Annotated in this window: 98 protein-coding genes, 1 tRNA gene and 3 pseudogenes (2 of these 102 cut by a window edge); 57 read left to right on the top strand and 45 right to left on the bottom strand. The window is 62.4% G+C overall.

What is annotated here, in order from left to right:
* The 3 genes from ABSY17_RS24530 to ABSY17_RS24520 all read left to right on the top strand — a co-directional run.
* Window positions 1-684 carry the 3' portion of a hypothetical protein gene (locus ABSY17_RS24530; RefSeq protein ID WP_378946708.1) on the top strand. 333 nt of this gene lie to the left of the window's left edge, so 684 of the gene's 1017 nt are visible here — the last part of the coding sequence; its start codon lies off the left edge, out of view; it ends in the stop codon at window positions 682-684.
* Entirely contained in the window at window positions 681-1721 is a 1041-nt protein-coding gene (locus ABSY17_RS24525; RefSeq protein ID WP_378946705.1) for a nucleotidyltransferase family protein, read from the top strand. The genes ABSY17_RS24530 and ABSY17_RS24525 overlap by 4 nt, the downstream gene beginning before the upstream one ends.
* Window positions 1722-3233: 1512 nt before the next feature.
* Complete coding sequence (locus ABSY17_RS24520) at window positions 3234-3395, top strand: hypothetical protein (RefSeq protein ID WP_378946703.1); 162 nt, start codon at window positions 3234-3236, stop codon at window positions 3393-3395.
* Between the two features lie 927 nt (window positions 3396-4322).
* Here the strand turns inward: ABSY17_RS24520 and ABSY17_RS24515 are convergent.
* The 3 genes from ABSY17_RS24515 to ABSY17_RS24505 are packed head-to-tail and all read right to left on the bottom strand — an operon-like array spanning window position 4323 to window position 6615.
* Window positions 4323-4568: an acyl carrier protein gene (locus ABSY17_RS24515; RefSeq protein ID WP_378946700.1), complete on the bottom strand. Its 246-nt coding sequence runs from the start codon at window positions 4566-4568 to the stop codon at window positions 4323-4325.
* On the bottom strand, window positions 4565-5167 hold the full coding sequence (locus ABSY17_RS24510) for a GNAT family N-acetyltransferase (protein WP_378946698.1): 603 nt from the start codon (window positions 5165-5167) through the stop codon (window positions 4565-4567). The genes ABSY17_RS24515 and ABSY17_RS24510 overlap by 4 nt, the downstream gene beginning before the upstream one ends.
* A complete protein-coding gene (locus tag ABSY17_RS24505; RefSeq protein WP_378946695.1) occupies window positions 5164-6615 on the bottom strand; it encodes a class I adenylate-forming enzyme family protein in 1452 nt (483 codons plus the stop codon). Before ABSY17_RS24505 ends, ABSY17_RS24510 begins: the two co-directional genes overlap by 4 nt.
* 162 nt (window positions 6616-6777) lie before the next feature.
* Here ABSY17_RS24505 and ABSY17_RS24500 point away from each other — a divergent pair, with 162 nt between their 5' ends.
* The 4 genes and pseudogenes from ABSY17_RS24500 to ABSY17_RS24485 form a co-directional block, all read left to right on the top strand.
* Window positions 6778-7113 carry a hypothetical protein gene (locus ABSY17_RS24500; protein WP_378946692.1) on the top strand — a complete coding sequence of 112 codons (336 nt, stop codon included), beginning with the start codon at window positions 6778-6780 and terminating at the stop codon, window positions 7111-7113.
* Window positions 7114-7203: 90 nt separating this feature from the next.
* Window positions 7204-11487 (top strand): autotransporter domain-containing protein, encoded by a 4284-nt coding sequence (locus ABSY17_RS24495; protein ID WP_378946689.1) that lies wholly within the window; start codon window positions 7204-7206, stop codon window positions 11485-11487.
* A 110-nt stretch (window positions 11488-11597) separates the two neighbouring features.
* Window positions 11598-11804, top strand: a pseudogene (locus ABSY17_RS24490) (IS5/IS1182 family transposase); the annotation flags it as partial.
* Window positions 11805-11935: 131 nt separating this feature from the next.
* Window positions 11936-12470: pseudogene (locus ABSY17_RS24485) on the top strand (IS6 family transposase); the annotation flags it as partial.
* Window positions 12471-12542: 72 nt separating this feature from the next.
* Here the strand turns inward: ABSY17_RS24485 and ABSY17_RS24480 are convergent.
* The 8 genes from ABSY17_RS24480 to ABSY17_RS24445 all read right to left on the bottom strand — a co-directional run bounded on the left by ABSY17_RS24480 (window position 12543) and on the right by ABSY17_RS24445 (window position 21954).
* Window positions 12543-13724, bottom strand: coding sequence for a M20 aminoacylase family protein (locus tag ABSY17_RS24480; protein WP_378946686.1), 1182 nt, complete (start codon window positions 13722-13724; stop codon window positions 12543-12545).
* 26 nt (window positions 13725-13750) lie between these two features.
* Window positions 13751-15367, bottom strand: coding sequence for an ABC transporter ATP-binding protein (locus tag ABSY17_RS24475; RefSeq protein WP_378946683.1), 1617 nt, complete (start codon window positions 15365-15367; stop codon window positions 13751-13753).
* A 2-nt stretch (window positions 15368-15369) separates the two neighbouring features.
* Entirely contained in the window at window positions 15370-16320 is a 951-nt protein-coding gene (locus ABSY17_RS24470) for an ABC transporter permease (protein ID WP_378946681.1), read from the bottom strand.
* On the bottom strand, window positions 16317-17258 hold the full coding sequence (locus ABSY17_RS24465; RefSeq protein WP_378946678.1) for an ABC transporter permease: 942 nt from the start codon (window positions 17256-17258) through the stop codon (window positions 16317-16319). Before ABSY17_RS24465 ends, ABSY17_RS24470 begins: the two co-directional genes overlap by 4 nt.
* An 8-nt stretch (window positions 17259-17266) precedes the next feature.
* The gene (locus tag ABSY17_RS24460) at window positions 17267-18850 is read right to left on the bottom strand and encodes an ABC transporter substrate-binding protein (protein ID WP_378946675.1); all 1584 of its coding nucleotides are present in this window, start codon (window positions 18848-18850) and stop codon (window positions 17267-17269) included.
* 102 nt (window positions 18851-18952) lie between these two features.
* A complete protein-coding gene (locus tag ABSY17_RS24455; protein ID WP_378946673.1) occupies window positions 18953-19942 on the bottom strand; it encodes a fumarylacetoacetate hydrolase family protein in 990 nt (329 codons plus the stop codon).
* Between the two features lie 94 nt (window positions 19943-20036).
* Window positions 20037-20936 (bottom strand): SDR family NAD(P)-dependent oxidoreductase, encoded by a 900-nt coding sequence (locus ABSY17_RS24450; RefSeq protein ID WP_378946670.1) that lies wholly within the window; start codon window positions 20934-20936, stop codon window positions 20037-20039.
* A gap of 25 nt (window positions 20937-20961) precedes the next feature.
* Entirely contained in the window at window positions 20962-21954 is a 993-nt protein-coding gene (locus ABSY17_RS24445) for a uroporphyrinogen decarboxylase family protein (RefSeq protein WP_378946667.1), read from the bottom strand.
* A gap of 447 nt (window positions 21955-22401) precedes the next feature.
* Between ABSY17_RS24445 and ABSY17_RS24440 the strand changes: the two genes are divergently transcribed.
* From ABSY17_RS24440 to ABSY17_RS24425, 4 genes are all read left to right on the top strand, one after another.
* A complete protein-coding gene (locus ABSY17_RS24440) occupies window positions 22402-23043 on the top strand; it encodes a GntR family transcriptional regulator (RefSeq protein WP_378946664.1) in 642 nt (213 codons plus the stop codon).
* Window positions 23044-23104: 61 nt separating this feature from the next.
* Entirely contained in the window at window positions 23105-24085 is a 981-nt protein-coding gene (locus tag ABSY17_RS24435) for a VOC family protein (RefSeq protein WP_378946661.1), read from the top strand.
* A 255-nt stretch (window positions 24086-24340) separates the two neighbouring features.
* Window positions 24341-25360 (top strand): uroporphyrinogen decarboxylase family protein, encoded by a 1020-nt coding sequence (locus tag ABSY17_RS24430; protein ID WP_378946658.1) that lies wholly within the window; start codon window positions 24341-24343, stop codon window positions 25358-25360.
* Between the two features lie 115 nt (window positions 25361-25475).
* Window positions 25476-26093, top strand: a complete 618-nt coding sequence (locus tag ABSY17_RS24425; protein ID WP_378946655.1) for a glutathione S-transferase — start codon at window positions 25476-25478, stop codon at window positions 26091-26093.
* A 241-nt stretch (window positions 26094-26334) separates the two neighbouring features.
* On the opposite strand, the gene ABSY17_RS24420 is transcribed toward ABSY17_RS24425, so the two are convergent.
* Window positions 26335-26871, bottom strand: coding sequence for a LuxR C-terminal-related transcriptional regulator (locus ABSY17_RS24420; RefSeq protein ID WP_378946653.1), 537 nt, complete (start codon window positions 26869-26871; stop codon window positions 26335-26337).
* Window positions 26872-27059: 188 nt separating this feature from the next.
* Between ABSY17_RS24420 and ABSY17_RS24415 the strand changes: the two genes are divergently transcribed.
* Window positions 27060-27743: a CoA transferase subunit A gene (locus tag ABSY17_RS24415; RefSeq protein WP_378952994.1), complete on the top strand. Its 684-nt coding sequence runs from the start codon at window positions 27060-27062 to the stop codon at window positions 27741-27743.
* Window positions 27743-28387: a 3-oxoacid CoA-transferase subunit B gene (locus ABSY17_RS24410; RefSeq protein ID WP_378946650.1), complete on the top strand. Its 645-nt coding sequence runs from the start codon at window positions 27743-27745 to the stop codon at window positions 28385-28387. Before ABSY17_RS24415 ends, ABSY17_RS24410 begins: the two co-directional genes overlap by 1 nt.
* 233 nt (window positions 28388-28620) lie before the next feature.
* Here ABSY17_RS24410 and ABSY17_RS24405 read toward each other — a convergent pair.
* Window positions 28621-29118 (bottom strand): annotated as a pseudogene (locus tag ABSY17_RS24405) (P1 family peptidase).
* Between the two features lie 988 nt (window positions 29119-30106).
* Between ABSY17_RS24405 and ABSY17_RS24400 the strand changes: the two are divergent.
* The 7 genes from ABSY17_RS24400 to ABSY17_RS24370 all read left to right on the top strand — a co-directional run bounded on the left by ABSY17_RS24400 (window position 30107) and on the right by ABSY17_RS24370 (window position 37667).
* The gene (locus ABSY17_RS24400) at window positions 30107-30601 is read left to right on the top strand and encodes a hypothetical protein (protein WP_378946648.1); all 495 of its coding nucleotides are present in this window, start codon (window positions 30107-30109) and stop codon (window positions 30599-30601) included.
* 66 nt (window positions 30602-30667) lie between these two features.
* Window positions 30668-31645, top strand: a complete 978-nt coding sequence (locus ABSY17_RS24395) for a hypothetical protein (RefSeq protein ID WP_378946645.1) — start codon at window positions 30668-30670, stop codon at window positions 31643-31645.
* Window positions 31646-31730: 85 nt separating this feature from the next.
* On the top strand, window positions 31731-33011 hold the full coding sequence (locus ABSY17_RS24390) for a hypothetical protein (RefSeq protein ID WP_378946642.1): 1281 nt from the start codon (window positions 31731-31733) through the stop codon (window positions 33009-33011).
* Window positions 33012-33384: 373 nt separating this feature from the next.
* Window positions 33385-33600, top strand: a complete 216-nt coding sequence (locus ABSY17_RS24385) for a hypothetical protein (RefSeq protein ID WP_378946639.1) — start codon at window positions 33385-33387, stop codon at window positions 33598-33600.
* Window positions 33601-33816: 216 nt separating this feature from the next.
* The gene (locus ABSY17_RS24380) at window positions 33817-34398 is read left to right on the top strand and encodes a DNA-primase RepB domain-containing protein (protein WP_378946637.1); all 582 of its coding nucleotides are present in this window, start codon (window positions 33817-33819) and stop codon (window positions 34396-34398) included.
* Window positions 34395-35993, top strand: coding sequence for a VapE domain-containing protein (locus tag ABSY17_RS24375; RefSeq protein WP_378946634.1), 1599 nt, complete (start codon window positions 34395-34397; stop codon window positions 35991-35993). Before ABSY17_RS24380 ends, ABSY17_RS24375 begins: the two co-directional genes overlap by 4 nt.
* Window positions 35994-36440: 447 nt before the next feature.
* Window positions 36441-37667 carry a tyrosine-type recombinase/integrase gene (locus tag ABSY17_RS24370; protein WP_378946631.1) on the top strand — a complete coding sequence of 409 codons (1227 nt, stop codon included), beginning with the start codon at window positions 36441-36443 and terminating at the stop codon, window positions 37665-37667.
* Here the strand turns inward: ABSY17_RS24370 and ABSY17_RS24365 are convergent.
* Window positions 37664-38832, bottom strand: a protein-coding gene (locus tag ABSY17_RS24365) for an IS3 family transposase (protein WP_378942677.1) whose coding sequence is annotated in 2 segments (ribosomal slippage) — window positions 37664-38568 and window positions 38568-38832 — 1170 coding nt in all. Because the reading frame shifts where the segments join, the coding sequence is not laid out codon by codon here. The two genes, ABSY17_RS24370 and ABSY17_RS24365, sit on opposite strands and share 4 nt — an antisense overlap.
* 396 nt (window positions 38833-39228) lie before the next feature.
* On the opposite strand from ABSY17_RS24365, the gene ABSY17_RS24360 reads away from it, so the two are divergent.
* Window positions 39229-39639, top strand: a complete 411-nt coding sequence (locus tag ABSY17_RS24360; RefSeq protein ID WP_378946628.1) for a very short patch repair endonuclease — start codon at window positions 39229-39231, stop codon at window positions 39637-39639.
* Window positions 39636-40763 (top strand): DNA cytosine methyltransferase, encoded by a 1128-nt coding sequence (locus ABSY17_RS24355; RefSeq protein WP_378946626.1) that lies wholly within the window; start codon window positions 39636-39638, stop codon window positions 40761-40763. The genes ABSY17_RS24360 and ABSY17_RS24355 overlap by 4 nt, the downstream gene beginning before the upstream one ends.
* A 39-nt stretch (window positions 40764-40802) precedes the next feature.
* Here the strand turns inward: ABSY17_RS24355 and ABSY17_RS24350 are convergent, their stop codons facing one another.
* The 4 genes from ABSY17_RS24350 to ABSY17_RS24335 form a co-directional block, all read right to left on the bottom strand.
* Window positions 40803-41327: a hypothetical protein gene (locus tag ABSY17_RS24350; RefSeq protein ID WP_378946624.1), complete on the bottom strand. Its 525-nt coding sequence runs from the start codon at window positions 41325-41327 to the stop codon at window positions 40803-40805.
* Window positions 41324-43006, bottom strand: coding sequence for a DEAD/DEAH box helicase family protein (locus ABSY17_RS24345; protein ID WP_378946621.1), 1683 nt, complete (start codon window positions 43004-43006; stop codon window positions 41324-41326). Before ABSY17_RS24345 ends, ABSY17_RS24350 begins: the two co-directional genes overlap by 4 nt.
* The gene (locus ABSY17_RS24340; protein ID WP_378946618.1) at window positions 43003-45375 is read right to left on the bottom strand and encodes an ATP-binding protein; all 2373 of its coding nucleotides are present in this window, start codon (window positions 45373-45375) and stop codon (window positions 43003-43005) included. The genes ABSY17_RS24345 and ABSY17_RS24340 overlap by 4 nt, the downstream gene beginning before the upstream one ends.
* Window positions 45376-46293: 918 nt before the next feature.
* Window positions 46294-46368: transfer RNA gene (locus ABSY17_RS24335), tRNA-Gly, on the bottom strand.
* Window positions 46369-46576: 208 nt separating this feature from the next.
* Between ABSY17_RS24335 and ABSY17_RS24330 the strand changes: the two genes are divergently transcribed.
* The 4 genes from ABSY17_RS24330 to ABSY17_RS24315 all read left to right on the top strand — a co-directional run bounded on the left by ABSY17_RS24330 (window position 46577) and on the right by ABSY17_RS24315 (window position 49336).
* Window positions 46577-47089, top strand: coding sequence for a prolyl-tRNA synthetase associated domain-containing protein (locus tag ABSY17_RS24330; protein WP_378946615.1), 513 nt, complete (start codon window positions 46577-46579; stop codon window positions 47087-47089).
* A gap of 68 nt (window positions 47090-47157) precedes the next feature.
* Entirely contained in the window at window positions 47158-48117 is a 960-nt protein-coding gene (trxA, locus tag ABSY17_RS24325) for a thioredoxin (RefSeq protein ID WP_378946612.1), read from the top strand.
* 188 nt (window positions 48118-48305) lie between these two features.
* A complete protein-coding gene (locus ABSY17_RS24320; protein ID WP_378946609.1) occupies window positions 48306-48977 on the top strand; it encodes an LON peptidase substrate-binding domain-containing protein in 672 nt (223 codons plus the stop codon).
* Window positions 48978-49102: 125 nt separating this feature from the next.
* A complete protein-coding gene (locus ABSY17_RS24315; RefSeq protein WP_378946606.1) occupies window positions 49103-49336 on the top strand; it encodes a Trm112 family protein in 234 nt (77 codons plus the stop codon).
* A gap of 257 nt (window positions 49337-49593) precedes the next feature.
* On the opposite strand, the gene ABSY17_RS24310 is transcribed toward ABSY17_RS24315, so the two are convergent.
* From ABSY17_RS24310 to ABSY17_RS24300, 3 genes are read right to left on the bottom strand one after another with little or no spacing between them, the layout of a single operon-like run.
* Window positions 49594-52935 (bottom strand): error-prone DNA polymerase, encoded by a 3342-nt coding sequence (locus tag ABSY17_RS24310; protein ID WP_378946603.1) that lies wholly within the window; start codon window positions 52933-52935, stop codon window positions 49594-49596.
* Window positions 52932-54398 carry a Y-family DNA polymerase gene (locus ABSY17_RS24305; protein WP_378946600.1) on the bottom strand — a complete coding sequence of 489 codons (1467 nt, stop codon included), beginning with the start codon at window positions 54396-54398 and terminating at the stop codon, window positions 52932-52934. Before ABSY17_RS24305 ends, ABSY17_RS24310 begins: the two co-directional genes overlap by 4 nt.
* A complete protein-coding gene (locus ABSY17_RS24300; RefSeq protein WP_378946597.1) occupies window positions 54340-55338 on the bottom strand; it encodes an ImuA family protein in 999 nt (332 codons plus the stop codon). Before ABSY17_RS24300 ends, ABSY17_RS24305 begins: the two co-directional genes overlap by 59 nt.
* 191 nt (window positions 55339-55529) lie before the next feature.
* On the opposite strand from ABSY17_RS24300, the gene ABSY17_RS24295 reads away from it, so the two are divergent.
* Window positions 55530-55952 carry a metallopeptidase family protein gene (locus ABSY17_RS24295; protein ID WP_378946594.1) on the top strand — a complete coding sequence of 141 codons (423 nt, stop codon included), beginning with the start codon at window positions 55530-55532 and terminating at the stop codon, window positions 55950-55952.
* Between the two features lie 22 nt (window positions 55953-55974).
* Here the strand turns inward: ABSY17_RS24295 and ABSY17_RS24290 are convergent, their stop codons facing one another.
* A complete protein-coding gene (locus ABSY17_RS24290) occupies window positions 55975-56181 on the bottom strand; it encodes a DUF1737 domain-containing protein (protein ID WP_378946592.1) in 207 nt (68 codons plus the stop codon).
* 21 nt (window positions 56182-56202) lie between these two features.
* Window positions 56203-57093 carry an HpcH/HpaI aldolase/citrate lyase family protein gene (locus ABSY17_RS24285; protein WP_378946589.1) on the bottom strand — a complete coding sequence of 297 codons (891 nt, stop codon included), beginning with the start codon at window positions 57091-57093 and terminating at the stop codon, window positions 56203-56205.
* A gap of 97 nt (window positions 57094-57190) precedes the next feature.
* On the opposite strand from ABSY17_RS24285, the gene ABSY17_RS24280 reads away from it, so the two are divergent.
* Together ABSY17_RS24280 and ABSY17_RS24275 are read left to right on the top strand one after the other, a co-directional pair.
* On the top strand, window positions 57191-58360 hold the full coding sequence (locus ABSY17_RS24280) for an NAD(P)/FAD-dependent oxidoreductase (RefSeq protein ID WP_378946587.1): 1170 nt from the start codon (window positions 57191-57193) through the stop codon (window positions 58358-58360).
* 1112 nt (window positions 58361-59472) lie between these two features.
* The gene (locus tag ABSY17_RS24275) at window positions 59473-60270 is read left to right on the top strand and encodes a lytic transglycosylase domain-containing protein (RefSeq protein WP_378946584.1); all 798 of its coding nucleotides are present in this window, start codon (window positions 59473-59475) and stop codon (window positions 60268-60270) included.
* Window positions 60271-60666: 396 nt separating this feature from the next.
* On the opposite strand, the gene ABSY17_RS24270 is transcribed toward ABSY17_RS24275, so the two are convergent.
* Window positions 60667-61542: a LysR substrate-binding domain-containing protein gene (locus ABSY17_RS24270; RefSeq protein ID WP_378946581.1), complete on the bottom strand. Its 876-nt coding sequence runs from the start codon at window positions 61540-61542 to the stop codon at window positions 60667-60669.
* A 43-nt stretch (window positions 61543-61585) separates the two neighbouring features.
* Here ABSY17_RS24270 and ABSY17_RS24265 point away from each other — a divergent pair, with 43 nt between their 5' ends.
* Entirely contained in the window at window positions 61586-62794 is a 1209-nt protein-coding gene (locus ABSY17_RS24265) for a TauD/TfdA family dioxygenase (protein WP_378946579.1), read from the top strand.
* A complete protein-coding gene (locus tag ABSY17_RS24260; protein ID WP_378946576.1) occupies window positions 62791-63390 on the top strand; it encodes an HD domain-containing protein in 600 nt (199 codons plus the stop codon). The genes ABSY17_RS24265 and ABSY17_RS24260 overlap by 4 nt, the downstream gene beginning before the upstream one ends.
* Window positions 63391-63392: 2 nt before the next feature.
* Here the strand turns inward: ABSY17_RS24260 and ABSY17_RS24255 are convergent, their stop codons facing one another.
* From ABSY17_RS24255 to ABSY17_RS24240, 4 genes are all read right to left on the bottom strand, one after another.
* Window positions 63393-64133: an SDR family oxidoreductase gene (locus tag ABSY17_RS24255; protein WP_378946573.1), complete on the bottom strand. Its 741-nt coding sequence runs from the start codon at window positions 64131-64133 to the stop codon at window positions 63393-63395.
* Between the two features lie 33 nt (window positions 64134-64166).
* Window positions 64167-65156: an aldo/keto reductase gene (locus tag ABSY17_RS24250; RefSeq protein WP_378946570.1), complete on the bottom strand. Its 990-nt coding sequence runs from the start codon at window positions 65154-65156 to the stop codon at window positions 64167-64169.
* A gap of 16 nt (window positions 65157-65172) precedes the next feature.
* Window positions 65173-65568 carry a cupin domain-containing protein gene (locus ABSY17_RS24245; protein ID WP_378946567.1) on the bottom strand — a complete coding sequence of 132 codons (396 nt, stop codon included), beginning with the start codon at window positions 65566-65568 and terminating at the stop codon, window positions 65173-65175.
* Between the two features lie 119 nt (window positions 65569-65687).
* On the bottom strand, window positions 65688-65975 hold the full coding sequence (locus ABSY17_RS24240; protein WP_378946564.1) for a hypothetical protein: 288 nt from the start codon (window positions 65973-65975) through the stop codon (window positions 65688-65690).
* A 573-nt stretch (window positions 65976-66548) separates the two neighbouring features.
* Here ABSY17_RS24240 and ABSY17_RS24235 point away from each other — a divergent pair.
* Together ABSY17_RS24235 and ABSY17_RS24230 are read left to right on the top strand one after the other, a co-directional pair.
* Complete coding sequence (locus tag ABSY17_RS24235) at window positions 66549-68096, top strand: hypothetical protein (RefSeq protein WP_378946562.1); 1548 nt, start codon at window positions 66549-66551, stop codon at window positions 68094-68096.
* Between the two features lie 370 nt (window positions 68097-68466).
* A complete protein-coding gene (locus tag ABSY17_RS24230) occupies window positions 68467-69201 on the top strand; it encodes a helix-turn-helix domain-containing protein (protein WP_378946559.1) in 735 nt (244 codons plus the stop codon).
* On the opposite strand, the gene ABSY17_RS24225 is transcribed toward ABSY17_RS24230, so the two are convergent.
* Complete coding sequence (locus ABSY17_RS24225; RefSeq protein ID WP_378946556.1) at window positions 69198-69386, bottom strand: hypothetical protein; 189 nt, start codon at window positions 69384-69386, stop codon at window positions 69198-69200. The genes ABSY17_RS24230 and ABSY17_RS24225 overlap by 4 nt on opposite strands.
* Window positions 69387-69528: 142 nt before the next feature.
* Between ABSY17_RS24225 and ABSY17_RS24220 the strand changes: the two genes are divergently transcribed.
* Window positions 69529-71769: a methyl-accepting chemotaxis protein gene (locus ABSY17_RS24220; RefSeq protein WP_378946553.1), complete on the top strand. Its 2241-nt coding sequence runs from the start codon at window positions 69529-69531 to the stop codon at window positions 71767-71769.
* A gap of 129 nt (window positions 71770-71898) precedes the next feature.
* On the opposite strand, the gene ABSY17_RS24215 is transcribed toward ABSY17_RS24220, so the two are convergent.
* Complete coding sequence (locus tag ABSY17_RS24215) at window positions 71899-72672, bottom strand: hypothetical protein (protein ID WP_378946550.1); 774 nt, start codon at window positions 72670-72672, stop codon at window positions 71899-71901.
* Window positions 72673-72844: 172 nt separating this feature from the next.
* On the opposite strand from ABSY17_RS24215, the gene ABSY17_RS24210 reads away from it, so the two are divergent.
* Window positions 72845-73636 (top strand): DUF2189 domain-containing protein, encoded by a 792-nt coding sequence (locus ABSY17_RS24210; RefSeq protein ID WP_378946547.1) that lies wholly within the window; start codon window positions 72845-72847, stop codon window positions 73634-73636.
* 126 nt (window positions 73637-73762) lie between these two features.
* Window positions 73763-75202 carry an FAD-binding oxidoreductase gene (locus tag ABSY17_RS24205; protein ID WP_378946544.1) on the top strand — a complete coding sequence of 480 codons (1440 nt, stop codon included), beginning with the start codon at window positions 73763-73765 and terminating at the stop codon, window positions 75200-75202.
* A 40-nt stretch (window positions 75203-75242) separates the two neighbouring features.
* Here the strand turns inward: ABSY17_RS24205 and ABSY17_RS24200 are convergent, their stop codons facing one another.
* Entirely contained in the window at window positions 75243-75533 is a 291-nt protein-coding gene (locus tag ABSY17_RS24200; protein ID WP_378946541.1) for a hypothetical protein, read from the bottom strand.
* A 287-nt stretch (window positions 75534-75820) separates the two neighbouring features.
* On the opposite strand from ABSY17_RS24200, the gene ABSY17_RS24195 reads away from it, so the two are divergent.
* The 4 genes from ABSY17_RS24195 to ABSY17_RS24180 all read left to right on the top strand — a co-directional run bounded on the left by ABSY17_RS24195 (window position 75821) and on the right by ABSY17_RS24180 (window position 78441).
* Window positions 75821-76267 (top strand): glyoxalase superfamily protein, encoded by a 447-nt coding sequence (locus ABSY17_RS24195; protein WP_378946538.1) that lies wholly within the window; start codon window positions 75821-75823, stop codon window positions 76265-76267.
* 158 nt (window positions 76268-76425) lie between these two features.
* Window positions 76426-77031: a 3-isopropylmalate dehydratase small subunit gene (gene leuD, locus ABSY17_RS24190; RefSeq protein ID WP_378946535.1), complete on the top strand. Its 606-nt coding sequence runs from the start codon at window positions 76426-76428 to the stop codon at window positions 77029-77031.
* A gap of 184 nt (window positions 77032-77215) precedes the next feature.
* Entirely contained in the window at window positions 77216-78049 is an 834-nt protein-coding gene (locus ABSY17_RS24185) for a hypothetical protein (protein ID WP_378946532.1), read from the top strand.
* A gap of 11 nt (window positions 78050-78060) precedes the next feature.
* Window positions 78061-78441, top strand: a complete 381-nt coding sequence (locus ABSY17_RS24180) for a RidA family protein (protein WP_378946529.1) — start codon at window positions 78061-78063, stop codon at window positions 78439-78441.
* Between the two features lie 31 nt (window positions 78442-78472).
* On the opposite strand, the gene ABSY17_RS24175 is transcribed toward ABSY17_RS24180, so the two are convergent.
* Complete coding sequence (locus ABSY17_RS24175) at window positions 78473-79504, bottom strand: DUF1254 domain-containing protein (RefSeq protein ID WP_378946526.1); 1032 nt, start codon at window positions 79502-79504, stop codon at window positions 78473-78475.
* Window positions 79505-79523: 19 nt separating this feature from the next.
* Window positions 79524-80861 (bottom strand): DUF1254 domain-containing protein, encoded by a 1338-nt coding sequence (locus tag ABSY17_RS24170; protein WP_378946523.1) that lies wholly within the window; start codon window positions 80859-80861, stop codon window positions 79524-79526.
* A 253-nt stretch (window positions 80862-81114) separates the two neighbouring features.
* Between ABSY17_RS24170 and leuB the strand changes: the two genes are divergently transcribed.
* Window positions 81115-82218, top strand: a complete 1104-nt coding sequence (leuB, locus tag ABSY17_RS24165; RefSeq protein ID WP_378946520.1) for a 3-isopropylmalate dehydrogenase — start codon at window positions 81115-81117, stop codon at window positions 82216-82218.
* A 170-nt stretch (window positions 82219-82388) separates the two neighbouring features.
* Here leuB and ABSY17_RS24160 read toward each other — a convergent pair whose 3' ends face one another.
* Window positions 82389-83078, bottom strand: coding sequence for a DUF805 domain-containing protein (locus ABSY17_RS24160; protein WP_378946517.1), 690 nt, complete (start codon window positions 83076-83078; stop codon window positions 82389-82391).
* 121 nt (window positions 83079-83199) lie between these two features.
* Between ABSY17_RS24160 and ABSY17_RS24155 the strand changes: the two genes are divergently transcribed.
* Together ABSY17_RS24155 and ABSY17_RS24150 are read left to right on the top strand one after the other, a co-directional pair.
* Entirely contained in the window at window positions 83200-83331 is a 132-nt protein-coding gene (locus ABSY17_RS24155; RefSeq protein WP_378946515.1) for a hypothetical protein, read from the top strand.
* 106 nt (window positions 83332-83437) lie between these two features.
* Window positions 83438-84472 carry an aspartate-semialdehyde dehydrogenase gene (locus tag ABSY17_RS24150; protein WP_378946513.1) on the top strand — a complete coding sequence of 345 codons (1035 nt, stop codon included), beginning with the start codon at window positions 83438-83440 and terminating at the stop codon, window positions 84470-84472.
* Between the two features lie 228 nt (window positions 84473-84700).
* Here ABSY17_RS24150 and rpsP read toward each other — a convergent pair whose 3' ends face one another.
* From rpsP to ABSY17_RS24130, 4 genes are all read right to left on the bottom strand, one after another.
* On the bottom strand, window positions 84701-85093 hold the full coding sequence (gene rpsP / locus ABSY17_RS24145; RefSeq protein WP_378946510.1) for a 30S ribosomal protein S16: 393 nt from the start codon (window positions 85091-85093) through the stop codon (window positions 84701-84703).
* A 57-nt stretch (window positions 85094-85150) separates the two neighbouring features.
* On the bottom strand, window positions 85151-85477 hold the full coding sequence (locus ABSY17_RS24140; RefSeq protein WP_378946508.1) for a chorismate mutase: 327 nt from the start codon (window positions 85475-85477) through the stop codon (window positions 85151-85153).
* A gap of 8 nt (window positions 85478-85485) precedes the next feature.
* Window positions 85486-87072 carry a signal recognition particle protein gene (gene ffh / locus ABSY17_RS24135; RefSeq protein ID WP_378946505.1) on the bottom strand — a complete coding sequence of 529 codons (1587 nt, stop codon included), beginning with the start codon at window positions 87070-87072 and terminating at the stop codon, window positions 85486-85488.
* A 276-nt stretch (window positions 87073-87348) separates the two neighbouring features.
* Window positions 87349-88290, bottom strand: a complete 942-nt coding sequence (locus ABSY17_RS24130; RefSeq protein WP_378946503.1) for a glycosyltransferase — start codon at window positions 88288-88290, stop codon at window positions 87349-87351.
* 165 nt (window positions 88291-88455) lie between these two features.
* On the opposite strand from ABSY17_RS24130, the gene ABSY17_RS24125 reads away from it, so the two are divergent.
* From ABSY17_RS24125 to ABSY17_RS24110, 4 genes are all read left to right on the top strand, one after another.
* Window positions 88456-90204 carry a putative bifunctional diguanylate cyclase/phosphodiesterase gene (locus ABSY17_RS24125; protein ID WP_378946500.1) on the top strand — a complete coding sequence of 583 codons (1749 nt, stop codon included), beginning with the start codon at window positions 88456-88458 and terminating at the stop codon, window positions 90202-90204.
* A 139-nt stretch (window positions 90205-90343) separates the two neighbouring features.
* Window positions 90344-91051 (top strand): DUF2270 domain-containing protein, encoded by a 708-nt coding sequence (locus ABSY17_RS24120; RefSeq protein ID WP_378946497.1) that lies wholly within the window; start codon window positions 90344-90346, stop codon window positions 91049-91051.
* A gap of 323 nt (window positions 91052-91374) precedes the next feature.
* On the top strand, window positions 91375-92193 hold the full coding sequence (locus tag ABSY17_RS24115) for a lytic transglycosylase domain-containing protein (RefSeq protein ID WP_378946494.1): 819 nt from the start codon (window positions 91375-91377) through the stop codon (window positions 92191-92193).
* A gap of 129 nt (window positions 92194-92322) precedes the next feature.
* Window positions 92323-92841, top strand: a complete 519-nt coding sequence (locus ABSY17_RS24110; RefSeq protein ID WP_378946491.1) for a hypothetical protein — start codon at window positions 92323-92325, stop codon at window positions 92839-92841.
* Between the two features lie 58 nt (window positions 92842-92899).
* On the opposite strand, the gene ABSY17_RS24105 is transcribed toward ABSY17_RS24110, so the two are convergent.
* The gene (locus ABSY17_RS24105) at window positions 92900-94117 is read right to left on the bottom strand and encodes an argininosuccinate synthase (RefSeq protein WP_378946488.1); all 1218 of its coding nucleotides are present in this window, start codon (window positions 94115-94117) and stop codon (window positions 92900-92902) included.
* Window positions 94118-94233: 116 nt separating this feature from the next.
* Window positions 94234-96543: a Tex family protein gene (locus ABSY17_RS24100; RefSeq protein WP_378946485.1), complete on the bottom strand. Its 2310-nt coding sequence runs from the start codon at window positions 96541-96543 to the stop codon at window positions 94234-94236.
* A gap of 198 nt (window positions 96544-96741) precedes the next feature.
* On the opposite strand from ABSY17_RS24100, the gene ABSY17_RS24095 reads away from it, so the two are divergent.
* Window positions 96742-97098 (top strand): DUF423 domain-containing protein, encoded by a 357-nt coding sequence (locus tag ABSY17_RS24095; RefSeq protein ID WP_378946482.1) that lies wholly within the window; start codon window positions 96742-96744, stop codon window positions 97096-97098.
* 3 nt (window positions 97099-97101) lie between these two features.
* Here the strand turns inward: ABSY17_RS24095 and ABSY17_RS24090 are convergent, their stop codons facing one another.
* On the bottom strand, window positions 97102-98514 hold the full coding sequence (locus ABSY17_RS24090; protein WP_378946479.1) for a short-chain fatty acyl-CoA regulator family protein: 1413 nt from the start codon (window positions 98512-98514) through the stop codon (window positions 97102-97104).
* A 167-nt stretch (window positions 98515-98681) separates the two neighbouring features.
* Between ABSY17_RS24090 and ABSY17_RS24085 the strand changes: the two genes are divergently transcribed.
* From ABSY17_RS24085 to scpA, 4 genes are all read left to right on the top strand, one after another.
* Window positions 98682-99263 carry a biotin transporter BioY gene (locus ABSY17_RS24085; RefSeq protein WP_378946476.1) on the top strand — a complete coding sequence of 194 codons (582 nt, stop codon included), beginning with the start codon at window positions 98682-98684 and terminating at the stop codon, window positions 99261-99263.
* Window positions 99263-100795: an acyl-CoA carboxylase subunit beta gene (locus ABSY17_RS24080; RefSeq protein WP_378946474.1), complete on the top strand. Its 1533-nt coding sequence runs from the start codon at window positions 99263-99265 to the stop codon at window positions 100793-100795. The genes ABSY17_RS24085 and ABSY17_RS24080 overlap by 1 nt, the downstream gene beginning before the upstream one ends.
* 11 nt (window positions 100796-100806) lie before the next feature.
* Window positions 100807-102810 carry an acetyl-CoA carboxylase biotin carboxylase subunit gene (locus ABSY17_RS24075; protein ID WP_378946471.1) on the top strand — a complete coding sequence of 668 codons (2004 nt, stop codon included), beginning with the start codon at window positions 100807-100809 and terminating at the stop codon, window positions 102808-102810.
* Between the two features lie 64 nt (window positions 102811-102874).
* Window positions 102875-105016, top strand: coding sequence for a methylmalonyl-CoA mutase (scpA, locus tag ABSY17_RS24070; RefSeq protein ID WP_378946469.1), 2142 nt, complete (start codon window positions 102875-102877; stop codon window positions 105014-105016).
* A gap of 77 nt (window positions 105017-105093) precedes the next feature.
* Here scpA and ABSY17_RS24065 read toward each other — a convergent pair whose 3' ends face one another.
* The 3 genes from ABSY17_RS24065 to hemN form a co-directional block, all read right to left on the bottom strand.
* Window positions 105094-105990 carry a UTP--glucose-1-phosphate uridylyltransferase gene (locus tag ABSY17_RS24065; protein ID WP_378952992.1) on the bottom strand — a complete coding sequence of 299 codons (897 nt, stop codon included), beginning with the start codon at window positions 105988-105990 and terminating at the stop codon, window positions 105094-105096.
* Between the two features lie 171 nt (window positions 105991-106161).
* A complete protein-coding gene (locus ABSY17_RS24060) occupies window positions 106162-107493 on the bottom strand; it encodes a UDP-glucose dehydrogenase family protein (RefSeq protein WP_378946466.1) in 1332 nt (443 codons plus the stop codon).
* A 102-nt stretch (window positions 107494-107595) separates the two neighbouring features.
* A complete protein-coding gene (hemN, locus tag ABSY17_RS24055; RefSeq protein ID WP_378946464.1) occupies window positions 107596-108945 on the bottom strand; it encodes an oxygen-independent coproporphyrinogen III oxidase in 1350 nt (449 codons plus the stop codon).
* Between the two features lie 150 nt (window positions 108946-109095).
* On the opposite strand from hemN, the gene ABSY17_RS24050 reads away from it, so the two are divergent.
* Window positions 109096-109821, top strand: coding sequence for a Crp/Fnr family transcriptional regulator (locus ABSY17_RS24050; RefSeq protein WP_378946462.1), 726 nt, complete (start codon window positions 109096-109098; stop codon window positions 109819-109821).
* Window positions 109822-109830: 9 nt separating this feature from the next.
* On the opposite strand, the gene ABSY17_RS24045 is transcribed toward ABSY17_RS24050, so the two are convergent.
* Complete coding sequence (locus ABSY17_RS24045) at window positions 109831-110379, bottom strand: hemerythrin domain-containing protein (RefSeq protein WP_378946460.1); 549 nt, start codon at window positions 110377-110379, stop codon at window positions 109831-109833.
* An 83-nt stretch (window positions 110380-110462) separates the two neighbouring features.
* On the opposite strand from ABSY17_RS24045, the gene ccoN reads away from it, so the two are divergent.
* The 4 genes in view from ccoN to ccoP are tightly spaced (at most 10 nt apart) and all read left to right on the top strand, a layout consistent with a single transcriptional unit that may run on beyond the window.
* Window positions 110463-112079 (top strand): cytochrome-c oxidase, cbb3-type subunit I, encoded by a 1617-nt coding sequence (gene ccoN, locus ABSY17_RS24040; RefSeq protein ID WP_378946457.1) that lies wholly within the window; start codon window positions 110463-110465, stop codon window positions 112077-112079.
* Between the two features lie 10 nt (window positions 112080-112089).
* Window positions 112090-112821 carry a cytochrome-c oxidase, cbb3-type subunit II gene (gene ccoO, locus ABSY17_RS24035; RefSeq protein ID WP_378946455.1) on the top strand — a complete coding sequence of 244 codons (732 nt, stop codon included), beginning with the start codon at window positions 112090-112092 and terminating at the stop codon, window positions 112819-112821.
* A 10-nt stretch (window positions 112822-112831) separates the two neighbouring features.
* Window positions 112832-112981 (top strand): cbb3-type cytochrome oxidase subunit 3, encoded by a 150-nt coding sequence (locus ABSY17_RS24030; protein WP_378946453.1) that lies wholly within the window; start codon window positions 112832-112834, stop codon window positions 112979-112981.
* Between the two features lie 3 nt (window positions 112982-112984).
* Window positions 112985-113640, top strand: the 5' portion of a protein-coding gene (ccoP, locus tag ABSY17_RS24025) for a cytochrome-c oxidase, cbb3-type subunit III (RefSeq protein WP_378946451.1). It continues 211 nt past the right edge of the window; 656 of the gene's 867 nt are visible here — the first part of the coding sequence; the start codon lies at window positions 112985-112987; its stop codon lies off the right edge, out of view.

The raw sequence follows: 113640 nt of genomic DNA, 5'->3' as shown, positions 1-113640 counted from the left end.
AGCCATTCGCATTTCTTCGGCTCCGCCGTCATGCTCGTCACCGATGCAGCGCTCATGGCCACAGGCCGGCATTTGGTTCACGCCGCCTGCTTGATCGACAAGCGGTCGGGGCGGGCGGCGCTTGTCTGCGTTCCATCGGGAGGCGGCAAGACGACGACGGCGTTGGCGCTAGCCCATGATGGATTCTCGCTGCTGACCGACGACGCCAGCGGTCTGATCCCCGATGCCGCCGGCCCTCGTGTCTGGGGATTTCCGCGCCCCCTCAAGGTACATCGCAGGACCGCCGAACTGCTGCCCTGGCTCGGGAAATTGCCGGATCGCTGGGACAAGAATGGGGAGCAAGGATTGTCACTCGACAGTCTTGCTGATCGCATCGACGTGGCGGCTTGGCGAGAGCCGGTAGAGCTGGCGGCCATCTTCCAGCTTGGGCCGCGCTCGACAGGCGACCATAGCATCTCGCCGCTGCCGAAGTCGGAGATGCTGTTCGCCATCGCCCATGACAACGTCGCCTGGCGCGCTGCCGGCATGGTCCCGCGGGCAATCGGGCGGTTCAGTGCTTTCGCCCAGACGGTCGCCCAGGTCCCGACCTTCGTCATTTCAGCCGGCACTGAGCTTGCGACATTGCCGGCGCTCGTTGCCGCGGCGATGAACCGCTCTACGCATCCCCAGAGGGATTTGCCATGACAAGCAAGCTCGAAGCGTGGCTGGCGAGGCTGTCCGATCCGAGCGGACCCAATCCGCTGTGGTCGCCGGCACCTTTTGCGGATGCCGAACTGGCGCTGTTGCCCAAAATCCTCGACGCCGCGGGGCGCCACAACATCCGCCCCAGCCTGGTCCGCAACCTTGGCCTGCAGTTGCGTGCGACCCCGGAAGCCTTCGTGTCCGGAGAGCCCGCACGCACCCGCACCGCAACCGATGCGCTGATGGCCCGCGCCAACGATCTGCGGCTTCAGGATGTGGCGCGCGCCGTCTTGCTCTCCAATGCCGCGCGCGAAATCCTGTCCGATGTCGCAGAATCCGCGCTGCCCGCCGTCCTGATAAAGGGCGTCGACCTCGCCGAAAACGCCTATGGCGGCCTTCACGCCCGCACGTTCTCCGACATCGACTTGCTGGTCAGACCGCAGGCGGAGGAGGCACTGGGCCAGATTCTGGCGAGCCGCGGCTTCACCGCCCATATGCCCGACAAGAAGCGTCTTGAACACACCGAACGGCAATGGACGCGTCCCGACGCCCATGGTGGGGTCATTCTGGTCGAGGTTCACACCGACCTTGTCCATGCACCGGAACTTCGCGCACGGCAGACCCTGACCTACGACCTTTACGCGGCCCCCGAAGCAGGGGGAACAACGCCCGCCGCCAAGCTAGTCCTGTGCGCTCTTCATGGCGCGACCTCGCATCTCTTCGGCCGGCTGCAATATGTCGTCGATGGCCTGATGGTGGCGCGCAGCGGCGTCGATCCCGACGAACTCCGCGGGCGCACCTTGAGGTCCGGCGCCCTGCTGCCGGTCGCCACGATGCTACGCCTCGCCCACAGGCTCTATGGCTGCGAGGCAAGCCGGGCGCTTCTCGGCGCGCTCGGACCGATCCCCTGGGCGGACGTGGAACGAAGGCTGATCACGCCCGCCATGGTTCTGTCGGCCAAGAGCAGCCACAGATGGCGGCTTCTGCCGCAACGCTACATGTATCGGCGGCTGTTGCGCATGACTGGAAAGCCTGCGTAAGGCGCTGTAGCGCGCACTGTTCATCGCGGGAGCCGTTCCCCAAGCCGCTGCAATGCGCGGCAGGCAATCAACCGACTGCGGCTGTCGATGCCCGCTTGATGGGCGTATCTCTATATGCGCAGCAAAGACCGCGCGCGCTCATGACAATATGCGGCAGACGCGTCTCGCTAGCGCCGAGGCTGCGCCTCAACCTTGACGCGCCATCGATATTCTCTGTAAGGTTGCATGGCGCTGACACGCGCACCCTATGGTTTAAGTTGTGTATCCTGTCAGGAGAGTCCGCATGAAACGCGCCTACATTAAACCAGTCCTGGTCAAATCGCTGCTCAAGCTGCAGGCTGTGACCGCCGGTACGATCAGCGGTCCAGGAGAGCCGACGCTGCCAGAATAACAGCAGGCCCAGCCGCCCATCTGCTCGCCGCGTCTCACAGGACTGCGGCGGGTTTGGCCTGCGTCTGAGAAGCGCGGCCCTCGCAGCGGCGAGAGCAACGCCCGCCGTCAAGGTCGTCTTGTGCGCTCTTCAAGGCGCAACCTCGCGCCTCTTCGGCCGGCTGCAATATGTCGTCGATGGTCTGATGGTGGCGCGCAGCGGGTCGATCCCAACGAGCTACGCCAGCGCACCTTGAGGTCCGGCGCCCTGTTACCGGTCGCCACGATGCTGCGCCCTTGCCCACAGGCACTATGGCTGCGAGCCAAGCCGGACGCTTTTCGGCGGACTCGGGCCGGCCCCCTGGGCGGAAGTGGAACAAAGATTGATCACGCCGCCATGGTTCTGTCGGCCAAGAGCAGCCACAGATGGCGGCGGCTGCCGCAACGCTAGATGTATCGACGGCTGTCGCGGATAACTGGAAAGCCGGCGTGAGGCGCTACCGCACGCTGTTGAAGGCGGGGGCCGTTCCTGAGGCCACTGCAATGCGCGGCAGACGGTCAACCGGCCGCGGCTGTCGACAACCACTTCATGGCGCGCTTGTCCTTGGCCCTGCAAAAGCCGCAAGCGCTCTCACGGCAAAAGCCTACAATCGCCGCACGCGAAGGCCACGACAAGGTCACAACCTTGACGTTTCGTGTTTCCTCACTATAGGGTTGCCGCGCACTCACGGATACATCTTATGATTTAATCCGTATCTACTATCAGGAGAGCCCGCATGAAACGCGTCTATGTCAAACCGGTCTTGGTCAAGTCGCAAGTCACGCTGCAGGCCGTGACCGCCAGCGGTGGAAGCACCGGTCCCTTCCTTCCTTAATGGCAAGCCTGACCGGCCGTCGGCCCGCCGCATCTCATGGGACAGCGGCGGGTTTGGCTTGCGCCCGAGAGGTGCGGCCTTCAACGTGTATCAAGCTCCGTTTCTGACACCTTAGCAGTCTCTGGCCTTCCCCAATTTGGTGAGACCTGTTGGCGCGAGTGCCGGCGCCACATCGCCGATCGAAAGCACTGTAGCTATGAATTCGTAGCTCGATTTCGCAATCGAGCATCCGGCCGGTTTCCGCTTCGATCGCCCAGCGAACCCGCATATGCGCAAGGCTGTCACACGCCGGAATTGTACCGACGCTGGCGTCGTGCAGCATGACCTCTGCTGGAAGTTCAAGCACCCAGCCACCAGAAAACTCGCCCTCGGCGTGATTGCGTCCGGTTTCGACACGGACGAGATGGTTGCCTCGCAGCTGATCGCGTAGCCTTAGGACTGCGGCGCGCTACCTTTCCTTGCCCTCGGCAAAAGCTGCGCGAGTTCTGGCGACAACTGCCCTGCCAACCGGCTTGCATGGCACGGTTTCCCATCCGCCTCAGGACGCGTGCGCCTCGACGCGCTGGCCACGATTGGGTGGCGTTGCGACCCAATCGGAAGCGGTCGCCCCTGCGGGGTTCTGGTCTTGCAATCTCAAGTTGGTCCGCCAACCGGATTGGCGCGCCTACGCGCCGGGCCTTGTGTTGACAGGAAACGCTCTGACACAGCTTGAAAAAGCAAGTGATGACGCTGCAGCGCTGCCCCCTTGACTACAAGCATCTCCTAATATTAGAGTTGCAAAATATTCATGGATATATCCTGTGGTTTAAGCTGTATCTTCAATGAGGAGAGAGCCGCATGAAACGCGTGTATATCAAGCCAGCCTTGGTCAAATCGCAGATCACGCTTCAGGCTGTGACTGCCAAGGGGAATACGACAGGCTTCAATAATCATAAATAGGCTTAGGTCTCGACTGGCGGAAGGCGATTTGTCATGAATTGCCTTCCGCTATGACTTTTTGTCAAATACGCGTCAGCAACGGTGGGAAGTATTTTGGCATTGAAGAAATATACGAAGCCGGAATATGCAAAATCTGCAGTTACCCTGCAGGCTGTGACGGCAATAGTTCCTACCACCGGCCCGAAGACATAACAGCAGGCCTTGACCCTTTCGCCCGCCGCATCTCATCGGACTGCGGTGGGTTTGGCGTGCGCCTGGATGGCGCGAGCATCAGCGCGCAAGGACTGGATTTGGTCTAGTGCAGACCCGAACCGAAGGTCCGCGTAGCGAAAATCAGAATGCGTCCTTTGCGCGTCCAATCGGACGCGCGGCGCTGTAGAACTCTCGCTTCCTGACAACATCTGAGTATCAGAACTCCCTACTTGTCCGGCGCCTTTCCCGCGAGAGCCCGCGCCACATCGCTGACCGAACTCAGCGTCGCAATCAGTTCGCTGTCGAGGAGATGTCCGGTCTCCGCTTCGATCGCCAACAGAATCCGCACATGTGTAACGCTGTCCCACGCCGGGATCGTGTCGACACTGCCGTCGAGCGGAACAGCCTCTAGCGGAAGTTCGAGCACCCCTGCCACCAAGGCACGGGCTGCGTCGAGATGTGTATCGCTCATGTACGATCCTCGCGCTGGTGTGATTTCTGTTTTCCGAGCCGATCGAACCATTCGGAACGCAGGAGTCCGAATCCGAGTTGATCGACGAGCGAACCATCCAATTGTACGAAGCTCTCGCGCAAAGCCGCTTCGCGCCTGAAGCCCAGCCGTTGATAGTTGTACAGCGATGCGAAGTTGCGGGCATTGACCCATCCGGTCGCTCGATGCACGCCAAGGCGCTCGAAGCAGTCCCCCAGAACCGCCTCGCGCACCTCGACGACGGCGCCCTTGCCCCGCCAGCCATGGTCCGCGATCAGCACACCGAAGGTTATGTTGCCTGTCGCCGGCTGATAGGTGACCATATGCAGCCCGATGGCTTCGGTGGCACCTTTCGGCCAGATGCCGTGGCCCATGCGATCCTTGCGCGCGAGTTTGCGCACATGGCGCCACCAGCGCCACATCGTCCAGCCGTCGGTCTTCCATGCCAGATCCACGAAGGCCTGGCGGTCGGTCGTCCAATGCAGGGTCCGTCGCGCAAAGGCGACAGGTTCGATGGGCCGCAGCACGAAGCGCTCGGTGGTGAGTTCGATTGCCTTGATGGATGTCGGATGGCTTGTCATGTCGGCTGTCCACTTCCCGCGGAAATGCAGGCGTCCCTGACGACGTCACGATTGAGCTTGCCGCGGTCGGTGCGCGGCAAGGCATCGAGGATGAAGAGGCGCGATGGCAGCGCCTCGCGGCGGATGCGCGTCTCGCACCAGGCACGGATTGCCCTTGTGTCGATGGCCGCATGAGGCTCCGTCACGACCGCGGCCGCGACAGTCTCGCCGCTGAGGGGATCGTGCAGTGCAAAGGCGCAGGCCTCGACGACACCAGGGTGACGCTCCAGCAGCGCATCGATCTCCTCCGCCGGTATCTTGATGCCGCCGCGATTGATCTCATGCTTGCTGCGGCCGACGAGACGCAGCACCCCGTCGCCATCGATCTCGCCCATATCCCCGGTGAGAAACCAGTCGCCCGACAGGCTCAGGTCGGTGAGGTCGGGGCGGTTGAGATAGCCTGCCATCAGGCTGGGCGAATTGACAGCCACCTCGCCACGGCCGAGCGCCGCGAAGCTGCCGTCATCAAGACGAACCCGAAATGCGCCGCCCCACGGCCGCCCGACGATACCGTCCGCAAGACCGCCTTCCTCGGCGCTGCGGCCGCCGATCCAGTTGGCCGTCTCGGTGATCCCATACATGTTGACCACGCGATTTGTTCCGCTCCAGGCCGCGATATCCGTCCACAGCGATGCCACCAACGGCGCCGAACCGACGTGCACGCGCCGCAATGTGCCGCGTTTCGGTGGCTGCGAAAGCTTGAGCGCGACACGCCACAGCGACGGCACCGAGCTCATGAAGGTTACGCCATACTCGTCGACGACATGGCCCAGCGCATGCAGCCCCGTTGGCCCCGGCTCCGGCCAGAGGACCAGCCGGGCGCCTGCTGCCAGCGCCGTCAGCGTATTGCCGATGAGCCCATGGCCAAAATGCATCGGCAAAACGGTGAGTGCGACGGCAAGGTCTTCGCGGCCGATATGCGCGATGTTGAGTGCAAGCCTCGCCTGCACCGCCCGATGCGTGAGCATCACGCCCTTGGGTCGGCTCGTGGTGCCTGATGTCATCATGACGAGCGCCAGGTCGTCGAGCCGCGCCACCGATCGGACGGGCACCGCAGCGTTCGTCACGAACTGCGCCGGCGCCAAGGTCGCCACACCGTCCGGTGCGGCATGACCGATCCACGCACGCGGCGCGGTCGTGTCGCGCACGATTGCGCGCTCCTCGGGCGTGATGCCATGCGAAACGACCACAGCTGCTGCGCCGCATGACCACACCGCCAGAAGATCGACAAGCAAGGCTGCACCATCGCCATGGGCGAGAACGACGAGGTCGCCAGGCCTTGCGTCCGCTTCGCCAAGCTCCCTGGCCCGGTCCCAGACTGCATTTTGCACGACCGTGCGATCGTAGCGGCGGCCGGAACGATGGTCGATCAGACATGCACCGGTGGCCAGATAAGAATCGATGGTCAACTATTGTCTCCCGACGAATTCCTGCAATGGACAGTGCTCGCATCACATTCGAACAAAGGAATGGGTGGCCTATGCCTCCATAGCGATTGCAATGTGGAGCCGGATAGCTGGTTTCCCCGGTTTCAAATGACGATGTCGCGCCTGGCGTGATGACTGAGTTCGATGATCCACATGCACGTGCATGAACATGACTTTGGAGACCGCCAGCGCGTCATTGTTGGCACAATTGAAGCGATGATGGAAGTATCCGCCGTTGCAATAGCCAATTCCCGCAACCCTGAAGGGAGGCGCCAATTAGTCCCGAAAAGGCAGCCGGCCGGACGCGGGCTTTCTTGCTCGGCCGCGAAGTCGCCGCTGGTCAATGCCGGCAGGTTGGTTTCACGCACCGGCCTCTCCATGCGGAATGGGAGTGGTGATGCCGGTGCGCAACGGCTTTCGTTCCATTTCGTTACATCTCGTTCCATCTCGTTCCTGTCGCAGACCTTCGCCGCCCGATAAATAGGCAGCCCTACGGGTGGAAGGATCGACCGAACGGCAAGCTCGCCGAATCTGCCCCGAAATCGGCCATGATGATCAGGGGCATAGGCTATGACGAGAACTGCACCACAATCCGCGCACGAGAAGCGGCGGCTACACGACGCTGCGCTCTCATCGTTGCGTTCGCGGTTGCGGATCGGCACGGCCCTGGCGGGCGTGGTGATGCCGCTGACCATGCCCGGCGTGGCGCTGGCCGCCGATGAATGCGGCGGTGTGCCGCTGGGTGGCATCGTCACCTGCACCGCCGCCGGCAACCCGTACGCGTCAGGAATTGCTTATGCAGCCGGTGGCCAAAATCTGACATTTGTTCTGACCGCGGATGGGCTGGTCCACACGACAGCGCCCGGCATCGGAATTTCCGTTTCTGGCGCGGGCAGCCTGCTCACCCTCGACCTGCAGGGGCGTGTCGTTACCGACGCTGCCGGTACGACGGCCGTGTGGGTCGGCGCGGATGCGACGAACACGATCGTCAACGTCAACAGCATCACGTCGGCAGGCACGGGACTCAACGTTGTCGGCGATTCCTCCATCTCCGTCACTGCCGGCACAATCGAAAGCGTGGACGAGGGCATCGTCGCGTTGACCTATGACGGTCCGATTTCCGTCGACGCCCATTCGATCACCACGACGGGCGACCACGCCTGGGGCATCGACGCCTTCAGCGCCGGCTTCGGGACCGTCACGATCAGCGGCGTCGGCCACATCGAGACCAGGGGCAACGCCAGCCACGGCATCGGGGCCAGTACCGGTGGCGACGTCGATATAGACGTCAATTCCGTGGCAACGCTCGGTGCGGACAGCCACGCAATCTACGCCCATTCCACCGATGCCGGCTTCGTTGACATTGATGTCGCCTCGGTTGCGACCCAGGGCGCACGCAGCAACGGGGTACTCACCTCGACCGGCGGTGGCGACATCGATGTCACCGTTGGTGACGCCTCTACGGTTGGCGACGACGCCACGGCTATCAGGGCGAGCTCCAGTTGGGGCAACGTCGGGGTCACCACCACCGGCCGGGTGTCCACGACCGGCGGCACCAGTCATGGCGTCCGTGCGTCGTCCACCAATGGCACCGTGTCAGCGACCAACAGCGGTACGATGACCACGGCCGGCGACGATTCCGCCGGCATTTTCGTCGAGGGTACCGCGGGCGCGCTTTCGGCGACGAATTCCGGATCGGTGGGCACGAGCGGCGACCGGTCGATCGCGATCTTCGCCACCAGCAGCCAGGGCGGCGTGACCGTCGGAAACTCCGGCATCATCGCCACCACGGGCAACGACAGCCACGGCATCATGGCTACAAGCCCGGATGGCGCCGTGACGGTGACCAACGGCGGCACGGTGACCACCACCGGCGACGATGCGGTGGCTATCGCTGCCGAGAGCGCTACCAAGGATGTCCGTGTCACCAATACGGGGACGTTGAGAACAACAGGGGCGAGCGCCGAAGCCATCTGGGCCAAGACCGACCAGGGCGACATCGTCATCGGCAACAGCGGCACCATCTCGACAACAGGTGCTGGGTCCACCGCCATTTCGGCGAATGCGGACGCCGGCGATATCACCGTGACCAGCACGGGCAACGTGACGACGGCCGACGGCGTGGCCGTACTTGCGCAAAGCAATCTGGGCAACGTGGTGATCGATGTGGTGTCCGCCACCGCGGGCGGCGTGGGTGGCAACGCCATCAATGGCTTCTCGACAGTGGGTAATGTCAATGCCAGGGTCGGATCGGCCTCCACGACAGGCGAAGGCTATGTAATCGACCTGCGTAGCGTCAACGGCGACCTGACGCTGGTCGCCGACACGGTGACGTCGCAGGCAGGATTTGCCACCGGGGTCTTCGCTGCGTCCGACACCGGCGGCATCGACCTGAAGGTGAACTCCATTGTCACCCAAGGGGAAGAAAGCCGCGGCATTTCGGCAGAGACGACCTCCGGTCCGATCGCCATCGACGTCGGCTCGGTTGCCACTGGCGGAGACTTGGCAGACGCCATCCTTGCCACGTCCGCCACAGGGGCCGTCACGGTCAATGCGCACGGCACGATCTCCACGACAGGCAGAAACAGCGACGGGGTCAGCGTCACGACCGACGGCGATGTCGACATCACGGTCAACGACATCAACACCATAGGCCGCGGGAGCGACGGCATCACGGCGAACTCGGGCAGCGGCAACCTGACTGTCGTCGCGAACGGCACCATCACGACGGAAGGTAAATCCGCCAAGGGTATCCGCGCTTCCAGCGACAGCGGCGACGTTGACGTCACGGCCGGGAACATCGACACCGCTCGGGACGATGCCCACGGCATCGAAGCGTACAGCACCTCCGGCAAGGTCAAAATCGTCAACACCGGCACGATCGCCGTTCGCGGCGAAAACGCGCATGGCATCGTGGCCAGCGGCGGCGCCGCCACCACTGTGATCGCCGATTCCGTTTCCGTATCCGGCTACAGGGCCGATGGCATCGTTATCTCCGATACCGCGGAGATCGACCTCAGGGTTCGCAATCTCGAGGTCACGGGCGACGGCAGCGACGGTATCATAGCGGAAATCACGTCCGGGCCGGTTCAGATCGATGTCGGCAATGTCTATGTCCGCGACGGCCGTGCCATCAGCGCCGAAACCAGAAACGGCGACACGGCGGTCCGGATTGCAGGCAAGGTGCGTGGCCAAGCCGAGGAGATCGTGTACGCTGGAAGTACAGGCGATACGCGCATTGACATCCTTGCCGGCGGCGAGGTGAGCAGCATCAGCGGAACGAGCACGGCAATATTCGCCACAGGCACTAACGTGCTGATCGACAATGCGGGTCTTATCAGTGCGACTTCGGTGCCGACGCTCATCACGGGCGGCGGCGGCGCTACCAGGCTGAACAATTCCGGCACGTTCATCGGCAGATGGTTCTTCGACCTGGGCGACGACCTCATCACCAACAGCGGCACGTTCAAGCTCTCCGGCACCAGCGGGTTCTCGGACGGCAACGACCTCTTCGTGAACACCGGCACTGTCAGCCTGCTTGCCAGCGCGTCGCTGCAGGATCTCGAGCGCTTCGAAAATTCCAGTCTGGTCACCATGGCCAACAATCGCGCGGGCGACGTGCTGACGCTTTCGGGCGACTATGCCGGCACCAATGGACGGCTTGTGCTCGACATCGGCGCCAACTCCGGCGGGGTGACGCACGACCAACTGGTCATCGGAGGAACCGCCACCGGCACCACCACGATCGCCCTGAATTCGCTGCGCGGCGGTGCAATGCTGCCGGGGCGCACGCTGACGCTGGTCGATGCCGCGGGCGGATCGGCGGCCAGTGCCTTTGTCCTGGCGCCTGAAACGGTCAATGGCGGCTTCGCGCACTACGCCATCAATTACGACGGCCTGGCCGACGACTTCTACATCTCCGCGTCTGAAGGCCTCGGCCTGTTCCAGATGCTCAAGGTCAACGAGGGCGCGCAGGCGCTGTGGCGGCAGTCCGCCGACGCCTGGTCGGCACGGACGGCAAGCTTGCGTGATCCGGCCAAGGATGCCGAGGAGCAGGGACGCCTGTGGGCCCAGTTCTACAGCTCGGCCGACGAGCGCGACCAGACCTATAGCGCAAGCGCCGGCGATTTCGACATCTCCTATCGCCAGAAGCATGTCGGCGGGCAGGTCGGTGCCGATCTCGGCACGCTCGGCGGTGTGACCTATGGTGTGACCGGCGGCTATCTCGCCTCGGCGCTGAAGTTCGCGGGAACCAACGACCGGACCGACTATGACGCCCTCAACCTGGGTGCCTATGCCCAGGGTCATTGGGGCAACTACTTCGTCAACGGCCTGGCCAAGTACGACCTGTTCGAGGCCAAGATCGACAGCGTGACGGGTGGCTTCACCGAAAAACTCGACGGCGGGGCCTACGGTCTCCAGCTCGAGGCCGGCGCGCGCTTCGGCAACGAAGGCTTCTTCTTGGAGCCTGTCGCCAGCCTGGCCTACAGCCACACCGACCTGGACACGCTCGCGGCAGCGGGTGCGACGGTTGATTTCGACGCGGCGAACAGTCTTCGCGGCAAGATCGGCGCCCGCATTGGCGGGGCTACGCCTGTTGGCGCCGGCATCGCCACCTTCTACCTCGGCGCCCATCTGGTGAACGAGTTCGAAGGCAAGGATGGTGTGCGCTTCGATACCGGCACGTCAACCAGCGTGTTGGCCAACGATCCGGTCGATGCCTACGGCCAGTTCCAGCTGGGCGCCACGCTGGTGTCGGAAGCCGGCCTGAACGGTTTCGTCGAAGGCACTGCATCGGTCGGCAACGACTATCAGAACTATGGTGGCCGCATGGGCGTCCGCCTGGCGTTCTAAGCTTCGGCGACTGTGCAAGTCTGACAATGATCCCCCGGCGCAGCCGGGGGATCCATTCTCTGGATTTCTTCTCTGGATTCTTCGGCAATCCCCATATTCGCAAAGCCGGCGCCCGCGACATCACCGCCGCGGACGCCCATGTCACCTCGCGCAGGCAGCGGAAGAAGGTCGAGATGCTGTTCGCCCACCTCAAGCTTGATCGTCTGCGACCACGAGGACCAAACGGGGCCCGCGACGAGTTTCACCTCGCAACCGCAGCCCAAAACTTCCGCAAACTCGCTAAGCTGATCCCAATGCCGATGCCGAAAGCGGCTTGAGAGGCCACGGCCTCTGCTCGTCTGGGATCAGCAATTGATCTAACGCACTCGGCCAGCCGATTTCTTCAACATATCGGTCAATTGCAGACAAGCCTGCACAATCCCTGCGTACCCTGTCGCCTTCAGGATTTCACGCCGCACCGCTTGTGCTCGAGCGTTTCAACCGCCGAAAGCGTCCGGTCACCAGAAAATGGCATGTCGCGGAGACGTATGTGTCGGTTTGGGGGCGATCGATGTGTCAATATCGTGCCATCGACAGCGTCGGCGACACGGTCGAGTTCTTCTTCAGCGCATCGCAATCTGGTGGCGGCCAAGCGCTTCATCCGAAAAGCGCTAATGCTCCATGACCGGCCGGATCGCATTGTCATCGACGGCAGCCAGACGAACCGGGAGGCAATGGTTGCCTGTGATGGCGAAAACAAGCTCAAAGACTGATCACGGCAACAACTGAAAGCGATCCGCATTCGCCAGTGCCAGCACCTGAACAACCTCATTGAGCAGGATCACCGACGCATCAAGCGTCGGCTTCGATCCATGCTCGGCTTCAAGTCTATGGTCACTGCCGCGACGATCCTGTCCGGCATCGAGATGGTTCACATGATGCGCAAGCGACGCCTACAATCCAGGCCGTCACTGGCTGAACAGTTCGATATCCTCGCGGCATAACGCTTTCGGGGATTGGTGCATTCCATCCCAGCCTCGAGTTTGCGACAAAGCCCTCAAACATCGGGTCAGGATTCAGACGCTGGCGTTGCCATTCTGTATGGGCAGCCGGCTTTCAACAAGCTCAACCCACCAGCTGCATCCGAAAGGAATGATCTCGTCATTGAAATCGTATTTCGGATTGTGCGGCGTGATCCTGTCTCCAGCTCCGAGCAGTACATAGGCGCCCGGCCTCTGCTCCAGCATGAAAGCGAAGTCTTCGCCGCCAAGCAGACGCTCGGCTTCCGAGGTCATGCCAGACACGCGCCTGCCTGTTTCCTCCGCGAAGTCGGTCTGCTCGTCGCTGGTCACAAGTACTGGATAGACTTCTTCGAGCGTTACGCGCGCCGAGCCGCCGAGCAATTGCGCCGTACCGGTTATGATCGTTTCGATCCGCGACTTGATCTGGGAACGCACCGCAGCACTATGGCAGCGAATCGTGCCACGGATCGTCACGCTTTGCGGGATCACGTTGAACGCCTTGCTCGACGACTCGATGGACGTCGTCGAAACCACGGCGTTTTCCATGGGTCCGACGTTTCTGCTGACGATCGTTTGAATTGCGCTCACGGTCTGCGCCGCGATTACCACCGGATCGATCGCCCGCTGCGGGCGTGCAGCATGACCGCCGCTGCCCATGATCTCGGCTTCAAAATGATCGACCGAGGCGAAGAACAGACCTTTTCGCGTGGCGAATTCGCCCAGCGGTATTCCCGGTGCGTTATGCATCGCATACACCTCCTGGATAGCCCAGCGCTCCATCATCCCGTCTTCGCACATTTCGCGACCGCCCCCGCCTACTTCCTCAGCCGGCTGGAAGATCAGCGCCACGGTGCCATCGAAATTCCGTGTTTCGGCAAGGTACTCGGCCGCGCCCAGAAGCATCGCCGTGTGACCGTCATGCCCGCAGGCATGCATCGCACCTGGAATCTTCGACGCCCAAGGCAGGCCTGTCTCTTCCTGGATCGGCAAGGCGTCCATGTCTGCACGGAGGCCGATGACCCGGGACGATGATGTCCCGCGTCCGCGTATAACGGCCACGACACCAGTGCGGCCGATTCCAGTCACGACCTCGTCGCAGCCAAAGCTTCGCAGCTTGGACGCGACAAATTCCGCCGTACGGACCATGTCGAAAAGGATCTCGGGCATCTCGTGCAAATGCCGCCGCCATGCCGCGATCTCGGCCTGCCGCTCGGCGAAGATATTTCTGATGGGCATCTATTGGTCTCCTGGGATTATCAGATTCAGTTCGCCTGGGCAGCGTTTCCTGGAACGGCATCCAGCAGTGAGCGGGTGTATTCGGCCGTGGGCTGGGAAAAGACCTGTTCCGTCGGGCCGCGCTCCACGAGCTTGCCGCGCTGCATGACCATGATCTCATCACAGATCTGGGCTGCCACGCGCAGGTCGTGCGTGATGAACAGCGTGGTCAGCGAGTATCGCGCCTGCACATCCTTGAAGAGCTTCAGCACTTGCGACTGGACGGAAACGTCGAGCGCCGAGACTGCTTCATCGGCGATAAGAATCGCCGGCTCCATGGCCAGGGCGCGCGCGATACAGATGCGCTGACGCTGCCCGCCTGAGAACTGGTGGGGCAACCGGTTCAACGCCTCGGCGTTCAATCCGACGATCTCCATCAGGTTACGCGCGCGATCCATGGCTTCCTCGCGGGAAACCCCGTAGTTCATCGGGCCCTCGATGATCGATGCACCCACCGTCATGCGAGGATTGAGGGAGCGATACGGGTCCTGGAAGACGACCTGGATCTGACGCCGATACTCGCGCATGGCCCGAGTCGACAGACTGGCGATGTCCTTGCCGCCAAACCGGATCTCGCCGGCCGTTGGATCAACAAGCCGCGCGATACACCGCGCGAAAGTCGACTTCCCCGACCCGGACTCCCCCACGATCCCAATCGTCTGACCACGTCGCACCTCCAGGCTGACGTCATCGACCGCGAAAAAACCTTTCGCAGAGGAAAGAAACCCGCCCCGGCCGTAGACCTTGCTCACCCCGCGCACCGACAGGGCAACCGGAATCGAATCCGGCACGGGCGCGCATTTCGGCACCATATCGGGTACTGCGGCGACAAGCATCTGCGTGTAAGGGTGCTTGGGCGCGCGCAGCACCTCATCGACCGTACCTGTTTCCACAACCTCGCCACGCCGCATGACCAACACGCGATCGGCGACATCCGCCACGACGCCAAAGTCATGGGTAATCATGAGGATGCCGGTGTTGCGCTCCTTTTGCAGTTCACGCAGCAGGCGCAGAATCTGGGCTTGGGTCGTCACGTCGAGGGCCGTCGTCGGTTCATCAGCGATCAACAGCGGTGGGTTCAATACCAGTGCCATGGCGATCATGACCCGCTGGCGCTGGCCGCCGGACATCTGATGCGGGTATCGGTGATAAATCCCCACGGGATCGGGCAGTCCCACGGCGTCGAGCAGTCCAATCACCTTCTTTTTCCGCTCGGCGCCGGAAAGCGTCGTGTGGATCTCCAGCATCTCGTCGATCTGGGCCCCAACCGTCAGAACCGGGTTCAGCGCGGTCGCCGGCTCCTGAAAGATCATCGCCATGTCTACGCCGCGCATCTTGCGGATTTTCGATGGAGAGAGGTGCAGGATGTCCTTGCCCATGACGCGGATGTTCCCGCCCACGACGGTCAACTGGCCAGCCGGCAGAAGCCCCATAATCGCGCCGGCAGTGACGGATTTGCCCGAGCCGCTTTCGCCAATGATACAGACGGTTTCACCTGGCGCGATTGTCAGGTTGAGCTTGTTCACCGCCAACGCCCGATCAGCCTTGTCCGGCAGGCGCACGGACAGGTCGCGGATCTCGATAATATTATCTGCAGCGTCCATGACTATTCTTTTCCGCCGATTTTGGGATCGAGCGCATCGCGCAGCCCGTCGCCCAGCAGATTCACGGCAAGAACCGTGAACGCTAGAAAGAAACCCGAGTAGAAGATGCCGTAGGGGTGGATCCGGAACAGGGTCCGACTCTCGGAGATGATGTTGCCCCAAGTCGGTACCTCGGCGGGGATACCCACCCCGAGGAACCCGAGTGCGGCTTCGGCCAGGATCGCTGAGGCGACGATGAAGGTGCCCTGAACGACCAGCGGCGCCATTGTATTGGGCAGAATGTGGCGGATGAGGATCTTCCACGTCGGGGTGCCGGTAGAGACAGCGGCCTCGATGAAGGACTCGACACGGATGGACAGCACGAGCGAGCGCACCAGTCGGGCAACCCGGGGAACCTCGGGAACGGTGATGGCGACGATTACCGTTCCAAGACTGGCCCCACGCAAGGATACCAGCGTGATGGCAAGCAGGATGCCTGGGATCGACATCAACCCATCCATCACCCGCATAATGATCCCGTCCAGGCGCCGGAAATAGCCGGCGACCATGCCCACCCCCATACCGAGCACCAAACTCAGGGCCGCGACCACGAAGCCGACGATCAACGACGTCCGCGCACCGTAGAGCACCCGGCTGTAGAGGTCGCGGCCGAGGTTGTCGCTGCCGATGTGATAGGTCCAGACAAAGCTCTTGCCGTCATTGTCAACGAGTTCGCCTACTGCCCCGGGGACAAGGTTACGGCTGCCCGGCGCAATGAAACTGGGGTCCGTCGTCCCAAGATGTCCGGCGAAGACGGCGATGAATGCAGCCGCGCCCAGCACCACTACGCCAAACAACATGCTCGGGTTGGCGCGAAGCACCGCCCAGACTGTTGCAAGCCAAGACCTTTCGGGCGCGGGGGCGGCGACGAAGGGTTCCTCGGCGTCGAACCCGCTTGGATTGCTCGGAGTCATTCGCGTATCCTTGGGTCGAAGAGGAAGCAGGCCAGATCGGTGAGCAGATTGACCAGCACGTAGATGAAGGAGAACAGCAGAATGATCGCCTGCGTCGTCGGGTAGTCCCGTCCCAGCACCGCATCCACCGTAAGCCGGCCGATGCCGGGGATGTTGAACACTGTTTCGGTGATCACCACGCCGCCAACAAGCAGTGCGACACCGATCCCAACCACGGTGATGATAGGGCCGGCGGCATTGCGTAGTGCGTGCCGGACGACCACCCGCCACTCGACCTGTCCTTTTGCCCGCGCCGTGCGCACATAATCCTGACCGAGCGTCTCGACGACGCTGGCGCGGGTCATGCGCGAAATGAGCGCGATGTAGATCATGCTGACGGTCAGGGTCGGCAGGATCAAATGCTTGAGCCATAACCAGAAGTCGTCGGAAAGCGGCTTGTAGCCCTGAACCGGCAGCAGTTTCAGCTTGATCGAGATGACATAGATGAGAAGATAGCCGACTAGGAAAGCCGGCACCGAGAAGCCGACAACGGAAAATCCCATGATCAGCCGATCGAGCCACGAGCCTCGCTTGTAGGCCGCAAGCACCCCCAAGGGAATCGCCACAACCAGCGTGAAAGCCAGCGTCGTAATGGTCAGCGAGATCGTCGGCCATGCGGCGTCGATCAGAAGGTCCGTCACTGGCACCTTGAAATAATACGACTGGCCGAAATCGCCACTGGCCATGTGGGAAATCCAGGTCTTGAACTGGATGATCAGAGGCTGATCGAGGCCGAGCGATTGTCGGATGCCCTCAATCTGGTCCTGTGTCGCATTCTCGCCGGCCAGGATGCTTGCGGGATCGCCTGCCGTCATGCGGAGAATGAAGAAAACGAACAGTGCTACGATCCCGAAAACCGGGATCGTTGCTAGTATTCGCCGTAATGCATAGCGGATCATTGTCTCTCTCAGTCGACCTTGGAGACGTTCCACCAGACGATTACCGGTCCCTGAAGCAGGCCCTTAATCGCGTCGCTGCGCCACGCAGCCGGAACGAAATATTCACCGAGGATTCCATAGGTGCCGTATTCGAAGACGCGGTCCTGGATCGCCTTGGCTATCGACTTGCGCTGTTCGTCATTCTCGGCGTCAAAGTAGGACTCGCGCAGCTTCTCCATCGCCTCGTCGCACGGCCAGCCGAAATAGGCCGTATCACAGGATGAATCGATGGCACGCAGAAGCGCCGGCTCGGTCACGTCCGAGGCAGGCATCCCCGACATGAATACATCCCAGCCGCCATCGGCCGCCGGCCCCTTGTTGCCACGGCGGCTGATGAAGGTCTGCCAGTCCATCTGCTCGACGCGGACCTTGAACCCCACGCGCTCCATGGCCTGCTTGGCCACAAGCGGCATGTCCTTCAGCATCGGAATCGTCGTAGGCCGCAGAATGACCACCTCGGAGCCGTCATAGGACGACTCGGCAAGAAGCTTCCGGGCCTCTTCGAAATTCGTCTCGGTAGCCCGCGTCTCCGACGGGAACGCATAGGGGCCATTGCACATGAAAATTGCACCGCATTCCTTGCCGAAGCGCGGATCGGGCATCGCCACCTTCAGATAATCCGGCTGGCTGATGGTCTTCAGCAGGGCAAGCCGGACCTTCTGGTCGTTGAAGGGCGGCTGCTTGTGATTCATCCGCAGGAAGAGCTGGCCACCCTGGATATTGATCGGAGCCACCGCGATCGTGTCGGGCTCAGCCTCCAGCAGCGGCAGCAAGTCGAGGCTGGGGTTTTCGAAGAAATCGATCTCGCCCGCCAGCAATGCATTCACCGCCGTCTGGCTGTCCGGCACGGTCACCAGTTCGAGACGATCGATGTTGACCTTCTTTCCGCCTGCCATCCCACTCGGCGGTTCGTTGCGAGGCAGGTAGTGAGGGTTGCGGACCAGAACCGTCAGGCTGCCTGGCTTGCGCTCATCTTCCTTCAGTACGAAGGGACCGGACGCGGTGTAATCCGTAATCTGCTCACTTGCCGGCGTTGCGGCAACACGCGCCGGCATGATGAACGGAACATTTGCCCCTGTCTTTGCCAGTGCGGCAAGCGTCAGACCGAAAGGCTCCTTCAGCGTGATGGTGAAGGTCTTGTCGTCGACGGCTACCATTTCCTTGGTGACGCCAGCGAGCCTTATCCCGAGCGTGTCCTTCTCCGACCAACGGCGTAGTGAGGCGATCACATCCGCAGTGGTCACCGGCTGGCCGTCAGAGAAGGCCAATCCGTCGCGCAAGGTAAAGGTGTAGACCAGCTTATCCGCGCTCACAGAATGTGTGTCGACCATCTGCGGTTTGATGTCGAACTTCTCGTCAAACGCGAACAGAGTATCATAGACCATGTACCCATAGTTTCGCGCCATGGTGTCGGTCGTGAAGATCGGGTCGAGTATTTTCAGGTCGGTCGCAATCACCGCCCGGAGAGTAGACTCGGCACTTGCTACTCCCATCAGGGAGACCGAGACGATACCGGTCACAATGGCCGATTTAACACATTCCAGAAGTTTCACACTATTCCTCCCTGCACTGGCAGTATTTGACGTGGATACTCGTTCGTTCAGCCAGCAGCCCAGTCTGGGCCGCTGCTGTCTCTTCCCCCCCTCGGTACGACCTCAGGAAGCGTGATATTTGGCGACGCGCTGGCGGATGGGGCCAAACACACTGCTACCATCGGGCAATGCGACCTCGACCTCGACACTGTCGCCAAATTTCAGGAACTCGGTTTTCGGCGCACCGGTGGCGATGATTTCGGTCATCCGCCGCTCCTGAATACAGGCGAAGCCCGCTTCGGGGTTGCGGTTGGAAATCGTTCCAGACCCGATAATCGTGCCCGCCGAAAGTCGGCGTGTGCCTGCTGCGTGGGCGATCAGAGTCGGGAAGTCGAAATTCAGGTCGGCCGCGGCATGTGGTTCACCCAAGATCTCGCCGTTCACCTGGGTCCTGACCTTCAGGTTTAGGCAAGCCCCGTTCCAATGCTGCTCCAACTCATCAGGCGTCACAGTGACAGCGGCGAAGGCCGTTGACGGCTTGGACTGCAGGAAGCCGAACCCCTTCGACAGCTCGCGCGGCATCAGGTTGCGGAGACTGACATCGTTGACCAGAGCGATCAGCTTGATGTGCTGGGTTGCCTGTGCGGCGCTGATCCCCATCGGGACATCGTCAACGATGATGGCGATCTCCGCCTCAAGGTCGATGCCCCACGCCTCGTCCGCGACTTCGATATCGTCGAATGGTCCGATGAACGTGTCTGATGCCCCCTGATACATCAGGGGATCGCTGTAGAGGAAATCTGGCATCTCCGCGTTGCGCGCCTTGCGCACCAGCTCGGCGTGGCTGAGATAAGCGGAACCATCGCACCATTGGTAAGCCCGTGGCAGCGGCGCCATGGCGGACTCGATCTTGAAGTCGAACGCGCCTGGCAACTGATCGTCATTGAGCAGGCGGTAGCGCTCGTTGAGGGCTGGATAAAGAGCGGACCAATTGTCCAGCAGCGCCTGCATCGTTGGCGCCAAGTCGGCGACAGCGGCCGCCCGGACCAGCGTCCGGTCGACCAGAACCAACTGCCCGTCGCGCGTGTTGTTTTTGAGAGTTGCAAGTTTCATGGTTACGACAGTCCCCGACACGCAGCTCGAACCCGGCCGGCGCCTCAAAATGGAGCCCAAGGGCTCAAGAAGATCAGTGTTGTTGTGGCTTAGTTCAGCCGGTGACGGCGGCTATGGCACTCCGGTATGTGTCGAGCGATCCTTCACCGCCTTCGCTGGCGAGATTTGCGACCGCCTCCCACTTGGCGACTTCCCGCGTCATGCTCTCGAGCTTTTCGCGGGTTGCGGCGACCGCGTCGGTGCCCAGTTGCAGGCGCAACGGCGGCTTACCCGCCATTTCGCCCACCGCAAGAATGGCGGCCGCGATCTGGGTCGGATCGGCGGCGGAGGCCGGGTAATCCTCGGCCACGGAAGCACGCACCTTGCCGGCAGTACCCGCGTAATCCTCAATGATCGTCTTGGCGATGTGCATGCCGCCGCCCCGGAAGGAGGATTTGAACAGGCCGGGCTCGACCATCGTCACGTCGATCCCGAGCGGACCCACTTCACCCGCCAGCGCCTCATGCACGCCTTCGAGGGCAAACTTGCTGGCATTGTAGATGCCGACTCCGGGCCGACCGCGGAAGCCACCCATCGAGGTCAGGGTGAGAATGCGCCCGCTGCGCTGTTGGCGCATCTGCGGGACTGCGGCGCGCAGCATGTTGAGCGTGCCGAAAAGATTGACGTTCATCACCCTGGCGATCTCGCCATCGTCGAGCTCTTCGATCGCGCCGATCTGGCCAACGCCGGCATTGTTCACCAGCACGTCGAGACGGCCGAATGCCTTGACGGTGAACTCGATCACGGCGGCGACGCTGTTGCGGTCGGTGATATCGAGCTCGGTTGCCTTGATTCGGTCTGGCGCGACCTGCGCAATGTGCTCGACCTCGGCCGCCTTGAGCCCGGTGATCACTGCCCGGTGACCCGTCTCACGGGCGAGCTTGGTTGCCAGTGCAAGGCCAAGGCCACTGGAGCAGCCGGTGACGAGCCAGACGGACGCGGTTTGATCTGTCATTTCTTAAGCGCCTTCGTGAAAGCAATCATTGATGTGCGCTGGCCTTGACCGCGCCGGCGACAGCCTGCAGCAGCTCGATCGGCGTGCCGGGGTGCAGCGAGCAATCGGGGCCAAGCAGGTGATGCCGGCCGCCGGTCGCGCCGATCGACTGACGCGTGCGTTCGACCAGCGCCTCGACCGTCATTTCGGCGAGCGGCCGGCCGGGCAGACCGCCCAGCACCGCGCGCCCGGTGCGTTCGCGCACCTCGTTCAGGCTCGGATTGCCCGGCGTGGTCGCCCAGCTGAACACGGACACGGGATAGTCGATGAAATCGTCGAACCGCGTGTTGTTGCCACAGACATGCAGGATGTTGAACGGCGCTTCCTTCACGGCATCGAGGATCGGCAGATCGAATTGATGTTGGAAGCGACGAACTTCCTCGCCCGACATGAGCGGCTGGGTTGCATAGCTCTCGGCATAGAATATGCCATCGATGCCGGCAGCAATGCAGCGGCGCGCATGCTGCCCCAAGGTCTCGGCGATGGCGGCTAGTCCACGCTCCAGCGCCGCCGGATCGTCGCGCATCAGCTGCAAAACGGCATCGCGCCCGCCGGGCAGCATGAGGCGCGTGGCCATGAGGGGCGAGAAGATGGTGGCAATGATTGGCACGTCGGGCCCGACCGCGGCGCGGACCGCGAGATAGGCTTCCAACTGCTCGGCCAGCGCGCCCTGCGTCGCTTCGGCAGGTTCGAGCGAGCCGAGGCCGGCAGCATCCTGCACCGCGAATTCACGCACCGTATAGATCTCGGTCTTCTCGGTCGAAGACTGAATGCGCGTGCCCCACATTTCGGCGAAGCACGTCGCCCGCGACTGCGGCTTGATGAAATCGAGGTCAAGGCTGCGGTAGAGGCCAAGAGTGGTGTCGGCCAGCGCCTGAGCCGAATGCTCGGAGGCGAAATCGTGCAGCCAGAAGCCCAGCGGCACTCGATCGACGGGCTCCCCGCGGATCGCGGCCATAACGCGATTGCGCTTGTTCATGCTTACCCCATGTCCATGCTCATTCCCCTAGGCGGCCTCAGCCCACAGAGGGAACGCATGCGCGAAAACGAAAGAAGATGGGCACAGGGCGCTGAAATCATGCTTCATGAGCCCTCCTTGCCCAGCGAAAAATCAGAAATTTGAGACGGTTGCTCGGTGTCTGTCGCTCTTGGCTGCGTCGTCGTGTAGTTTGTATGCAAATTCGCGTGCAAACTTGAATGCGGGTGTATATGCTTTTGTTATGATGTCAATAGCTCCTTGCAAGGTCCCGGCTTGTTCTCGGTTGCGCTTCGTCGCCGGAACGCTTCATGTACTTGGCCTACGGTGCCGAGCACGCCGTAGCGCTTCTACACGCTGCCGCACGCAACCCATGCTTGGAGACGCCTCGCAAACGCGTGCTGCTTGCCCGCACATTCCTGTTTTCATTTTCCCCAGGACATACGACCAATGAACGAGTCACCGGAGATGCAGTCAGCGACAATGTATGAACGATTGCGGTTCGCGATCGTGTCGGGAGAACTGAGGCCAAACGAGCCGCTCATCGAAGACGATCTCGCGGCAAAGTTCGGCACGAGTCGAACGCCCGTGCGCGAAGGTCTCCAGCGCCTTTCAGCGGACGGCTTGCTGATACGCCGCAAGCGTGGCTGGGCCGTACGCGAGTTCACCGCCGTCGAGATCCGCGAGAATTACGAGGTACGGGCGGCCCTGGAAGGGCTCGCCGCCCGTTTTGCCGCAGAGCGCGGCAGCGACGAGGAGCGGCGTGGCATCATGGCCCACCACGAACATCGCTCCGCGCTGGTTTCACCCGACTCGGCCCAGCGCCTCAATACAAACCGCGAATTCCATGAGGCCATCTTCACCGCTGCGCACAATGATCGTCTTCGCCACCTGATCCATTTGGCAGGAAACTTCTACCTCACGCGACGCGTGGCGGTGTTGACCAATGACGCCCAATACAACCGCGCGCAGCGGGAGCATGGGGAGATCGCGCAGGCGATTCTGGATCAGGACGCCGATGCGGCCGACCGCGCGATGCGGCTGCACATCATGAACGCCTTCCACACCTGGCAGGAGTTCCAGGGTCTGTGAGCCGGGCCTGAGGCAGCTCTGCTGCCCGAAATCTGGTCAAAAGTTGGAAAAGGACACGAGCATGGCGATTTCAGCATTGGGTTATCTCGGTGTGCGCTCCGACAAACTCGACGACTGGTCGGATTTTGCCGGTCGACTGCTGGGAATGCAGAAGTTCGACAGAGGGGGCAAGGCGCTCGCCTTTCGCATGGACGATCGCGTTCAGCGCTTGCTGGTGTCCGACGAACCGGGCGAAACGCTTGCCTTCATGGGCTGGGAAGTTGATTGCCGTGAAGATCTTCAGGCCTATGCGGCGCGACTTGAGACGGCCGGAGTGCCGGTCGCCTTGGGCAGCCGCTCCCTGGCCGACAGACGATTTGTAACGGACCTGATCCACTTCAACGATCCCGCCGGCAATCGCATTGAGCTGTTCTGGAATCCCATGATGGCGAGCACGCCCTTCATGCCGGGACGTCCGATCGACGGCTTCAATACCGGCCCGCTGGGAATGGGCCACGCGGTGCTGCATGTGCGCGACATCGACGCCATGTTGCCCTTCTATCGTGACCTGCTGGATTTTCGCGTCTCGGATTACGGGCTGTCGCCCTATCCGCTCTACTTTTTTCACGTCAATGGCCGCCACCACAGCTTTGCCATGGTGGGCTCGGGCCAGGCCGGCTTTCATCACTTCATGGTGGAATTCAAGAATCTGGACGACGTCGGACAGGGTTTCGATATCGCCCAGCAACAGGAAGGCCGCATCGCCTACACCATCGGTCGGCATACCAACGACTATATGACCTCCTACTATGCCAACACTCCGTCAGGCTTTTTTGTCGAAAGCGGATGGGGCGGACGAGTCATCGACCCGGCTACCTGGGAGCCACACGAGACTGTCGACGGGCCGAGCTTCTGGGGCCATGAACGGCTCTATCTGACCGAGGAAGGTGGCCGGGCCCGGTTACGGGAGATGCGACTGGAGGCGGCACGCAATGGACGAAGGGCCCCTCCGGTCGCAGATTGTCCATGGCTGTTTGGAGAGCTGGCTCAAAAGGGTCGCTGAGCCAAGCGGGCTTGGGGTTTGTCACACTCGAAAGCGACAGACCGAGCTCGCGCAGGCTCCAGCCGTAAATACTCCCGATGAGTCCACAGACGTCATCGCTGCCGAAAGCGAGCACTGCCAGCAGGTAGCCGGCTGGGCGGACATCAGCCTCGAATGATCGAGTTCTGAAGCGTCCCTCGCGGACACATCGAGCGCACCAATCCTGCATCGCCTCTCCTTGCCCAATAAATCTGCCTATTCTTTCAGGAAACGTGAATGAAAAAACGAGATCGCATAGCATCAGCGATCGCCGGCGCGCCGGTCGATCGGGTTCCTGTCTCCGCTTGGGGGCATTTCTTCCTGGATGAGGTCGATCCGACTCGGTTCGCCGATCGCATGGTGTCATTCCAGCAGGAGTTCGACTGGGATTTCCTGAAGGTACATGCGCGCGCGAGCTACCATGTCGAACCGTTTGGCTTCCGTTACGAGCCATCGCGATCCATGGACAAGGGGCATACGCTCGCCCACACACCCATACGGACCCCAGAGGACTGGTTGAGCCTGCGCCCGGTGCCGTCCAATGCGCTGACATTCGAGGAGCAACTGGCAGCGCTGGCAATGATGCGGCGCCAGCTCCCTGACGACGTGCCGATCATCATGACGGTGTTCACCCCTCTCGACATCGCCGAAAAGATGCTCGACCGAAATCCCGCACAGCTGATGGATCACATTAAGACCGCACCCGAGGCAGTCGACCATGCGCTGTCGGTCTTTGCGGAAACGCTGAGTGCTTTCGTGGCCAGACTGGTTGAGTTCGGCGTCGATGGTATCTTTTTTTCCACAAAGTGGGCCAATGGAGGCAAGCTTGCTTCGCAACAGTACCGCGACCTTTGCCTGAGCCATGACCTTCACATGATGGCGCCGGCGGCATCCTTGCCGTTCAACATCCTGCACGTATGTGAGAACGAGGTCCTCCTCGATACGTTCGCGGACTATCCCGTGTCCGTGATGCATTGGGATGACAACGCCACGCACAATCCGGACCTGTCGGCAGGCCGGACCATGACCGGCCTGGGCGTTGCCGGCGGCGTCAATCCTGCGACACTCGCAAAAGACGCGGCTTCCGAGGTAACCGCCAAGGGTGCGCGCACAATCATCGCCAACAAGGGGACAGGCATGATCCTGGCGCCGGGCTGCTCGGTGCAGATAGCAGCGACCTCGAAAGAGAACCTGCAAGCTCTGCGGGCAGCGCCCGAGCATGCCGCGCGCCAACTGGAGACGTCCGGAGCTCTCTGAGACTTCCCGGCTTTTGCCTGAGAATGGACGCCCGGTCCATGCGGGTGAACCGGGCGTCCTGATTCTTCAACCGGCCGCATCACCCTCAAACAGAACCCGAACCATGGACACTCTGATGTTTAAACTCTTCTATTCGCCCGCTTCGCCCTACGTTCGGAAGGTAATGGTCGCTGCTATCGAACGTGGCGTGGAGGACCGGATCGAACTGTTGAAGGCGGCAGCCAGCCCGATCCGGCGAGACAATACAATTGTCTCACATAATCCGACGGGCAAGGTTCCCACTGCCGTGCTGCCCGATGGGCGCGCCCTCTTCGATTCCCGCGTGATCTGCCAATATGTTGATGCGATGGCCGGAAGCGGTGTGCTCTATCCAAGCGGAGAGCGCTACTTCGATGTGCTGACGCTCGAAGCACTGGCAGACGGACTGCTTGATGCAGCGATTTTGCTGCGATACGAAACCATGCTGCGCCCGGACGCCCTCCGCTGGACCGACTGGATGCAAGGTCAGTCAGACAAGATTGATTCGAGCCTTGCGGCTCTTGAGGGCGGTGCTCTCGATACGCTGGAAGCTTCGTTTCACGCTGGCTCGATCGCCGTGAGCTGTGCCTTGGGCTATCTCGATTTTCGCTTCGCCAACCGGAACTGGAGGGCTTCGGCACCGAAACTTCGGAGCTGGTTCGAAGCCGTGTCCACTCGTCCGTCATTAAGCCGAACAGTGCCATCGGCGGCTTAGTGCATGCCCCCGAACCGAAGGTCCGCGTAGCGAAAATCGGAATCGATTTTCGGAAAGGATCATGCACAAATTCAAAGTGTTGCAGCGTCCTTGCGCGTCCAAAAGGACGTGCGGCGCTGTAGCAGCAAGTGTCGCAAAGGCGGGCACACTGTCCCTGTTTTGCGGACTGCGCTCGCATCGGTGGGGTGGCCCATAGGGATGCAATGCGCTCCGGATCGCCGCACCTTTGCCGTGTTGGCGTTCAACGCGAGGCGACAAACCAGGCTGCGAGTTCGGCGCTGTTGCGCGCGCCGGTAGCGCGGATGAGCCGCTGACGATGGGCTTCGACAGTCCTTCTCGAGAGACCGATCTCTGCTGCGATGGCTGCATTGGTCTTGCCTTGGGCGACCAGCGTCAGCACCTGGCGCTGGCGATCGGTAAGCGTCATTGAGGCCTCTGTCACCGCCCGGTTCATCGGCTCGAAACAATACAGCGCCTCGGCGAACGGATCGGCTGCGTTGCGCGACCGGCCATTGACCTTGCACCAGAACCGCAGGCTCGCAGCGGTGATCATGATGCGCTCGTCGTAGTAGACATGACCGCCCTGCAGGTTGCTGCGCCACATGTGTCCCGTCCGCACGAAATCAGCAAGCTTGGGATAGAGCCGGGAAAAGCTCTGATCAATCAGTTCGTGGCGCGCGAAACCGAACAATGCGGCAAACTGCTCGTTGCAGTCGCGGATGATGCGGTGCGTGGCAAAGACCATCGGCACCGGGATTTCGGCGAGGGAAAACTGCATTGCGGCAGGCGCCGAGACGCGCAAAGGGACTGGCTGATCGGATGTACGCATAGCGTATAAATACGACTAACTCCGTCTTCCCAACAAGTCATAGCTTCCGGCCGAAACGTGATGCGGACCAATCCGCAAGTATTGCTGCAAAGGAGGAACAGGCCGTGCGAAAGATTCATGCGACCGCTGCCGAAGCCATGGCAGAATTGATGGCCGACGGCATGACGGTCATGTCGGGCGGGTTCGGCCTTTGCGGCATTCCCGAAGCCCTGATCGAGGCGGTGCGCCTCTCGGGCGCCAAGGACTTGACGGTGATTTCCAACAATGCCGGCGTCGACGGTATCGGGCTGGGCAAGCTGCTGGAAACTCGACAGATCCGCAAGATGATCTCGTCCTATGTGGGCGAGAACAAGCTGTTCGCCCAGCAATATCTATCAGGCGACCTGGAACTTGAATTCACCCCGCAGGGCACCCTGGCCGAACGGATCCGCGCCGGCGGCGCCGGCATTCCGGCCTTCTTTACCAGGACCGGCGTCGGCACGGTTATTGCAGATGGCAAGGAATTGCGTGAGTTCGACGGCGAGCAGTTCATGATGGAACGGGCTCTGGTGGCGGATATCGCTCTTGTTCATGCCTTCAGGGGCGATACAGAAGGTAACCTGATCTATCGAAAGACGGCGCGCAATTTCAACCCGATGATGGCGACTGCAGCCAAGGTGACAGTCGCGGAAGTCGAGCATCTGGTAGACGCCGGAGAACTCGACCCGGACCAGATCCATACGCCGGGCATCTTCGTGTCGCGCATTGTGCATGTACCCAACCCTGTCAAGCATATCGAGCAGCGCACCGTCAGGCGGCTTGCCAAGCTGGAGACGATCTAATGGCCTGGTCTCGCGAAGATTTGGCGGCGCGCGCCGCTCAGGAACTGCAGGACGGTTTCTACGTCAATCTCGGCATCGGCATCCCGACGCTGGTGGCCAACTACATTCCCCAGGGGATCAATGTCAGGCTGCAGAGCGAAAACGGCATGCTCGGCATGGGGCCGTTCCCTTTCGAGGGCGACGAAGATGCCGATCTGATCAATGCCGGCAAGCAGACCATCACCGAGTTGGACACGACCAGCTTCTTTTCCAGCGCTGACAGTTTCGCCATGATCCGCGGCGGTCATATCGACCTGTCGATCCTCGGCGCGATGCAGGTGGCCGAGAATGGCGACCTGGCCAACTGGATGATCCCCGGCAAGATGGTCAAAGGCATGGGGGGAGCCATGGATCTGGTGGCCGGCGTCAAGCGCGTGGTCGTGGTCATGGAGCACGAGGCAAGGGGCGAACCGAAGCTGCTCAAGTCCTGCACGCTGCCGCTGACCGGCCAGCGCGTTGCCGACATGGTAATCACCGACCTTGGCGTCTTTACCATCGCCAAGCGCGGCAAGCCGTCAATGAAGCTCATCGAGCTGGCGACCGGCGTGACTGTGGAGGAGATCACCGCCAAAACCGCCGCGTCATTTGAAATCGCTTTGAAATAAGCGGCAGGGTGATGTCAGGTTGACGATAGCTGAAGCCCTGGGCTGACAACGGGTGGGGCACGATCCAGCCTATGTCAGCTACATGCGTCATCGTTTTCCGCTCGCGAATACGAATCGGTCCGGTGCAAGGTAAAAGAGGTTCGGTCCAGACGTGCCGTTGTTTTCGGCAGTCCGGGAAATCTTCGTTCCGCACAGCTCGAAACACTCAGCAATCGCCGTCCATCTGCAGCGACCTAGGGAGACCGCACATTGGAACGCCATAATTGGTGCAGCAGCAGCTGCGCATCGGTGGCAACGACAACGATGATCGATCCGGCTTCGCCCTTCCGCTTCCACCAAACGTCGGCCATTAGATCCGTAATCTCCTGACCAACCGGTGCGATCCGAAATTGCCCTGAACAAGTACCCCGGCAGTGTACCCGCCACTCGGTCAATAGCTTACGCGATGCAGTGCCGGTGCCGCTTTTGAAATTGAAAAGGTTCATGCCGGTTCCGCCACCGACATTTCCCTCAGCTATTGGCCCGATGGTTGCGCCATCAAGCGCAGCGTAGACGTGCTACTTCTTCACATGCATGCCATTGATGTCGTCGAGGACAACATCCCAGGTCTCGGCAACGACTGGCAACAGCCAGTAAAGGTCGCGGAAGTGAGGCCCAACGAGATCATTCTCGGCCTCCCACGAAATGACGGAATCACGAACTACACCAACGCTGTGGGTGCTGGTGATCATGACAGGTCCCTCAAGAAAACCGCTTTCTTTCAAACCGTGCGGTTCCGGTCATTTCACATGGGCGATCACAGCGGGCGGGAAACGATGACGCTTATATCTGACGACGCGCTGGATCATTCATCGCAGGTTGACCTGACATCACCCGCGGAAGGGTTGAGGTTTCCGGCCGCGACAGTTGGCATCTCGGCCTACCTCGTGCGGCGGCGACTCCCCCACAAGCGGCGATGTCAGCTTCTGGGTGCTAGCGACGATGATCTCAACGACCGACAAGGGCGCACAGTCGACATTCGCAACGCGGAGATCGACGTCGCCCGTGGGTCAAATGTAGGCAACCACGTTCATGCACAGCGCATTCTGGCGACACCCCGATTTCACTCTGCTCGGCCAATTCGAGCCTTGTAACCCACTGGTAACCCTGGCCGCGGCGGCCGTGCTTCCGGTCGCGCTTTCCGAGCGCCAAAAACGACGAAGGCCGCGGTAAACTGCGGCCTTTTTCGTGGAGTAATTGGAGCGGGTGAAGCGATTCGAACGCTCGACCCCAACCTTGGCAAGCGAGAAATTGCGGCGACGCCGCAATGCCGCAGAGTGTAGCGAGGTGCACCAGTGTGCGTTCGAGAACGCGGCCTAGGCGCATCGCAGCGAAGACTTCAAACGGCACCCCCGTGAACTGTGGGAAACTGCCGAGAACTCCAGCAAAATGCAGAAAGCGTAACCGCGCGGTGACCACGTTCCCCTGCTCGGATAAACACCTAGCAGCACATTGAGGTGCGGGTAGGCAAGGTCCTTGCGCAACCAGCATGAGTATATCCGCCAGGACGATTCTTGAGCACGTGTTCAGACCATGCCATGATATGCCAACTGCCGGCATTGCTTCGCTGGTATATTTCGGGACCATAGGGGGGGACTTTTGATAGTTGGAAAACCACTGTTCCGTGATGGGGAGCTGAGTGCATATCTCCGGGCACAGGAGGGTGCGGCGGATAATCATGTGCGCCAGATGATTGCCAAGGCAGACCTAGTCAAAACCGACGCGGAAATAGTCCAGTTGCTCTTGCCAGGCGCGTGCGTCGAGCCGCTAGAGATCGACTTTGACCGAGCGGAAAAGAACGTCCGTGAGGTCAGGGTCACCGTGAATGATGCGTTTCACGGACAAGTACAGATCGATGGCGTGCGCGCTACCCGAAGCTTTCCGTTTAGGGGCGATCGCATGTTGTTTACGCTCCGGCCCAATCAGTGGTCCTCAGCAATACCTTATGCCGAGGTTGGGCAGGCCAGCATCACCATCGGCATTGAGGGCCGCAACAATGCGGAAACCATCAAGCAAGAGCTTGATCGCCAACAGAAAATTCTCGGCGAATACACCGAATGGTCGACAACGCTGATCAACCAGCACAATGCGCGACTTGAGGGATTGCTTGCTGCCGCGGTTGCTCGCCGCAGGGAGCACTTAGCAAGCCTCGAAGATCTTAAGAGTCGCATCTAGGACCGTTATATCTGGCTCGCACGCCCAACGACTCATAAGCAGAGGAAGCAAGCATAGGAAGCGATTATGCGTGGAGAGCCACCGCCTGATGACGGCAGACGCAGGTACTGGAAATTCGGTTGGTTCGATCTCAGCGCTTTGCCGCAAATCGGAAAGATGGACTATCAGCCCAAGGGCGGCGCATCTCGGATGTTCGCCGAAGGCAGGTTCCGTGGCGAACACTTAGAGGTATTCCCCGCGGTAAAAGCTAGCCACATCCTCAGGCCTATGGGATATTGCGTCTATTGCCTCCGAGACAAGGACGGGGCCGGGAATGTGCTCAAGCTGACCAGCGAGCACATCATTCCTGAGTTTTTCGGTGCCGGGCTTGAATTGCCTGATGCCTCCTGTGCCGATTGCCAGAAAGTCACCTCGAAGTTCGAGAATTCCATCGCACGAGAGATGTTCGACCCGATTAGAAAGTCATTTTCCCTAGTTGGAAAGAATGGCACGCTGAAAAAGACGAACTTCCCACTGGATATCGGACGAGAGACAAGTAAGCATGAATTTATCCATCTGGTTCACTTCCCAACCATTCTCGTTATGCCCTCACTGTATCCGGCGTCATCATACAGCCGGCGCGCAATCAATGCCGACGATCCCTTCAACTTCCGAATGTACAACATCAATGCCGATGCTGCAGTACTAAAGCGATATGCACTCGACAGCTTTTCGTCTCAGTCTATCGACATGGTGCGGTTTGCCCAAATGATCGCCAAAATCGCGCACGTCTATGGTACGTATCATTTCGATTCGGGGACGTTTGTGCCGACCTTGTCTGGCTTCCTCCGCAGCGATTATCCTCCAGGAACTGCTGTGACCGGCCACTTTGAACATGTCGGGTGCCTTCTCCATACGCCAGATAACCCATCAAACAATCTTCATGAGATTGAGGTGGGCAAAATCGACTGGAATGGCGAAACCCTCCAAGCGGTTCGGGTACGGCTATTCGCTAGCTGTGAAATGCCCTCCTATTATGTGACAATTGGCCGGAGCTCAGCATAAGGACGGAGTAACTGAACCACCTAGACGTTGACGCGTCGCGAAGGGCGCGGGAAGTGTTTGACTTTGCTACCTCGCCAGATTGAGCATGAAGCGTACCTTCACTAGACAAGAATTGTATGATCTCGTTTGGTCAACTCCAATCGCTACGCTTGCTGAGCAATTCGATATTTCAGACCGCGGATTGGCCAAAACATGCCAGCGTTACCATGTGCCAGTGCCCGGTCGTGGTTATTGGGCGAAGGTGGAAGCAGGCCTACCGGCCACGAAGACGCCGCTCTGGCAGATCGAGAATCCTAATTTGGAAACGGTGCACATAGGCGGTTACAAGCCCCCAGTGAACCCATACGTAGCCTTCGCAATCCAGAGGGCGAGCACCGCGGTCGGAGACTCAAAAGCCAAGCTGAAGGTCAAGCTGGCGCCAGAAAAATCACCCGAACCTTCTGCCCGCAAGGAGCCGACCGTACTTGAGGCTGTAAGGCGTCCGCATAGCTCGATATCGTCTCTAGCGGCGGACTTAAGATCTGCAAAGCGGGACCCGCACGGTGAGCTGTCCATTCCAGGCATTCGAGTCCACCAGGACACTGCGGTTCGAGTTACGGCGTTTTTGCATCACCTCGTTCTCGCGCTAGAGACGCGCGGCATAACGCTTAGCTACAATGACAAGGGAATCCGGGTCGGGATCGGCCCGGATGATGTGCGGTTCGAAATCGGTGAGAGTCGCAGACGCGAAAAGCACGAACCCACACCAAGCGAATTGAAGAAGCATCAAGATCACGAAAAAAGGCGCGAACTGGCACGGCGCCGCGGGCAGTGGCTGCCTCCGGAAAGCTTCTGGCCTGAATACGAACATCTCTATTCAGGAAAGCTGACCCTCCACATTTTGAACTGGGCGGGTGGTGCCCGCAAGAATTGGGGCGACGGCAAGCACCAGAGTTTGGAATCGATGCTTGAGGCAATTGCCGACGGCATCTTATTTCATCTGGCATACGAAAAGGCACGCCGAGAAGAGCAAGAGGCTGAACAACGACGACGCCAGCACATGGCGCATCGACGGGAACTTCATAAAAAACGCCAGGAGCGAGAGGCTAACAGGCTAGGGTTTATTCGAAACTTAGCTGACTTGCAGAGAGAAGCCGCTGACCTAAAGGGGACGATCGCCAAGGCCGGCGAGTTTTTGTCACATGCCAGCCCAGAGTACCTCCGCATGGTCTCCTGGGCGGAAAGACGTCTGGCACACCTGGAAGCCCAAAACCAGATAGAATTGCGCACGGCGAATTTGCGAGAACAGAATCTCTTCCCGGAACAAGATGACCTCCACGATCCAGAAGGCGATCCGCCACCGCCGAGAAATTCATGGGGTGATTGAGTACCCACTGCCCGTCATGCGCTACGCTGCTCACATACGTCGCTTTTCCGCAGCGGCGCAGCCACATGGGCGCGTGTACGACAGTGCCGCCGCCTAGTATCCAACCCAGCATGCAGTGGACAACGCAAACGACAAGCGCTATATGTAGTACTGCACTGATGAGAAACGCTGACGCGTAGCTAACGCTAGCTCATGGTGTGGTGCTTCAGACGTAACAGCCAACGCGCAAGCTGGTTCGAGCCATTCCGCTAGGTTGAAAAGTTCTGCAGAGCGCTGCCGGTCGCATTTTTACCCCAGGTTTCAAACGGGGCTGAGATGCATGGGCGGTGCCTTTTGGTGACTCATCATCTCTACCCCTTAAAGGAAAGAGATGATGCAAGACCATATCGAAGGTCGCTTGTCGCCTCTCCAGAGGCTCTTCACCATCAAAGAGGCCGCTGATGCGGTCGGCGCGAAGGAGTGGCAACTCCAACGCGCTGTGAAACGCGGCGATATCCCGAGCTACACACCGTACAATTCCAGGAAGCTGGTCAAGCTATTCGAAGTCGTCGCCTTCATCGACGCTTCCCGACAGGGAGGCGACGCATGAGCACGCGCCACCCAAACAACCCAAACCTTGACGATCCGGTCGAGTACCTCGCTGCGCCTACATATTTGCTGGCAGCGGCGACCGAAATTCTGCGCTTGCAGCCAGGGCATGCGTCGCAGACCGTGGTCGTTGTCAGGCTTGTAGCTTGCAACCACTGCACAGTCGTGGGGCACGAGCCTGCAAGCAGGTGCGCAGACGACAACGGCCTTCTGCGGAATGGAGGCGCGAATGCCTGACACAACCCCAATCCCTAACACTGCCGCCGCCGTAGATTTCCTTGAGCGTCTTCTGGGCGAAAAGCGATGGGACCTCGCGGCTATCCCGCCAGATGGCGGGTCACCGGAGTTTCGAACCTTCCTGCCATACGAACATCACCTTGCCCCGGCTTGGATTGAGGTGCGGCAGGGAAAGTCAGGCCTATATTACAGCCCCAACGAGTTGGTAAGCGGCCGGCTCAACGTAAAGGCAAAGAAGGCCGACATCGCTACCGCGCGCGTTCTGCATGTGGATGTCGACATACACTCCGAAACAGTGCTGCAAGCGTTGCGATCGTTTGCGCCGGCGCCAACCGTCATCGTGTTTTCCGGCGGCGGATATCAAGCCCTATGGCGCCTGTCGGAGCCTTCGACCGAGTTCGACAGGGTCGAGCGGACAAATGCCTGGCTCGCCCGTCAGCTTGGTGGCGACAACTGCCACAACATTGACCGTCTGCTCCGGCTCCCCGGTACCATCAACCTGCCAAACGCAAAGAAGCGTGGCGCCGGCCGCGTTCCCGTCCTCGCGAGGGTCGTCGAATGACTTGGGCACTTTCCTACAACCTCGACGACTTCCCTGCTGAGAAAAACACCGCGCTGACCTCCAACAGTGCAGCGCCAGCTCCGATGCCAACAGGCGTGAAGGTCAAAACACTCCAGGATCTTCCGGGGTCGGTTCCCGAGGCAGTCAGAGAACTGATCAGACTGGGCGACGACCCAGAACACCCACGCGGCGGCGCCACCAATCCACGCCACCCTAGCCGCAGCCATTCGCTGTACGCTGGAGTAGTTGCGTTAGCGCGAATTGGGTGCAGCGATCCAGCTCTGATTGCCGGGATCCTATTGAATCCAGAATACGGAATCTCTGCCTCCGTCTTGGAGAAGCGGAACCCGCAAACCTACGCCCTCAGACAAGCACGCCGAGGCATCGAGGCTGTCGAAACCGGCTGGGTCGAAACGGAGCGCAGCGGCAAACCCAAACCGACGCTACCAAACACGTTGCTTGCGTTGCAGCGGCTTGGACTGGCTTTCTCTCATGACCTGTTCCGCCATCGCAAAATGATCAACGGCGCGGTTTTGCAGGAATTCCAAGGGGAACTCAGCGACGACGCAGTGGCGATGGTCCGCGCCTTAGTAATGGAGACTTTTCACTTTGACCCGAAGGCCGAGAACGTCCGGGACGCCATGAACCAGCTTTGCCTGGAAAATTCCTTCCACCCAATTCGGGACATGCTCGACGCCCTGTCATGGGACGACACTCCTCGAATTGACACATGGCTGGCGGACTATCTCGGCGCCGAAAATACGCTCCTGAACCGAGCTATCGGGCCGATCATCCTGATCGCTGCCGTCCGTCGCGTGCGACAGCCAGGAGTAAAATTCGACCAGATCCCCGTTCTCGAAGGTGTGCAGGGATCCGGCAAATCGACCGCCCTGCGCATTCTTGCCGGTGAAGGATTCCACTCCGACCAGGAAATCCTCACGCAGGAAGCTCGTACCCAAATGGAGCTTCTGGAGGGCGTCTGGTTTTACGAATTGGGCGAGGTGGAGGGGCTCAACCGCGCTGAGGTCAACAAGATCAAGGCGTTTGCCTCCCGACAGGAAGACCGCTCGCGCATGGCCTATGGGCGCTTCATCGAGTCTAGGCCCAGGCAGGCGATATTCGTCGGCACGACCAACGAGACCAGCTACCTGCGCGATCAAACCGGCAACCGCCGTTTCTGGCCCATCAAGACCGGCACCATCGACCTCGAACGACTTCGGCGAGATCGGGATCTGCTCCTGGCTGAGGCCGCCTACCGGGAACGGCAGGGTGAAACTATATCGCTATCACCAAGCCTTTGGGACGCCGCAGCCTTGGAGCAAGCGGACCGGCTCGAAGAGGACCCTTGGCTGGAACGGCTAGCCAAGGAAAAGGGAAAGGCGTTCGGCAACGTAGTCCGCGTAGAAACAGGCGATCTGCTCGGAAGAGTCCTCGGAATCGACCTTGAGCGCCAGAACCAAGGCCACAGCAAACGCCTCGCCACACTTATGCGAAAGCTGGGCTGGGAGCCGGCAAAGTTCCGCATCGGCAACAACACGGTGCGCGGCTACGAGCGCCCCAGGCCGGAGGACCACGTCGATGCCCAGGAATTCTAGGCTGTGGCACCGTGGCATGTGTGGCATGGGCTGGGGGCGGCGCCAGCGGTGTGGGCCAGCGACTGCCGGATACGTGTAGGCACCGCCGGCCCAGCGGCCGTGGCGTGCCACACGTGCCACAGCGCCACGCCGTGGCCGTGCTGCCCTTCCGGGGCGTGGCAGGCAGTGGGCAGCGGCGCTGCCGCCGCGACCCGCGTACCAGCAGGAACACGACCCCGCGCCGCTTCGCCACCTACCGCCAGCTGCGATTTCAACCTCAATGAGGCCGGAATCTGAGAATTCAGGAGCCGCGTCGCTTCGCGGCTCCGACATCCACCAATAATCCGAGGTTACACGCCGGGTTACATTTCGGGCGGGTTCGAGCCCGTCTGAAGGCGTCTGGCGATTAATTGTGCCGGTTACTTCCGCGTGTTTTCCTCGTTGTTTTTGACTCCAATAGGCAGGGCAATGAACAACATTCAGAGCGTCAGCATCACCAAAACCACCCGTCGCCGCAAACTGAAGGGCGGTACCATCGCCACCTATCCGCAGTGGTATTGCGAGTACAAGGACCCCAAACTGCTGAAGCGCCGCCGCAGGGCCTTCAACACCAGGAAGGACGCCGAGGCGTTTCGGGCCGAACTGCTCGTGAAATTCGCCAAGGGTAGCTATGTCGACGAGCGCACCGCCCCGACGGTCGGGCAAGCGATCGACCATTGGCTGGCCGATAAGGAGGGCAAGGTCAAAGCCTCGACACTGAAGGGCTACAAGGTCGTAGCGAACGGGGCCATTCGCGGGCCGCTACTGATCGGGACGCCTCAGGAACGCGCCGACTACACCGAGACGGGCGTCGCACCTAAGAACGCTCGGTTCATGAAGCTGCTCGGCGACATCAAGCTAACCGAGCTGACCACGGCCATGATCCGCGTCTGGCATCGCACGGTTGTCGAGCAGTGCGGTACCTACACCGCCAACCGGGCCAAATCCCACCTCAAATCGATCCTCGCACTGGCCGAAGAGGACTTGTCCGTGCGGGCTCCGTCCATGCCGACGGGTCTTTCCCGCCGTCAACACAAGCCAAAGAAGGTAATCCTGACACCAGAAGACATCCGTAAGCTGGTCGTCGCCGCCAAGGACGACCTGGAACACGGCGCCTACTATGCCTTCGCCTTCCTCGCCGGCACTCGGCCCTCGGAACAGCTCGGGCTCCTTTGGAGCGAGGTCGACTTCGACAACAACGTCATTCACATCTGTCGCGTCCAGGAACGAGACGGCTCGCTGACCGAGATGACCAAGACCGAGGCCGGCACCCGCGACATCCCGATGAGCCCGACGCTGCGCGAGATGTTGCTCGCCTGGCGGGTTCGCTGCCCACGCAAGGGTAAGGAGCTTCACCGCGTTTTCCCCGGCCCTGGCCGGCTCCAGGAATGGCCGCTGCCGCGTATCGGAGGCGGCGGGCCGCTGCTCTACCAGAACTTCCGCAAGCGCTATTGGGAACCCGCCTTCAAGCGCTTCGGCCTACCCTACGTTACCCCGCACAGCGCCCGGCATTCGTTCATCTCGACCCTTCAGGCGCAGGGCATCGAAGTTGGTCTGGTGGCGCAGATCGCCGGCCACGCCAATCCCATCGTGACGCTCGGCCACTACACCCAGGCCGTGGCCTGCCCCCCTCAGGTGGTCCGGGTTCAATTTTAGTGCATGATGGGTCTTGGCGCTATGGCCGGGGTGGCCGGCGAAGCTGGTCCGGGTTGCGCAGCCGGCCACAGGATCGCTTCCGGCGCAGGCGGTTTGTAGCCCAACGATGAATGCGGTCGCACCGTATTGTAATGTTGCCGCCAGCCTTCGATGACGATCTGGGCCTCCTTCAGCGTGTAGAAGATTTCTCCATCGAGCAGTTCATCACGAAGCTTCGAGTTGAAGCTCTCGCAATAGCCATTTTCCCAAGGGCTGCCGGGCATGATGTAGGCAGTTTTGGCACCGACGGTGGCGATCCATTCACGCAAGGCTTTGGCGATGAACTCGGGGCCATTGTCGGATCGAATGTGGCCAGGGATGCCGCGCAGGATGAACAGGTCGGACAGAGCGTCGATCACGTCGACGGCCTTCAACCTCCGGCTCACCTTGATTGCGATGCATTCCCTTGTGAACTCATCGATCACGTTGAGCATGCGGAATTTCCTTCCGTTGTGGGTGCGATCTTCGACGAAGTCGTAGGACCAGACATGGTTGGGATACTCCGGCCGCAGCCGGATGCAGGAACCGTCATTCAGCCACAGACGGCCTCGTTTGGGCTGCTTTTGCGGAACCTTCAGCCCCTCACGCCGCCAGATCCGCTCGACCCGTTTGACGTTCACCACCCAGCCCGCACGATGCAGCATCACCGTGATGCGGCGATAACCGTAGCGGCCATATTGGATGGCAAGCGCGATGATGTCGGCAGTCAAAGCCGCTTCATCATCCGGTGTCGTTGGAACCTTGCGCTGCGTGGAGCGGTGCTGACCAAGAACCCGGCACGCCCGTCGTTCGCGGACGCCAAGCTCGGCAACAACATGATCCACGCAGGCCCGGCGACGTGCGGGGCTTAGAAGTTTCCCCGCGCAGCTTCCGCCAGGATCATCTTGTCCAGGGTCAGGTCGGAGACGGCGCGCCGAAGCCGCGCATTCTCCGTCTCAAGTTCCTTCAGCCGCTTGACCTGATCGCCCTTCAGGCCTCCGTATTCCGACCGCCAACGATAATATGTAACTTCCGTCACACCTATCGATCGGACCGCTTCCGCAACCGATTTGCCCTGCGAAGTCAGAACATCAACCTGCCGCAGCTTCGTGACGATCTCTTCCGCGCTGTGTCTCTTCCTGGCCATTTCCTAAGTCCTCCATCGGCTCAAAAGCCATACATAAGGGAGGACCACTTTTCAGGGGGCAGACCATGTCAGTGGCCGCCGAGAGCCGGACCTAGCGACGCTGGTTCGAATTGCACATGTCTTGGCGACGACCCCAAACGAACTACTGTCAGAAACGTTCGCTCAAGAAGAACGGCCGCTGGAGTTCATCGCGCGCGAACGGGTCATAGCTAGTGTGCGAGCGCTGCGAAGCGACGATTTGGAACGCATTGCGATTATGATCGAAGCATTGGCATTGGCGCGCTCGTAAAATAAAGTGATGTCGTCGCGCGACGAACGACAGCACCGAACGAAATTCGTAGATTTGGAATTGATAGTTCGGACTTTCGTAGTGCGACCAGGTGGAGATTTGGGCAGATGGATAGCCTGAGCCCAACTGAAAGGTCGGCGCGGATGTCGCGGGTACGGGCGGCCAACACAAGACCAGAGATGGTAGTGCGCCGTCTAATTTATACACTGGGGTATCGTTATCGCCTGCACCGGCGAGACTTGCCAGGTAAGCCCGACCTCGTATTCGGCAGTCGCCGGGCAGTTATCTTTGTGCACGGCTGTTTTTGGCATAGACACCCCTCTCCAGACTGTAAACTGGCTCGAATGCCGAAATCTCGCCTCGATTTCTGGGGATCCAAACTCAGTCGCAACCGCCAGCACGATATTGAGGTCGAAGAACTATTGAAAGAAGCTGGCTGGCGGGTTCTAACGCTCTGGGAATGCGAGTTGCGGGATCGTCCTGCACTCGTCACTAAGGTGAGGGAATTTCTCAGGTGAAATCCGTCGAACTATTCGCGGGCGCTGGCGGGCTCGGCATTGGTGTGGCGCGCGCTGGCTTCGACCACGCCGCCGTTATCGAATGGGACCGGTGGGCCTGTGATACCCTTGAGGAGAATGAGCCCTGGCCGATCCATCGAGTCGATGTTCGAGATTTTGATTATACCAGCCTCCCGCCGGTGGAGTTGGTTTCTGGCGGGCCACCCTGCCAGCCCTTTTCGATGGGAGGGAAACACAACGCGTATCTCGACGCGCGGGACATGTTTCCACAAGCCATTCGTGCGGTTCGTGAATTATCTCCCAAGGCGTTTGTGTTTGAGAATGTTAAGGGGCTCCGGCGCGCGACCTTTTCCAACTATCTGGAATATATCCGTCTCCAACTGCGGCACCCCGAGCTGACTACGACATTGGGCGAGCCGTGGTTTGAGCATATGGCCCGGTTGGAGCGCCATGAAACCAGTGGACGTCATGACGGACTACACTACCACGTTGTGGTTCGCCTGCTAAACGCGGCGAACTACGGAGTTCCGCAAAAGCGAGAGCGGGTTTTTCTAGTGGGATTCCGATCTGACCTGGGAACGGAATGGAATTTCCCGGAGGAAACGCATTCCGCTGAGGCCTTAGCCTGGTCCCAAGGTATCGATGGGGACTATTGGGAGCGCCACGAAATACCGCAAAAGGAACGCTTCGCCGTCACCATGACGCCACGCGAAAAACCATCATGCAAGCCTTGGCTGACGGTCAGGGACGCCCTGATAGGCTTGCCGGATCCTGAATTTAGCGGCGAAGCAGCAAGCGCCTTTCCAGATCACCGCTTCATACCCGGCGCGCGCTCCTATCCTGGCCACACCGGAAGTCCGCTTGACCTTCCTGCGAAGGCCCTAAAGGCAGGTGTGCACGGTGTACCTGGCGGTGAGAATATGTTGCGTCGCCCTGACGGATCCATACGCTATTTTTCGGTACGTGAGAGCGCACGGATCCAGACATTTCCCGACGACTTTCTCTTCCACGGTAGTTGGAGTGAAACGATGCGTCAGCTTGGAAATGCGGTTCCGGTGAGGCTCGCTGAAGTGGTCGCCCGATCAGTGCGCTTACAGCTTAATTCGGTGACAGGTAATCACTGACGCTTCAGTGGAAGCAGTCCTTTCCGCTGTAACGCCATATCAATCGAACCAAACGCAGCGCTCGATGCCCAGTCGACGCGCTGCGGTCTCGACTAGATCCTGGGAGGACGGACGGACGAAGCGTGGTGCAGCGCGAAACAACACCACCATCGTAGCTTGTCCTCCAATGCCGAAAGCTCTCTCAAACAACGAGCCCAGTATCACCTTCCAGTCGTCAGCACGTCCCCAAGCAACAATTGAGCCGTCGGTGAAACTCAATCCATGCGGCTTGATGAATTCCTGCGCAACATTGGACTTGTCGCGGCCAGTTAGCCTTAAGATTAGGGACTCATGCTTGTTTAGCTTGTATCGACTATATCCCTTCAACAGTGTGTCCTTGATATACACCCTGACTGAACGCGGATCCATGTAGGTCGAGAGAACGCCACCAATTGCCTGGCTGTCGGTCCACTGTGTGTAGTGCCTGGCCTTCTCGACGCTCCCGAGTGAGTCCCACTCCAATTTGTCGGCCTGTTCCCACAGGCACCCCTTCACACGGATCCGCACGTCGGTTGGAATTCTCATTGGATGCCGCCATGGGGCAAATGATCGGGAAATTCGAAATGCGGCAGATCCAGCGTTGGGTCGCCCTCGCGGAGTATTAGGGAAGCTTGATCCTTGACCCATTCCATTAAAAATGATCCCGCCGAATGGTTGGAAAATTCTACCAAACGCCCCCCCAATGGTAAGCGCTCGGTCGGGGCATTATGCCGCGCGAGACGTTCAAGTTCGGCAATTTCGGCTATGCGCCGTAGATCGGTGACGAAATCGAGGACGATCACCTTGTCTTTTCCCGGGGACATTCGCAGTCCCCTGCCCAGTTGCTGAACGAAGATCCGTCGGCTGTGAGTGGCCCGCATGAATACGACAAGATCCACGTCGGGAACGTCAACTCCCTCGTTAAACAAGTCCACCGTGCATAAGACGTCGATCAGACCGCGCTTGAATTGCGACATTAGCTTATCGCGCTCTCGTGCCAACATGGAACCATACATGCTTTCCGCACGCAGACCGAACATCCTCAGCGTGGCAGTGAAATGATCAGCGTGCGCGACGCTGGGTGAAAAAACCAACCCCGCACGACGCCCTTCAGACTTAAAGGCGCTCGCAACGACACGCGCAGCTTCTTCGTCTCGGGTTGGGATGATCAATCTCTTGTTCAACTCTGTTACAGTGTAGCCAAAATTCGACGCGCCCTGGACAAATTCCCAGTCGATGTTGTCAGCGAGCAGACGGTAGTCTACTTCGCTCAAATATCCATACTTGAGCCCGTCAGAAATCCCGACCCGTACAAGGGGTTGCCCCAACAAGGTATCGATGTCGAATTCGTCGCCTCGCCAAGGCGTTGCCGTCACACCGGCAAGCCGAAGAGGAGCTAGGTTATGAAGGACGTCTCGATAAGTTGGCGCCCCGATATGATGCGCCTCATCAACGAAAACCACGTCAAACGTAGGTAGACTAGAAAGCCGCGCGTGCACGGTCTGCATTGTGGCGAAAGTAATCCCTTCCCAGAAGCTAGGTTCCTCTTCAGGCGCGAGCAAATGGGTTGGCACAGTCTTTGGTAGTTGCGCCCAAAAACCGCTTTGCAGCTGTCGTACCAACTCCCGCTTATCCGCAAGGACGAGCATTCGACCATTCTCGAGGCGACCGTCAGAGAAAAGCCGCGCGGCGACCTCAGCCATCACCACAGTTTTTCCGAGTCCCGTGGCCAGCACGATCTGAGCCCGACCCGTTTCCTCAAGCGCGTCGAACAAGCGCTCGCAAGCCTCCTCCTGATAAGGCCTCAGCGAGCGCGCTGTAGGCGGTTTCGTGGCCACGCCCTGCACGAGCTGCATCAACTTCGAGGGAGTAAGGAGATGAACGACAAAACCCAATCGTTTGACTCGGGCAATCTCGTCGCTAAGTGCCTTGCCAGCAGGTCGACTGGTAGCCAACGCCAGAACATCTGCCTCGTAGAAACGGCTAGCTTGAATGACCTCTTCCACTGCAGCTTTCGGCGGCGACGAGGTGCTGGTAAATTTGCACTGGATGACCCAGACTTTTCCGTCCTTCACGCCAACAACGTCGGCGCCCATATCCCCGGTACCACCAACGATGCGAACGTCCTGAAAGCCCGCGCATATTAGTGCGCGGGCAACATCGCGCTCGAAGGCCTGCCAAGGTCCATCCAATAGGCGCCGCTCGTCAAGAAACAGGCCGGTCACAAGATTTCCCGATCCGGTCTAATCAGGCTAACCGACATTAGCCCTCTGACCAACTCTTCCTTTCGGATCGTCCCAAGGATCGTTGGGGCGGCTTCAGCCAACCATGCAGCGTCCGATATCAACGACGTGGCGCGATCAATCAGCTGCTGACGTGCGCGATCTGTCAATTGAGGATCTCCATAGTCGAGGGTCGAATATGGGAGATCCCAATATGCGTTATCGAACACCAACTCTGGGAACGCCTCGACCAGCCGTCCCAGCATGTTCCTTGGCGCGGCCGTTACGAAGGACCCATCGGTGATGGGTCCTGCGGGCGCGATGCCCTTGCGAGCAAGAGTGCGCATCACTTCGCTTCGCTGTTCAACCGTGAGCGCATCAAACAGCTTTCCTTCTTCCCCCTTCGGTACGTTGGCCAGAATCGCCTGTGCCAATGTTTCAAGCGCATCACTGGCCTCGGCCGTGACACCTCGGGCATCGAGGCTCGACGTCCGTGCGTAGTGCTCTCGAAAATAGGAGAGGAGGACAGCATAAGAAGGCGGCTCCTTGCTGGCCCGGACATACTCGTTAGTGAGGAACGCCAACTCAATCAGCAGCGCGTCAAGCGGTTCGAGCGTAATGGATCGAAACACCTCAGCTCTTGGCTTAAATAGGAAGTGGTACGTGCGCGTCGCGATATCCCCTAGTATCAAGCACCAAGCTGCAGCCGCAGGCAAGTCGGGGTCATGAGCGGCGCATTCGAACGCTTTGACCGTGAAGGTTTGACCCGCAGGCGCATAAACATAACTACGAGAAAGGCTTGGCGCTTCCTGACGTTGCGTCCGATAATCTTGCATTGATGCTGGCTGCAACTCGGTCGTATCCAACGCTGGCCGATCTTCTAAAGGGTTGTCGAGCAGACCGGGAGGGAGGCCGCCAGCCGCTGAGTCGTCCTCATTGTCATCGGTATCGTTGGTCAGTAGCCGGCGCTCAGCTTCCTCGATCAGCCGCCACCAATGAGTGTCCTCTTGATAATCCGGATGGCCGTCGAAAAATTTTTGCGTGAGCTCCTTAGCAATAGCGTTATCGGGAACCGCGAGTAAGCGCCGCCAGCCACCCGCGACGTTGCTGTGCGGTCGCATTCGGCGAAAGGCTTTGTACAGACGAAAAAGCACGCTTCCATTCTGACTATAACCAAGTTCGCGAGCTTTCTCGGGGCGCAATGGCCCTTCGCCTCGAACTAAGCTGACCATTTCTTCCCACGCAGGGTCGGAGCGATCGAACCGCTCCTTCGCGAAATTAACCCGGCAATGATCAAGATGAATCTCCCCCACGATCCGCCCACGGCGACTCGGGTCATCGATCGGATATTCGGGCTCATCGCCATTCTCACCTCGCCAGATGAAAAGGTCCTTGCTGCCCATCTCGATCTTGCGCCCATTGCGGATGAAGTCGAGGCCGAAATCCACAGTGTCCGCGTAACGTTGCAAGCCAATCCAACCATGCACGCGCCGCGATCTCCGCTGAAGTGTGCCAACCCCTTCACAAACTGGGCAGCCGTCAGGATTTGGGGTGGATGACGGCACCCAGTTCATGCAGGCTACGCAGTGATACTTATCGCTGAGCGGATAGTTGAAAGGTAAGACTGCGGATACCTCGCCGAGATCCGGCAATTCGGCTGAGCGGGTCTCATTCCAAAGGCAAAACGGCCTGGATTTGACAATCTTGTTGTTGAGATAAAGCTTGAATTCAATCGGATGGCCGCTCGGCCTAAGCATCGCTGCGTAGGCTTGCGCCAACCTCTTACGAAGCAGGCCCTGGTTTGCTGACCGCGACAACCACTGCCGCTGCGCGGGCTTCAGGCGTCTAATGACAATTTTAGTTCCGTGTACCGATGTATCACTTTTGGGGGACCTCAGATGAGGTGTCCGAAAATTGCCTTGCCGTTGCAGACGATCGAAATCGATTACTAGTCCATGCCACTCCGCGTCGCCAGTTTGCGTAGTCCAGACTTCCGTCGTCAAGCCAAGCCGAGCTGTGGCAATATTGAACCCCATCCCGAACAATCCAAGGTTGTCCGTTGGGTTGTTGCCCGACCATCCGGCCTTGACCGCCTTAGCTAGATTTTCAGGCGTCATGCCCGGCCCATTGTCCACCACCTGAACTACAGCATCCTCGCGATCCGCCTCGGGGAGCGTAACGTGAACGATGGGGTCAGATACCTCTTCGCTACGACGAACAGCATGGAGAAACCCATCAATCGCGTTGTCGACGAGCTCGCCAATACACCGCCATTGCTCAAGATTGATTTCCCCAAGCATCGGGAGAACGCGTGGTGAAGGCGCCAAATCAAACTCTTGCATGACGTCGGGCTGGGCAGAGGATTCAGTCATCGTAGCTCTCGATTCATCAATACTAAGGTAATACCGGTTACTACTACAGCCGGTTGAAGCGAAAATGGCAAATCACCACAGCAGCAATCTCGGGGCCTTCCTCTCTCGCATGGAGCCTACGCTCCACGCCACCCTTGCGAATCTAGCGCGAACTAAGTTTAGAGCAGATCCAATTGGTGGGGCCAAATATTCGCGAGCGACTAGCATCATCAGCTCGGCCTACAAACGACACGGCCAAATTCTTGGACGAGCACTCCTTGAACGATTAAAGGATTGCGGACGGTTCACCGTCTGGACCGAAGACCATTTCAAGCTCTCCTTTGCGTCGATCGCGGAACTGCATAGAGGCCTGCCTCCAGTATCGTATCGCGGGATAAACCTTCCCTATGGCGAGGGCGCGCAAGCTATCCCCATAGACCTGATTGTTCACGACAGTGAGAACAGAACCGTCCGCTCGTATAACGTAAAACGAGGCAACGGCGTTTATGATGCGGGGAAGCGGCGACTTATCTTTAATGAGCTACTTCGGACGCAGATGCTTCTGGAGAGCTACAGCCGTTCAATAGGATTCGACGCAGTCCACTACGAATCCTACGCCGTCTTCTACTACGGACTTCGCTCAATCCCGGAACCGTATTCCCTGATTGGGGACGACCTCAATTTACACTTTGAGTTTCCCGTCAAGTCTGCGCTCGAAGCCGTGAATAGTGTGTTTCGCGAGGGTCTATACACGCTAATCGAGGCAGCGCCGCCCGCTTGATGAAGCGCGCGCAACGCCTCTACTTCGGCCTGAATCGGCTCAACGCCCTTGTGACCCGCCGGTAACCCTGGCCGCGGCGACCGTGCTTCCGGCCGCGCTTTCCGAGCGCCAAAAACGACGAAGGCCGCGGTAAACCGCGGCCTTTTTCGTGGAGTAATTGGAGCGGGTGAAGCGATTCGAACGCTCGACCCCAACCTTGGCAAGGTTGTGCTCTACCCCTGAGCTACACCCGCTCGCCGCAGCTCGTCGCCGCAACGAGGCCTATATGGCCGAAGCTCCCGGCGAATGCAACAGGGGGACACGCTCTTTTTTCGACAATTTTCACACAGGGCGAAAAACCCCGGATTTCCGGGCAATGCGCGTTGTGGACACGCAAGCCGACTTGTATCGGCTGCGCCATTTGCCCATAAACCGGGACACCCAACTGCAGCGGAAGCCCTGATGAGCGGTGCCATGATTCCCAAAACCCCGGCCGAATTGATGGCCTATCTCGACGAACTTGGCATTTCCGTTGCGACACGCGAGCACCCGCCCTTGTACACGGTCGCCGATTCGCAGGCGCTGCGCGGCGAGATCCCGGGCGGGCACACCAAGAACCTGTTCCTCAAGGACAAGAAGGACAATTTCTTCTTGGTCACGGTGGACGAGCAAGCCAATGTCGATCTCAAGCAGATCCACCACCTGATCGGGGCGGCAAGCCGCGTCTCCTTCGGCAAGCCGGAGGCGCTGATGGAACTGCTCGGCATCGTGCCTGGCGCGGTCACCGTCTTCGGGCTGGTCAACGACAGGACCGGCAAGGTCAAGCTGGTGCTCGACAGTGTCTTGATGGAGAATGCGACGATCAATGCCCATCCGCTGACCAACGAGGCCACCACCTCGATTCGCCGCGATGACCTGCTGCGATTCGTCAAGGCAACCGGCCACGATGCTGTGATCTTGAAAGTCTCGGGCTGATAGCCACATGCTTGCCTGAACCGAGCGCGGTCCGAAACCAGCCGCCGCCATTTATCGAAAGAGCGAAGATGAGCAACGAAAGCAATCCATTCGGCGGCATGAGCAGCCAGTACGCCACCAACGTCCAGTATGGCGGCGCGACGGCCCAGCCGACAGCCGAGCTGATCAAGGACACGACCACCGCCACCTTCGCCGCCGACGTTATCCAGGAATCGCGCAACCAGCCGGTACTGGTCGACTTCTGGGCGCCGTGGTGCGGGCCGTGCAAGCAGCTGACACCGGTGATCGAGCGCGTCGTCCAGTCCGCCGGCGGGCGGGTCAAGCTCGTCAAGATGAACATCGACGACCACCCCGCCATTGCCGGCCAGCTCGGGATCCAGTCGATTCCGGCGGTGATCGCGTTCAAGAACGGCCAGCCGGTCGACGGTTTCATGGGCGCGGTGCCCGAAACCCAGATTCGCGAATTCATCGATCGTGTCGCGGGCAAGAACGGCGCCCAGCCCGAGATCGCCGAGGCGCTTGCCGCGGCGGCGGAAGCGCGCAGAGCGGGCGACCTGCAGACCGCAGCCCAGATCTACGACGCCATTCTCGAACAGGCGCCGGAGACCGTCGAGGCCATCGCAGCCCTGGCCGAACTTCTCTTCGAGGCGGGCGATACCGTCGGTGCCAACGAAGTGCTTGCCCGCGCGCCCGACGACAAGAAGGATGCGGCCGCCCTCGTTTCCGTGCGTACCAGGATTGCCCTTGCCGAAGAGGCCGCAGCCCTTGGCGACGCGGCCGGGCTCGAGCGCCGACTGGCGCAGAATCCCGGTGACCACCAAGCGCGCTTCGATCTCGCGATGATCCAGAACGCTGCCGGCCAGCGCGCCGAGGCAGCCGACAATCTGCTTGCCATCGTCAAGGCCGACCGGACCTGGAACGACGACGGCGCAAGGGCTCAGTTGCTGAAACTGTTCGAGGCCTGGGGTTTCACCGACGAGGTGACGCTGGCCACCAGGCGCAAGCTGTCTTCGCTGCTGTTTTCCTGACGGGACGGCGGCGGGCTTGCGTTTGTGCGCGACAGTTCCGAATGTACAGCGCGGCGTGTCCTTTTGGATGCGCAAAAGGCGCTGTAGCACTTTGAACTTGTGCATGATCCTGTCCGAAAATCGGGTCCGCTTTTCGCGACGCGGACCTTCGGTTCGGGGCCATGCACCGGCATGCGGCGGGAGTTGAGATGCAGGCAGGAAACGTGCACTACCGGTTCGATGCCGATCTGCCCGCGACGCTGGCGGTGTTCCCGCTGCCTGCGGCGCTGCTGCTGCCGGGCGGGCGTATGCCGCTCAACATCTTCGAACCGCGCTATCTCCAGATGGTCGACGAGGCCATCGCCGGGTCGCGGCTGATCGGCATGATCCAGCCAGCACTCGACGGCACGTCGCTGCCGAACGGGGAACCAGCACTATGCATGGTCGGCTGCATCGGCCGGATCACTTCGTTTGCCGAGACCGGCGACGGCCGCTACCTCATTTCGCTGCAAGGCGTGTGCCGCTTCCGCATCGTACAGGAACTTGCGGTCAAGACGCCCTTCCGCCAGTGCCGGATCGCGCCTTTCGCCGCCGACCTGTCCGAAGACAAGGCGGGCGGCGAAGTCGACCGCCCGGCGCTGCTGCGCGCCTTCCGCACCTATCTCCAGGCCAACGATCTCGAGACCGACTGGGAAAGCGTCAGCCGTGCCGACAGCACGGTGCTGGTCAACGCCTTGTCGATGATGGCGCCCTATGGCGCCGCCGAAAAGCAGGCGCTGCTCGAGGCGCCAGATCTCAAGACGCGGGCCGAGACGCTGATTGCCATCACCGAAATGGCGCTGGCGCGCGAGAACGACGATTTCGGATCGAGCCTGCAATAGGCCAGTGCATGGTCCTGAAAATCGGAAACGATCTTCGGAAAGGATCATGCACAAAGTTTAAGTGTTACAGCGTCCTTTGCGTGTCCAAAAGGACGCGCGGCGCTGTAACCGCATGGAGAGCTGCCATGGTTGAAACCTCCAGAAGGCGCGACATTGACGTCAAGCTGCTCGAGTTGCTCGCCTGTCCCCTGACCAAGGCGCCGCTGATCTGGGACGCCGAACGCAGCGAACTGGTCTCGCGACTGGCTCGCCTCGCCTATCCGGTCCGCGACGGCATCCCGGTCATGCTGCCCTCGGAAGCGCGGCAGATCTTTGATCCCGAGGAAGGTCCCAAGGGCGCTCCTCCCGCCTCCCGCTGACGTTTCCTGCAGCCCTTGGGAGCCTGCATAGGGGCTTGAGTTCGGCATGTGCCTTGGACGCTGCCAACCGGCGATTCGTTCCCTGTTTTCTTTTTTGCCGCCAGATCCTTTTCGAACATTGGACGCGATGTCCGGAGCATTTTTGCAGCCGAGTGGAATCACTTGGCATTGTACAAATGTGGCAAAAACAATCAGATAGAACGGCAACCAGGATTTATTCGGGTGTCCGCCGCTCTGCCCCGCCCATGGAAAACGGCCTATTGGAAGTTGCGTCCCTTGGGCATGACGCTGCTGGCCTTGCGCGCCAGATTTTCATAGCTCTTGAGGATACGCGGATCCCTCCCCGCCTTCTCGGCCGCAGTTTGCCGCCCGCCGTTCGCCTGGAAAGTCGCGACGCGGGCTTTCGCCTCGGCCTGCATCTCCTCGGACATCGTCGCGAGCCAGGGCGTCAGATCCTCCATGCTGTCGGCTACGATGTGAATGACGCCCGATTCCGCTTGCAGCTTGCCACTGACGCGGATGAGCTTCGATCCCATGATCACCGCGCGGTAGCGGTCGAAGACACGTTGCCAGATGATGATGTTGGCAACCGCATTTTCGTCCTCCAGTGTCAGAAAAATGGCATTGCCCTTGCCCGGGCGCTGGCGCACCAGCACCAGCCCCGCCACCGAAACACGCCTGCCATCGGGCACCTCGCCCAGTCGGCCGTTGGGAGTGATGCCGGCGCGGTCGAGTTGCGGCCTGAGGAAGGCCACGGGGTGCGCTTTCAGCGAAAGGCCGAGCGAACGGTAGTCGTGGATGACATGCTCGCCGAGTGGCATGACCGGCAGATGCATCTCGGGCTCGTTGTCGGGCAGCTGGACCGCAGGCTGGTCGAACAGGGGCAGCATTTCTGCGGCACTCTTGCCGTCGAGCGCGCGCACCGCCCACAGGGCCTGCCGCCGGTCGAGACCGATCGAGCGAAAGGCGTCGGCCTGGGCAAGCAACTCGATCTCACCGACGTCGAGCCCGGAACGCAGCCAGACATCGCGCACCGACGCGTAGCCCGTGCCGCGTCGGGCCACGAACCCGTTCATCTTCCTTTCGGAAAGCCCCTTGATCTGGCGGAAGCCGAGCCGGACGGCATGGCTCGTCCTGATGACATCGCGCATCTCGGCATGGCGGGCGCGGATCTGCTTCGGATCGAAATCGGCGGTCTCGAGCAGGCAGTCCCATTCGGAGTGATTGATGTCGACCGCGCAAATCTCGACGCCATGGTCCTCGGCATCGCGGACCAGTTGCGCTGGCCGGTAAAACCCCATCGGCTGAGAATTCAGGATCGCCGCGCAGAAGACGTCGGGATAGTAGGTCTTGAACCAGCAGGAGGCATAGACGAGCAGCGCAAAGGCCGCCGCATGGCTTTCGGGAAAACCGTATTCGCCGAAACCCTCGATCTGCTTGAAGCAGCGCTCGGCAAAGTCGCGCTCATAACCGCGCGCGACCATGCCCTCGACCATCCTGTCGCGATAATTGCCGATGGTGCCGGTGCGCTTGAAGGTGGCCATGGCGCGCCGGAGCTTGTCGGCCTCGCCGGGCGAGAAGCCGCCGGCGACGATGGCGATCTTCATCGCCTGCTCCTGGAACAGCGGGACGCCCAGCGTCTTGCCGAGGATTCTTTCGAGTTCGACCTTGGGGAATTCGACCTTTTCCTTGCCTTGCCGCCGGCGCAGATAGGGGTGCACCATGTCGCCCTGGATCGGGCCGGGCCGAACGATCGCCACCTCGATGACCAGATCGTAGAATTCGCGCGGCCTGAGGCGCGGCAGCATCGACATCTGCGCCCGGCTCTCGATCTGGAAGACACCGAGCGTGTCGGCGCGACAGATCATGTCGTAGACCTTCGGATCCTCCGGCGGCAGCGTCGCCAGCGTGTAGGGCCGGCCATGCGGGTCGCGCTCGTCGTAATGCGCTTCCAGCAGATTGAAGGCCTTGCGCAGGCAAGTCAGCATACCGAGCGCCAAGATGTCGACCTTGAGGATGCCGACGGCATCGAGGTCGTCCTTGTCCCACTCGACCATCTTGCGCTCTTCCATCCCCGTCTTGACGATGGGCACGATCTCGTCGAGCCGGTCGCGGGTGATGACGAAGCCGCCGACATGCTGCGACAAATGGCGGGGGAAGCCCATGATGCCGTTGGCATGCTCGATCACGTGGCCGGTCAGCGGATCGGCCCTGTCGAGCCCGCCGGCCTTCGCTTCCTGCTCGCCGAGCTCGGACGAATACCAGCCCCAGATCGCCCCCGACATCGCTCCCCTGACATCGTCGGACAGGCCCATCGCCTTGGCGACCTCGCGCAGCGCCGAGCGGCCGCGATAGGTGACGACGGAAGCGGCGAGCGCGGTGCGCCTGGCGCTGTATTTTTCGTAGATGAAGGCGATGACCTCGTCGCGCCGCTCATGCTCGAAGTCGACGTCGATGTCAGGCGGTTCGCCCCGCTCCACGGAGATGAAGCGCTCGAACAGGACATCGACGATATCGGGCCCGACATCGGTGATGCCGATGCAGAAGCAGATGACGGAATTGGCAGCCGACCCGCGCCCCTGGCACAATATGCCCTCTGAGCGGGCGAACTGGACGATGTCGTGCACGGTGAGGAAATAGCGGGCATAGTTGAGTTCCTCGACAATGCCGAGTTCGTGGCGGATCAGCCCCGCAACCCTCTCCGAAACGCCGTCAGGATAGCGTCTTTTCGCCCCCTCCCAGGTTAGCCGCTCAAGCTCCGCCTGCGGTTCGAGGCCGGATTCGGTGGGCTCGTCGGGGTAGTTGTATTGGAGTTCCTTCAGTGAGAAATGCAGGCTCGCGGCGAAGCGCAACGTCTCGGCCAGGGCTTCGGGATGGCGGCGGAACAACCTGTTCATCTCGCTCGGTGCCTTGAGGTAGCGCTCGGCATTCGCCTTGAGTTCGAACCCGGCCTGCGTGACGGGCACATTGACGCGGATCGCCGTCAGCACATCCTGCAGCGGGCGCTGGCCTGATGTGTGGTAAAGCACGTCATTGGTCGCCATCAGCGGCAGGCCGGCCGCCGCCGCCATGGCCGCGGCCTGCTCGATCCTGAAGCGGTCGTTGCCACCGAAGGTCGGGGCGACCGCCAGCCACAGCGAGCTTCCGAAACGCGCCTTGAGCGCGCGCAGCAACGCCAGACCCTCTTCGGCCGGGCCAACAAGTTCCGGCAACACCGCAAGCGACAGCAAATCGCCCCATTCGAAAAGGTCCTCGCAGCGCAAGTCGGGGGAGCCCTTTTCACCGCGCATGTTGGCCTCAGTCAGCATGCGGCAGAGGTGACCCCAGCCGGCACGATCCTGCGGATAGGCCAAGATGTCGGGCGTGCCATCGGAAAAGACGAGCCGGCAACCGGGATGATAGGCGAGCTTTTCTTCATCCGCCATCTTCCAGGCCCGGACGACGCCTGCCACGCTGTTGCGGTCGGCAAGGCCGATCGCCGCAAGCCTCTGAAGCTTTGCCGTGGCCACCAGTTCCTCCGGGCACGAAGCCCCGCGCAGGAACGAGAAATTCGACTGGACGCCGAATTCGGCATAGCGCGCGGCAGCGATCATGTTCATGCAAAAACTCCATGCAGGAACCAGCGCGGCGTGGCCTGCGCGCCGTAGAGCCCCTGCCGGTAGAGCCAGTAACGGCGGCCGTCGGCATCCTCGACACGGTAATAGTCGCGCGTCGGCGCTTCAGCCCCTTCGCGCCACCATTCCGGCGCTATGCGTTCCGGCCCTTCGGCGCGGGCGACACGATGCAGGGCGCGCCGCCAGCGGAAATGCGGCGGCGGACCGTCGGGCACCTCGTTCAAGGGAACGTCGATGGGCTCGGGCGAGCGGAACAGGCGGATCGGACGTTCCAGCTGGCTGGTCCGATTGACGGAGCTCGCCTTGCCTGACCTTGCAACTGCGGCGGCCTTTGGGGTTTGCCCCCGTGCATGGGGAGCGACGGCCCCGGCGCGCTCGGGAAGGTGGCTTTCGGCCGGAACGGGATCGAGCACCGCGGCCTCGCCGAGCCGGGCCGACACACGGTCGGCAAAGATCGCCAGTTCCTCGCCATCGTCTTCGACCTCGCCGGCGAGATCGCCCTGCCGCGCCTCGAAACGAGCCGTCGACAACGCCGACAGGCGAACGAGATCGAACCCGCACCCGGCATCGATGGTCTCGCCCAGCGCCTTCAGCCGCTCATGCAGCAACCTGCCGATCAGCGCGGGTTCGCGGATGGGGCGCGACGCGCCAACAGTGATGCGGCTGACCATGCCGTCGACCCGGAACAGCAGAAGCTCGATCGTGCGCGCTCCCTCCTCGCGGCGCTCGAGATCGAGCTTGAGCGTGGCTGCGAGCAGGCCGACCAGCCGTTCGACCTCCTCGATGAGCGACAGCGGGTCGGCGAGATGCCGCTCGACCGACAGCGGCGCCACCGGCAGGCGCGGCGAGATCGCCTCCTCCAGCCGCCCCAGCGCCTGGTCGAGCCGCTCGATAAGTGTTGCGCCGAAACGCCGGACGAGCGGCGCCCGCGGCCCGTCGATGATCGCGCCTACCGTGCGCAGCCCGACACTTTCGAGGCTTGCCCGCGTTACCGCTTCGATGCGCAATGCCGACAGCGGCAGGCGATGGAGAAAACTGCGCTCCCCACCGGGGGCCACGATATGGCCGGACGAGAACCGTGCCGCCGCCCAGGCCGCCCCCGCCGTCGAAGCTACGCCGGCGCGCACGTCAAAACCCTGGTGGAAAAAGCGTGCCAGAAGGTCGGCGAGCAACGCCTTTTCACCGCCGAAGAGATGGGCGCAGCCGGTGATGTCGAGGAACAGCCCGTCGGTGCCATCGAGCGCGACCAGCGGCGTATAGCGGTCGCACCAGTCGGCGAGGCCTTCGAGCAGGCGGCGATCGGCCTCCGGGTCGGCCTCGACGACGTCGATGTCGGGATGCATGGCGCGCGCCTCGGCAATGCCCATTCCCGGCCGCAGCCTGAGCGCTTCAGCCTGTTCGTCGAGGGCGGCGATGCGCTGGGTGTTGTTCTCGCGATGGCTGATCACCAGCGGCTGGCCCGGCTGCGGGCCTGAACGCCAGGACCGCCCCAGCCGCCGCCGCAGGATCCGCTCGGCCGCGAGATGGGGAAACCATAGCGACACGATTCTCTGGGACGGCGCGTTCGTCTCTTCTTTGTTCGAGGGTGTGTGCATCGGGGTTCCATTCCAGAATGAATTTGCCGGCAAGAGCGGTGCGGCTCTTGCCGATTTCGACCGTGAAGCCGGGTGGCCCGATCGAATGGGACAGCGGACCGGCGACCGTCCGACGAAGCGCCGCCGGGGCAGGTGCTGCGACGAAGCGGGTGGGCGCGGCCGTCGGTTCGGCCTCCGCCGAATGGCGCAAAAGCAATACCGGCCGGCCGGCATCCTGGGCCCGACGATGCAGCCGCCGCGTCGCCGTCAGGTCCAGCCCCCGCGGATTGCCGCGCAGTTCGACAATGACGGTTGCGAATTCGTCGATGCGGCTGGCCTCCTCGGCGATCCACAGCGCATCGGCGGGCTTCGGCGCCTCGGCCAGCAGCATCTGCTCGGGCGCAAGGCCGAACTGCCCGGCCAGCCCCGGCGCGTAGGGAAGCCCTGCCTCCCTGAAGACCTCGGCCGTGCCGACCCACAACACCAGCCCCGGCCTGGCGTTGTGCTTGCGAATGAGGCTGGCGAGGCACAGGGCAAAGCCGGCGACCGCGCCCGCATCGCGCGTCGCAGCGCCATGAATCTCGGTCAGCGCCGCCTTCGGCAACCCGCCGCCCAGGGTCTCGTCAAGCTCCTGGACGCCGGTGGGGAGGAAAAGATCGCGCGCCGAAGCGACGCCGTTGCGACGGACCAGAAGGCCCGCGGGCGGCACATTGCCGGAGCGAGCCGCCAGCAATTCCGGCAACGTTCCCTCGATCTTCGCGATCTTCCGGCGCAGGGCAAAAACGACGTCCCGCGCCACGGCGCTGGTCGCCATGTCGATATGCCTCCGGCTAATTGTTCCTGTTATGTTCTTATAGATTCCAGAGGCGCCCCCGAGAGTCAAGCCGATTCAAAGGGAATTTATTCCTCTCCACATCGACAGCTCGGCCGCTTATTTTCTCGCCGCACGGCAAAAGCCTCGTAAGCCGGGCGACGAAAGGCTATATGCCCCCAAAAGGAAAAAGAATGGCCCGCATCTACAAGACCCGCGCCTGGCATGACCAGCTTTCGCCTTCGATCGAGGAAATGGAGCTCCTGGCGCTCGAAGCCTACGCCCACCTGCCGGAGGACTTCCGCCAGCTGACCGGCGAGGTGGTCATCCAGATTGCCGAATTCCCGACCGACGAGATCATGGACGACCTGTCGCTGGAAACCCCCTTCGACCTGCTTGGCCTGTTCGAGGGACGCGGGATCGCCGAGCGCTGGAACCCGCAGACCGGCGAAGGCCCCAACCGCGTCACGCTCTACCGCCGCGCCATTCTCGACTACTGGGCGGAGAACGAGGAGACGCTGGGCGACATCGTCACCCATGTGCTGATCCATGAGATCGGGCACCATTTCGGACTGTCCGACGAGGACATGGAGCGGCTGGAGGAAGCCGCCGAATAGGCCGGACGCTTCCCCAACAAGATCAAAAATCGCCGAGCTTGATGGTCGGGTCGTAGTCGATGCCGTCGACGTCCTTGACCACGGCCTGGCCGCAGCGCATGGCCTTGGTGTCGGCGTCGAAGGCATAGGTCGGCGAGCCGAACAGGTGCCAGCCCTTGTTCAGCGCCGCCGTGACCTTGTGGCAGAAGGTGGCATCGTCGGGCCCGGTCAGGAGACGATAGAGTTTCATTCTCGTGTCCTCGTGCGCTTCTCAGTTCTTGAAACTATCGATCAGTGCGGCCCTGGCGAGCAGTTGCTCGGCCTGGACCAGATGCAGCCGCTCGACCATCCTGCCACCGAGCGAGATTACACCTTTCGAGGCGTTTTCCGGTAGCGCGAAGGCGTCGGCGATCGCCTGCGCCTCGGCAAGGGCTGCGGCCGATGGCGAAAAGGCGGCATTGGCGCCCGCGATCTGGGCCGGATGGATCAGCGTCTTGCCGTCGAAGCCCATGGCGGCGGCCTCGGCGCATTCGCGGGCGAACGCTTCGAGATCGCGGAAATCGTTGGACACCCCGTCGAGCAGGTCGAGCCCGCCGGCGCGGGCGGCGAGCACCATCTGCATCAGCCAGGGCATGAGGTAGCGCCGGTCGACCGTCACCGCCACGCCGGTATCCTTGGCGAGATCGTTGGTGCCGGCAACCAGGCAGGCGAGCCGCGAGCCGGGGTTGCGGCTGAGCTCGGCGATGGCGGCGATGTTGACGAGTGCCCGCGGCGTCTCGACCATCGCCCAGAGCTTTAGCCCCTCGGGCGCATCATGGTTGTCGAGCACGTCGTTGGCCTCGAGAATGTCGCGCACCGTGTCGACCTTGGGCAAAAGCACGCCGTCGACGGCCCATTGGCTCACGGCGGCAAGATCGTCGGCGCCCCATTCGCTCGCCAGCGAGTTGATGCGGACGACGAATTCGCGGCCTCCCGCCACCTTTTCGGCAAAGAAGCTTGCGAGACGTTCGCGCGCCTGGACCTTGTGCTCGGGCAGCACGGCGTCCTCGAGGTCGAGGATGACGGCATCGCAGGCAAGCTGCGGCAGCTTGGCGAGCGCCTTTTCGTTGGTGGCGGGGACATAGAGGACGGAGCGGCGCGGGCGTGAGACGGGATGTGGCATCTGGACTTCTTGCCCGGCAATGCTGGCCCTTGCAAGTGCTTGCGGCGCGGTGGCGTAACTGCTCTTGTCCTCCATCTCGAACAGACGGAACTACATCATGGCACGCTACGACGTGGTCATCATCGGCGGCGCGATCGTCGGCAGCTCCATCGCCTACTATCTGCGCGACGAAGGTTTTACCGGCTCCATCGCGCTGATCGAGCGCGATCCGCAATTCGCCCATGCGGCGACCACGCTGTCCTGCGCCTCGATCCGCCAGCAATTCTCGATCCCCGAAAACATCCGCCTGTCGCAGTTCACGCTGTCCCTGTTCCGGCGGCTGAAGGACGAATTCGGCCCCGACGCCGACATCGGCTTCCGCGAGGGCGGCTACCTGATCCTCGCCGGCGACAACGGTTTTCCCATTCTCAAGGCCAACCATGAGGCGCAGATCGCCGAGGGGGCGGACATCGTGCTCGAGGACGCCGAGCAACTGCAAAAGCGCTTCTCGTGGATCTCGACCGAGGGCATTTCCGCCGGCGCCTATGGCCGGACAGGCGAAGGCTGGTTCGACGCGCACGCCATGCTCGGCCTGTTCCGCAAGGCGCTGAAGACGAAAAATGTCGAGTTGATCACCGCCGAAGTGGCCGGCATCGAGCGCCAGGGCAACCGCGTCGTGGCCGTAACGCTCGCCGACGGCGAGAGGCTCGAGGCCGGCACGATCGTCAACGCGGCGGGACCGAACGCCGGCAACGTCTCGGCCATGGCCAGCATCGCGCTGCCGGTCGAGCCCAGAAAACGCAACGTCTTTGTCTTCGAGGCGCGCGAAAAGTTCGACGACATGCCGCTGATGGTCGACCCCAGCGGCGTCTATGTCCGGCCCGAAGGCTCAGTTTACATTACTGGTGGCGCCGAAAGCGAAGACGGCGAGCAGGCCGCTGATCCCCAAGATTTCAACCCCGACTGGGGGCTGTTCGAAGAGGTGATCTGGCCGGTTCTGGCCACCCGCGTGCCGGCCTTCGAGGCGATCAAGGCGACGCAGGCCTGGGTCGGCCACTACGACTACAACGCGCTCGACCAGAACGCGGTGATCGGCCCGCATCCGGAGGTTCAAAACTTCATCTTCGCCAACGGCTTTTCCGGCCACGGCCTGCAGCAGGCCCCCGCAGTGGGCAAGGCGCTGGCCGAACTGCTGGTGCATGGCGGCTACCGAACCATCGACTGCTCGGCCTTCGGCTACCAGCGCATCGCCGAGGGGCGCGCCTTCCGCGAACTGAACGTGATCTAGGTTTTTTGGGCGCTGCCCTCATCCTGAGCCTGTCGAAGGGTGAGGGGGCGGCCAACGCCTCAAATCTCCGCCGCGCCGAGCGACAGCGCGGCGAGAAAGGTCATCATCGCCTCGACCTCGTCGGCGGCCCAGTTGGAGGGTTGGTCGGTGCAGGCAGCCCCCTCGTGGCCATAATAGTCGGCGCGACAGCAGCCATTCTTGCGGCAGACGCGGCGCGAACAGCGCGCCGTCGCGCGTGGCGGCGATGCGCACGGCCAAGCCCACGACCTTGCGCACCGTGTAGGGCAGGCGCCGGTCGATGGCGCTTTGGCGGTCGTCGATCGGCTTCAATTGTTTCATGTTGAACAGCCTTTCGTGAGGAACAGTTGCGCCGCGCCCATGGGAGACCGCCCGGCCTGGCGCACCGGCCGGTTTCTTTGGAAAAATGTGGGAAGCCGACGCATGGGGCGCGCCTTGCTGAGTAATTGATACGGCACGCCACCATGCGTCCGCCGGTGCGCTTGCCCCACCCTTGTGCCATCAAACGCATTTCCGCGTCGCGGCTGGCGGGGCCAAGGCCTGGGGGCTCAACACCCAGCAGCACCACCGTCAGTGCTGCCGGCCAAGACACCGTCCCCCTCACCTGATACCCGGTGCGCACCAGGCTTCCCGCGAGGAAGTGGCTTTGATATTGCGCCGGATTTTTCAGGGCGTGGAAAAAACGGCGGAAAGATTTTTTGGAAGGTGTTTTGAAACAAGGGGGTGGGGAGAGAGCGGCCGGGAATTTTTCCCCGCCGGATCAGGTTGTGCCGGGGGGTGGCCCAAAGACGTCCTATGTCTTTCGCACGGCGAACAGCCGCTTCGCGCCCCATGTCGGCCCGTGAGGTGGCTCCAAGGCTTTCCCGATAGCGGACGTTGCCAAAGTAACTCACCGAAATGCCGAACGAACGACACGTTGACGAAGGTCGAAAGCGGCGCCTGCACCAGCGCGGCCAACTAGTGCGTGGGCGGGGTCGCCCCGCGCTTGCGAATGTTCCAAATCGCCATGGCTGGCTTTATTTCGCCCAACCGCTATTATTGAGTGACGCCATGCGGCCGGATGCTTGATGGATCGGACCGGCTAGGAGAGCGACATGGCGTTCTTTGCTAGAGGACAGTTGATAGCAGCGGCGGGCGCCCTCGCCCTCTGCCTTCTCACGTGCGCCGCTCAGGCGGCCTCATGCAGCAAAAGCGCTGCCGGGTTTCAACAGTGGAAAGTGGAGTTTGCCGAGACGGCAAAGGCCGCCGGCGTCAGGGGGAAGGGCCTTGCAGCGCTTCTCGGAGCGAACTACGCCGTAGGAACCATCCGGGCCGACCGCTCCGTCAACAGGGCTTTCGGTGGCTCGGTCAATGACTTTATGAGACGCCGCGGTGGGCCCGCGATTATTTCCAAGGGGCGATCGCTCAAGACGGCGAACGCAGCACTCTTCGGCAACATCGAGCGCAAGTACGGCGTGCCCGCCGGCGTGCTGCTCGCCATCTGGGGTATGGAGACCGGCTTCGGCGCCTCCATGGGCAACCAGAACACTGTATCGGCAATCGTCACGCTCGCCTACGATTGCCGCCGTCCGCAATTCTTCGCGCCGCATGCCATCGCGGCGCTCAAGCTGGTTGACAGCGGCGCGCTGAGCGCCCGCTCGGTCGGCGCCATGCACGGCGAGATCGGCCATACCGGGTTCCTGCCCGGGAACGTCTTGAAGTACGGCGTCGGCAGCAAGAACATGCGCGACAAGAGTACTGCGCTGATGTCAACGGCCAACTTCCTCAGGGCGCACGGTTGGCGGGCCGGCGGGGGCTATCAAGGAAACATGGGCGCCATCGCTGGCTGGAACTCCGCGAGTGTCTATCAGCAGGCAATCGCCCGCATCGGCGCCGCGATCGACGGCAGTTAGATAGTTAGGCCTGCTTCCAGCAAAAAAGCCGCCATTCGACGGCTCAATTTGCTGGTTCCAGTACGATCTATGGCCCGCACGTCGTGAGCAGCGTATGCTGCTTTCGGGCACTCACTGGACGCCAGTGATGGCTGCCTCGGGGAAGCCTTCGCGCTCTTCAAGACATTCAGCATCACCTGTCGCGCGACCTTGTATTTCGTCGGCGCTTTCAGCGCGTGACCAATCCCAGTCCTCGGCGGCAAGAGCTCTGATGTCCACTTTTCGTGTTGGGCATCCTGGCAGCGGACGGTCGGCCATCGGCCCCAATGAGGACCCTCTATGCACCACCCATGGCAAGCGCCCGCACCTGCCGCCAATCAGACCTAAGCCCGCTTGCGAATCCCGCCTAGGCCTGACCTAGTCAGCCCCGCCGCTCGTCAGGCTGTCGAGCAAAGCCTGGCGCTCGGCAAAGCGCGGCCGGCTGCGCGGCCAGGTGATCCAGTAGCCGGCTTCCATGCGAAGGGCCTGGTCGTCCATCCGCACCAATCGCCCTGCCGCAAGCACCTCGCGGCACAGCGCGAGCGATCCCAAGAGCACGCCCGCTCCTGCCTCAGCCGCCCTCAAGGACTGGACGAAGGTGTCGAAACGCAGCAGCGGCACCGGCGACGGGGGTGCTGCCATCGCCGCCGTCCAGTCACGCCAGCCGATCCTTGGACCGGAGACAGCGATGCGCGGCAGGCTCTGCCAGTCACCCCTCGCCGTGTCGAGCAGCGCCGGCGACGCGACCGGGGCAAGCTCTTCGGTGAACAGGCGCCGCGCCTCGAGTTCCGGCCAGTTGCCCTCGCCGAAGCGGATCTCGAAATCCGCCTCGCTTCTCGAATAGTCGGGCAGGCGCTGGATCGTCTCGAAGGACAGCTGCAGTTGGGGAAGCACACGCCCGATCATTGCCAGGCGCGGCACGATCCATAGCTCGATGATCGAAGCCGAGGCGGCGATCGTGATCTTGCGCCGGGGTGCTGCGAACAGGTTGGCGGTGCTGTGGGCGAGTTGCCCAAGCGCTGCCTGCACATGCGGCAGCCACGCCTCGCCCTGGGTCGAGAGTGTCACCCCGCGCGCCTGGCGGTCGAACAGCTGGGCGCCGATCCGCAATTCGAGGTTCCGGATGCGCTGGCTGACCGCGGCCTGGGTAAGGCCGAGCTCCGCGGCCGCGGCGGTGAAACTGCCGAGGCGCGCGGCGGCCTCATAGACCCGGATCCATTCGAGCGGTGGCAGTGCTTCAGGGCGCTCAGCCATAAGGAATTTGACGTCTCGATACCAGGAAATGTTGTTTGTTTTTATGCCTGAAGCCGAATGGAGTGTCGAGGACATTGGCTGGGAGGAACGAATGCTCGACAAGGTGGATATACTGGATGGCGGAGAGGGCGTGGCACTGACGCTCGCGGGGGGTGCCAGGCATCGCTTCCACGCGATCTGGCTGCGCGACAACGCCTGGGACGACAAGACCCGTGCGCCCGGCAATGGCCAGAGGCTGATCACGCTCGGTGACATCCCGCGCGGCACGCATGTCTCGGCGGCCCGCGCCGAAGGCAACCGCCTGCACCTGACCTTCCAGCCCGAGGGGCGCACGATCGCCTATGACGCCGACTGGCTGCTCCGCCACAGCTACGACAAGGTTTCGGCCCGCCCGGCCGGCTGGACGGCGCCGGAGATCGAAACCTGGGATGCGAGCCTGGGCACGAATATCCCCGTCGCCGACTTCGCAACCGTCGGCCGCGACCGGAGCGCGCTGGCCGGCTGGCTCGCCGGCGTGCGCCGCTACGGCTTCGGCAAGCTTGTCGGCGGACCGGCCGAAGCCGAGGCGCTGCTCAAGGTGGCGGCCCTGTTCGGCTATGTGCGCGAGACCAATTACGGCACGTATTTCGAGGTCCGCACCGAGGTCAATCCGACGAACCTCGCCTATACCGGCCTCGGCCTCCAGGCCCACACCGACAATCCCTACCGCGATCCGGTGCCGACGCTGCAGATCCTCTACTGCCTCGAAAACTCGGCCGAAGGCGGCGAGAACATGGTGGTCGACGGCTTCCGCGCCGCCGAGCGGCTGCGGGCGGAAAATCCGCGCGGCTTCGAGCTTTTGACGCGCCACTGCGCCCGCTTCGAATATGCCGGCAGCGAAGGCGTGTGCCTGCGCTCGCGGCGACCGATGATCGAGCTCGCTCCCGACGGCGAGCTGATCTGCATCCGCTTCAACAACCGCTCGGCAGCCGCGATCACCGACGTGCCCTATGAGGACATGGCCGACTACTACGCGGCCTATCGGCGGCTAGGCGAGATCATCGACGATGAGGCCATGGAGGTGACGTTCAAGCTTGCCCCCGGCGAGAGCTTCATCGTCGACAACACCCGCGTGCTGCACGCCCGCAAGGGCTATTCCGGTGCCGGTTCGCGCTGGCTGCAAGGCTGCTACGCCGACAAGGACGGCCTGCTGTCGACGCTGGCGGCCATCGAGGCCCAGTCGGCAACAACGGCAAGGGAGGCCGCGGAATGAGCGCGCCAGCAAGGGACAACCTCACGTCCAAGAACATCGTCGCCTTTCTCGCCGACATCTTCGAACGGCGCGGCGGCGAGGAATATCTCGGCGAACCGGTGACGATGGCCGAACACATGCTGCAGGGCGCTCACCTGGCCGAGCAACAGGGCGAGGCAGAGGCCATCATCGTGGCGACGCTGCTGCACGACATCGGCCACTTCACCAGCGAGTTCGGCACGTTCTCGATGAACGACACCAAGGACAAGTACCACGAGGTGGCAGGCGGACGGGTGCTGGAACGGTTCTTTCCCAGCATCGTCACCGACTGCGTGCGCCAGCACGTCGCCGCCAAGCGCTACATCTGCGCCACCGATCCAGACTATTTCGGACAATTGTCCGAAGCCTCGATCCATTCGCTGAAGCTGCAGGGCGGACCGATGAGTGCTGCGGAAGTCGCCGAATTCGAAAAGCAGCCGAACCTGCGCGAGATCGTCCGGGTTCGCCATCTCGACGATGCCGGCAAGGTCGCGGGCATGGCGACGCCCGGCTTCGAACATTACATGCCGATGCTGCAGCGGGTGGTCGACGCCCATTGCGGCGCTGCCGGAGGCTGAGGTCAGTATTCCTGCCGGGTCGGCCGGAACAGGATCTCGTTGACGTCGATGTCCTCCGGCTGGCCGATGGCGAAGGCCACCATGCTGGCGAAGGAGTCGGCCGGAATGGCGACCCGATCATAGAGCTCGCGCACCCGCGTGGCGACGTTCGGGTCGGTGATGGTGTCGGGCAGCTCCGTCGCCACCGCCCCCGGCGAGATGACGGTGGTGCGGATATTGTAGGGCTTGACCTCCTGCCGCAGCCCCTCGGAAAGGGCGCGCACCGCATATTTGGTGGCCGAATAGACCGCCCCGCCCGGCCCGACCTTGTGGCCGGCGACCGAGGACACGTTGATGATGTGGCCGCCCTTCTGGGCCTTCATGTGCGGCAGCACCGCGGCGATGCCGTAGAGCACGCCCTTGATGTTGACGTCGATCATGCGGTCCCACTCCTCGACCTTGAGGCTTTCGAGCAGCGACTGCGGCATCAGCCCGGCATTGTTGACGATGACGTCGACGCGGCCGTGCATCTGCATGGCGCTGTCGACCAGATGCCTGACCTGATCGACATGCACGACGTCAGTCTGGATGGCTGCGCCCTCGCCCAACGAAAGCTGCTTGGCCAGCGCCTGCAACCGGTCGAGGCGGCGCGCGCCGAGCACCAGCCTGGCCCCGTCCCTGGCGAGACGGCGCGCGGCGGCTTCGCCCAGCCCGCTGCTCGCTCCAGTGATGACGACGACCTTGTCCTTGATGTTCTGTGTCATGGCACGATCCCAGCTTGAAAGCTCTTCTGATGCTCAACGATCGACGCGGGACTGGAGGTGCGGCGGGTAGCGATCCCCCTGTACCGATATGCCGGATAGGGCGGCCTCTATCTGGCTGATGTCGCCTGGCGTCAGCCCGACGTTTGCCGCACCGATGTTCTCCTTCAGGCGATGCAATTTCGTGGTGCCCGGTATCGGCACGATCCACGGCTTCTGCGCGAGCAGCCAGGCGAGCGCGATCTGGGCCGGCGTGGCCTTCTTCGTCGCCGCTATGCGGCCGATCAGATCGACCAGAGCCTGGTTCGCCTTGCGCGCCTCAGGCGTGAAGCGAGGCACGACGTTGCGAAAGTCGCTGCTGTCGAACTTCGTGTTCTCATCGATAGCGCCGGTGAGAAATCCCTTGCCCAAGGGACTGAACGGAACGAATCCGATCCCCAGCTCTTCGAGTGCCGGCAGGATTTCGGCCTCCGGTTCCCGCCACCACAGCGAATATTCGCTCTGAACGGCGGCTACCGGCTGAACGGCATGGGCACGACGGATCGTCTGCGCCCCGGCTTCGGACAGTCCAAAATGCTTCACCTTGCCTTCGCCGATCAGGCCCTTCACGGCACCCGCCACCTCCTCGATCGGAACATCGGGATCAACGCGGTGCTGGTAGAAAAGATCGATGCGGTCGGTCTTCAGACGTTTCAGCGCAGCGTCGGCAACCTTCCGGATATGTTCCGGTCGGCTGTTCATGCCGCTTTGCCCGCCATTGGCGTCGAATTCGAAACCGAACTTCGTGGCAATCACCACCTTGTCGCGGAACGGCGCCACCGCTTCGCCTACCAGCTCTTCGTTCTTGTAGGGGCCATAGGCTTCGGCGGTGTCGAAAAACGTGACACCGCTTTCGAAAGCCGCTCGGATGAGCCCGATTGCTTCGGGCGCCGCCGTCGCCGGGCCGTAGCCGTAGCTGAGCCCCATACAACCGAGCCCGATGGCCGAGACTTCCAGGCCACCGTTCCCAAGCTTGCGCTTCTGCATCGTCCTTCTCCCTGGCTCACGCCCGGTACTGTTCGTCGGTGACCTTTTCCATCCAGTCGACCACCTTGCCGTCGAGCGCTTCCGCGATTGCGATATGGGTCATGGCCGTGGTCGGCATCGCCCCATGCCAGTGTTTCTCCCCCGGCTCGAACCAGACCACGTCGCCGGGCCGGATTTGCTCGACCGGGCCGCGCTCGCGTTGCGCCCAACCGCAGCCCGACGTGATGATGAGCGTCTGGCCCAGAGGGTGCGTATGCCAGGCGGTACGGGCGCCCGGCTCGAAGGTGACAATCGCGCCGCCGACCCGCGCCAGCCCGCTTCCCTTGAATGGCGAGTCGATGCGCACGGCTCCGGTGAAATATTCAGCCGGTCCGCTCGCGGAAGGCTGTGATCCGTTTCGCGCAATATCCATCGTTTCCATCCTTTCGGCTGTCGCGCGGCTTAGAAAATAGGCCGCGCCGGGGGATCGACCAGATGCCCGACGCTTCCGGCCTTGTGCCACGCCTTGGCTGCCAGTGCTCCGCCCACGCCTCAGATCTCCGCCGCGCCCAGCGACAGCGCGGCGAGAAAGGTCATCATCGCCTCCACCTCGTCGGCGGCGCGGTTGGAGGGTTTGCCGGTACAGACCGCACCCTCATGGCCATAATAGTCGGCGCGGCAGCAGCCGTCCTTGCGGCAGACGCGGCGCGCACAGCGAAGGGGCGCACCGTCGCGCGTGGCGGCGATGCGTACGGCCAAGCCCACGACCTTGCGCACCGTGTAGGGCAGGCGCCGGTCGATGGCGCTTTGGCGGTCGTCGATCAGGCTCGGTTGTTTCATGTGGAACAGACCTTTCGTGAAGAACGGGTGCGCCGCGCCCATGGGAGATCGCCCGGCCTGGCGCACCAGCCGGTCTTTGGGGACAATGTGGGAAGCCGACGCATGGGGCGCGCCTTGCTGAATAATTGATACGGCACGCCACCATGCGTCCGCCGGTGCGCTTGCCCCACCCTTTTGCCATCAAACGCATTTTCGCGTCGCGGCTGGCGGGGCCAAGGCCTGGGGGCTCAACACCCAGCAGCACCACCGTCAGTGCCGCCGGCCAAGACACCGTCCCCCTCACCTGATACCCGGTGCGCACCAGGCTTCCCGCGAGGGAGATGGTTTTGATATTACGCCGGGTTTTGAGGGGTGTGGAAAAACCGGCCGAAAGTTTTTTTGAAAGGCAAGCGGAAACAATTGGTTGGCGAGAACGAGGACCAGAATCTATCCTCGACAGGTCACCATTTTGGAACAGCGGCCGAGCCGGTGCGGACCTTGCCGAACGCAAAGGTCGGCCTAGCTTAGACGGCATTGGCAGACATTTCGAACGAAGTTGTTGAACCTCTAGCGCTCGTTCCAGAGGAGCCAACCATGAAGAGGCGTACATTCTTGACCGGCAGCGCAACCGCCGCCGTTACCTTGTCTGCGAACGCTGCCTTTCCACAATCACCGCCTGCCGCGGGCCAGCCCTTGTCGCCGTCGGATGTCGCATCCGCCGTGCCGCGCCTGCGCGCCCAGTTCGCCCAGGATTTCGGTCCCGAATATTTCGAGCATGTCATCGTGCCCTATTTTCTCGTCAGCACCTATCAGGGCGAAGAGCCGATGCTGCCGATGATCGGGGTGGCTCTGACCAAAGAAAACGCCCTGCCCTACGATCTCTGGGGCCTGTTGAGCGAAACCTGGCAACCGGCTCCCCAATACGGCGTGACGGTGTTCCTGCAGGGGCTCGACAAGCGCGGTCCGGACAACCGACGAAAACGCATCTACATGTCGGCCGTGACACCCGATCTCTATCGGGCAAAGTACGGCGACAAGGTCACCGCATTCTTCGACAAGCTGATGTCGCAGGAAAATGCCGGAAAACCGCTGATGCGGCCCTATCTCGAGGCCTATTGGGATCTCTACTGGGACCTCCACCTCGGCGTATCGCATGACCAGGTGCCGGACCGTATCCGGCAGATCGGCAACAGCTTCAACACGGTGCTCGCCTTTCGCGATCCAACCCAGCGCATCGTCTACGAGAACTACATGACGGTGCACGACAATCTGGGCTACCTCAAAGGGTGGATCGACGAGAAGATCTCCGACATGAAAGCCGGCAAGATCCCGAATCCGGAAAAGACCTTTGCCTGGTACTGGATCAAGAATGCCGGAGACGGCGAATATTTCGCTCCCAAGGATGTCGTCTTCGAGTGTTTCCATAACTTCGTGGCGTTCAGCCAGTGGGGCAACACGCTCTACAACATCATGCGCAAGCTCGGCACGGGCACCGGCGATCCGGAGGCCAGGGCATGGTTCGCAAAAACCATGGGAAGCGACTTCGACAGTGCCAATGGCGCCCCGTTCACGCCGCTGGAGCGCTTCACGATGGAACTGTTCCGCACCATTTCGCCCAATGGGGGCAGCATCTCGGCGTTGACCGAGACCAGACCGCCCTATTTCGAGCGCCATGGTTATATCGTCACCCCGCATACCTCGACGAGCATGGATCCGGTGCACTGGAAGAACCCGACCGCGTTCGACCCGTCTCGCTATGAACACGAGCCGACAAGCCAGGACATCAACGAAGCCAAGGCGCTTTCCCTGGGCTTTGCAAAATGCCCGTTCGACAAGACGAGTTTCGAACTCAAGGATGGTCGCAACGGGTCGATGGAAAACAGTGCATTCGGGACAGTGTTCGGCGAGGTCGACAACAAGCCGCTTCCGGTTTGCGACTATGCCGGGTTTGCCCCTTTCGGCTTCGGTTACCGGCGCTGCCCGGGCGAGCAGCTGACCATTCTAGCCTTCGGGGATTTTCTCAAGAAGGCATGGAAGGACAAGCTCGAATTCGTCCAGCTCGATCTCAGCGATCCTGAACCGCTGCCGATCGGGCCAACGACCGTCATTGGCGACAACATGGGATTCGTCAGGGCCACCTAGGGCACCGTGTAGGGCAGGCTGTCGGTAGCTTTGCCTCGGCTCCGACCTAAGGCGGGGTTGCAACCGACATTTATATCGATAGAACACCCCCGGAACTTGACGGGATCTACTACCGAGAATGCTGGAACATATTTCGTTCTCTACTAGTGAATTCAGACCGCATGAGCAGTTTGACGCCTATCGGAACTTTTTGGGTACGGCCGCCGACGTTACACCTGATCACTCGAGGGCTAGCGGCTTCGCGGCCAGCGCCACCGCGTGGAACCTGGGTGGCATGGCCTTCATACACGCGACACTGCCTGGATCCGAGAGACCGCGCTCCGTTCACAGAAACCGCAAGGATCCGGTCGACCATTGGTGCATAGCGCTGATGGGTGACCCCAACGGGCACAATCACCTGCAGTTCAGGTCGCTGGCGCGCGAATTTCGCACCCCGAACGACAATCCACGCCTCCTTGGCCTGTACTTCGCGCGCGACCTGTTCCCCAACCTCTGGCAAGCTTTCGATACTTTGCCGGAATTTCCTCCGATAGCTGGACATTTCAGCCTCGTAGCCGACTATCTCGTAAGCCTCATGAAAAACCTGCCGAATATCCGGAGCACAGACGCGCCAGCTGTCGCGGAAATGACCCGCGCGCTTCTGGCGTCTGCGGTCTCCAGCACTTCGGACAATCTCGCCGAAGCCGCACCTGCAATCGACTACCTGATCAAGGAAAGAGCCCGCAGGTACATATACCGGAACATGGGAAATCCGGCTCTTACGCCAATCGATATTTGCCGCGCAATTGGGGTATCACGCTCGAAACTATACCTTGCATTCGCCGATTGCGGCGGCGTTTCCTCATTCATCAAGCACACTCGATTGATGAAAGCCTTTGAAGAGATTTCGACAATCTCCACGAACATGGCGACCATATCGTCGATCGCCGACAAGCTCGCCTTTCCCGATGCGGCAACTTTCAGCCGCGCATTCCGCTCCGAATTTGGGGTAACGCCAAGAGATGTCCGGAACGCAGCCATAAAAGGCACCAAAATTCTTCCGCCCGCACCCAAGCTGACCGCGATCGACACTTTCGGCCAGGTACTGCAACAGCTGCGGCCTTAGAGCGCCGCGCGTCCAATCGGACGCCCAAAGGACGCTCCGTGCCTTGCCGTGCTGTCGACGCCTGCCGGTTTCTGGTCCGCCTCCGGCAGCGAGCGCATCTGGCTATCAAAGACGACGAAGATCAGAAGTCCTTCGCGGGCATCAGTTGCGCGCAAAACGACTTCCTCGACCGCTGAGGGATACATGCGCTTGTCGCTGTTAGCTTTTTGGCAATAGCAACCACGCTATCGCTATTGTGAAATGAATTCGTCCTTGGTGCAGCCTGGGTACGTTTCGTTCTCAGGGGGATCCCGGCGAACGTTCCGCCGGGTAGCATGGAGGAATTCGATGTTTCCAAAGACGGCAACCGGCCGCAACATGTTTGCCATTGTGGCAACCGGTGTCCTTACCACGGTCGCTACGGCAGGCGTTCTGGTTTGGCTTTCCTATCAAGCGCTGGAAGAGCGCACCTTTTCTGAAATGACGAATATTGCCGAGGAAAGCGCGAGGCGAGTCGAGACTTATTTCGGCCGCGTGGAAGAATTGACGCACAACGCCAGGTCCAGCCTTTATGCTGCCAAAGATGGCGTGATCCCGGAGCGAGCAGCTACGAACCGCCTGTTCGAGCGCTGGATGCAGGACAACACCTACGCTCTCGGCATCAGCACCGCCTGGGAGCCCAACGCTTTCGACGGGCAAGACGAACTGTATCGCAACGCGCCCGGGCATGACGACAGCGGCCGCTACGTTCCCTATTTCGTGAAGAACGACGGCAAGGTCAAAATGGAGGCCTTGGTCGACTATGAGAAGCCGGGTGCCGGCGATTTCTACCTTATTCCCAAGGCGACGGGCAAAGGCGTTCTCATGGAACCCTACAGCTACAACATCGCCGGCAAGGATGTCGTGATGACGTCGTATATGGTGCCGTTGCTTTTCAACAGCGCCTTCAAGGGAACGGTAGGCGTCGATATCGCCCTCGACAACCTCGCCGACGACCTCTCCAAGATCAAGCCGCTGGGGGAAGGATATGTGGCGCTCGTCACCGGCAACGGCGGCATCGTCAGCTACCCCGAAGCGTCCATGCGCGGAAAAGCTCTCAAGGATTCCGGCCTTGATGCCGCGGCTTGGGATGGCCTGATTGCAAATCCGGGCAAATCGGCAAATCTGGTCGAGACGTCGGGCGACGCCAGCGTTGCCATCGCCGTTCCGGTCCGTCTGCCGGCGGGCACCACTTGGTACACCATGGTCTCGGTGCCGCAAACGGTCCTGTTTGCGAGCCTGTCGTCCCTCGTCGTTACGTCCATCGCCATCATCGCGCTCGCGGCGGGATTGATGACCGCTGTCGGCTTGCTGCTTGCCGCGCGCTTCCGCAAGCGCCTCGACAAGGTCATGACCGCGACCGCCGGAATTGCCGCGGGCGAATCCGACGTCGATCTTTCGGAAGCAGACAGGCAGGATGAAATCGGCGAGATGGCTCGCTCGCTGGTGATCCTCCGTGACGCAACCCTTGAGAAGGAACGGCTGGAAATCGAGGCGGAAGAAACCAGGAATCGCAACGCGACGGACGAGCAGCGCCGGGCAGCGGAAGCCGCCGAACAGGAGCGCCAGACGCGCTTTGCGGTCGACTCCTTGGCCGAAGCCCTGCGCCAGCTTGCCGACGGCGACATGACCCATCGGATCGACGACCGCTTTGCCGGCTCACTTGACAAGGTCCGGCTCGATTTCAACTCTTCGGTCGAGACACTGCAGACGGCACTGCTTTCCGTTGGAGAGAACGCCCAGGCCATCCAGGCTGGATCCAGTGAAATACGCTCGGCTTCCGACGATCTCGCAACTCGCACGGAACAACAGGCGGCAGCCGTCGAGGAGACGGCGGCGGCGGTCGAGGAAATCAGCGCGTCGCTGAAGGACACCTCGAAGCGTGCCGAAGACGCCGGTGGCCTGGTGGAACGCACGCGAGCAAGCGCCGAGAAGTCCGGCGAGGTCGTAAAGCGCGCCGTGGTGGCCATGAGCGGCATCGAGAATTCCTCCAAGGAAATCTCGAACATTGTCGGGGTGATCGACGAGATCGCATTCCAGACGAACCTGCTTGCGCTGAACGCCGGCGTCGAAGCGGCACGGGCTGGCGATGCGGGCCGGGGATTTGCGGTTGTCGCCCAGGAGGTCCGGGAACTCGCGCAACATTCGGCGACGGCCGCGCGGGAAATAAAGATGCTGATCGCCAAATCCGGCGAGCAGGTCAGCACGGGCGTCGAGCTGGTCAGCGAGACCGGCGCGGCGCTGGAGGAGATCATCGAGCGGGTGCGGGTGATTGACCAGAACGTCTCGGCCATCGTCGCCGCCGCGCAGGAGCAGTCCCGCGCGCTGAACGAGATCAGTTCATCCGTCAATTCGATCGACCAGGGGACGCAGCGGAATGCGGCGATGGTCGAAGAGCAGACGGCCGCCAGCCATGCACTGGCAAACGAAGTGAACTCCCTGAACGGGCTCCTCGCTCAATTCCGGATGGGCAACAGGCCCCAGGGTGCGACCGGAGTTGCTCATGGCGGCAACGTCAGCGTGATGGCCAGACACCGTCTGGCGGGATAAGATCGCATCAACATCGTCGTCAACTCAGCCGGGTCAATTGCCCGGCTGAGCCGTTTTTGACAGGCGGCGAGTTCGAACGTCCGCTTCAGCGAGAAGGTCGAAATCGACGCGAGGCCGAAAAGCCCCGGCTCATCGAACGGCCGGCTTCGCTGTCTCCTTCATCTCCGCCAGCGCGCGCTCCAGTGGCGCGGTCGAAACCTGAATCCGGCCATCGAAGGCGCTGTCCATGTCGAGGATCAGGTAGATCGAGCCGGCCAGCAGGGCGGCGGCGATGACGAAGGTGCCGATGACGACGCCGTTTCTCGGCGCGCGGAAGCCCATCAGGGCAAAGACCAGCACCAGCCAGGCCCCCAGCATGCGGATCAGCGGGCGTGGAATGGTATTTTGCGCCTCGCCCAACAGGGTCCAGCGCAGCTCCACCACCTTCTGCAGCCGCTCGCGGGCTTCCTGCCTGAGTTCGCCCTGATCGGCATCGACCGGCTTCAGCTGCCGCAGCCCCGCGCCGATCTCGTCGATCAGCCGCTCGGCCAGCTGGTTGTCGGGAACGGAAGACTCGCTCGGGGTCTTGCGGTCGATCATGGCCTGGACATAGGCGACCAGCGGCTGGCGCGCATTGATGGCCTCGGGCCCAAGCTTCCTCAGCGAGCGGTCGAGCAGGATCAGTTCGGTGGCGTAGGCATGCACATGATCGTCGATCTCCTGGAAAGAGTTCTTGGCCGCGTTGATCATCAGCCCGAGCACCAGCGAGGTGACGACCACGAACATGCTGGCGACCATCCTGACGACCTCGACGGTGTCGTTCTGGCGATTCTGGATCGGGACCTTGAGATAGGACAGCATGCTGGCGAGCGAGGCCGCGACCAGGCAGAGGAAGAGGAATGTCGCGATGAACGTTTCGCGCATTTTGGCCGACCAAGGTTGCACGCCAACCAAATGCGCCACCTGAGCGTGAAGTCAATGGCCGCACGTGGCAAGACCTCGTACACGAGGCAGCCAAAAAAGCTTGATCTCGATCAAGGTGGCTTTAATGCCGATATATAGGGATGAGAGAACGGCGCCGGCGAGGGAGGAAGCTATGGACGACGTGACGAACCGTGCACCGGGAAAACGACCCGGAGCATTGCCCGAAGTGCGGGCGCTTACAGTGGCCGACATCCGCGCCAGCCTGGCTGAGGGGGCGGCCGACTTCGCCCGCTGCCCGGGCATAGGGCTGACCATTGCGCTGGTCTTCGTGATCATCGGCCTGGCCATCACCACGTCGCTGGCGTGGCTGCACGAGCCCTGGCTGATCTATCCCTTCGCCATCGGCTTTCCGCTGGTCGGCCCGTTTGCCGCCGTCGGTCTCTACGAGGTCAGCCGCAGGCTCGAGGCCGGGCAGACGCCGACCATGCGCGAGGTGCTGAAGGTGATCTGGGCGCAGCGGAGGCGAGAGGTGTCGTGGATGGCCTTCGTCATGCTGTTCGTGTTCTGGATCTGGATGTACCAGGTCCGGCTGCTGATCGCGCTGATCCTCGGCCGCATGTCGTTCGCCACGCTCGACCGCTTCTTTCACGTCGTGACGACGACACCGGAGGGCTGGCTCTTCCTCGGCATCGGCCATGTCGAGGGCGCGGCACTGGCGCTGGTGCTGTTTTCCATCACCGTGGTGTCGATCCCGATGCTGCTCGACCGCGAGGTCGACTTCGTCACCGCCATGCTGACCTCGATCCGCACCGTGCTGGCGAGCCCGCTGGTGATGCTGGGCTGGGGGCTGATCGTAACGCTCGCCGTGCTCGCCGCCTGCGTGCCGTTCTTCCTTGGGCTTTTGGTGGTGCTGCCGGTGCTCGGCCACGCGACCTGGCATCTCTATCGCCGCGCAGTGGTCTGATTCAACCGGCGCAGGGCACTCGAGGGATCACATTGCACGGGCCTTGACTTGCCCAGGGTCCATTCGGAGCGCACAATCGCTGGCTGCGGCGACAGGGGAGGCATCACCCCATCGGAGGAATGCTCCATGAACGACCTCAGCCTGATGACGCTGGACGGCGGCATGACGATGATCGGCGCCCCGGTCCTGGAGGCGTTTGCCGCAAGCCTGCGCGGTGAAGTCCTGAACGCCGGTGATGCCGGCTATGACGAGGCGCGTTCGGTCTGGAACGCGATGATCGACCGCCGCCCCGGCCTGATCGTGCGCTGCGCCGGTGCCGCCGACGTGGTCGCCGCGGTCAATTTCGCCCGCGAGAACAAGCTGCTCGTCGCCGTGCGCGGCGGCGGCCACAACATCGCCGGCTCCGCCGTCTGCGACGGTGGGCTGATGATCGACCTTTCCAAGATGAAGTCGGTGCGCGTCGACAGGCTGGCGCGGCGCGTCTGGGTCGAGCCGGGCGCGACGCTGGCCGATCTCGACAAGGAAACCCAGGCCTTCGGGCTTGCCGTGCCGACCGGCATCAACTCGACCACCGGCGTTGCCGGGCTGACGCTGGGCGGCGGCTTCGGCTGGACGACGCGCAAGCTGGGCCTGACCATCGACAATCTGCTTTCGGCCGACGTGGTGACGGCCGATGGCGAGTTGGTGCGGGCGAGCACGGGCGAGCATGCCGACCTGTTCTGGGCGCTGCGCGGCGGCGGCGGCAATTTTGGTATCGTCACCGCCTTCGAGTTCAAGCTCGCCAAGCTCGGCCCGCAGGTAACGGCCGGACTGGTGGTGCACCCCTTCGACAATGCCAAGGCGGTGCTGAAAGACTATCGCCGGGTGCTCGCCGATGCGCCCGACGAACTGACCTGCTGGGCGGTGATGCGACAGGCCCCACCCCTGCCCTTCCTGCCCGCCCACTGGCACGGCAAGGAGGTGCTGGTGCTGGCGATGTGCCACTGCGGCGAACTCGCCGACGGCGAGAAAGCGACCGCAGCGCTACGCGGCATCGGCACGCCGATCGTCGACGTGGTCGGGCCGAGCCCGTTCACCGGCTGGCAGGCGGCCTTCGATCCGCTACTGGCGCCCGGCGCGCGCAACTACTGGAAGAGCCACGACTTCATCGAGCTGTCGGACGAGACCATCGAAATCCTCGACGGCGCGGTGAGAAATCTGCCCGGGCCGGAATGCGAGATCTTCATCGGCCATGTCGGGGGTGCAGCTGGGCGGGTGGCGGCTGACGCCACGGCCTTCCCCCAGCGCAACTCGCACTTCGTTATGAACGTGCATGCGCGCTGGCGCGAAGCCGCGATGGACAGGAACTGCATCGACTGGGCGCGCGAAATCTACGAGGCGGCCAAGCCGCAGGCGGCGGGCACCGCCTACATCAACTTCATGCCGGCCGACGAGGCCGACCGGATCGAGGCGGCCTATGGCGGCAACTATGCCCGGCTGCTGGAAGTAAAGCAGAAATACGACCCACAGAACCTGTTCCGCATGAACCAGAACCTGCACGCGGGCACGGCACGGCAGGCGGCATAACCGGGCCGGCAGCTTGATCAGATGGGGTGGCGAAGGCCAGCTACCGGCAATCGCCACCGCCGATGGCTGCATTGCCGGTGATGTCGATCGGGCAGTCGCTGCGCATCTTCGGCACCCTCAGCCGCGGGGGCTGCTGCAGCGGCACGACCTGGCGATCCTGTTCACGGTAGATTTTCTGCTGAAACTGGAAGTCGCTGCGGTTCTGCTGGTTCCGCAAGATCTGCAACTCGCCGGGGAGCGCGGGGTTGCGAGCCGATTGCACCGTCAGCCCGACGGCGAGCGCTGGCCCGGTGCCGGCGAGCACAATGCCCGCTACCGCCCAGGTCGCCAACCATCTCAAATCATGTCGCATCGTTCTAGTCCGGGTAGTCCTTGTCTGGCTGGAACATAGGGCCGGCGACAGGCGATGCAATGGAACAGCCGATCACATTGACGGCGCGGCGACTTGTTCCTATCTGTGGGCGGTCAAGGGCGGGGAGCCCCTGCCGCCCGCAGCCGCAAGGCACGGTGAAGCTCCCCTCGAAAAGATTCGTTTCCCTGTCGATGCGACGGCCGAAGCGGCAATGCGGGCACCCGGACTTCAACCACGCCGTTCGCGCATCGCGAAGGAGCGAACCTATGACCAACGGTCACACCAACGACTACAAGACCAATGCCCGCCGGCTGCGCGACGCGCTTGCCGCCGAAGGTTTTGACATCAGCCATGCCAAAGCGCTTGAACTGGTAGCCAAGCAGAATGGCGTCCGCGACTGGAACACGCTGGCCGCGCGTCCGGTCGCCACGAAGGCGGAAGAGACCACCAGCGGTGCGCCCTTTGGCGTCGGCGAGAGCGTGGCCGGCACCTTCAACGGCAATCCGGCGCAGGGCCGCGTCATCGGCCTCGAAGAGACGATCAAGCCCGACCTGTGGCGCGTCACCGTCGCCTTCAACCCGCCGGTGGACGTTTCGACCTCGAAGCTGTTTTCGTCGCAGCGCCGGCGCATCCAGATGGTGGTCGGCACCGACGGCCGCTCGCGCCGCCTGACCGGCACAGAAACCGGCGTGATGGCGCTGACCCGCGCCTGACGGCACTGTCTCCGCGAAAAAGCACGGCCGTGGATCGTTGACCCGCTCCACGGCCGTTTGCGCGTGGCTGCCGTTGCGTCGAAACGCTTTGATTCCAGCCCAAGCTTGTGTAAAGCGAGGCAAGCCAAATTCCCGCAACAGCAGACGGGCCAAAAGCCATGGAAAAATTCACCAAGCTCACCGGCGTCGCAGCGCCGCTGCCGATCGTCAACATCGACACCGACATGATCATCCCCAAGGATTATCTCAAGACGATCAAGCGGACCGGACTTGGCAGCGGGCTTTTCGCCGAAATGCGTTTCAACGAAGACGGCTCGGAAAACCCCGACTTCGTGCTCAACAAGCCGGCCTACCGCAAGGCCGAGATCCTGGTCGCCGGCGACAATTTCGGCTGCGGCTCGTCGCGCGAGCATGCGCCCTGGGCGCTGCTCGACTTCGGCATCCGCTGCGTCATCTCGACGTCGTTCGCCGACATCTTCTACAACAACTGCTTCAAGAACGGCATCCTGCCGATCACGGTCAGCCAGGAAGACCTCGACAAGCTGATGGACGACGCCTCGCGCGGCGCCAACGCCACCGTGTCGGTCGATCTCGAAGCCAAGGAGATCCGCGGCCCCGATGGCGGCGTGGTCAAGTTCGACCTCGACGACTTCAAGCGCCACTGCCTGCTCAACGGCCTCGACGACATCGGCCTGACGATGGAGAAGGCTTCTTCCATCGACAGCTACGAGAAGAAGGTGGCCGAAAGCCGCCCTTGGGCCTGAGCTTTCCAGCCCCGCCCGACCTCGGGCACAGGATGATCCGGAGCCCCGTCGTGATTGAGTTCGCGGCGGGGCTTCTTGCTGAAGCTACAGGCTCCCGCTGACAGCTTCGCGCCCCTGTGCGATGGTCGTGCCTCAGGATTCGGAGTGCTGCGTCGCTCCGAGGCATCGCGACCGGGAGCGCCGCATGAAACCATCCGTGATTTTTGCCGCAGCCGCATTTGGCTGGCTCACGGCATGCCCTTCGCTCGCACAAGAGCAGAAGGAGCCGGAAAAGATCCCCTTCGAGGGCGGCATCTTCACCATCACCGAGACCAAGGAGCTCGACAAGGTCCTTGCCTATGACGGCAAGGAACTGGCACGCAATTATGTCGCCTTCTACCAGCGCACCGTTGATCTCAACGGCACCAAGGTCGCCATCTTCGATGTCGGCGGCGGCGGCAATGCCTGCGGCCCAGCGGCCGTGCTGGCCTGGAAGACCGAGGCCGGCATCCAGTCGACCATCGTCGGCGCGGACGAGTGCGGCACCCCGCCGGCGGCGGCAACGGGCGATGCGCTCTATTTCGTGCCCTATCTCAGGCCCGGTGCCACAGCACCGGTGCGGATGTGGTCGCCCGAGAACGGGCTGAAGGTCGCCGGCGAGCTGAGCTTCGTGCCGCAGCCGGGGACCGGCTGGGCGGACGTCAAGCTTGAAGGCCTCACCTACACCACCGACTTCTTCGCCAATGCCGAACTCTACGCCGCAGCCAAGGCGCTGCTCGGCAACGATCTGGAAAACGTGGCGCTCGGCCTGTCGGTGTCGGGCGGCCCTGACACGACGCCGTCGGGCCTACTGTTTGCAAGTGGCTGCGTGCCGCATGCCTGCGGCAGCGCCGACGCCTTCATTGGCGTCGATGTGGCGAACAAGAGGCTCTATTTCGCCCAGCAGGGAGATTTGCCCGCGCCGAAGACCTGGCCGGGGCTGGACGAATGGCCGGCCGAGCTCAAGTACGGCATGACCAAGGCGCTGGTGAAACAATAGGAGGGAAGCAGATGCGCAAGCTGATCTCGACCGGCTCGCCCTTCGAGAAGACCGCCGGCTATTCGCGTGCCGTGGTGCAGGGCGACTGGTGCTTCGTCTCCGGCACCACGGGCTACGACTACGCCACCATGACCATGCCGGAGAGCGTCGAAGCGCAGACTCGCAACTGTCTCGCGACCATCGAAAAGGCGCTTGCCGACGGTGGGTTTTCCCTCGCCGACGTGGTGCGGGCACATTACTACATCACCGACCAGTCCTACGTGGACCTCGTCTTTCCGATCCTCGGCGAGACATTCGGCGATATCCGCCCGGCCGCGACGATGATCGTGTGCCGGCTCAACAAGCCGGAAATGAAGATCGAGATCGAGGTGACGGCGCTGAAGGGCACGTGACGACGCCGATGCCCACCCAAATCGGCCGCTTTCAGTTCACTGGCTGCGGCTTTGGGAACTCCCACGTGCCATTGAGGACTTCGGCGCGCGGACGATAGAGACGCACCAGATAGTTCCATCCTGAAGTGATGGGGAGGCAGTTTGCGATTTTCCCGTCGCAGCCGCCGAACTGGACGGCGACCGAACCATCCTTGTCCGTTTTCGCGGTGATGTTGTTGAGCGTGTAGGCGTTCTCGGGGTTCGGTTCGAAATATCCTTTGACGTTGTAGACACTGACCGACCAGAAGCCGTCGACCGGCACATCCTTGACGTCCAGCCGATAGACGGTCTTTCCATCATTCTTGCTCGGCGTGACATTGAGATAGGTCGCTTCCTTTTCGGGGTTTCCGCCCCAGGCCGATGCAGAGCCGATCAGACGTCGCACAGGGTCGACCTGATCCTTTGTGCCGAACATGCGGTTTGTATCGGGAAGCGTCGAGGCCAGGACGAGCAGGGCTTCACGCACCTTCTTCTGGCTGTCGGGATCCCATTTCGGCACCTCGAATTTGCCGGGCCCGCCCGACTGCTCGACCTTGATCGCGTCCTGCAGGGCATGGACGGCTTCCACGTCCTTCGCATCGTTCGGATCGACCAGCGTACGCACAGCCGCCACGGCATAACGGGTGCCGATATTGTCCTTCGACAAGGTGTGACTGCCCGGGCCATAGATGACCTGAGGCGTGTACTGGTCCTCATCGATCACCTGCATCGACATGAAGCGCTTGCCCGCATCGGGAAGCGTGATCGTCACCGGCCCGGCTTCGAGATCGAACACCGCAGAGGAGTAGAGCGTGTCCCGGTTGAGCCGGATAACGACCTGGTCGTCGATAGCCGCCGGTTGACGGCGGTGATGGAATTTGCCCAATCCGCCGTCCTTGACGACGTTGCCGAAGTAAAGGTCGCTCTCGGCACGCGGAAAATTGTCAGGCGTAACCGTGACCGTGCTGCTGTCGGATTGCGCATGTGCACCGCTCGCCAGTGCCAGCGTTGCCACGAGAAGAAACGGCGTGAAATTGGCCTTCATGGCGTTCTCCTTTCTCGGTTCAATGCATTCTTCGAAGGGGCGGTGCCTTCCACTGTCCATCGAGCGCTTCCTGTTTGGGCCAGTAGAGCCGCATGGCCGTCAAGAATGCTCCGCTGGGCGCGGGCAGCCAGTTGGCCTCTTTGTCCGTCCCGGACGAGTCGTGCTGGACATATAGGGTGATGCCACCATCGGCGTCGCGCTTCAGGTCCGGCAGCATTGGCGAGTTGATCAGGTAGCGATTGAGCGGGTTGGCCGAGAGCAGGCTCGACGGCAGCTCATAGAGAGTGAGTGACCAGAAGGCATTGACGGGCGGCAGCTGGCCGGGCGCAAAGCGCAGCTCGTAGCGATTGGCCCCGCTGAGCGGCTTCATCCCATCGTCGACAAAATAGACGGGGTAAACCGCCTCGTCCTTCGAGTTGCCGTAGATGCCGAGCGCGGCTGACGACATGCGCTGCAAATAGTCACCGTTCAGATGCGCACGTGTTCCAAAGCCATCGGTCCGCTTCCCGGTATCGATCTGTGTTTCCTTGAACTCCTTGAACGCTGCCCAGGCATCGGCCATCCCGTCTTGAACGGCATTGCGTATCTCCGGGGGCAGCGCGGCCGCATCGAACTGGCCCTGCGCGCCAATCCCAAGCTTGGCAAAGCGCGCCATCAATTCCGTCTCGGATGGATGCGTCGGACAGAACTGGAGGATGAAGCTGAGAATGTTGAAAAATTCCAGCGAGGTCTTTTCGTCGTCCACGCCCAGCGGCTTGATGAAATCGACAACCGGCGCCGCCTGCCGCGCTGGCTGGCCAAGGAGTTGCGACAAGGTCTGCACCTTGTACCCGGCCTGGATTTTCTTGACGTTTTCGATATCAGCCGGATTGAGGAGTTGCGTCCGAAACAGCACGAAGGCGAACTCGGTTTCGGACGGGATCACCGCCTTGATGCCGGGTGGTGTCTCGCCCTTCCAGTTCGGGCCAACCAGCAGGAAGCTGCCGGCATCGTTGCCTGTGGCGCGGCTGCCCACATAGGCGAAGTTGAACGTGTACATGTCGATGAACTGGAGCGAGTAGTAGCGCCCTTTTTCGATCGCAGGCACGGTGAAGACCAGTGGCTCGGCCCGCAAGTCCGCGCCAAGGAATGAATAGGGCGTATCGGAATTTGGCGACTGGATCGCCTTGTCATCGGGCGTGTAGACACGCGCCGTGTTGCTGAGCGTGTTCCACGGTCCCTTGAACTCGCGGCCGCTGTCATCGACGAAATACGAATACTGGATGCGATAGCTGTCAACGAGCGGGAAGCCGTAGATTGTGGCCTCCTTGGCAATTGCCCGAGCCTCTTCAGGGGTGAGCGCGCTATGAGAATTCATGACCCTACTCCCCACGGTTGTGCGACTTGCCTAAATCCAACGCCGGCCCGCAGTAAGCCCGTCGTGCGCTGCCCTTGAGAACGATGTCTCGCGCGTGAAGCGGCGGCGGCGATGACGCAGAACACCCTGTAGTGACGAAGGTTCCCTGAAGCGAATGGACTTCCGTTGCTGCACCAGCCCTTTCCGTCTTGCGCGCACGGCCCCGTGGGGCTAGCAAGACCGCGGTTCACGGCATCTTCTGGGGAAACGCACCATGGCTTCGAAAAAACTCCTTCTTCTTCCCGGCGACGGCATCGGCCCCGAGGCCATGGCTGAGGTCCGCAAGCTGATTGCGGCGATGAACGACAAGCTCGGCAGCAACTTTACGACCGAAGAAGGCCTCGTCGGCGGCTCGGCCTATGACGCCCATGGCCAGGCGATTTCCGACGCCGACATGGCCAAGGCGATGGCTGCGGATGCCGTGCTGTTCGGCGCCGTTGGCGGCCCGAAGTGGGACGCGGTTCCCTATGAGGTGCGCCCCGAAGCTGGCCTTTTGCGCCTGCGCAAGGACATGGAGCTGTTCGCCAACCTGCGTCCGGCGATCTGCTATCCCGCACTCGCCTCGTCGTCCTCGCTCAGGCAGGAAGTGATCGAGGGCCTCGACATCCTAATCGTGCGCGAACTGACCGGCGGCGTCTATTTCGGCGAGCCCAAGCAGATCATCGACCTCGGCAACGGCCAGAAGCGCGGCATCGACACCCAGGTCTACGACACCTTCGAGATCGAGCGCATCTCGGGCGTCGCCTTCGAGCTGGCGCGCACGCGCAAGAACCACGTGACGTCGATGGAAAAGCGCAACGTCATGAAGTCGGGCGTGTTGTGGAACGAAGTGGTGACCGCCACCCACAAGGCCAAGTATGCCGACGTCAAGCTCGACCACATGCTCGCCGACGCCGGCGGCATGCAGCTCGTGCGCTGGCCCAAGCAGTTCGACGTCATCGTCACCGACAATTTGTTCGGCGACATGCTGTCCGACGTCGCCGCCATGCTGACTGGCTCGCTCGGCATGCTGCCCTCGGCCTCGCTGGGCGCACCCGACGCGGTGACCGGCAAGCGCAAGGCGCTCTACGAGCCGGTGCACGGCTCGGCTCCCGACATCGCCGGCCAGGGCATCGCCAACCCGATCGCCATGATCGCGTCCTTTGCCATGTGCCTGCGCTACTCGTTCAACATGGTGGCCGAGGCCGACAAGCTCGAAGCGGCGATCGCCGCAGTGCTCGAAGATGGCCTGCGCACCAAGGACATCATGTCCGAAGGCAAGACCGAGGTCGGCACCACTGAGATGGGCGACGCCATCGTCGCCAAGTTCTTCGCCTGATTGCAGGCCGATGAACTGAAAACGGCGCCCAAGCGGCGCCGTTTTCTTTTGTGCTGACGCAATCTCTCTACAGCGCCGCGCGTCCTTTTGGACGCGCAAAGGACGCTGTAGCACTTTAAGTTTGTGCATGATCCTTTCCGAAAATCGATTCCGATTTTCGGGGTCATGCACTATTCGCTCGGAACGTAAGGCGGGGGCACCTTCACCCCCGCCGGCACCGGCCCCCACCTGTTCTCGTGCGCCTGCGACGGGATCAGCGCGAAGACGAAGATGATCAGCCCGCCGAAATAGGGCAGCAGGATCAGCAGGTAGAACCAGCCGGACAGGCCGAGATCGTGGATGCGCCGCACGGTCACGGCGATGCTGGGCAGAACCGTTGCGGCGATGAACAGGCCGAGCAGGCCGATGCTGAAGACGGGCGCCGAGTTGCCGGGCACGAAATTGCCCGACGCCTCGTCGAGGCCCACGCCGACACCCAGCAGCGCGAAAAAGCCGATCGCCCAGAACAGGTAAAAACCCCAATATTCCTTGCGCCGCGCGCGGCCCCGGAAATTGACGTAGTTGGCACTGATGGCGCGCCAGAAATAGGACCACAGGCCGACAGATGGCCCGCTGACGCCGGCCTGCCGACCGAACTGCGGCGCGGCGGCTGGCTCCGCGCCAGCTCCCTCGTGTTGCGGACGGACGAGAAAGATGCCCCGCGCATAACCGGCATCAGGCTGGAACTCGACTTGGGTTCCCTTGCCCATCGGCACGACGCGCCTAAGATCCTCGCGGGCGAAGGCGTAGCGGTTTCCGTCGACCCCGGAGATGAAGCCAAAGCCTTGCGTTTCGTCGTAATGTAGAACTTCCCCGCGCATTCTTTCCCTTCCCGATTGCCGGCTGGCACAATGTAAGCGTTCGGCCGCCGCCGCAAGCACCCTCACCGATTGACTCTTCACCGAAACCAGCTAAAAGCGGCGGCGAACAGGGAACCCTCCGATGCGCGGCCTTTTGATGGCGCTTTTCGCATTCGACTTCCCCGGCCACGACAGACATCGTGCCGGGCGCGGAGCCTTTTCCCTGCTTTCGACCAAAACCATGGCCAAAACCACCACCACCAAAACGGTGTGATTTCCCTTGGCCTGCTCACCCTCTCCCGGGTTTGGCCCGGGGGTGAAGCCCGCAACGGCCGGCGGGTTTTCTCCAGAAGCGAGCGGAGAGGGACAGGAGTGATCTAATGGGTTTCAAGGTTGCGATCGTCGGCGCCACGGGCAATGTGGGCCGCGAAATGCTCAATATCCTCGAGGAACGCGGCTTTCCGGTCGACGAGGTCGTCGCACTCGCCTCGCGCCGCTCGCTCGGCACCGAAGTGTCGTTCGGCGACAAGACGCTGAAGGCCAAGGTCCTCGACACCTATGACTTCTCCGACACCGACATCTGCCTGATGTCGGCCGGCGGCAACATCTCCAAGGAATGGTCCCCCAAGATCGGCAAGCAGGGCTGCGTCGTCATCGACAACTCCTCGGCCTGGCGCTACGACCAGGACGTGCCGCTGATCGTGCCGGAAGTGAACCCCGACGCTATCGTTGGCTTCTCCAAGAAGAACATCATCGCCAACCCGAACTGCTCGACCGCCCAGTTGGTGGTGGCGCTGAAGCCGCTGCACGACAAGGCCAAGATCAAGCGCGTGGTCGTGTCGACCTACCAGTCGGTCTCGGGCGCCGGCAAGGAAGGCATGGACGAGCTGTTCACCCAGACGCGCGCCGTCTTCGTCGCCGATCCGGTCGAGGCCAAGAAGTTCACCAAGCGCATCGCCTTCAACGTCATCCCCCACATCGACGTGTTCATGGAGGACGGCTACACCAAGGAAGAGTGGAAGATGGTGGCCGAGACCAAGAAGATGCTCGACCCCAAGATCAAGCTGACGGCAACCGCCGTGCGCGTGCCTGTGTTCATCGGCCATTCGGAAGCCGTCAACATCGAGTTCGAAAACCCGATCACCGCCGAAGAAGCGCGCGACATCCTGCGCGAGGCGCCGGGCTGCCTGGTCATCGACAAGCGCGAGGACGGCGGCTACGCCACTCCGCTCGATTCCGCAGGCGAGGATGCGACCTACATCTCGCGCATCCGCGAGGATGGCACCGTCGAAAACGGCCTTGCGATGTGGATCGTCTCCGACAATTTGCGCAAGGGTGCGGCCCTCAACACCGTGCAGATCGCCGAACTGCTGGTCGAGCGCGGCCTGATTACGCCGAAGAAGAAAGCCGCCTAGTTAGATGATCCGCGGGCTCCGTCCCGCGGCTTAGGCTTCTGTCGTCAAAGCGCCGTGCGTCCGGTCGGATGCGCGGCGCTTTTTTTTGCATCCGGCGCCAGCGCCGGACTGACTCACGTGAAACAGCCGCCGGAACCCTGCCGGAAGCTGGCCAAGAGCGGGCTTGCCAAAACGCAAAACGGCGGACCTTTCGGCCCGCCGTTCGACATTCGCCTTGAAAGCGAAAAATTACTCGGCCGAAGCCTCGGCCGGAGCGGCAGCTGCAGCGGCGATCGCGGCAGCGGCGTCTTCCTGGGCCTTCTTCAGGGCAGCCAGACGCTCCTGGGCCTTCTTGCCCGGCTCGCCCTTGGTCGGGTTCGAACGGGCATCGCGCTTGGCAAGGCCGGCCTCGTCGAGGAAGCGGGCAACGCGGTCAGTCGGCGTCGCGCCGTGGGCCAGCCAATGCTTGACGCGGTCGGCGTCGATCTTGACGCGGTCGCCGTCCTTGGGCAGCAGCGGGTTCCAGGCGCCGACCGTCTCGATGAAGCGGCCGTCGCGCGGGCTGCGGGCGTCGGCAATGACGATGTGGTAGTAGGGGCGCTTCTTCGAGCCGGCGCGGGCCAGGCGGATCTTGAGGGACATTGTCTTACTCCTGGATGGTTCTGTCTTGGGTTGGGTATGTTTCAGTCTGTTCCGCCGTCAGGCGGAGGTAGTCCTGTCTGAGCTGCCGTTATGTTCGGCGGCCAGCATTTCGTGGTGTCTGATCACCTCGCGGATGATGAAGTTGAGAAACTTCTCCGCAAAATCCGGGTCGAGATGGGCATCGTCGGCAAGCCGGCGCAGCCGGGCGATCTGGGTCGCCTCGCGGTTCGGGTCGGCCGGCGGCAGGCCATGCGTCGCCTTGAGCACGCCGACCGCCTTGGTGCAGCGGAAGCGCTCGGCCAGCATGTGGATCAGCGCCGCGTCGATGTTGTCGATCGAAGCGCGCAACTGCTGCAGCTGGGCCTGAGGACTGGTGTCGGTCATTGCGCTCCTCACTTCTTCTTGGCCGGCCCGGGCAGGCCGCCACCGAGGCCCGGAAGCTTCATGCCGCCGGGAAGACCAGGCAGACCGCCACCGCCCATACCGGGGAGCCCGCCGCCCGGCAGGCCCTTGAGGCCCTGGCCGAGCCCTGCGGCTTCGGCCTGCTTTTTCAGCGCCTCGAGCTGCTTGGGGTCCATCTTCGAAAGATCGGGCATGCCGCCACCCGGCATCATGCCGCCGAGGCCCATCTTCTGGGCGAGACCACCCATCATGCCGCGCATCAGGCCACCGCCCTTGCCCTTGCCACCCATGGCCTTCATCATGTCGGCCATCTGGCGGTGCATCTTGAGCAGCTTGTTGATCTCGGCCGCATCGGTGCCGGAACCGGCGGCGATGCGCTTCTTGCGCGAGTGCTTGAGCAGGTCGGGATTGGCGCGCTCGGCCTTGGTCATCGACGAGATGATGGCGATCTGGCGCCCAAACATCTTGTCGTCCAGCCCGGCTGAAGCCATCTGGTCCTTCATCTTGCCCATGCCCGGCATCATGCCCATGATGCCGCCCATGCCGCCCATCTTCTGCATCTGGCCGAGCTGGTCGGCGAGATCGTTCAGGTCGAACTTGCCCGACTGCATCTTCTTGGCCATCGCCGCGGCTTTTTCCGCGTCGATGGTTTCGGCGGCCTTCTCGACCAGCGAAACGATGTCGCCCATGCCGAGGATGCGGTCGGCGATGCGCTTGGGATGGAATTCCTCCAGCGCATCCATCTTTTCGCCGACGCCGATCAGCTTGATCGGCTTGCCGGTGACGGCGCGCATCGAAAGGGCAGCACCGCCGCGGCCGTCGCCGTCCATGCGGGTAAGCACCAGGCCGGTGATGCCGACGCGGTCGTCGAAATTCTTGGCGAGGTTGACGGCGTCCTGACCGGTCAGCGAGTCGGCGACGAGCAAGATCTCGTGCGGGGTCGCGGCCTTCTTGATGTCGGCCATCTCGACCATCAACGGCTCGTCGATATGGGTGCGGCCGGCGGTGTCGAGGATGACGACGTCATGGCCGCCCAGCTTGGCCGCCTGCACGGCGCGGGCGGCTATCTGGACCGGCGACTGGCCGGCGACGATCGGCAGCGTGGCCACCGTGGTCTGCTCGCCGAGCTGGCGCAGTTGCTCCTGCGCGGCCGGACGGCGCGTGTCGAGCGAGGCCATCAGGACCTTCTTGCCCTGGCGCTCGGTCAGCCGCTTGGCGATCTTGGCGGTGGTGGTGGTCTTGCCCGAGCCCTGCAGGCCGACCATCATGATGACGACGGGGGCCGGCGCGTTGAGGTCGATGGCGACGCCCTCGGCGCCGAGCATCTCGACCAGCTCATCATGGACGATCTTGACGACCATCTGGCCGGGCTTGATCGACTTGAGGACCGCCGCACCCACGGCCTTTTCACGGACGCGGTCGGTGAAGGAACGAACGACTTCCAACGCAACGTCGGCTTCGAGCAGCGCACGGCGGACCTCGCGCAGGGCTGCCGAGACGTCGGCCTCCGACAGCGCGCCCCGGCCGGTCAGGCCGTTGAGGATCGATCCAAGGCGTTCCTGCAGCGATTCAAACATTCATTTTCCCTTTCCCTGGCACCGGCATGATGCCCGAGAGGTAGTGCTTTCGCGCCGGTGCCCCAACACCAAACAGCAGCCAAAACCAAAAAGCACCCGGGGGCGCATCGCGCTGCCGGGTGTTGGCCTCCGGGGTCGTTTGGTACCTCTAGGGTGCCCCGGTCGGCTGCTCGGAGTAGAACTCGTCGCGGAATTTCGAGGCTGTAGACAGGAAAATGGCCGCAGAGTCAAGCTTTGACGGTTCTTGCCGATCGGATCTTCGGCCAAACGGCAGAGTTAGGGCAAGACCTCCCCGTCAAGAATCCGGGCATAGAGATCGAGATAGCCTTGAGCCGTCTTTTGGATGGAGAACCGATCGGCAGCCGCCTCGCGGCACCGTCGTGGCGACATCGCCGCTACGTCGTCCAAGGCGGAGGCGAATTCGTCGTCGGTTTCAAAGAGCCTGCCCGTATCCGCGTCGATGATTTCGGGCATTGCGCCCCGCGGCGTAGCCAAGGCCGGCGTTCCGCACAGCATGGCCTCGACCGGCGCCATGCCAAAGGCCTCTTCGCCGGCGATCGGGTTCAGGAAAGCCCTTGCCTCGCCCAAGAGATCCAGCTTGCTGTCGCCATCGACAATTCCATGAAAGCGATACCGCGACCCCAGGCTCTTGAAGAAGACGAGATCACGACGGACCTGGCTGCGGGTCAGCAATTGCCACCGTGAGCCGCCGGCAATATCCAGTTCAAAATCAAATGTCTTCGCAAGGTCGACCGCCCTGTTCAGATTCTTGATTGCACGCGCAATGCCAGCAAGAAAGAGCAGTTTGTTGTTCTTCACATTGGAAAGTCTGTAAGCGTCAACGGGGAATCCGTTGTAGACAAATGTCTGCCGGCCGCGATTGCGCGCATGGCTGGAACTGACGAAATTCCAGTTCTTCCCGCTCGGCGGTATTATTGGCCCCGGTCCATGACTGGTATTCAAGGACGGGAAAGGAACGTTGAGATAGGGGCCGTGGCAATGGACGATCTGCGTGTCCTGCGGAATGGCGTCGAGGTATTGCTGGTGTGAAGTCGCCTGGCGGACCTCGAAGGCGGCGGGCCCCGTAATTCGCCCGGCAATCACCACGACCTGGTGACCAAGGCGGGTCAGTTCGGTGGCGAGCCACTCCACCTGCCGTTGGCTCCCACCATAGCCTTTGCAGGGGATGGGACCGGTTACTGCCAGCGTAATTCGCATGATGCCGCCTTGACTATTTTTCGTCTGTTGCCCGCATCAAGGCGCGAATGCAAGAGCATGGCGAACTTTCCGGAGGTCACTCAGCGCCCGTTAAGACTTGCCGCCTATCTTGGCGCGCGGCCGCATGAAGGGCCGGAGTGCATTTTCTCAGAGTAATTTTCGGCCATGCCTGACCGCTGCGATGTCTCAAATCTCGACAAGGGACATGAAAAGGACTGTGCCGCCTCCGCCCGCGCCGCGGCGCTTCACGGCTTCATCGAGAATGTCGAGTACGCGCTGGTCGTGATCAACGCCAAGGGCAGCATCGCCTTCGTGAACAAGGCCGCCGAGCGCATGTTCGGCTACGAGGGCAACGAAATGGCTGGCCTGACCCTCGACATCATCATTCCGCCACGTCTTCGGGGCGCCCACAATACCGGCATTGCTCGCATCGGTGCCGGTGAGCCCTCGAAGCTGGCGGGCAAGACGGTCGAGGTGACGGCCCTGCGCCGCGACGGCAGCGAGTTCCCCGTCGAGCTGTCGCTGTCTGTCTGGGACGGGCCTGATGGCATGGCCATGGGCGGCCTGATCCGCGACATCTCCGAGCGACGGCAGCGCGACATCCGGCTGCATCGCCTCGCCCACCAGGATCCGCTGACCGGCCTGCCCAATCGCCTGCAGTTCGAGATGCGGCTCCAGGATGCCCTGGACGCCGGCGAGCCGACCGGACTGATGCTGCTCGACATCAACGGCTTCAGGAAGGTCAACGACACGCTTGGCCATTCGACCGGCGACACGCTCTTGCAGGCGCTGGCCGTGCGCCTGCCCGCCAAGCTCGACGCCAATGCGATCGTCTGCCGGCTCGCCAGCGACGATTTTGCGATTCTGCTGCGCAACATCGACGCGCCGGAGGCCCTCACGGATGCGGCTGCGAGCCTGGTCGAGACCTTCGAGCGGCCTTTCGCCGTCGGCGACCACCTGCTCAAACTGGGCGTCAGCATCGGCGGAGCGGTGGCACCGCAAGACGGCAGCGATGCCGAGGAACTGCTGGCCAGCGCAGACCTCGCCCTTTATCGGGCGCAGCAGAGCGGCAGCAGCTACCAGATGTTCGAGCCGTCGATGCGCAATTCGGTGGCCGCCCGCCGCGCGCTCCAGGACGAACTTCTCAGGGCCATCGGCGCCAATGAGTTCGTCCTTCACTACCAGCCGCAGGTTTGCCTGGAATCGGGCAAGGTGCTTGGCGCCGAAGCGCTGCTGCGCTGGAACCACCCCACGCGCGGATTGCTCGAACCAGTCGAGTTTCTCGCCACGCTCGAATCCCATGCCGGCGCCCTGACGGTCGGCAACTGGATCCTGGACGAAGCCTGCCGGCAATCGGCGGAGTGGCGCGCCCGCGGCCTCGCTCAGGTCACCATGGCGGTGAACCTGTTTTCGGTGCAGGTGAGCGCCGGAAACCTTGCTGAGACGGTGAAGGCGACGCTCGACCGTCACGGGCTGAGCGCCAATGCGCTCGAACTCGAGATCACCGAGAAGATCGCGCTCGACCACGAGGACCGCACGCTGGCGCCGTTTCGCACGCTGGCAAGGGCAGGCGTCGGTCTCGCCTTCGACGATTTTGGCACCGGCTACGCCGCGCTGAGCACGCTCAAGCGCTTTCCGCTGACAGTGCTCAAGCTGGACCGCAGCTTTGTCCGCGACCTGCTCGACGATCCGCAGGACGCCGCGATCGTCCGCGCCGTTCTCGCCATGGCCACCGACATGGGGCTGACTGTTGTCGCCGAGGGCATCGAAACGCGCGCCCAGCAAGCTGCGCTCTATGCCATGGGATGCCGCATCGGCCAGGGCTATCTCTACTCGAAAGCGCTGCCGGCGGACGAGTTCGAACAGATGATGCGGCGGGCACTGTGTCCGTCCGCTTCGACCTACGAGATTTGACGCGGGGGCACCGAATTCGGCCCCATCCGGCCCGGACCGGTATAGAATTCGCCCAGGGTGGATCGCATCGGCCACCGGCGCGATATTGCCACAAGCACATCCGGAAGCCGCGGCCCGCCCGAACAGCAGGGAGGCTGCCATGTCGGAACTCGTGAAAACGGATGCGACCCAACTGGGCGCGCTGCTGCCCATGACCTCCGCCGAAATCGTCAGCACGATGGCCCACTACCACCGCGCGGAAATGGCCAGGATGGCCGGCTGGCGTGACCGCATCGACCGGACCAGCAATTGGGCGATCACGGTGGTTGCCGCGATGCTGTCGGTTTCGCTGTCGACGCCCAACGCACACCCTGGCGTGCTTTTGTTCGCCATGCTGCTGGTCTTCCTGCTGCTGTGGATCGAGGCGCGGCGCTATCGCTTCTTCGACGTCTACAGGTCACGGGTTCGCACATTCGAACAATATTACTTCGCTCCGATCTTCGCACCCGGTGCGGGGGAAAGCACAAACTGGCGCCAGATGCTGGCCGACAGCCTGAGGAACCCGCTGTTTCGCATCTCCCACGCCGACGCCTTTTCGCGGCGGTTGCGGCGCAACTACATCTGGATGTTCCTGATCCTTCTGTTCGCCTGGGTGCTGAAGATCTCGACCCCGAGCCTGCAGGCCGGAGGCGGCGAAGGCAGTCTGGCATCGTCGCTATTGCAAGTGGTTGCCAATGCCAGCCTTGGGCCCATGCCCGGCTGGCTGGTCATCGTCTGCGTGGCGGGGTTTTATCTCTGCATGATCTATGCCGCGCTACGGCCGTCAGACAACGCCGTCGAGGGCGACCTGTCCAAGGTTCATGTGTAGAGCCGTTCATCATCGGCCAGCCGGGCGCTGGCAAGCGCCAACAGCGCAGCCCCCTCCCCCAGCGCAACTGCTGGTCGGCGCCGGCCCTGCGACGCATTCTTGCCGGCGAAGATGGCTGAACCCCGCGCCGGCGATCACAACATCGGCATCTTCCATGTTTTTTCCCCGCTCTCGCCACATTCGCTGCTTGATCCTATGCGAGTTTTTTGCCACCTGCCCTTGCAGGCCAGCGGGGACGTAAACGCCTTCTTAACGATGACGAGAGAGCGTTCGGCTGGCAACAACCCTCCCAAGGGCATTGATTCAGGCATTAGGAGAATGGCATGGCAATACTTGCCAAGGTGAAGATATTTGCTGCGGCTTCCGCCGTGCTGGCACTGACGGCAGGCGGCGCATATGCGGCCCAGTGCGGCAACAACGCAGGCGGTTTCGAGGCCTGGAAAGCCGCGTTCGCACAGCAGGCGGCGGCCAACGGCATCAAGGGCAATGCGCTCAACGCGCTTGCCGAGACGACCTACGCCACCAAGACGATCTATGCCGACCGCAACCAGAAGAGCTTCAAGCTGACGCTCGACCAGTTCATGGCCAAGCGCGGCGGCAAGACGATCGCCTCCAAGGGCAAGACCCTCAAGAAGCAGAACGCGGCACTGTTCCAGAGCATCGAGCAGCGCTACGGCGTTCCCGCGGGCCCGCTGATCGCGATCTGGGGCATGGAAACCGGCTTTGGCGGCTTCCTGGGCAACCAGCACACGCTGTCGGCGGTGGCCACCCTCGCCTATGACTGCCGCCGCTCGGAATATTTCACCGAGCAGCTCTACGCGGCACTGCAGCTCCTCGATGCCGGAACGCTGCATCCCGGCGCGATCGGCGCTGCCCATGGCGAGATCGGCCAGACCCAGTTCCTGCCCGTCAACGTGCTGAAATACGGCGCCGACGGCGATGGCAACGGCAAGATCGACATGGTCCAGTCGAAGGCCGATGCGCTCGCCTCTACCGCCAACTTCCTGCGCGGTCATGGCTGGCAGGCCGGTGGCGGCTACCAGCCCGGCGAGGTCAATTTCGCAGCACTTCAGGGCTGGAATGCAGCCAGCGTCTACCAGCAGGCCATCGCCATCATCGGCGCCGAGATCGACGGCAACTGAGGAGCCGAACCTGACACAACCTTGTCAGGATCCTTTTCGGGGCACGCTGGCCAAGCCGGCACATCGTCAGCAGAATGAGCAAGCCCGGCGCCGCGCGCCGGGCTTTTTCAATGCGGACGAGGAACAGCCATGACCAGCCCGAGCGGACTGCCCGCCGACCTGTCAGGTCTCGGAAATATCGAAGGCTACGCCCATTGCCCCAAGACGGTGACGCCCGGCCTGCCGTCAACCGCCGGCGGCGGCCTGCTGAAATGGTACGACATCGCGAAAGCCACGACGCCGGTGACGCACGACACCGACGTGCTTGCCCGCCATTTCCTGGCGGCGGAGACGGCTGCCGGCCGGCTCGACCTCGAGGGCGAACTCGGCTTCGTTATCCTGCACCGCTGCGGCGGCGACTTTCATTTCCTGCTGGTCAGTTCGTGGCGCAATGCCAACGAGATGTGGGAGACGGTCTACGCCAAGACAGCAGACGCCGCTGATTTCTCCCTGTTTCCGCTGCCCGGGCCGCATCGCGCCACCTTCTGCGTCTGGGAGCTGGCGGCGGTCAACCACGAGCGCGAGGCCTTTGGTCGCTATCTGTTTTCGGCCCGCGACGACGACGCCAAGCGGGTCTATCTCACCGACATGTATCGCGGCGGGGCGTAGAAACGAAAGGAGGCGCCGAAGCGCCTCCATCTGATCCGAATGTGGCTTTTAGTCCGGCTCAGCGGTTGCGCGCCGCCAGCGTGCGCAGGCGCAGCGCGTTGAGCTTGATGAAGCCGGCGGCGTCCTTCTGGTCGTAGGCGCCCTGGTCGTCCTCGAAGGTGACCAGCTTGTCGGAGTAAAGCGACTTCGCGCTCTCGCGGCCGATGACCATGACGTTGCCCTTGTAGAGCTTGAGCGTCACTTCGCCCTCGACGTCCTTCTGGGAGAGGTCGATCGCCGCCTGCAGCATCTGGCGCTCAGGCGAGAACCAGAAGCCGTAGTAGATGAGCTCGGCATAGCGCGGCATCAGCTCGTCCTTGAGGTGCGCAGCACCCCGGTCGAGCGTGATCGACTCGATGGCGCGGTGCGCCGACAAAAGGATCGTGCCGCCCGGGGTCTCGTAGACGCCGCGGCTCTTCATGCCGACGAAGCGGTTCTCGACCAGGTCGAGACGGCCGATGCCGTTGTCGCGGCCATAGTCGTTGAGCTTGGCCAGAAGCGTCGCCGGCGACAGGCGCTCGCCATTGATGGAGACGGCGTCGCCCTGCTCGAAGCCGATCTTGATGATCGTCGCCTTGTCGGGCGCGGCTTCCGGCGAAATGGTGCGCATGTGCACGTATTCAGGGGCCTCGACGGCCGGGTCTTCCAGCACCTTGCCCTCGGAGGAGGAGTGCAGGAGGTTGGCGTCGACGGAGAAGGGGGCCTCGCCCTTCTTGTCCTTGGCGACCGGGATCTGGTGCTTCTCGGCGAAGTCGAGCAGGTCAGTGCGCGACTTGAACGACCAGTCGCGCCACGGCGCGATGATCTTGATGTCGGGGTTGAGCGCATAGGCCGACAGCTCGAAGCGGACCTGGTCGTTGCCCTTGCCGGTGGCGCCGTGGGCAATCGCGTCGGCGCCGGTCTTGCGGGCGATGTCGACGAGGTGCTTGGAGATCAGCGGGCGGGCGATCGAGGTGCCGAGCAGGTAGACGCCTTCATAGACGGCATTGGCACGGAACATCGGGAAGACGAAGTCGCGGACGAATTCCTCGCGGACGTCCTCGATGAAGATCTCCTTGATGCCGAGCATCTCGGCCTTCTTGCGCGCCGGCTCGAGCTCTTCGCCCTGGCCGAGATCGGCAGTGAAGGTGACGACCTCAGCATTGAGCTCGGTCTGAAGCCACTTCAGGATGATGGAGGTGTCGAGACCGCCGGAATAGGCGAGCACGACCTTCTTGACGTCTTTCCACTTGGACATTTGAGCACGGCACCTTTCGCAAGCGGCCGGCTGAGGCCGCGTTTTCCCGCGCTTTCTAAGCAGGAACGGGCAAGCGAGCAAGGGCGGTCGCGCGCGACACACGACCGCCCTGAAGCTTATTTGCGCTTCATCGCCTCGAGCAGGGCGGCACCGAAGGCGCCTTGCGAGGGCTGCTGCTTCTGCTGCGGCTTCGGCGAGGCGCTGAACGACTTGGCGTCGCGGCCCTTGGGCTGGCCGGCCGAGCGGGGTGCTGGCTCGCCGCCGTCCTTGCGCATGGTGAGCCCGATGCGCTTGCGCGGGATGTCGACCTCGACGACGCGAACCTTGACCACGTCGCCGGCCTTCACGACTTCGTGCGGGTCTTTCACGAACTTGTCGGCGAGCTGCGAGACGTGGACGAGCCCGTCCTGGTGCACGCCGATGTCGACGAAAGCGCCAAAGGCGGCGACGTTGGTGACGGTGCCCTCCAGCAGCATGCCCGGCTTCAGGTCCTTGATGTCGTCGACGCCGTCGGCAAACGTCGCGGTCTTGAACCCCGGACGCGGGTCGCGGCCGGGCTTTTCCAACTCGGCGATGATGTCTCGCACCGTCGGCAGGCCGAAACGCTCATCGACGAAGGCACGGGGATCGATCGCTTTCAAGGCAGCGCTATCGCCCATCAACTGGCGCAGGTCGCGGCCGCAGGAGGCGACGATCTTCTTGGCCACGCCATAGGCCTCGGGGTGGACCGAGGACGCATCGAGTGGTTCCTTGCCGTCGCGGATGCGCAGGAAGCCGGCGCATTGCTCGAAGGCGCGCTGGCCGAGTCGCGGCACGGCGAGCAGGTCGCGCCGCGTGGCAAAGGCGCCCGAGGCATCGCGATGCGCCACGATCGACTCGGCGAGCGAGGGCCCGAGACCCGAGACGCGGGCGAGAAGGGGAGCGGAAGCCGTGTTGAGGTCGACGCCGACGGCGTTCACCGCGTCCTCGACCACCGCCTCCAGCGAACGTCCCAGACGGTACTGGTCGACGTCGTGCTGGTACTGGCCGACGCCGATCGACTTGGGCTCGATCTTGACCAGTTCGGCCAACGGATCCTGCAGGCGGCGCGCAATCGACACCGCGCCGCGCAGCGACACGTCGAGATTGGGGAATTCGGCGGCCGCAGTCGCCGAGGCCGAATAGACCGACGCGCCGGCCTCGCTGACGATGACTTTCGTGGGCTTGGGTGCCGGCATTTCCTGGAGCATGTCGGCGACGAGGCGCTCGGTCTCGCGGCTGCCGGTGCCGTTGCCGATGGCGATCAGCTCGACCTTGTGGCGGATGATCAGCCGGGCAAGCTCTGCCTGGGTGCCACGAACGTCGTTCCTGGGCGGGAAGGGGTAGACGGTGGTGGTGTCGAGCACCTTGCCGGTGGCGTCGATGACCGCGACCTTGACGCCCGTGCGGATGCCCGGATCAAGACCCATGGTGGCGCGCGAGCCGGCAGGGGCGGCGAGCAAAAGGTCTTTCAGGTTGCGCGAGAAGACGCGGATCGCCTCTTCCTCGGCGGCCTCGCGCAGGTCGCGCATCAGGTCGAGCGACAGGGACAGCGACAGTTTTACGCGCCAGGTCCAGCCGGCGACCGTCATGAGCCATTGGTCACCCGGAAGCGTTCCGCCGATGGAATAGGCGGCGGCGATCATGCGCTCGACCGGCTTGACCGGCGAGGTGTCGTCGGCGTCGATCTCGAGGTCGAGCGACAGCACGTCCTCATTGCGGCCGCGCAACATGGCCAGCGCGCGGTGGCTCGGCACGCCGGCCCAGCGCTCGGAATGGTCGAAATAGTCGGAGAATTTTGCCCCGGCTTCCTGCTTGCCATCAACGACGCGGGAGCGCAGGATGGCGCGCTCTTTCATGTGGCCACGCAGGCGGCCCAGAAGATCTGCGTTTTCCGAAATGCCCTCAGCGACGATGTCGCGGGCGCCTTCGAGCGCTGCCTTCACGTCGGCCACGTCGCCGACGACGTAAAGAACGGCAAGCTCGGCAGGCACCTTGGAGCGGTCGGCGAGGATCGCTTCGGCAAGCGGACCAAGACCGCGCTCGCGGGCGATCTCCGCCTTGGTGCGGCGCTTGGGCTTGTAGGGCAGGTAGATGTCCTCGAGCTCGGCCTTGGTGGTGACGGTGGCGAGGCGGATCGCCAGGTCGTCGGTCATCTTGCCCTGGCCGGTGATCGACTCGACGATCGCCGCGCGCCGGGCTTCCAACTCGCGCAGATAGGCGAGGCGCTCGGACAGGTCGCGCAATTGGGTGTCGTCGAGACCGCCGGTGACTTCCTTGCGGTAGCGCGCGACGAACGGCACAGTCGCGCCCTCGTCGAGCAGTCCGACCGCCGCCACGACCTGCTCGGGCTTTGCGTTGATCTCGGCCGCGATGATCGCGGCGATTTTCCTGTTGTCGCCAGCCATGGAGTCCCTGGAACCTGTTGAACGGGTGCGCGAACATAGTGACGGTTGGCCGGAACGCCAAACGGGCATTTTCCCGCGCCGTCTCAGGCTCCACAGAAAAGCGGCAGGGCTGCGGCAATCGGCGCGTAATCCACCGGATCCTTGCGAAACGCGAATCTGTATGATGCGGGTCAGCATTCGCCGCGCGGGAGGCAAAAAATGAAATTCGACCGGGTTCTGTTCGTTGCAGGCGCGCTTTTCGGCGCGGCAGGCGTGGCGCTATCGGCGGCGGCCAGCCATGGCGGCAGCACCAATGTCGCAACCGCTGCCAATTTTTTGCTTTTCCATGCGCCGGCGCTGATCGCCCTGTCGCTGGTGGTGGCCGGTGGCAGGATTCTCCACGTCGGCGCAGCCGTACTGCTGGTAGCGGTGCTGCTGTTCTCGGGCGATCTTCTGGCGCGCGATTTTCTCGGGCAGCGGCTGTTTCCATTCGCAGCCCCCATCGGCGGCACCGGCATGATCCTGGGCTGGCTGATGCTGGCGGCGGGTGCGCTGTTCGCCCGCAAGGACGGCTGAAGCTCAGCCGATCCGATAGGGCAGCGGGTGGCGTACATCCTTGTCGATCACAAGCTTGCGCTTCAGCGGAGGGACGGCACGCTGCTGGCAATTGGTGCGCTCGCAGATCCTGCATGAGATGCCGATCGGGTCGAAGGCCGTCTTGCTGGATAGCTCCATGCCGTCGGCATAGACGAAGTCCTTGGCGTAAGCGACCTCGCAGCCGAGCGCGATGGCATAGCGGCGATGCGGCGCGTTGAAGCCGCCGCCGCCTTTGGAAATCTCGGTCGCGACGCAGAGATAGCGGGCGCCATCGGGCGTCTCGGCCAGCTGGCGGATGATGCGGCCCGGCGTCTCGAAGGCCTGGTGCACGTTCCACAGGGGACATGCCGCGCCGAAACGGGCGAATTGCAGCTTGGCGGCACTGTGGCGCTTGGTGATGTTGCCGGCGCGGTCGATGCGGGCGAAGTAGATCGGCACGCCCTTGAAACCGGGGCGCTGCAGGGTGCTGAGGCGATGCGCGACCTGCTCGATGCTGGCGCCGAAATGCGCCGCCATGAGCTCCAGGTCGTGGCGCAGCTCGCCTGCCGCCTTCATGAAGGCGTGGTAGGGCAGGGTCAGCGCGCCGGCGAAATAGTTGCGCAGGCCCATCTTGCAGATTTCCAGCGCCTCGCCGGTGCGGAATTCGGCGCCGCGCGCGATCTGCGTCACTTCCGCCTCCATCTCCATCTCGGCGATCTGGAAGGCGATCTGGAAGCTGCGGGTGGCGACCGGCGCGTAGGGGTTGAGGAACAGCACCCCCGACTTGGGATCGAAGCGGCGCAGGGCGTCGTCGTTGGCGTCGGCGCGGGCGATGCGGACACCATGGCGGCTTTCGAGATGCTCGGCGAGTGCGGCATAGCTGTCGCGGTCGCCGATGCGCAATTTCCCCGCCAGCCGCTCGGCGGCAAGGTCGAGGCCGTGGATATAGTTGTCGACGAAGTGGAAGAAGTCGCGCACCTCTTCGTAGGGCGTCGGTTCGGTCAAGCCGACGCTCCTGCCGAGCGTGTCGTCGAGGCTGGCGAGCTGCTCCGAGTTGCGGCGATAGGCCTGATGCGCCGAAATCAGCGCCCGGGCGAAGCCCGGCGCGTTTTGCGTCACCAGCTTGAGTTCCTGCAGGTTGGGCGCGTAGTTCTCGAACAACGGGTCGCTCAGTGCCTCTGTCAGCGCCGACAACAGCCGATCGCCGTCGGCTTGCGAGAGCTCGGCGATGTCGATCTGGAATTTTTCGGCGAGCGCCAACAGCACGGAGGCCGAAACCGGGCGCTGGTTGTTCTCGATCTGGTTCAGGTAGCTGGTCGAGATGCCGATGCGCTCGGCGAAGCTTGCCTGCGTCGCCTTGTTGGCTTCGCGCAGCTCGCGCACCTTCCGGCCGATATAGAGTTTGCGTGTCGCCATGTTTGCAAATTCGCAATTTACACTTTTTGAATTTGTACATTACGCTTTTGCACACGTTCAAGCGTTTTCCCGCGCGTCATGTCGGATTAATGGGCAGGCTTCGCGCCTTGCCGTGGATGCGGCACAGGGCCATTGTCTTTCAAACCTCGTAGTGCGGGAGAAAACCCATGACGCTCTACAATGCCGTCGCCGACAGGCAGACCGGCCGGATCACATCAACCGACGTCATTGCCGTCATCGCAGGCTCGCTGCTTCTGACGCTGTCGGCCAAGGTGCAGGTGCCGTTTTATCCCGTGCCGATGACCATGCAGACGCTGGTGGTGATCGGGCTTGGCCTGGCGCTCGGCCCGGTTCGTGGTGCTGCTGCCGTTGCCCTCTATCTCGCGCAGGGCGCGGCCGGACTGCCGGTCTTCGCCGGTACGCCGGAAAAAGGCATCGGCCTTGCCTACATGATGGGGCCGACCGGCGGCTTCCTCTTCGGCTACCTGCCTGCCGCACTGCTTGCCGGCTGGCTCGCCGAACGCGGCTGGGACCGCAATGTCTTCACCGCAATGGCAGCTGCCCTGCTTGCCGGCGCCGTCATCTACGTTCCCGGCCTGCTCTGGCTCGGCAGCGTCATCGGCTTCGACAAGCCGGTTCTGGCCTATGGGCTCATTCCCTTCATCCCCGGCGACATCGCCAAGGCCATGCTTGCGGCAATCGCCTTTCCCGCCACCTGGAAGTGGCTTTCGAACAAGGGCATGAACTGATGCGCGCCGTTCTCGAACAACTGGAAGCCCGCCGCACCGAGGCCCGCCTCGGTGGTGGCCAGAAGCGCATCGACGCCCAGCATGCCAAGGGCAAGCTGACGGCGCGCGAGCGCATCGACGTGCTGCTCGACGAAGGCTCCTTCGAAGAATTCGACATGTATGTCACCCATCGCACCACCGAGTTCGGCATGGCCGAGCAGAAGGTGGCCGGCGACGGCGTGGTCACCGGCTGGGGCACCATCAACGGCCGCCTAGTCTATGTCTTCTCCCAGGATTTCACCGTGCTCGGCGGCTCGCTGTCCGAGACGCACGCCCAGAAGATCTGCAAGATCATGGACATGGCGATGCGCAACGGCGCGCCCGTCATCGGCCTCAACGATTCCGGCGGCGCCCGCATCCAGGAGGGCGTTGCCTCGCTCGCCGGCTATGCCGACGTGTTCAAGCGCAATGTCGACGCCTCGGGCGTGGTGCCGCAGATCTCTGTCATCATGGGCCCATGCGCCGGCGGTGCCGTCTACTCGCCTGCGATGACCGACTTCATCTTCATGGTGCGTGACAGCTCCTACATGTTCGTGACCGGTCCCGACGTGGTCAAGACCGTCACCAACGAGATCGTCACCGCAGAAGAACTCGGCGGCGCGCGCACCCACACCTCGAAATCCTCGGTCGCCGACGGCGCCTATGAGAACGACATCGAGGCGCTGGAGCAGGTTCGCCTGCTGTTCGACTTCCTGCCGCTCAACAACCGCGAAAAGCCGCCCGTGCGGCCGTTCCACGACGACCCGGCGCGGCTGGAGAAGCGTCTCGACACGCTGATCCCCGACAGTGCGACCAAGCCCTACGACATGAAGGAGCTGATCCTCGCCATTGCCGACGAAGGCGACTTCTTCGAGATCCAGGAAGCTTTTGCCAGGAACATCATCACCGGCTTCATGCGCATCGAGGGCCAGACGGTGGGCGTCGTCGCCAACCAGCCGATGGTGCTGGCCGGCTGCCTCGACATCGATTCTTCGCGCAAGGCGGCGCGCTTCGTGCGCTTCTGCGATGCGTTTTCGATCCCGATCCTCACACTGGTCGACGTGCCGGGCTTCCTGCCGGGCACGGCACAGGAATATGGCGGCGTCATCAAGCACGGCGCCAAGCTCCTGTTCGCCTATTCCCAGGCAACCGTGCCGATGGTCACGCTGATCACGCGCAAAGCCTATGGCGGCGCCTATGACGTCATGGCCTCCAAGCATATCGGCGCCGACATCAACTATGCCTGGCCGACAGCCGAGATCGCGGTGATGGGCGCCAAGGGCGCGACCGAGATCCTATACCGCTCGGAACTTGGCGACGCGGAGAAGATCGCCGCGCGCACCAAGGAATATGAAGAGCGCTTCGCCAATCCCTTCGTCGCCGCCGAACGCGGCTTCATCGACGAGGTGATCATGCCGCATTCGTCGCGCCGCCGCATCGCTCGCGCCTTTGCCGCCCTGCGCGGCAAGAAGCTCGATGCGCCGTGGAAGAAGCACGACACGATACCGCTGTGAGCAGGACAAACATGTTCAAGAAAATCCTCATCGCCAATCGTGGCGAGATCGCCTGCCGGGTCATCAAGACGGCCCAGAAACTCGGTATCGCAACGGTCGCGGTCTATTCCGACGCCGACCGCGACGCGCTGCACGTGAAGATGGCCGACGAGGCCGTCCATATCGGGCCGGCACCGTCGAATCAGTCCTACATCGTCATCCAGAAGATCATCGACGCTGTCAGGCAGACCGGCGCTGACGCGGTGCACCCGGGCTACGGCTTCCTGTCGGAAAACCCGAACTTCGCCGAGGCGCTGAAGGGCGAAGGCGTCGCCTTCATCGGCCCGCCCCCTGTTGCCATCGAGGCGATGGGCGACAAGATCACCTCGAAGAAGATCGCAGCCTCCGCTGGCGTGTCCACCGTGCCGGGCCACATGGGCCTGATCGAGGATGCCGAGGAGGCGGTGAAGATCGCCAATTCGATCGGCTATCCCGTGATGATCAAGGCCTCCGCCGGCGGCGGCGGCAAGGGCATGCGCATCGCCTGGAACGACGCAGAGGCCCGCGAGGGCTTCCAATCGTCGAAGAACGAAGCGAAGTCGTCCTTCGGCGACGACCGCATCTTCATCGAGAAGTTCGTCACCCAGCCGCGCCACATCGAGATCCAGGTGCTGGGCGACCAGCACGGCAACCTCGTCTATCTCGGCGAGCGCGAATGCTCGATCCAGCGCCGCAACCAGAAGGTCATCGAGGAGGCACCTTCGCCCTTCCTCGACGCCGAGACCCGCAAGGCGATGGGCGAGCAGGCCGTGGCACTGGGCAAGGCCGTCGGCTATTTCTCGGCCGGCACGGTCGAGTTCATCGTCGACGGCGACCGCAACTTCTACTTCCTCGAGATGAACACCCGCCTGCAGGTCGAGCATCCGGTGACCGAACTGATCACCGGCATCGACCTGGTCGAGGAGATGATCCGCGTCGCCGCAGGCGAAAAGCTGCGCTTCACCCAGGCCGATGTGAAGCTCAACGGCTGGGCGATCGAAAGCCGCCTCTATGCCGAGGATCCCTATCGCAACTTCCTGCCGTCGATCGGCCGGCTGACCCGCTACCGCCCGCCGGTCGAGGGCAAGCGCGACGACGGCACGGTGATCCGCAACGACACCGGCGTGTTCGAGGGCGGCGAGATCTCGATGTATTACGACCCGATGATCGCTAAGCTCTGCACCTGGGCTCCCGACCGCCTGACGGCGGTGGAAGCCATGGGCCGGGCGCTCGATGATTTCGAGGTCGAGGGCATCGGCCACAACCTGCCGTTCCTCTCGGCGGTCATGGACCAGGAGCGTTTCCGCTCCGGCGCGCTCACCACGGCCTATATCGCCGAGGAGTTCCCCGACGGCTTTGCCGGCGTGACGCCTTCCGAGGCTGACGCCCACAAGCTCGCCGCCGTGGCGGCGCTGATCAACCAGTTCACCCAGCGTCGCGGGACGCAGATTTCCGGCGTGCTCGCCAACCACCAGCGTCCAGTGGGCGCCGACTGGGTGGTGACGCTTGCCGGCTTCGCCCTGCCGCTGCATGTCAAGGATGGCGCCGACGGCACGGTGGTCGAATTCGACGACGGCACGAAGCTCACTGTTTCGAGCGACTGGATGCCCGGCCACCTGCACGCCAACTTCGCCGTTGCCGGCGCGTCTATCGGCGTGAAGGTGTCGCGCTCGGGCACCGGCTGGCGCCTGCGCTGGCGCGGCATGGACGTGGTCGCGCATGTGCGCAGCCCGCGCGTCGCCGAACTAGCCAGGCTGATGCCCACGAAGCTGCCGCCGGATACCTCGAAGATGCTGCTGTGCCCGATGCCGGGCGTGGTGACGTCGATCCTGGTCAAGGAAGGGGAAACCGTCGAGGCTGGCCAGTCGCTGGCGACGGTGGAAGCGATGAAGATGGAGAACGTGTTGCGCGCCGAGCGCAAGGGCACGGTCAAGCGCGTGGCGGCCACCGCTGGCGAAAGTCTCGCCGTCGATGAACTGATCATGGAATTCGAGTGATGATAGCCGGGCGCTCGCCCTCTCCTTTGGGGGAGGGTGGACGCCCGCGCCTGAGGAGGCCCCTATGACCGACAAACCATCCATCGAGTCCTGGAAAAAACTCGCCGAACGCGAGATCAAGGCGTCGCCGGACACGCTGATCTGGAACACGCCCGAGGGCATCGACGTCAAGCCGCTCTACACGGCCGACGACGTCAAGAGCATCGACAATCTCGATTCGATGCCGGGCTTCGAGCCGTTCCTGCGCGGGCCGCGCGCCACCATGTATGCCGGCCGGCCCTGGACGATTCGGCAATATGCCGGCTTCTCGACGGCGGAAGCGTCCAACAATTTCTACCGCAAGGCGCTCGCCGCCGGCCAGCAGGGCGTGTCGGTCGCCTTCGATCTTGCCACCCATCGCGGTTACGACAGCGACCATCCACGCGTCGAAGGCGACGTCGGCAAGGCGGGCGTGGCAATCGACTCGGTCGAGGACATGAAGATCCTGTTCGACGGCATTCCGCTCGAAAAGATCTCGGTGTCGATGACCATGAATGGTGCTGTGATCCCGATCCTCGCCAATTTCATCGTCGCCGGCGAGGAACAGGGTGTTTCACGTGAAAAGCTCTCGGGGACCATCCAGAACGACATCCTCAAGGAGTTCATGGTCCGCAACACCTACATCTACCCGCCCGAGCCCTCGATGCGGATCATCGCCGACATCATCGAGTACACGGCAAAGGAGATGCCGAAGTTCAACTCCATCTCGATCTCCGGCTACCACATGCAGGAAGCCGGGGCGACGCTGGTGCAGGAACTCGCCTTCACGCTCGCCGACGGGCGCGAATATGTGCGTGCCGCGCTGAAGAAGGGCCTCAATGTCGACGACTTCGCCGGCCGGTTGTCGTTCTTCTTCGCCATCGGCATGAACTTCTTCATGGAAGCCGCCAAGCTGCGCGCCGCGCGCCTGCTGTGGTCGCGCATCATGACGGAATTCGAGCCGAAGAAGGCGTCGTCGCTGATGCTGCGCACGCACTGCCAGACGTCGGGCGTGTCGCTGCAGGAGCAGGATCCCTACAACAACATCGTGCGTACCGCCTTCGAGGCGATGTCGGCTGCACTCGGCGGCACCCAGTCGCTGCACACCAACTCGTTCGACGAGGCGATCGCGCTGCCGACCGAGTTTTCGGCCCGCATCGCCCGCAACACCCAGCTGATCCTGCAGCACGAGACCGGGGTGACCAAGGTCGTCGATCCGCTGGCCGGCTCCTACTATGTCGAAAGCCTGACCAACGACCTCGCCGAAAAGGCCTGGGCGCTGATCGAGGAAGTCGAAGCGATGGGCGGCATGACCAAGGCGGTCGCCACCGGCCTGCCCAAGCGCATGATCGAGGAGGCGGCGACGCGCCGCCAGGCCGCGGTCGACAAGGGCGAAGAGGTGATCGTCGGAGTCAACAAGTACCGCCTCGAGCAGGAAGACCAGATCGACATCCTCGAGATCGACAATTCGGCGGTGCGTCTGTCGCAGATCGCCCGCATCGAGCGGACCCGGCGCCAGCGCGATCCCAAACGCGTGGAAGCGGCACTGGCAGCGCTGGAACAGGTCGCCCGGTCGGGCGAAGGCAACATCCTCGCCGCCGCCGTCGAGGCCTCGCGCGCCCGCGCTACGGTCGGCGAGATCTCGGACGCCATGCGCCGCGCCTTCGGTGATCATGCGGCCGTGCCGGAAGTGGTCGAGAACGTCTATGGCAAGGCCTATGACGACGAGCCAGAGTTCAAGACGCTGGTCTCGCGGCTTGAACAATTTGCCGGCGCACTCGGCGAAAAGCCCCGCGTCATGGTGGCCAAGCTCGGCCAGGACGGCCACGACCGCGGCGCCAAGGTGATCGCTTCGGCCTTCGGCGACATCGGCTTCGAGGTTCTGGCCGGACCGCTGTTCCAGACCCCCAGCGAGGCGGCCGACACGGCGATTGCCGCCAAGGTGCATGTTGTCGGCATGTCGTCGCTGGCCGCCGGCCACAAGACGCTGGCGCCGCAACTGGTCGAGGCCCTGAAGGCCAAGGGCGCCAAGGACATCATCGTGGTGGTCGGCGGCGTGATCCCGCGCCAGGACTACCAGTATCTGCTCGACCACGGCGTCGCCGCCGTGTTCGGTCCGGGCACCAACGTACTTGATGCCGCACGCGCCGTGCTCGACCTGATGGAAGGCAAGCGCCGCAACCAGTAAGCCGGCTTATGAAGGCGAAAGGCCCGCTTGCCAGTGATGGCGAGCGGGCCTTTTTCATTTACCTCGGGCGACTGCGATCAGGCCAAAACCTGCTCGCGGTCGTGCTCGGCGATCATCTCGCGCAGCGTTTCGAGAACCGAGGCCTTGAGATCGTTGCGCTTTAGCGCAAACGCCACATTGGCCTGGATAAAACCTTCCTTCGAGCCGCAGTCGAACATCCGGCCTGCGAAGCGCCGGGCAAAGAATGCCTGGCTGGCGGCCAGGCGCACCATGGCGTCGGTGAGCTGGATCTCACCGCCGGCACCGCGGCTCTGGTTGCCGAGCAGGGTGAAAAGCTCCGGCTGCAGGATGTAGCGGCCGTTGATGTAGAAGTTCGACGGTGCGTTGGCCGGCGCCGGCTTCTCTACCATCGCGGTGACCTCGAAGCCCGCACCGGCCGCCGGGCCCTGGCCTACGATGCCGTATTTATTGGTCTCGTGCGGCTCGCATTGCTCGACCGCAATGACATTGCCGCCGGTCTCGCCATACAGTTCCATGATCTCGGCCAGGCAGCCGCGCTTGCCGAACGACACCATGTCAGGCAGCAGCAGCGCGAAAGGCTCGTCGCCGATGATGTCGCGGGCGCACCAGACCGCGTGACCGAGGCCGTGCGGCGCCTGCTGGCGGGTGAAGCTGGTCGTGCCGGGAACCGGCAACAGGCTCTCCAGCGACTTGATCTCGTGGACCTTGCCCGCCTGTTCGAGTGTGCCAACCAGTTCGGGATGGAGATCGAAATAGTCCTCGATCACCGCCTTGTTGCGGCCGGTGACGAAGACGATGTGCTCGATGCCAGCCTCGAATGCCTCGTCGACGGCATATTGCACCACCGGCCGGTCGACCACCGGCAGCATTTCCTTCGGCATCGACTTGGTTGCCGGCAGGAACCGCGTACCGAGACCGGCCACGGGAATGACGGCCTTCCTGACTTTCCTGATTGCCAATGTGCTCTCCCTCAATATTCACGCATGCTTGTCGCGACGGCCACCTTCCGGGTGGGGAAAGCAACTGTTCAGCGCGGCTATTGTTCCGAACTGATGACAATATTGAGGCAGACGGCTTCGACTGCCTCAGCGGAAGCAATCAACTAAGATTTCAGCCTGTTTCGGTCACGCCGGTTGGCGGCCGATACTGATATAGTCGAGCCCGTGGCGAGCAAGCACGCGTGGGTCGTAGAGATTACGCCCGTCGAAGATGACCGGCGTCGACAGTGCATCCTTGATGACATCGAAGGCCGGGGCGCGGAAATTCTTCCACTCGGTGGCGATCAGCAGCGCGTCGGCGCCGCGCAGTGCCGCTTCCTTGGTGCCGCAGAGCATGAGATCGTCGCGCTGGCCGTAGATCGTCTGGCATTCCTGCATCGCCTCGGGATCATAGGCCTGTACCCTCGCACCGGCGCGCCAGATCGCCTCCATCAGCACGCGTGCCGGGGCTTCGCGCATGTCGTCGGTGTTGGGCTTGAAGGCCAGGCCCCAGAGCGCGAAAGTCTTGCCGGCGAGATCGCCCTTGAAATAGCCAGTCAGCTTGTCGAACAGCACCGACTTCTGCGCGTTGTTGCGTTCCTCGACCGACTTCAAGAGCATGGCGTCGAAGCCGACGCCGTCGGCGGTGCGGATCAGCGCGCGCACGTCCTTGGGGAAGCACGAACCGCCATAGCCGAGACCGGGATAGATGAAGTGGTAGCCGATGCGCGGGTCGGAGCCGATGCCCTTGCGCACCTCTTCGATGTCGGCGCCCAGCAATTCGGCGAGGTTGGCCATTTCGTTCATGAAGCTGATCTTGGTGGCGAGCATGCAGTTGGCCGCATATTTGGTGAACTCGGCCGAGCGCACGTCCATTACGATCATCTTCTCGTGGTTGCGGTTGAACGGCGCGTAGAGTTCGCGCATCACCAGTTCGGACTCCTGGCTGTCGGTACCGACGATGATGCGGTCGGGCCTCATGCAGTCGGCAACCGCCGAGCCCTCCTTGAGAAACTCCGGGTTGGAGACGACGTCGAAGGCGAGATCCTCGCGGCCGCGCGCCTTGAGCACCGCCGCCATCGTTGCCCTGACCTTGTCGGCGGTGCCGACCGGCACGGTCGACTTGCCGACGACGATCTTCGCTCCATCCATCAGGCGGCCGATCGTCTCGGCCACCGCCAGGACATATTTGAGATCGGCGGAGCCGTCCTCACCCGGCGGCGTGCCGACGGCGATCATCTGGATCTCGCCGTGGCTGACAGCGGCAGCGGCATCGGTGGTAAACTTGATGCGGCCGGCAGCGTGGTTCTCGCGCACCAGGCTTTCAAGCCCCGGCTCGAAGATCGGAATGATCCCCTGGTTCAGCCGCTCGACCTTGCCGGCATCGACATCGACGCAGACAACGTCGTGACCGACCTCGGCGAGCACCGCCGCCTGCACCAGGCCGACATAGCCAATTCCAAATACCGTCAGGTTCATCAGGGTTCGTTCCTGTTTGCCAGCCATGCGGGTTGCTTTTGGCTACTTACAGGAATTTTCCGTGGCAAACCAATGGCACATTTCGGCTAGATCGGCCGATGCCTATACCGCTATCGAATGACGCGCCGTACCCTGACCGAGATATGCGTCGAAGGCGGCGGCGATGGAACGGACGAAAGGTTTTCCCTGATCGGTGACGACGAAACGGTTGCCGGCGCGCCTGAAGATGCCGTCGCGGTCGTTGGCGGCCAACAGCTCGGCCTCGGCGACGACCGCCCGCGCCGGCTCACCGAATTGGGCGAGAAGCTCGCAGCGCGAAAAGGAGAAATCGCACATCAGCCGCTCGATGACCCAGGCGCGCATGCGGTCGGCATCGGAGAGTTCGAGGCCGCGCACGGTGGCGAGCGAGCCGGCGAGCACGCGCCGCTCGTATTCGCCGGTCGCCGGCATGTTCTGGACGTAGCCCTGCGGCAGAAGGCCGATCGAGGAGGCGCCGAGTCCGATCAGCGCGTCGGCCTGGTCGGTGGTGTAGCCCTGGAAGTTGCGGCGCAGCGTGCCCGAGCGGGCAGCGATGGCGAGCCCGTCGGCCGGCAGCGCAAAATGGTCCATGCCGACCGCCTCGTAGCCGGCGGCGAGGAGCAGGCGCGTGGCCAACTCCGCCTGCTCGAGCCGGGCCGCAGCATTTGGCAGCAGCGCCTCGTCGATCATGGTCTGGTGTTTCTTCATCCATGGCACATGGGCGTAGCCGAATAGCGCGATGCGGTCGGGCCGCAGCGACAGCACCTTTTCAGCCGTCGCCGCGATGGTTTCGAGCGTCTGATGCGGCAAGCCGTAGAGCATGTCGAGATTGGTAGAGTTGACGCCCCGCGCCCGCACCGCGTCGACCACGGCCTTGGTCTGCTCGAATGTCTGCTCGCGATTGATGGCCTGCTGCACGCGCATGTCGAAATCCTGCACGCCGAGGCTGGCGCGGGTCATGCCGATCGCCGCCAGTGCGTCGAAACGCGCGGCGTCCATGTCGTTGGGGTCCATTTCGACGCTGATCTCGGCGTCGTCGGCAAAGCTAAAGGCGTGGCGCAGCTTTTGTCCCAGGGAAAGAATATGCTCGGGCTTCAGCATGGTCGGCGAACCGCCGCCGAAATGCAGGGCCGTGACCTTCAGCCGGCCGGCTGCCAGCGCCGCGACCGTGTCGATCTCGGCGGATAATGCCGTCAGGTAGCACTCGAGCGGGTCGTATTGCCTGGTCTGCTTGGTGTGGCAGGCACAGAACCAGCACAGCCGGTCGCAATAAGGGATGTGAACGTAGAGCGACGCCGAAGCGCCTTGCGGCAACGCGCGCAGCCAGTCGCCATAGGTGGCGCCCGAAACGTCCGTCTTGAAATGCGGCGCGGTCGGGTAACTGGTATAGCGCGGCACGGGTGCAGCGTATTTTTCGACCAAGGTGCGATCCATGTCAGTCTCCGTCAACAAGGCGAAAGTGTAGGCTTGCCGCAAAACACGCCTTGACCTGGATCAAGCCAGGGTCAGGCGGGGCACAATGACACGGTTCCTTTTCACCCTTCCGCCGCCTAGATTGGCCAAATCAGACGGCCGGAAAAAGCGATGACCCTGCGCCAGGACATTCACAACTCTGAAATACCGGTGCTGTGCCGATCGTGCGAAGCCCGGCACCGCGGCGTCTGTGGTGCGCTGGAGCCTACCCAGCTTGTCGAACTGAGCCGTCAGACCACCAAGCGCAAGGTCGACCCGGGCACCATCCTGGTCTCCGATGCAGACACGATCGACAGCTACGCCAACTTGCTTGTCGGCGTCGTCAAGCTGACCAAGACCTTGCCCGACGGCCGCCAGCAGATCGTCGGCCTGCAGTTCGCGCCGGATTTCCTCGGCCGGCCGTTCAAGCATGAGAGCTCGATCAGCGCCGAGGCGGCGACGCCGGTCAATGTCTGCGCCTTCCCCAAGAAGGCGCTCGACCGCATGATCGAGCTGTCGCCGGAGCTTGGCCACCGCCTGCACGTGCAGGCGCTGAACGAACTCGACGACGCCCGCGACTGGATGCTGACGCTGGGCCGCAAGACGGCGGCCGAGCGCGTCGCTTCCTTCCTGCACCTGATCGCCAGGCATGGCGACCCCGAGGCGGAGAGTGCTGGCGAGATCAGTTTCGACCTGCCGCTGACCCGCGCCGACATCGCCGATTTTCTCGGACTGACCATCGAGACGGTCAGCCGGCAGCTGACCAAGCTGCGCAAGGACGGCCTGATTTCGGTCGAGAACAACCGCCACATCACCGTCTTCGACGTTGCCAAACTGGAGCGCCGCGCCAACGTGTGAGCGGCAGCCTCATTCGTGAGACGCAAGCTGCGCAAGGACATGGTCGCGCTCAAAGGCGATGTGCCGGCGTAGCGCGCCAAAGAAGCCGCGCAGCATGAAACCGAGCGTCTCCGGGTTTTCCACCCGGCCCTGACGGGCTGCCAAACGCAGCGCCTCGCGAAGCTCGGCGGCGTAGCTTTCATCCTCGAAATGCTCGCATTTCAGGCGCTCGACCGTCTCGCGCGCCTCGGCGGTCTCCCCGAAGCGGCTGCAAAACAGCGGAAAGACCTGATTCTCCTCGTAGCGATGAACCTTGACCAGCCCCGGCCCCAGCGCCCGCGCCGCCAGAAGGCATTCACGACGGTCGAGTTCGTTGGGCAGTGAATCGGCGATCGCCTCCAGTCGATCGCACAAGGCAAGCTTGCCAGCATGCGCGCGCCGCACCGCCGCAACACCAACGGACAAGACCGCAGCCTCCAATCCGGCCATCAATTCATCGGGCGCGTTCATATTTCTTCTAGTTTCCTCTTTGCCCCAAGCCTGATCCGACATGCGGAGCTTGACCTTGATCCAGATCAAGGCAGTGTGAGCAATTGTCATGGATGTGTGCCGCTTGGCGCCGGCGCGAGCTGTCGGCGTTCAGCTACCGTCGGGGATTGCTCATGAAATACGCTACTGAAATCGTCCTGTTATGCATCGCGACATTTCTCGCGCTGCTGGGCGCGGCTTTCGCGCAGGACAACCAATTCGCCGCACATATGTGGGTGCTGTTCTTCGCACTCGCTACCGGTGCCATCGTGCTGCTGCGCACCACCAGCTATTCGCCGGTAGACATCCTCGCCGAGGACCGCACCGCCTACATGGACGGGCCGGTACGCTATGGCGTCATCGCCACCGTCTTCTGGGGCGTGGCAGGCTTTCTCGTCGGCGTGATCGTGGCGGCCCAGCTTGCCTTCCCCGATCTCAACATCGAGCCGTGGCTCAACTTCGGCCGCTTGCGTCCGCTGCACACCTCGGCCGTCATTTTCGCATTCGGCGGCAACGCGCTGATCGCAACGTCGTTCTACGTGGTCCAGCGCACGTCGCGCGCACGGCTCTTCGGCGGCAACCTCGCCTGGTACGTGTTCTGGGGTTACCAGCTGTTCATCCTGATGGCAGCGACCGGCTATCTGCTCGGCATCACCCAGAGCCGCGAATATGCCGAGCCCGAATGGTATGTCGACATTTTCCTGACCGTCGTCTGGGTCGCCTATCTCGCCGTCTTCCTGGGCACGATCCTGAAGCGCAAGGAGCCGCATATCTATGTGGCCAACTGGTTCTACCTCGCCTTCATCATCACCATCGCCATGCTGCACGTCGTCAACAACCTGGCGGTGCCGGCATCCTTCCTCGGTTCGAAGAGCTATTCGCTGTTCTCCGGCGTCCAGGACGCGCTGACCCAGTGGTGGTACGGCCATAACGCCGTCGGCTTCTTCCTGACCGCGGGCTTCCTCGGCATGATGTATTATTTCGTGCCGAAGCAGGCCGAACGTCCTGTCTATTCCTACCGCCTGTCGATCATCCACTTCTGGTCGCTGATCTTCCTCTACATCTGGGCCGGCCCGCATCACCTGCACTACACCGCCCTGCCCGACTGGGCGCAGACGCTCGGCATGGTGTTCTCGATCATGCTGTGGATGCCCTCCTGGGGCGGCATGATCAACGGCCTGATGACGCTCTCGGGCGCCTGGGACAAGATCCGCACCGATCCGATCATCCGCATGATGGTCGTCGCCATCGCCTTCTACGGCATGTCGACCTTCGAAGGCCCGATGATGTCGATCAAGGCGGTCAACTCGCTCAGCCACTACACCGAGTGGACCATCGGTCACGTGCACTCCGGCGCGCTCGGCTGGAACGGCATGATCACGTTTGGCGCCATCTACTTCCTGGTGCCGCGCCTGTGGGGCCGTGAGCGGCTGTACTCGATGCGGATGGTCACCTGGCACTTCTGGCTCGCCACCCTTGGCATCGTCGTCTACGCCGCCGTCATGTGGGTTGCCGGCATCAGCCAGGGCCTGATGTGGCGCGAATACGACGAGCAGGGCTTCCTGGTCTATTCCTTCGCCGAAAGCGTCGCAGCCATGGTGCCCTACTACGTCCTCCGCACCATCGGCGGCCTGATGTTCCTCGCCGGCGCGCTGATCATGGCCTGGAATGTCTTCATGACCATTCGCGGCCACCAGCGCGTGGAAGAGCCCATCCCCGGCTCCGCCCCTGCCCTCCAGCCTGCCAAGTAAGGAGCCAGACATGGCACTGCTCGACAAACACAAGACCATCGAGAAGAACGCAACGCTGCTCCTGGTTGGCACGCTCCTGGTCGTCAGCATCGGCGGCCTCGTGCAGATCACGCCGCTGTTCTATCTCGAGAACACCATCGAGAAGGTCGAGGGCATGCGCCCCTACTCGCCGCTGGAGCTGGCCGGACGCAACATCTACATCCGCGAGGGTTGCTACGTCTGCCACAGCCAGATGATCCGGCCCTTCCGTGACGAGGTGGAGCGCTATGGCCACTACAGCCTGGCGGCCGAGTCGATGTACGACCATCCCTTCCAGTGGGGATCGAAGCGCACCGGCCCGGACCTGGCCCGCGTCGGCGATCGCTACTCCAACGAATGGCACGTCCAGCACCTGATCGAGCCGCGCTCGGTGGTGCCGGAATCGGTCATGCCGAGCTATTCGTTCCTCAAGGAGACGCCGCTGTCGGTGAAGGAGATCAGCTACGATCTCGTCGCCAACCGTCGCGTCGGCGTGCCCTACTCCGACGAGATGATCGCCAACGCGCAGGCCGACCTTCTGGCGCAGGCCGACCCCAACGCCGACACGTCGGGACTGCTGGCGCGTTATCCCAAGGCCAAGCTCGGCGACTTCGACGGCAATCCGGCGGTGCTGACCGAGATGGATGCGTTGGTGGCCTATCTGCAGATGCTCGGCACGCTGGTCGACTTCTCGACCTACGACGCCGCCGCCGGCCACCGCTAGGAGCTCTCTCATGGACTACACCACATTGAGACACTTCGCCGACAGCTGGGGGCTGCTGGCGATGACCGTATTCTTCATCGGCGCGGTGATTTTCGCGCTCCGCCCAGGCAGCAAGGAAGCTGCCGAGCAGGCGGCCCAGATTCCGCTCAAGGAGGACTGATCTGTGAGCGAAAACAAGCAAATCGACGAACTGTCCGGCGTCGAGACGACAGGACATGAATGGGATGGCATCCAGGAACTCAACAATCCGATGCCGCGCTGGTGGCTGTGGACCTTCTACGCCACCATCGTGTGGGCGCTGGCCTACACCATCGCCTATCCGGCCTGGCCGATGATCAGCTCCGCCACCACCGGCGTTCTAGGCTATTCGAGCCGTGCGGAAGTCCGGAGCGAGCTGGCCGCGGCCGAAGCCGCCAAGGGCGACTATGTCGAGGCGATCAAGTCCGCCAGTCTCGACCAGATCATGGCCGACCCGACCCTGCGTCAGTTCGCCACTGCCGCGGGTTCTGCCTCCTTCAAGGTCAACTGCATCCAGTGCCATGGCTCCGGCGCCCAAGGGTCGCCTGGCTTTCCCAACCTGAATGACGACGAATGGCTCTGGGGCGGCAACATCAACCAGATCTACAAGACCATCGCGCACGGCATCCGCTTCCCGGGCGACGAAGAGACGCATATCTCGGAAATGCCGGCTTTCGCCGATGTTCTCGAGCCCAAGCAGATCAACGAGGTGGCGGCCTATGTCGCAAGCCTGTCGGGTAAGGCCGACACGCCCGAACTGGTTCCGGCCGGCGCCAAGGTCTTCGCCGACAACTGCGCTGC

It is taken from the genome of Mesorhizobium sp. ANAO-SY3R2 (assembly GCF_042466635.1).
Lineage (GTDB): Bacteria > Pseudomonadota > Alphaproteobacteria > Rhizobiales > Rhizobiaceae > Aminobacter.
Note: the sequence above shows the minus strand (reverse complement) of the source record. Positions and strands in the feature narration are given on the sequence as shown.

What these genes read in the sequence shown, in the direction of transcription:
- ABSY17_RS24525 (WP_378946705.1), top strand. Translation starts at nt 681, where the DNA reads ATGACAAGCAAGCTCGAAGCGTGGCTGGCGAGGCTGTCCGATCCGAGC.
- ABSY17_RS24520 (WP_378946703.1), top strand. Translation starts at nt 3,234, where the DNA reads ATGCGCAAGGCTGTCACACGCCGGAATTGTACCGACGCTGGCGTCGTG.
- ABSY17_RS24515 (WP_378946700.1), bottom strand. Translation starts at nt 4,568, where the DNA reads ATGAGCGATACACATCTCGACGCAGCCCGTGCCTTGGTGGCAGGGGTG.
- ABSY17_RS24510 (WP_378946698.1), bottom strand. Translation starts at nt 5,167, where the DNA reads ATGACAAGCCATCCGACATCCATCAAGGCAATCGAACTCACCACCGAG.
- ABSY17_RS24500 (WP_378946692.1), top strand. Translation starts at nt 6,778, where the DNA reads ATGATCCACATGCACGTGCATGAACATGACTTTGGAGACCGCCAGCGC.
- ABSY17_RS24495 (WP_378946689.1), top strand. Translation starts at nt 7,204, where the DNA reads ATGACGAGAACTGCACCACAATCCGCGCACGAGAAGCGGCGGCTACAC.
- ABSY17_RS24480 (WP_378946686.1), bottom strand. Translation starts at nt 13,724, where the DNA reads ATGCCCATCAGAAATATCTTCGCCGAGCGGCAGGCCGAGATCGCGGCA.
- ABSY17_RS24475 (WP_378946683.1), bottom strand. Translation starts at nt 15,367, where the DNA reads ATGGACGCTGCAGATAATATTATCGAGATCCGCGACCTGTCCGTGCGC.
- ABSY17_RS24470 (WP_378946681.1), bottom strand. Translation starts at nt 16,320, where the DNA reads ATGACTCCGAGCAATCCAAGCGGGTTCGACGCCGAGGAACCCTTCGTC.
- ABSY17_RS24465 (WP_378946678.1), bottom strand. Translation starts at nt 17,258, where the DNA reads ATGATCCGCTATGCATTACGGCGAATACTAGCAACGATCCCGGTTTTC.
- ABSY17_RS24455 (WP_378946673.1), bottom strand. Translation starts at nt 19,942, where the DNA reads ATGAAACTTGCAACTCTCAAAAACAACACGCGCGACGGGCAGTTGGTT.
- ABSY17_RS24450 (WP_378946670.1), bottom strand. Translation starts at nt 20,936, where the DNA reads ATGACAGATCAAACCGCGTCCGTCTGGCTCGTCACCGGCTGCTCCAGT.
- ABSY17_RS24445 (WP_378946667.1), bottom strand. Translation starts at nt 21,954, where the DNA reads ATGAACAAGCGCAATCGCGTTATGGCCGCGATCCGCGGGGAGCCCGTC.
- ABSY17_RS24440 (WP_378946664.1), top strand. Translation starts at nt 22,402, where the DNA reads ATGAACGAGTCACCGGAGATGCAGTCAGCGACAATGTATGAACGATTG.
- ABSY17_RS24435 (WP_378946661.1), top strand. Translation starts at nt 23,105, where the DNA reads ATGGCGATTTCAGCATTGGGTTATCTCGGTGTGCGCTCCGACAAACTC.
- ABSY17_RS24430 (WP_378946658.1), top strand. Translation starts at nt 24,341, where the DNA reads ATGAAAAAACGAGATCGCATAGCATCAGCGATCGCCGGCGCGCCGGTC.
- ABSY17_RS24425 (WP_378946655.1), top strand. Translation starts at nt 25,476, where the DNA reads ATGTTTAAACTCTTCTATTCGCCCGCTTCGCCCTACGTTCGGAAGGTA.
- ABSY17_RS24420 (WP_378946653.1), bottom strand. Translation starts at nt 26,871, where the DNA reads ATGCAGTTTTCCCTCGCCGAAATCCCGGTGCCGATGGTCTTTGCCACG.
- ABSY17_RS24415 (WP_378952994.1), top strand. Translation starts at nt 27,060, where the DNA reads ATGGCAGAATTGATGGCCGACGGCATGACGGTCATGTCGGGCGGGTTC.
- ABSY17_RS24410 (WP_378946650.1), top strand. Translation starts at nt 27,743, where the DNA reads ATGGCCTGGTCTCGCGAAGATTTGGCGGCGCGCGCCGCTCAGGAACTG.
- ABSY17_RS24395 (WP_378946645.1), top strand. Translation starts at nt 30,668, where the DNA reads ATGCGTGGAGAGCCACCGCCTGATGACGGCAGACGCAGGTACTGGAAA.
- ABSY17_RS24390 (WP_378946642.1), top strand. Translation starts at nt 31,731, where the DNA reads ATGAAGCGTACCTTCACTAGACAAGAATTGTATGATCTCGTTTGGTCA.
- ABSY17_RS24385 (WP_378946639.1), top strand. Translation starts at nt 33,385, where the DNA reads ATGCAAGACCATATCGAAGGTCGCTTGTCGCCTCTCCAGAGGCTCTTC.
- ABSY17_RS24380 (WP_378946637.1), top strand. Translation starts at nt 33,817, where the DNA reads ATGGAGGCGCGAATGCCTGACACAACCCCAATCCCTAACACTGCCGCC.
- ABSY17_RS24375 (WP_378946634.1), top strand. Translation starts at nt 34,395, where the DNA reads ATGACTTGGGCACTTTCCTACAACCTCGACGACTTCCCTGCTGAGAAA.
- ABSY17_RS24370 (WP_378946631.1), top strand. Translation starts at nt 36,441, where the DNA reads ATGAACAACATTCAGAGCGTCAGCATCACCAAAACCACCCGTCGCCGC.
- ABSY17_RS24360 (WP_378946628.1), top strand. Translation starts at nt 39,229, where the DNA reads ATGGATAGCCTGAGCCCAACTGAAAGGTCGGCGCGGATGTCGCGGGTA.
- ABSY17_RS24350 (WP_378946624.1), bottom strand. Translation starts at nt 41,327, where the DNA reads ATGAGAATTCCAACCGACGTGCGGATCCGTGTGAAGGGGTGCCTGTGG.
- ABSY17_RS24340 (WP_378946618.1), bottom strand. Translation starts at nt 45,375, where the DNA reads ATGACTGAATCCTCTGCCCAGCCCGACGTCATGCAAGAGTTTGATTTG.
- ABSY17_RS24330 (WP_378946615.1), top strand. Translation starts at nt 46,577, where the DNA reads ATGAGCGGTGCCATGATTCCCAAAACCCCGGCCGAATTGATGGCCTAT.
- trxA (WP_378946612.1), top strand. Translation starts at nt 47,158, where the DNA reads ATGAGCAACGAAAGCAATCCATTCGGCGGCATGAGCAGCCAGTACGCC.
- ABSY17_RS24320 (WP_378946609.1), top strand. Translation starts at nt 48,306, where the DNA reads ATGCAGGCAGGAAACGTGCACTACCGGTTCGATGCCGATCTGCCCGCG.
- ABSY17_RS24315 (WP_378946606.1), top strand. Translation starts at nt 49,103, where the DNA reads ATGGTTGAAACCTCCAGAAGGCGCGACATTGACGTCAAGCTGCTCGAG.
- ABSY17_RS24310 (WP_378946603.1), bottom strand. Translation starts at nt 52,935, where the DNA reads ATGAACATGATCGCTGCCGCGCGCTATGCCGAATTCGGCGTCCAGTCG.
- ABSY17_RS24300 (WP_378946597.1), bottom strand. Translation starts at nt 55,338, where the DNA reads ATGGCGACCAGCGCCGTGGCGCGGGACGTCGTTTTTGCCCTGCGCCGG.
- ABSY17_RS24295 (WP_378946594.1), top strand. Translation starts at nt 55,530, where the DNA reads ATGGCCCGCATCTACAAGACCCGCGCCTGGCATGACCAGCTTTCGCCT.
- ABSY17_RS24290 (WP_378946592.1), bottom strand. Translation starts at nt 56,181, where the DNA reads ATGAAACTCTATCGTCTCCTGACCGGGCCCGACGATGCCACCTTCTGC.
- ABSY17_RS24285 (WP_378946589.1), bottom strand. Translation starts at nt 57,093, where the DNA reads ATGCCACATCCCGTCTCACGCCCGCGCCGCTCCGTCCTCTATGTCCCC.
- ABSY17_RS24280 (WP_378946587.1), top strand. Translation starts at nt 57,191, where the DNA reads ATGGCACGCTACGACGTGGTCATCATCGGCGGCGCGATCGTCGGCAGC.
- ABSY17_RS24275 (WP_378946584.1), top strand. Translation starts at nt 59,473, where the DNA reads ATGGCGTTCTTTGCTAGAGGACAGTTGATAGCAGCGGCGGGCGCCCTC.
- ABSY17_RS24270 (WP_378946581.1), bottom strand. Translation starts at nt 61,542, where the DNA reads ATGGCTGAGCGCCCTGAAGCACTGCCACCGCTCGAATGGATCCGGGTC.
- ABSY17_RS24265 (WP_378946579.1), top strand. Translation starts at nt 61,586, where the DNA reads ATGCCTGAAGCCGAATGGAGTGTCGAGGACATTGGCTGGGAGGAACGA.
- ABSY17_RS24260 (WP_378946576.1), top strand. Translation starts at nt 62,791, where the DNA reads ATGAGCGCGCCAGCAAGGGACAACCTCACGTCCAAGAACATCGTCGCC.
- ABSY17_RS24255 (WP_378946573.1), bottom strand. Translation starts at nt 64,133, where the DNA reads ATGACACAGAACATCAAGGACAAGGTCGTCGTCATCACTGGAGCGAGC.
- ABSY17_RS24250 (WP_378946570.1), bottom strand. Translation starts at nt 65,156, where the DNA reads ATGCAGAAGCGCAAGCTTGGGAACGGTGGCCTGGAAGTCTCGGCCATC.
- ABSY17_RS24245 (WP_378946567.1), bottom strand. Translation starts at nt 65,568, where the DNA reads ATGGATATTGCGCGAAACGGATCACAGCCTTCCGCGAGCGGACCGGCT.
- ABSY17_RS24240 (WP_378946564.1), bottom strand. Translation starts at nt 65,975, where the DNA reads ATGAAACAACCGAGCCTGATCGACGACCGCCAAAGCGCCATCGACCGG.
- ABSY17_RS24235 (WP_378946562.1), top strand. Translation starts at nt 66,549, where the DNA reads ATGAAGAGGCGTACATTCTTGACCGGCAGCGCAACCGCCGCCGTTACC.
- ABSY17_RS24230 (WP_378946559.1), top strand. Translation starts at nt 68,467, where the DNA reads ATGGGTGACCCCAACGGGCACAATCACCTGCAGTTCAGGTCGCTGGCG.
- ABSY17_RS24225 (WP_378946556.1), bottom strand. Translation starts at nt 69,386, where the DNA reads ATGTATCCCTCAGCGGTCGAGGAAGTCGTTTTGCGCGCAACTGATGCC.
- ABSY17_RS24220 (WP_378946553.1), top strand. Translation starts at nt 69,529, where the DNA reads ATGTTTCCAAAGACGGCAACCGGCCGCAACATGTTTGCCATTGTGGCA.
- ABSY17_RS24215 (WP_378946550.1), bottom strand. Translation starts at nt 72,672, where the DNA reads ATGCGCGAAACGTTCATCGCGACATTCCTCTTCCTCTGCCTGGTCGCG.
- ABSY17_RS24210 (WP_378946547.1), top strand. Translation starts at nt 72,845, where the DNA reads ATGGACGACGTGACGAACCGTGCACCGGGAAAACGACCCGGAGCATTG.
- ABSY17_RS24205 (WP_378946544.1), top strand. Translation starts at nt 73,763, where the DNA reads ATGAACGACCTCAGCCTGATGACGCTGGACGGCGGCATGACGATGATC.
- ABSY17_RS24195 (WP_378946538.1), top strand. Translation starts at nt 75,821, where the DNA reads ATGACCAACGGTCACACCAACGACTACAAGACCAATGCCCGCCGGCTG.
- leuD (WP_378946535.1), top strand. Translation starts at nt 76,426, where the DNA reads ATGGAAAAATTCACCAAGCTCACCGGCGTCGCAGCGCCGCTGCCGATC.
- ABSY17_RS24185 (WP_378946532.1), top strand. Translation starts at nt 77,216, where the DNA reads ATGAAACCATCCGTGATTTTTGCCGCAGCCGCATTTGGCTGGCTCACG.
- ABSY17_RS24180 (WP_378946529.1), top strand. Translation starts at nt 78,061, where the DNA reads ATGCGCAAGCTGATCTCGACCGGCTCGCCCTTCGAGAAGACCGCCGGC.
- ABSY17_RS24175 (WP_378946526.1), bottom strand. Translation starts at nt 79,504, where the DNA reads ATGAAGGCCAATTTCACGCCGTTTCTTCTCGTGGCAACGCTGGCACTG.
- ABSY17_RS24170 (WP_378946523.1), bottom strand. Translation starts at nt 80,861, where the DNA reads ATGAATTCTCATAGCGCGCTCACCCCTGAAGAGGCTCGGGCAATTGCC.
- leuB (WP_378946520.1), top strand. Translation starts at nt 81,115, where the DNA reads ATGGCTTCGAAAAAACTCCTTCTTCTTCCCGGCGACGGCATCGGCCCC.
- ABSY17_RS24160 (WP_378946517.1), bottom strand. Translation starts at nt 83,078, where the DNA reads ATGCGCGGGGAAGTTCTACATTACGACGAAACGCAAGGCTTTGGCTTC.
- ABSY17_RS24155 (WP_378946515.1), top strand. Translation starts at nt 83,200, where the DNA reads ATGCGCGGCCTTTTGATGGCGCTTTTCGCATTCGACTTCCCCGGCCAC.
- ABSY17_RS24150 (WP_378946513.1), top strand. Translation starts at nt 83,438, where the DNA reads ATGGGTTTCAAGGTTGCGATCGTCGGCGCCACGGGCAATGTGGGCCGC.
- rpsP (WP_378946510.1), bottom strand. Translation starts at nt 85,093, where the DNA reads ATGTCCCTCAAGATCCGCCTGGCCCGCGCCGGCTCGAAGAAGCGCCCC.
- ABSY17_RS24140 (WP_378946508.1), bottom strand. Translation starts at nt 85,477, where the DNA reads ATGACCGACACCAGTCCTCAGGCCCAGCTGCAGCAGTTGCGCGCTTCG.
- ffh (WP_378946505.1), bottom strand. Translation starts at nt 87,072, where the DNA reads ATGTTTGAATCGCTGCAGGAACGCCTTGGATCGATCCTCAACGGCCTG.
- ABSY17_RS24130 (WP_378946503.1), bottom strand. Translation starts at nt 88,290, where the DNA reads ATGCGAATTACGCTGGCAGTAACCGGTCCCATCCCCTGCAAAGGCTAT.
- ABSY17_RS24125 (WP_378946500.1), top strand. Translation starts at nt 88,456, where the DNA reads ATGCCTGACCGCTGCGATGTCTCAAATCTCGACAAGGGACATGAAAAG.
- ABSY17_RS24120 (WP_378946497.1), top strand. Translation starts at nt 90,344, where the DNA reads ATGTCGGAACTCGTGAAAACGGATGCGACCCAACTGGGCGCGCTGCTG.
- ABSY17_RS24115 (WP_378946494.1), top strand. Translation starts at nt 91,375, where the DNA reads ATGGCAATACTTGCCAAGGTGAAGATATTTGCTGCGGCTTCCGCCGTG.
- ABSY17_RS24110 (WP_378946491.1), top strand. Translation starts at nt 92,323, where the DNA reads ATGACCAGCCCGAGCGGACTGCCCGCCGACCTGTCAGGTCTCGGAAAT.
- ABSY17_RS24105 (WP_378946488.1), bottom strand. Translation starts at nt 94,117, where the DNA reads ATGTCCAAGTGGAAAGACGTCAAGAAGGTCGTGCTCGCCTATTCCGGC.
- ABSY17_RS24100 (WP_378946485.1), bottom strand. Translation starts at nt 96,543, where the DNA reads ATGGCTGGCGACAACAGGAAAATCGCCGCGATCATCGCGGCCGAGATC.
- ABSY17_RS24095 (WP_378946482.1), top strand. Translation starts at nt 96,742, where the DNA reads ATGAAATTCGACCGGGTTCTGTTCGTTGCAGGCGCGCTTTTCGGCGCG.
- ABSY17_RS24090 (WP_378946479.1), bottom strand. Translation starts at nt 98,514, where the DNA reads ATGGCGACACGCAAACTCTATATCGGCCGGAAGGTGCGCGAGCTGCGC.
- ABSY17_RS24085 (WP_378946476.1), top strand. Translation starts at nt 98,682, where the DNA reads ATGACGCTCTACAATGCCGTCGCCGACAGGCAGACCGGCCGGATCACA.
- ABSY17_RS24080 (WP_378946474.1), top strand. Translation starts at nt 99,263, where the DNA reads ATGCGCGCCGTTCTCGAACAACTGGAAGCCCGCCGCACCGAGGCCCGC.
- ABSY17_RS24075 (WP_378946471.1), top strand. Translation starts at nt 100,807, where the DNA reads ATGTTCAAGAAAATCCTCATCGCCAATCGTGGCGAGATCGCCTGCCGG.
- scpA (WP_378946469.1), top strand. Translation starts at nt 102,875, where the DNA reads ATGACCGACAAACCATCCATCGAGTCCTGGAAAAAACTCGCCGAACGC.
- ABSY17_RS24060 (WP_378946466.1), bottom strand. Translation starts at nt 107,493, where the DNA reads ATGAACCTGACGGTATTTGGAATTGGCTATGTCGGCCTGGTGCAGGCG.
- hemN (WP_378946464.1), bottom strand. Translation starts at nt 108,945, where the DNA reads ATGGATCGCACCTTGGTCGAAAAATACGCTGCACCCGTGCCGCGCTAT.
- ABSY17_RS24050 (WP_378946462.1), top strand. Translation starts at nt 109,096, where the DNA reads ATGACCCTGCGCCAGGACATTCACAACTCTGAAATACCGGTGCTGTGC.
- ccoN (WP_378946457.1), top strand. Translation starts at nt 110,463, where the DNA reads ATGAAATACGCTACTGAAATCGTCCTGTTATGCATCGCGACATTTCTC.
- ccoO (WP_378946455.1), top strand. Translation starts at nt 112,090, where the DNA reads ATGGCACTGCTCGACAAACACAAGACCATCGAGAAGAACGCAACGCTG.
- ABSY17_RS24030 (WP_378946453.1), top strand. Translation starts at nt 112,832, where the DNA reads ATGGACTACACCACATTGAGACACTTCGCCGACAGCTGGGGGCTGCTG.